The organism is Micromonospora sp. NPDC047074 (assembly GCF_040643815.1).
GTDB lineage: Bacteria > Actinomycetota > Actinomycetes > Mycobacteriales > Micromonosporaceae > Micromonospora.
This window is the reverse complement of sequence record NZ_JBEYVB010000011.1, coordinates 1-115,343: the sequence shown is the minus strand read 5'-3', so window position 1 is coordinate 115,343 and position 115,343 is coordinate 1. Positions and strand designations below refer to the sequence as shown.

The window sequence follows — 115,343 nt, the reverse complement described above, 5'->3', positions numbered from 1 at the left end:
TCATCCTGGACATGGCCGAGGCCGATCTCGAACCGGGCGACATCCTCGTCACCGCGCACACGGATCCGAGCTGGACACCCCTCTTCGTCGCCGTCGCAGGTCTGGTGACGGAGGTCGGAGGATTGATGACGCACGGCGCGGTGATCGCGCGGGAGTACGGCCTGCCGGCTGTCGTCGGCGTGCCGGACGCCACCCGGCTGATCAGCGACGGGCAGCGGATCCGCGTGCACGGCAGCGGCGGGTACGTCGAGATCCTCTCCTGACCGGCCATCCACCGACGGCCTGGCTGGCCGGATCCGGCGCCGAATTCCCGGCATGGGTACGCGTCTTGACTGATCGAGCATCATTGATGACTCTGGTCGGAGAGCGCTCTCTCACCGTGCGATCCGATGCGAGTCATCCAGGAGCTCTCGATGCCCCCCGTCCCGATTCCGCCCCCACCACCAACTCGTGCCCTCAGCCGCCACGGCCGTGCCCTGCTCGTCCTCATGCTCGTGCTCGGCTGCCTCACCGTGGTGCGACCCACGCAACCCGCCCAGGCCGCCGGTGCCCTGCTGTCCCAGGGCAGACCGGTGACGGCCTCGTCGACCGAGAACGCCGGCACCCCCGCAGCCGCCGCCGTGGACGGCGACACCGGTACCCGATGGTCCTCCGCCTTCTCCGACCCGCAGTGGATACAGATCGACCTTGGCGTCAACGCCGCCATCGACCAGGTCGTCCTCAACTGGGAGGCCGCCCACGGGCGGGCGTTTGAGATCCAGACCTCGCCGGACGGGACGGCCTGGACCACGATCTACAGCACCACGACGGGCACCGGCGGCGTCCAGACGCTGGCGGTGCCCGGCTCCGGCCGGCACGTGCGGATGTACGGCACGGCGCGGGCGAACGGCTACGGCTACTCGCTCTGGGAGTTCCAGGTCTTCGGCACGACCGGCAACCCGCCGGCCGGCGGCACCCCGATCTCGGAGTTCAAGCAGGTGTCGGCGTCGTCCTGGGAGGGCGGCAACGCGCCGGCCGCCGCGCTCGACGGCCGTACGAACACCCGCTGGTCCAGCCAGTTCAGTGATCCGCAGTGGCTGCGGATCGACTTCGGCGCCATCGCGACGGTCAACCAGGTGGTGCTCAACTGGGAGTCCGCGTACGCGAGGGCGTACCGGTTGGAGACCTCCACCGACGGCACCACCTGGACCGCGATCCACTCGACGACCACCGGAGCCGGTGGTGTCGAGCGACTCACCGTCAGCGGCACCGGGCGCTACCTCCGGCTGTACGGCGTCACCAGGGCCACCGGCTACGGCTACTCGCTCTGGGAGTTCCAGGTCTTCGGCACCCTCGACACCGGGTCGACCTCCCCGCCGCTGCTGTCCGGGCCGACGCGTCCACCGGCGACCGTCGGGCAGTTCCCGCTCTCCGCTCCCGCCGACGGCGCCATGGTGACCACCACCCGGCGTCCGGCCCTGTCGTGGGCGGCGGTCGGCGGTGCGACGCGCTACCAGGTGTGGATCAACATCAGCCGGACCGACTACGACTTCACCCGGTCGGGCAGCCTCATCGACCTCTACACGAAGGTGGCCGAGCCGGTCGGCACCAGCTACACCCCCACCTGGGACCTGCCGGACCGGTGGACCTACAAGTGGTACGTGGTGTCGGTCAACTCCTCGGGCGCCACCACGGTCTCGACCATCAGGCGGTTCAGCGTCTACCTGCCGGACGTGGAGACCGTCGCCGACGGGGTCGGTCTCGTCAACGGCGCCCGCGACCTCAACCGCAACGGCACCGTCGAGCCGTACGAGGACTGGCGCCAGCCGGTCGAGACCCGCGTCAACGACCTGCTCGGCCGCATGACGGCCGAGGAGAAGGCGTACCAGATGTTCTACAACGCCCAGGCGTACCCGCGCTCGGGTTGGCACTTCGGTCCGGCGCAGGCGCAGGACCTGCACACCATGCTGCTGGCGGCGTCGGGCACCCGGCTCGGCATCCCGTTCGTCTCCGCGGGGGACACCATCCACGGGTACGAGACGACCTGGCCGACGCAGAGCGCCCTGGCGGCGGCCAGGAACTACCCGCTGGTCTACCGCCTCGGTGACGTGCAGCGCCGCGAGCAACTGGAGGTCGGCACGCGCGGCGTGCTCGGCCCGCTCGCCGAGGTCGGCACCAAGGTCATCTATCCGCGCATCCAGGAGGGCAATGGGGAGAACGCCGACGTGGCCGCGGCCCAGGTCCGTGCGCTGGTGGCCGGGTTGCAAAGCGGTCCGGAGCTCAACCCCCGGTCGGTGCTGGCGACCGTCAAGCACTGGCCGGGGGAGGGCGCCGGCGGCGAGGCGATCATCGTGTACGACGCGGTGACCATCAAATACCACATGATCCCGTTCCGGGCGGCGATCGAGGCCGGCGCGGTCAACATCATGCCCGGGTACGCCGGCAGCACCCTGCTCGATCCGGGCGGGCCGGGCGCGGGCGACAGCGCCCCGATCCTCGCCTACCTTCGCCAGAACCTCGGCTACACCGGCCTGATCACCACCGACTGGCTGCCGTCAGGCTCGTGGGTCGGTGCGGCCAGGGCGGGTTCCGACGTGATGGGCGGGGCCGACCCGGGGGCTGCCGGCTTCTCGATCGCCACCTTCCTGGCCAACGTGCCGGCGGCCCGCGTCGACGACGCCGTACGCCGGGTCCTGCGGCTGAAGTTCCAGCTCGGCATCTTCGAGACGCCGTACGGCGACCCGGTGAACGGGCCGTACCGGTTCCACCAGCCGTCGTACACGGGGCTGATCAACCAGGCCGCGCGCGAGTCGATGACCGTGCTGAAGAACAACGGCGTCCTCCCGATGCGCCTCAACCGTGGCGACAACATCGTCGTGGCCGGCCCCCGGGCCACCGACTCCTCGGCGTGCTGCGTCTGGACCAGCTACTTCCACCAGCAGTACGGGTCGCTCAACATCCTGGACGCCGTGCGCGCCCGGGCCGCGTCGGCGGGCGTGACCGTCTACCAGGACACCGGGCCCGCACCGAAACTGGCGGTCGTGGCGGTCGGGGAGGGCTCCTACACGCACGCCACGAGCTGGGTTAAGGAGCAGCCGTACCTGCCCCCCGACCAGTTGGCCCTCATCCAGAACTTCCAACGCCAGGGCATCCCCGTGGTGGTGGCGCTGGTGATGCCCCGGCCGTACGTCATCTCGGAGTGGCACGATCTCGCCTCCGCGATCGTCGTCACCTACCGGGGCGGCGAGGAGATGGGCCCGGCCCTGGCCAGCCTGCTGTTCGGCGACTACTCGCCGAAGGGCAGGCTGCCGTGGCAGTTGCCCCGGGCACTGTCCGACGTGCTGCGGCCCGGCGGCACGGACGTGCCGGCCGACGCGGTGGAGCACTGGGACCTGCCGTACGACCTGGGCGCGACCGCCGCGCAGCGGGCCGAGATCCGTGCCCACATCGACGCCGGCCAGCCGGTGCCGACAGGGTACGGAAACCCGCTCTACCCGTACGGTGCCGGGCTGACCTGGTAACGCTCCGTCCACATGCGACACGGCTCCACCACAGTGGAGCCGTGTCGTCCTGCGCCCACGAACCAGATCGACGGCAGCCTTCGCGACGTCTGTAGCATCGCTGCGACGACGAGAGGGCACCGAGTGAACGACATGATCCCGACCCTGCCCGATCTGGGGCTGGAATTCCTCCCCCTCGACCCGGATGACCCCGGCAGGATCGGCGACATCCGGCTGCTCGGCCGGATCGGTGAGGGCGGCATGGGCCGGGTCTACCTCGGCGTGACCCAGGCCGGCCGGGCGGTGGCGGTCAAGGTCGTCAAGGATCCCTACTCGGCGGATCCCTCGTTCCGCGCCCGCTTCGCGCGTGAGGCCGCGATCGCCATGCGGGTCGGCGGCATCTTCACCGCGCCCGCGCTCAGCCACGACTCGGAAGCCGCCCGCCCGTGGCTGGCGACCGCCTTCGTGCCGGGTCCCAATCTCGCCGTTGCCGTCGCGCGCCACGGGACCCTGCCCCTGCACGGCGTGTGGCGACTCGCCGCCGGGGTGGCCGAAGCCCTCAAGGCCATCCACGCCGCCGGCATCGTCCACCGGGACCTCAAGCCCGGCAACGTGCTGCTCGCCGCCGACGGCCCCCGCGTCATCGACTTCGGCATCGCCCGGGCCGACGGCGAACTCGACCTCACCCAGACCGGCGTACGGATGGGCACCCCGTCCTACATGTCACCGGAACAGCTACGCGGGGAGAAGTCCACTCCCGCCACGGACGTCTTCGCGCTCGGTTCCGTCGTCGCCTTCGCCGCCACCGGGCGGGCTCCCTTCCGCGCCGGCAACGACGCGGAGCTCGTCTACCGCATCACGCAGGGCGAACCCGATATCGACGGGATCACCGATCCGGGGCTGCGGGAGCTGGTCAGTCGTTGCCTGGTCAAGCAGCCGCAGCTGCGCCCCACCCCGCAGGACGTGATCGACGCCTACGTCGAGCGCAGCGCGGCAGCCGCCGGGCAGGGCTGGCTGCCGGAGGGCCTGGAGAGGACCCTTCCCCAGGTCGGGGCCGCGCTGACCATCCCCGTCGGGCCGCCCGGCGTCGCACCGACCCGGACCGCCACCGCACTGCTCGGCCAGGACGGGTTCACCATGGTCGCCGTTGGCGGCGACACCGCTGTCGAGCCGGTCGCCGCGAAGCTGAAGGACCTGACGACCCATGTCGTGTCACCGGCCGACGTGCGGCGCCGGAACTGGCGTCGACCGGCCGTCGCCGCGGCGGTCGGCGTGCTCGTGGTGATCCTGGCCGGCACCTATCTGGCCAATGGCGGCGCGACGCCCCGTGAGCCCTCGGCCGACGGCTCCCCGGCCGGCGTCGCCGCCGCCGTGGCCACCTCGCCCCCGCCCGCCAGCGGGACCTCCCGCCCCGCCACCGTGCCCGGCGCGACCGGTACCACCGGTCCGACCGGTGCACCCGGCGGTGGCCGGGAGACGGCCACCAGCCCTTCGGCCGGTCCGGCGCCGAGCAAGGCCGCGCCGGGCACCCCGGCGACCACCAAGGCTGCCCCTCGCAACCCGGGGTTGCCCTCCGGCCCCTTCACCGCCGCCAACATGGTGATCGTCAGCTCCGACGGCACCGTGCTCAGCACCACCGGCACGCACGCCGGCTCGAAGGTGGTGACCGCCGCCTGGCGCAACGCCTCCGGCCAGCGCTGGCGACTCGACTCGGCCGGCAACGTCCTGGTCGTGCGGTCCGCACCGTCCAAGCAGCTCACCGTCGGTTATGACGCGCTCGGCGTGCTGTCGGCGGCCGACGTGAACCCCTTCGGGTGGGTCTACGACTCGGGTCGGCAACAGCTCCGCAAGGAGAACACGAGCGGCTGCCTGACCTCCAACGGCCCCGGCCAGCAGGTCACCTACGGCCTGTGCGGCGGCAGTGACAACCAGCGTTGGCGCGTGGTGTCGTGATCGCCGCACCCCGACGATCCTGACCGGCAGTCCGAGGCCGGGCCGCACCGCGAGAGGCTGTTGACGAGCGGGGCCCGGGACGGTCACCGTCCCGGGCCCCGACAGACCGTCGCGTCAGCGCACGCCGTACGCCCGGATGATGGTCTGTTCGACGCCGTTGCCGTGCGCGTCGGTCAGCTCCACCTTGAGCGACACGTCGCGCCCGGCCGCAGCCGACTGGTCCACCGTGCCGACGAAGCCCGCCCCGGACGCCGCCACCGGGGCCTGTGCCCAGGTGGTGCCGTCGTCGAAGGACACCCACAGCTTCGCCGCGACGATGCCGCCCGCGTCGTAGTCGCGCTGGCCCACCCCGCCGAAGCGCACCGCGAACGCGGCGTCGGCGGGCGCGAGGTTGCGGCTGTCCAGCGCGATGTCGTACGTCGGCACGACGATCGGCAGCGGATGTGCCGCGTCGTCGGCCGGCCGTTGCGAGCCGAACCGGAACGTGGTGTCGGTGCGGTGGAACAGGTTCCAGTTCGGGTGGTAGGGCGGGCGCGGGTTGAACCGCATGGTCAGCACCCGCAGCTGGTAGTCGGCGTCGCCGTCCGGCACCGTGAACACGCCCGACGGCCAGGCCGACGAGTCGACCTCCACGCCGTTGCGGCTCAGGACCGCCGCGCCGGTGTCACCGAACCCGCCGCCCGGGCTGAAGTGGTCCGGCTCGGTGTCACCGAACGGGACCATGGCGACGCCGATGAGGTTGCCCTGGCGCTCGGCGATGCGCTCGGGCGAGCCGTCGGCACGGCGGGTGGCGGCCGAGCGGACCGGCCCGGCGTACCACCGCTCGGCCCGCTGGGAGCCGGCGGAGTAGGTGCGCGGGATGTCGAACATGACCTCGTCGAACACCGCCGCGCCGCCGACCATGTGCTGCCACTGCTGGTTCGCGGTGTAGTACACGGTGCGCCGCAGGGGCGCGGTGAACGCCTCCGACGCCATGGTGGCCACGGTCGGGAAGTCCGGCCGGAACGCCCGCAGGTAGTCGTAGACCGCCCGGTCGGTCCGCAGCGAGCTGATCTGCTCGTCGACCCGGCCGAGGTCCCGGTCACGCACGCGCAGCGGCACCTGCGGCTGGGTCTTGCCCGCGGCGACGAACGCCAGGTGGTAGACGTAGGGGCTGGCAGCGACGGCGTCCCAGGACAGCGTCACCGGGCCGGCCGCCAGGTCGGCACGCAGCGCAGCGGTCTCGGCCCCGCTCAGCGTCAGGCCGGGAATGCCGGCCGTCGCCGCCGCGAGCCACCGGCCCGGGGTGTCGCGGCCGAACAGCACCGCCTTGGCGCCGGCGGCTGCCGCCGTGGTCAGCACCGCCGCCGGGTTGACGGCGTCGTGGACGAACACGACCTTGCCGGCCACCCCGGCGGCCGCGATCTCGGCGCTGCTGCCCGCCCCGGCCGCGACCAGCGGTGCCGAGCCGGAGCCGTCGAGCTTCTTCGAGGCCGTGCCCTGCAACATGTTGCCGACGAGGTACTCGGGCGCCAGCACGGTCCCGGTGGAGCTGCGCAGGCCGAGTTCCGGGGCGTACATGCGGTAGAAGGTGTCCAGCTCGAACGCGCCGGAGTGCACCGGCGCGGTCTGCCCGACGTACACCTCGTCGACGGACTTGCCGCCGCTGTACGAGGCGGCCAGGTAGGCGGTGTCCCACCAGCGGGCGTACTGGAGCGTGGTGCTCTGCGCCTCCAACGGGCGCTCACCCTCGACGCGCTGGCGCACCGCGGTGCGCGCGTCGTAGGTGATCGTCATGTCGGTGGCGCTGTTGCCGATGACCAGGTCCGGGTCGCCCATGAAGGCGATCGACCTGACCAGGCCCTGCTCGCCGGTGGTGCCCTCGTCGAGGCTGGCGATCAGCGCGGCGATCGAGTAGCGCCCCTCCCGCAGGCGCAGCCGCGGGGCGGTGTCGAAGGTGCTGAACCGCTGGGCGGTGAGCCGGTCGATGTCGACGACGTCCACGAAGGAACCGGCGGTCGGCGCCTGGCCGCGCCGGTCGACCAGGTCGAGCGTGACGGTCACCGTGTGCGGCTCCAGCCAGGCGCCGACGGCGGTGCTGACGGTGCTGCCGTCGGCGGCGCGGGCGACCAGGCGGCCACCGATGGTGCCGTAGCCGGCGTCGCTCTGGCGTACCGCGGGGTCGAGCACGACCGGGACGTCGGCGGTGCCGTTGGCGGGCACGGTGACCTGGTCCACGCCGACGGTCAGCGTGCGCCTGGCCAGCGGCTGGCCGTCCTCGCCGGTGGCACCCTCGATCGACAGCGCGAAGGTGGCCGCGCTGTCGCCGGTGTTGGTCAGCGTGACCATGGTGGTGGTCGGCTTCTGGTGGCGGTGCGGCCAGGCGTACGAGCCGGCGTCGACGGTGCCGGGGCCGTACACGGTGGCGTTGATCGCGCGGTACGCGTCGACCACGCCGGCGCCCTGCGCGTACACGCTGCCCTGCCCGCCCGGCTGGACGGACGACACCAGGACGGCCTTGCGCTGCTGCGCGCTCCACTTCGGGTGCCGCTGGCTCAGCAGCGCGGCGACACCGGCCACGTGCGGCGCGGCCATCGAGGTGCCGGACATCCGGACGTACGGGTTGCCGCCGGGGCTGCCCGCGGCGGCGGCGAGCACGTCGACGCCGGGCGCCGCGATCTCGGGCTTGACCTTGTGCGAGCCGGTGACCGGGCCGCGGCTGGAGAACGCGGCGGTGGCACCGTCTGCGTCGACGGCGGCGACGGTCAACACGCCGTCCGCGCAGGCGGGCGAGCCGAGCGTGCGGGCGGCCGGGCCGGAGTTGCCGCCGGCGAGCACGAACAGCGTGCGCGACTGCTGGGTCAACTGCTGGGCGGCGACACCGATCGGGTCGGTGCAGTCGGAGCCGACGCTGCCGCCGAGGCTCATGTTCACCACGTCGGCGCCGCTGTCGACGGCCCACTGCATGCCGGCGATGATCCAGGACTCCTGGCCCTGGCCCGCGCGGTTGAGCACCTTGCCGATGAGCAGGTCGGCGCCGGGAGCGACGCCCTTCTCGGCACCGCCGGACGCGGCACCGGTGCCGGCCACGGTGGAGGCGACGTGGGTGCCGTGCCCGTGGTGATCGACGGCGCCGCCGGTCTCGTCGGTGAAGTTCTTCTCGCCGACGACCTGCCCGGCGAGATCCGGGTGCTTGGCGTCGTAGCCGCTGTCGAGGACCGCGACGGTGGTGCCCGCGCCGTCCAGGCCGGCCTTCCAGGCCTGCGGCGCGTTGATCTGCGCCGTGGTCTCGGCCATGGCGGCGGTCACCCGGCCGTCGAGCCAGAGCTTGCCGATGGCCGGGCCCTTACCGTCGGTCAGGTCGCGCCACAGTTCGGCGGCCTTCTCCTTGGTGACGTCGAGCGCGACCGCGTCGGCAACCGGCAGCGACGCGGTGACCTTGGCGCCGTCGGGCGCCGCGGGTGCCTGGCGGGTGCGGCGCAGGGTTCCGCCGTACGTCGCGAGGACCGGCAGGCTGGCGGTGGACCGGTCGTCGTAGCCTTGGCGGACCAGCCCGGTGACGTTGAACAGTTCCTCGTCGACCCGGCCGGCGGAGATGAGCGGCATGGCGGCGGCCGGGATGACGTACAGGTCGTCGCGGAACGCCCGGGTGGTGTAGCCGTGCGAGTCGCCGTTGGGGCCCGGCAGCAGGGTGGCCCCCGGCTTGCCGTTGGGGTCGGTGGTCAGCACCGCGCGGTCGCCCGTGATCAGCGTGACCAGGGTGCCGTTCGCGGTGGGCTCGGTGCCGAGCAGCGGCCGGCTCGGTGCGGCACCGGACGAGCCGGGTGCCGCGGCGGACGAGCCGGGCGCGGCGAGCGTCGTGAGGGCGAGCGCGGCGGTGGCCGACAGGACGACGGCGCGCCGTCGTCGCGACAGAACAGGCATGGCGGGGGTGGGATCCTTCCACTGGTACGCGAGGCGTCGCGACGCATCGTCGCAGCGCGTGCCAGCGGCGGCCTACGCCTGCACCTGGCGGAGTTGCGCCATGGCGCTAGCCCGACACCCTTCGGGAACGGACAGGCATCGGCCCGCGCGAATGGTCAGGCGTGGTGGCCCCGGCCGGCCGGGCGCCGGGTCGTTAGGTTGACGGACATGGCGATCCATCCCGAGCAGGCCCGGCAGGCGTTGGCGAAGTGGGAGGGTTTTCCGGTCCACCGTGCGCCACGCCCGGTCGTGCTGACCGAGATGGGCGTCCTGGCGCTCGACCGGCTCGCGGCGGACACCCGGTGGCGGGCGCTGTTCGACGGCCCTGACGTTCCGGCGTCCGAAATGCCGCCGGAGATCGCGCCGGCCGCGGCGAAGTACTGCCGCAACGTGCAGACAGGGGCACCGGGACCGCTGGCACGGCTCATTCGCGCGAACGGTCCCTTCGCCACCGATCGGGGCCTCCGCGAGCTTCCCGCGTGGATGATGTATCCCGAGAACCGGAGATGGCCGTTCATCGCCCTGGATCCGGACTTCGCACGCCGGATGACGTGGTGGCCGCAGGGCCTGCGCGCTTCCGGCAACGAGGAGTCGTTGCTCGCGGACGACGGTCGCACGCTGACGTACCGGTTCACCGGAACACCCAGGGCGTATGCCGACTATCCCGACGCCGAGGTGTTCGAGACCGACACGGCGGTACTCGTCGAGCCGGTGGAGGTTCCTCTCGACGGGCCAGGCGGCATTCGCCTGGCGTACGCGGAGGAACGTGAGGTGGTCGTGCGCCTGGCCGCCCCGCTCGGTAACCGGGTCCTGGTCTGGCTCGCACACGGTGCCGGCTCTGACACCTGCGGCGCACCCAGGACGGTGCTCACCTCGTCCCGGCCGGGCTGATCCGCCGCATCGGGAACCAGGTGGCAGATACCAGCCCGGTGTCCTGCTTCGGGGGCGGACGGCAGGAGCCCCGGCTCGGGGGCGGGCGGCTGCACCTGCCGGCCCGCCCCCGGGGCCGGAGTCAGGCGTTGATCTCCCTGCGCCCGTTGCTGGTGGCCGTGACGGTGACCCGGCGGGGCTTGGCCCGTTCCGCGACGGGGATCCGCAGGGTCAGCACGCCGCTGTCGTAGCCGGCCTCGAGTTTGTCGGTGTCGAGGGTGTCGCCGAGGAACAGCCGGCGGGTGAAGGTGCCCATCGGGCGTTCGGCGGCGACCAGCTCGACGTTGTCGCCGTTCGGCCGGCGACGCTCGGCGCGGACGGTCAGCACGTTGCGCTCGATGGTGCAGTCGATGCTGTCCGGGTCGACGCCGGGCAGGTCGAACGCCGCGTAGAACCAGTCGCCGTCGCGGTAGGCGTCCAGCGGCATGACCGCGGGGCGCGCCGCGGTGCCGAAGAACTGCTCGGTGATCCGGTCGATCTCACGGAACGGGTCGGTACGCATCAACATAACCCTGCCTCCTCGGTTCTCCTGGCCGAAGGTCCTCAAGTTGAGCCGATGGGACTCAACTTCCTCTTCTTATTTAGCGCCTCCGCGCCGCGTCGTCAACTCGGGGGCCTGTGGGTCGGAGGTGAGTGGCGCCCTCTGTCCGGTCCCGGGGCGAGGCCCCGGTGCGGCGGCTCGGCCTGCCGGTTCGCAGGCCGAGCCGCCGTACGGTCACGCCGGGCGTAGCGCGTTGCGCCGCATCCAGCCGATGTCGTCGCTGGCGCAGGTGCACGCCACCGACACGTACCACTCCAGTTCGCTGGTGTTGTAGTGCTCCATGCAGTAGCCGCCGCCGACCCGGTCGCCGGCGTTCTTCACCTTGAGGGGCGCGTCTGCCCGGGTCGGCGACTCGTACACGCCCGCCGACGGCCAGGTGACCACCCACTCGCACACGGCGGCCACCCGGACGCCCTCCCGCTGCTCGGCCGGGGCTGCGGCGCTGGCGGGGGTGGCGACGGCCAGCAGGCCCGTGAGTGCCCCGGCGAACCCGAGTGCGGCGATTCCCTTGCGCATGCTTTTCCCCTCGTCGTATTGATCTACTGCCGTCGATATTAGTGGCTCTTGCGTCGATGCGCGTCCCGAGCGGTCGGTCGAGCGCGAGGGTGTCGCCGAGCCGCGCGGGACGCAGCAGTTCCGGCTCGTCCTGCATGCCGTCGGCGGCACCCGTCTTCAGTTCGGCGCGGGCTGACCGGTCAGGAATCGAGAAGCCCGGGCCCCTCGGCGGCGCATAGCGTGATTGTCGTCGACATCACCTGGACGTCCCCGATCCGGCAGGTCGCCAAGGCCGGGGTCGCTCCTTTTCCGAGGAGGTCCCATTGAACTGGAACAAGTGGGTGCGGCAGAGCCATCGCTGGCTGTCCATCGCTTTCACGCTGGCCGTCGTCATCGTCACCATCGTCGTCCTGACGCAGGAGGAACCAGCCGAATGGGTGTACCTCTCGCCGCTACCCCCACTCTTCCTGCTCATGTTCACCGGTCTTTACCTGTTCGCGTTGCCGTACGCCACCCGGTCGCGTAACAGGAGGCGCGGAATCGGCGGGTAGGCGGCCACGCCGCGACAGACGGCGCCGCTGCCGCCGGTACGCGATCCGCAACCGTCCGCCATGGAGGACAGTGGATGGTTATGGCCGTCGATCAGTGATGTATCGTGCTCCGATCTGCCGCGCAGACCCGATCGATCGCCGTCCCGGCGCGATCCTTGCTGGTCACCCTGCGCCAGGACACTTCTTGGAGGCTTAGTGAACCCTCGTCGTCTCGCTTCTGCGGCGGCCGCTCTCGTGCTCGCGGTGGGGGCAGCCCTCGCGCCGGCCGGCGTCGCACAGGCGCACCCCGACGCCGACCAGGTCAGCGTCTATCCGCCGATCCAGGGATCGTCCACCTGGGACCGCTTCGGCCTGTCCGGGCCCACCTCGCACCACATCGTGTTCGGTAACTACGGCTACCCCAACGACTGGGCGGTCGACATCTACCGCAACCCGGGCGCCACGGTCGTCTCGCCCTTCGGCACCAAGACCGCGTCGGGGCACCCCGTGGCGGTCAAGGTGGTGACCGTGCGAGCGGGCTGCGCGACCGGCAACCTCGCGGACGGCGGCTACCGCATCGGGCTGGAGGCCCGCGACACCACCACGGGCCAGATCCTCGGCCGGGCGGACGTGATGCACGTGACCAACAAGCCCTCCGGCATCGTGGTGGGCGCCTCCGTCGGCCCGTGGACCAAGCTCGGCGAGACCGGCCGGTTCCGCTATTCGAGCTGCTACCAGGTCAACGGCGACTCCGGCGCCCACATCCACCTCGAAGTCATCAACCAGCACCGCTACTCCTGCTACATCGCCCGCGGCGCGAACACCGCACTGACCGACCTGACCGTGATCGGCAAGGTCGGCACGCACTACACGGCGCAGCGGCAGAGGTGCTGAACGCCTCGGCATCACGGCCGCACGTCGCCCGCGAGCCGGGCGGCGTGCGGCCGGCCGACGGCTGACGGTCGGCGGGACGTGGCGGTGTACCCACCGGCTTCGGTCGGTGGGTACGACGTCAGCGCACCGTGGCGTGCGGTCTCGGCGCCGCGGTGGTGGCGAGCTTCGACCTGGGCCGGTCGGCGTCGGGGTGCCGCAGTTCGTCGAAGATCACGAGCGCCTCGCGCCAGGCGATGCGCGCGCCGGCGAGGTCACCGGCGGCGCGGCGGCTGTCGCCGAGGTTGTCCAGCACCTCCGCCTCGTCGTACCGGTCGCCGAGTTCCCGGTGCAGTGCGAGGGCCCTGCGGTAGCAGTCCGCGGCCTGCTCGTGTTCGCCGCGCTCGTGGTGGACGTAGCCGAGACTGTCCCAGGTCAGGGCCGCACCGTGCCGGTCGCCGGTCCGCTCGTGCAGGCGCAGTGCGGACCGGCAGCAGTGCAGCGCCGGCTCGTGCTCACCGAGCCGGGCGTGCAGCCAGCCGAGGTTGTTGAGGGCCTTCGCCTGCCCGACCCGGTCGTCGCTGGCCTGGTAGAGGCCGAGCGCCCGGCGCGTCTCGTCGAGGGCTGCCCGGTGCCCGCCCTGCCTGGCCAGCACCCAGCTCATCCCGATGTGCGTGTGCGCCTGGCCGGTGTCGTCACCGATCTCGCGGTAGAGCGCGAGAACCCGTAGGTAGTGCCCCTGGGCGGCCGGGTAGTCGCCGAGCCAGGTACACGTGATCGCCAGCCCCCGGTGCGCCGTGGCCTGCCCGGCCAGGTCGGCGCGGCGACGGGCCGCCGCCAGTGCGGTCCGGTGTGCGGCGGCCAGTTCAGGCCAGTGCCCGCTGCGGTCGAGGTACGTGGTGAGGGCGGCGGCCAGCATCCAGGCGTGCTGGTCCAGCCCGCTGCCCGCCGCCTGCTCCACGGCGGCGAGCAGGACATGGCACTCGGCGGCGAACCAGTCGGCCGCCCAGGCGTGCTCCGGGCGGTCGCCCACCGTCACCCCCGGTTCCGGCGGCGGCAACGCGGCCGGCCGGGACAGCCGGTACGGGTCGAGGAGGTGGTCCGCCGCGTACGTGGCATGCAGGTAGTGGTCGAGCAGCCGGCGTCGGGCCGCCCCGCGTTCGGCGGCCGACTCGGTCCGCTGGCAGACCTCCGCCGCATAGGCACGGAGCAGGTCGTGCATCGCGTACCGCCCGGGGCTCCGCTCGGTCAGCAGGTGCGCCCGGACCAGCCCGGTCAGCAGCGGCTCGACCTGGGCCGGCGGGAGGCCCACCAGACTGGCCACCGCCGGCCGCGCGACATCGGGGCCGGGGTGCAGGCCGAGGAGCCGGAAGAGCCGGGCGGACGCGGCGTCCAACACCCGGTAGGACCAGGAGAAGACCGCGCGGACGTCCGTCGCGGGGTCGCCGGTCTCCAGCGCCGCGAGACGGTCCGGGCGGGTGTGCCGCAGTTCCGCGGCGAGTTCGGCCAACGGCAGGCCCGGATGGTGCGCGGCGCGGGCCGCCACGATGGCCAGTGCCAGGGGAAGACCGGCGCAGCAGCGTACGATCTCGTTGACGGCCGCCGTCTCGGCGGCGGCGCGGGCGGGGCCGAGCCGCCAGGTCAGCAGGTCCCGGGACTCCCGCGGGGACAGCAGGTCCACGTTCACCGGATGCGCCCCGTCGCTCACGACCAGCCCGGTGAGCCGGTTGCGGCTGGTCACCACGACCAGGCTGCCCGGCGCTCCCGGCAGGAGAGGCCGGACCTGCGCGTCGTCGCGGGCGTTGTCGAGCAGCATCAGCACCCGCCGGTTGGCCAGCAGGGTCCGGAGCATGGCCGACTGCCCGGGTACGTCGGTGGGCACCCGCGCCGGTGGCACGTGCAGCGCGTCCAGGAAGCCGCGGAGGGCCTCGCCCGGCGTCACGGCCCGGCCGTCCAGGTCGAACCCGCGCAGGTTGACGTAGAGCTGACCGTCCGGGTACTGGTCGGCGATCCGACGTGCCCAGTGCACCGCCAGGGTGGTCTTGCCGACCCCGGCCGTACCGGCGATGGCGGAGATGACCACCGCCTGGGCGGTGCCGGTGCCGGTGGGGCCGGGCAGCAGGGCGTCCAGCGCTCGGAGTGTCGCCGCCCGACCCGTGAACCAGGCGGGATCAGCGGGGAGCTGCGCGGGTGGTGGTCCGGCCGGTGCGGGCGCGGGCGGCGCCGTGGCGACCGCCGGGGCCGGCCGGGCCAGCGGACCGCCACGCAGTACCCGCAGGTGGGCGGCGGCCAGCTCGGGGCCCGGCTCCACTCCCAACTCCTCGACGAGACGGAGCCGGGTCTCCTCGAAGAGGCGCAGGGCGGCCGCCTGTTGGCCCCCACCGGCGAGGGCGAGCAGATGTCCGGCCACCAGCGTCTCCCGCAGGGGGTGGGCGGAGACCAGCGGGCGCAGGGTCTGCGCGACCTCGGCGAAGCGGCCGAGATCGAGCTCCACGGCGGCGAGCCGTTCGTGGGCGGCCAGCCGTCGTTCGTCCAGGCCCGCGGCCGCGGTGGCCACGAACGCCCCGGCGGCGCCGCCCAGCGCCGGGCCGCGCCACAGCGCCAGACCGCCGCGCAGCAGCCGCGCCGCCTCCTCCGGATTGCCGGCCGCCTCCTCGTCGCGGGCACTCTCGACCGCCATCTCGAACTCGGTCAGGTCCAGCGCCGGCCCGTGCACCGCGAGCCGGTATCCGCTGCCCTGCGTGACCAGCAGGCCGGCCGCTCCCTCGGCCCGCAGGGCGGTCCTGATGCGAGAGACGGCCACCTGCACCTGGGTCCGGGCACTGGCCGGCGGGTGGTCCGCCCAGAGCGCCGCCACGAGGTGCTCGACGGAGACGACCCGGTCGGCGTCGAGCAACAGCAGCGCGAGCACCGCGCGTTGCTGGGGTCGCGCGATGGCGAGCACCCGACCCCGGCTAGCCACCTGGACCGGACCGAGGACGGACCACCGCATGACGTTCCCTTACCGGTCGTGACCTGATGATCGCATTCTATGGACGGACCGGGCGGGACGCCTCGCGACAAGAGGTCGGATAGCGGACGACAAGGCCCGGCGCCCAGGCTTCTGCACACCGACCGGCCAGGATCCCGGCGGTGGGCAGAAGCGGCCGGCACCAGCGCCGGCCAGCGGCGTAGAGGGAGATCGAGATGCGAGTGGACACGCGCGGCGGCGTTCTGACGGCAGCCTTCGGGGCGGCGGCGGTGCTGGCCGCGATGGGCTGGGCGACGCCGGCGGCGGCGACTCCCCCCGGGCTGGAGACCGTCATGGGCACGGCGTCGCCCAGCAGCGAGGACAAGTCGGCGTTCGCGCCGTGCCCCGCCGGTAAGGTCGTCACCGGGGGAGGCGGGTTCCTGACCGCCGGGTCGAGCGCCCAGGGCAGGGTCGGGCTGGACCGCCTGGAGCCGTTGGCGAACGGCAGTGGCTTCTTCACCACGATGCGGGAGGTCGGCCCGACGGACTTCACCGGCGACTGGGGGCTCCAGGCCGTCGGCCAGTGCGCGACCCCGCCGGCGGGCTACCAGGTCGTCGCGACGACCGGCGCCGCCGGCACGGAGTTCGTCACCGCGAGCTGCGGGACGAAGAAGGTCATCGGGATGGGCGGGCGGATCAACGGCGGCGGGGGCAACGTCGTGCTCGACCAGGTGGTGCCGTCGTTCGACCTGGCGTCGGTGACCGTCCGGGCGGTGGCGGTGCAGGGCACGGCACCGACCGGCTGGAGCGCCACCTCGTTCGCGGTCTGCGCCACCGCGCCCGCCGGCCTGGAGCGGGTCGTGGTGACGGGCGACAGCGGGAGTGATCCCGCCGCCACCCGCACGAAGAACTGCCCGACCGGCAAGGCGCTCTACAGCATCGGGGCGGACATCAACGCCGGCAACGGGCAGGTGCTGCTCAGCGCGCTCAACATCACCCCCAGCACGACTCTGCGCGTACGGGCGGACGAGGACGCCGACGGCTTCGCCGGCAACTGGAGCCTGAACGGGTACGGCATCTGCGGTAGCTGACCGCGTCGCGCGGCGTCTTGCGGTACCTGCCGCCGTGGCGATTCGGGCTCCCGGTGGGGCATCCAGCAGTCGCTCGATGCCCCACCGGGAGCCCACTTCTGTGCGGTGCCAGTTCCGGCAGTCGCCCCGGGTCAGGTGCCGATCGGGGAGTCGGTCAGCGCCTGCGCGACCTGCGCGACCGCCGCGGGCTCGGTCAGGATGGTGTAGTGGTTGCAGCCCGGGACCAGGCGGGCCGTGAGCGCACTCCGCCGCGTCCACTGGTCCACCAGCGGCTGTGGCAGCATCCCCGGTTCCTGGCCGAGCATGCCCAGCGGCGCGTACAGCAGGTGGGCGGGCGGGCGCAGTGCGCACAGGTCGGCACCGAACGAGGCGGAGGTGGTCAGCAGGTCCCGGCCGTCGGCCGCCACGGCCTCCGGGTTGACCCGGGAGCGGACGGACCCTGGTTCGCCGGTGGCGTCGTAGCGGACGTACGCCGTGAGGTCGTCGTTCCACGACGTCGCCAGCGCCGGATGGTTCCGGAAGAAGTCGACGTACGCCTGCTCGGAGGGGAAGGTCATCCGCAGCCGGGCGACAGCGGGCCCGACGGTGGCCTCCAGCACCGCGGCCGGATCGACGCCGGCCGGGACCGGCAGCGGTAGGCCGCCGTCGATCAGCACCAGGCGGGTGACCAGGTCGGGACGCCTCGCCGCCGCCCGCAGCGCCGCGTACGCGCCCATCGACTGCCCGCACAGCACCACCGGCCCGCCCACCTGTCCCGCCACGGCGACGAGGTCCTCGGCGTGCTGGTCCATGCCGAACGGGCCGGGCAGTGCGGCGCTTTGCCCGCGACCGCGCAGGTCCACGGCGACCAACGCCCAGTCGGCGGGCAGCGCGCGGGCCACCGCCACGAACGACATCGCCGACGCGGTGATGCCGTGGGCGGCCAGCACGACCTTGCCGTCGTGGGACTCCGCCGGGCCGAACCGCAGGGCGTGCAGCGGGCCGCCGGGCGTGGGGATCTGGATGGACCGCATGTTCAGCCTTTCGCCGTCGCCCGCCGGCAGTAGCCCGACGCTCACGGCACCAGCGCGTTTCGCCGGACGTCCGACCACGTCTGGGTGTCGGTGCAGATGCCGCAGGACGGGCCGTGGAACTCCGCGCCCGCCGCGGCGTCGCCCATCAGGTGGAAGCGGAACCAGGCCGTGGTGGGCGCGGCGAACGGGCCCGGATCGCCGACGACGGTGAAATGGTCCGCGCCCCTGACCTCGCCGTAGATCGCGGGGATGTGGTCGGCGTCGTCGTAGAAGCTCTTCACCAGGATGGGGAAGACGATGCTGTCCTTCTGCCCCGCCATCAGGAACGCCGGAACTCCGACGGCGTCGATGTCGGCCAGCGGGCCGGGCTGGATGGGCAGCACGGTGTCGATGCGCGGGTCGGCACCGACCACGATGGCCGCCGCGCCGCCCTGGGAGTGGCCGGACGCACCGATGTGCGCCAGGTCGACCCGGCCGTGGAAGACACTGGCCGGGTTGCGGTCGGCCTCGGTCAGGGCGTCGATTCCGAGCCGCATCGAGATGCCGAGGTTGGAGGTGGGCGTGTTGGCGGCCGAGACGATGAAGCCGTGGCTCGCCCAGCGCAGCAACAGGTCGCGGTAGACCAGCGGTGCGGCTCCGGTGCCGTTGCCCCACACGATCACCGGGTGGCGGCGGGTGCTCGCCGCGATGTCGCGCGGGTAGTAGAGGGTGTTGACCGCGCCCACCTGCACCGCCGTGGCGTACGGGCCAGGGCTGTCCCAGGCGCCGTCGGCCGACGTGGACGGGGAGTCTTCGGCAGCGGACCGGGCCGAGGCCGGTGCTCCGGGCGACAGGATCGCGGCCACGGCCAGGACGGCCGCGCAGGCGGACGCGCTGAGTCGGGGGACGGGGCGCGAACGGTGAGACATGTTGCCTCCTCGTTTCTGGGGGGTTACCGAATCGTGCGCCCTGCCCGCGCCCGCTGTCAGTCCGCACTTGCGGCAACGATTGACGCACCGGTTTGGGCAATGTGACGATGCCGGGATGCCAGACCTGCACGATCGACTGGCCTGCCGGCTCGCCGAGCTGACCCACGAGATCGTCGGCCGTTGCGCCGCTGACGTCCCCTTCTATCGCGGGCTGCCGGCGGAGACCCTCGACGGGCAGGTGAGCGAGTCGGTGAGCGCGGTCTTGGGCCTCCTGCTGAAACTGCTGCGGGAGCGGAGCATGCTCGGCCCGGCCGACCTGACCTCGGTGGTGGAGTTGTCGGCGCGACGGGCCGGGGAGCACCTGCCGTTGGAGGCGGCGCTGACCGCGTACCTGATCGGGGCCCGGGTCTGGTGGCGGGCGGTGACCGAGGTCGGTGCCCCGGACGAACTCGCCGAGGCGGGAACGCGCCTGCTGGACGGCCTGATCGGCGTGATGCCCGCCGTCGTCCTGGCCCACATCCAGGCGCAGGAGGACCTGCGCAGCGAGGACAAGCGAATCCGGCGCGAGCTGATGGCCGCCCTGCTGCACGGCCAGCCGTACCAGGCGCTGGCGCGGGACGCCCGCGTCGACCTGGGGCAGCACCCCACCGTGCTCATGATGCGGTTCGCACCCCGCCCACCGGACCGGCTGGTGCAGGCGGCGCTGGACGCGCACGCCGGCACGCCCGTACTCGTGGACCACGTCGACGGCATCGCGCTGCTGCCCGACGGGACCTCGCCCGAGTCCACGGTGGCCAGCCTGCGCGAAGCCCTGGACACCACCGTGCTGGCCGCCGCCGCCGACGCGGCCGATCCCGCCCGGATCCCGCATGCCGCCGGGGAGGCGCGGGAGGTGCTGGAGCTGGTCGGCAGGATCGGCCGCGCGGCGGGCCTGTACCGGTTCGACGACGTCCTCGTCGAGTACCAGCTCGCCCGACCCGGCGCCGGGCTCGACCGCCTGGCGGCCAAGCTCGACCCGCTCACGGGCCACCCGTACCTGTTGGAGACCCTGCGCAGCTTCGTCCGGCATGGCCGCAACCGCCGGCAGACCGCCCTCGAACTGCACATCCACCGCAACACTCTGGACTACCGGCTACAACGTATCGCCGCGCTGACCGGGCTCGACCCGACGGTGCCCGCCCAGGACCGCATCCTGGACGCCGCTCTCACCGCCATCGACCTGCGGTAAAGGCCTCGCTAACGCTGCCAGGCATCGATGGCGTGCACCGCGAGCCGGGTGAAGTCGTCCATCGCGGCGCGGTTGGCGCTGGTCCCTTCCCACCCCTCGTTGTCGAGCACCGTGATCACCGTGTCGACGCGGATGACGACGGTCTGGCTCGTGGCGGTGTCGCCGGTCAGCTCGCCGGGTAGGTTGCGCTCGGGCCAGGTCCGCACGACCAGCAGCGCGTCGGTGCCCACGCCGGGAAGTTGCTCGACCTTGACCTTGACGACGTCCGCACCGCGCTTGTACGACGGGCACGACTCCAGGGAGGTACGCAGCCGGCCCAGGTAGTCCGTGGCACCCTCGCTGCTGAAGGTGAAGATGGTCTGTTTGAGGACTCCGTCCGGGGCGCTGCCCTCCGGGGCGTCGGCCGGCACGTACGGGTAGGCCATCGCCGCAGCCGCGGTCACCGACCTGCCGCCGGTCCCGAACTCGTTGCCGCACAGCTTGGGCAGGGCGTCGGTGACCTGGTTGCTGTTCCGCGGCGCCTGCTGCCGGTTCGCGGGCAGCTCGATGAAGGCCGACGCGGGGATGGTCACCGTCGACGACGACGACGACGAGGGCGACGGCGACCCGGGCGCCCCGGCCGGCGGTGTGGTGGTCGCCTGCGACGGCGTGACCGTCGACTGTGGAGCAGCGTCGTCGCCGTTGCCGCAGCCCGCGGTGAACACGATCGGGCCGAGCACGGCCAGTGTCACCGCCGCCGACCGCCGCGCGCCGGCGACCGGCCGGGTCAGGTAATGGCTCATGCGTGGCCTCCTGTCTCGGATGTCCCGTTCTCCACGGTGCCCTGCGGCTGGCCGACCGAAACGGCCAGGACCGGTTGACCGAATCGCCAGGAGCGGAAGCGGGGACAAGGATACGTTCAGGTTGTCGAGCCGCCGGCAGGCCACCCGCCGAAGGGAGTGTCCGATGGCCATCTGGACTGATCTTGCGAGCTGGCGCGGTCCCACCGCCAACCGGGTCCCGGGCGGTATGGTGGAGGTTCGTGGCCTGGTGGTGCACATCGCCGACGGCACCTACGAGGGCACCATCAGCCACCAGCGGGACCCGAGCACCGAAAACTCCTCGCATTTCATCGTCAGCCGGGACGGTGACATCGCACAGATGGTCGACACCGCGGACAAGGCCTGGACCCAGAAGGCCGGCAACGGGCACTGGATCTCGGTGGAGTGCTCCGGGTTCAGCGTCGGCAGCGCCCACCACGCCAGCCACCCCGGCTGGGAGAAACTGACAAGCAAGCAGATCGCCGCCATCGGCCGGATCTTCGCCAAGGTGCACCAGGTGTTCGACGTCCCCCTCGCACTGACAGCCGACCCGTCGGGCATGGGCCTCGGCCACCACAGCATGGGAGGCCCCGCCTGGGGGCACGACAAGTGCCCCGGCCCCCCGATCATCGCGCAGAAGCCCGACATCCTGGCCGCCGCCACGCAGATCGTCAGCCCATCCGGGCCCACGCCCTCGCCGGGCCTCGTCGTACGGCGTGCGACACCCTGACCGGTCAGGAGCCGGCCCCGGGCTGGGCTCGCCCGGCGTCCCGTGCGGGCTAGCGGACCCGGCGCTGGACGCGCCAGAGGCCGACCCCCGCGAGCAGCGCGCCGACCCCGAGATACAGCGCCAGCTCGAACCACTGGAACGGCCAGAAGCGCCGGTTGGGTTGGTAGGCCAGGTCCACGTGCAGGTCGAGCTCGCCGAGGCACACCGCGGTGTCGCCGAACGTGCCGGCCGCGCCGGTCCTCGGAGCGTCGTGGAAACACCCGTCGAACGCGGCCTCGGAGAGCTGCCGGCCGTCAGCGGTCAGGAGCCTGCTGGTGTCCGTGACCCAGGCGTCCGGTATCTCCAGCCCTCCGACGGCCGGTCCACCGGTGATGCTGCCCAGCGACCGGGCCTGGTTGATGGCGTCGGCACTCATCGGCACGGTGACCCGTTCGGCGGGCAGGTAGTGCGGCCGCAGCAGGTTCGGGACGGCGAACTGCACCGCGATCAGGGCCAGGAAGACGATCGCCATCGCCGGTAGGGTGCGGCGCACCAGCAGCCCGGTGACGGCGCCGAGGGTGAGGCCGAAGACGGCGTACCCGATCGGCGCGACACCGCGCGCGCCGAACAGGATCGCGGTGAACCGGTCGCCCGCCGCCTCGTCGACCGGGGCCGCCGCCCACGTCAGCAGCGCGCTGAGCGTACCGGCGACGGCCACACCGGCGAGGCCGAGCACCGCCAGCTTGACCGCGAGCCAGCGGCGACGGGGGACGCTCTGGCTCCACACGAGGCGATGGGTGCCGGTCTCCAGCTCCCGGGCGACGAGCGGCGCACCCCAGAACGCGCCGATGAGCGCGGGTACCAGGCCGAACCCGGCGGCGAGGAACAGCATCGTCTGCCCGTACTGGCCGGGGAGCTGGGCCGGGTCGCGGACGGCGCGGATGTCCCCACCGAGGCGCACCAGGTAGCCGGCGGCCACGACCAACAGGATCGCCCCGACGAGCGCCTGACCACGGAACTGCCGCAGGCTCATTCTGATCATCGCGACACCGCCGCACGGGACGCGTCGACCGATCGGGCGGCTCGCGACATGTAGGCCAGGACGAGTTCCTCCAGGGTGACCGGCTCGGCGTCGTCGAGCCGTACGGCTGCCTCGCCCCGGACCAGGGCGCGGCCGTGCTCCGCCCAGACGACCTCGACCCCGGCGGGCATCCTGGCCGGATGGCCGGCGACCCCGCGGTGCGCGGCGAGCAGTTCCCCGACCGGACCGGCGACCTGGACACGCGAGGCGCAGAGCACGACGAGGTGGTCGCAGACCTGCTCGACGTCGCTCAACAGGTGCGAGGAGAGCACGGCGCTGGCGCCGAGTTCGGCCACGAACTCCACGACGCTGCGCATGAAGCTTCGGCGCGCCAGGGGATCCAGCGCGGCGGCGGGCTCGTCGAAGATGAGCAGCTCGGGCCGCTTCGCGGCGGCGAGGGCCAACGCGAGTTGCGCACGCTGACCGCCGGAGAGCCGGCCCGCCTTCTGCGCCGGGTCCAGGCCGACCTCCGCGATCCGCCGACCGGCCAACGCGTGGTCCCAGGACGGGTTCAGCCACGCGCCCATCCGCAGGTGGTCGGCGACGGTGAACGAGGCGTACACCGGGGTGTCCTGGGCGACGAAGCCGACCCGGGCCAGGTGGGCCGCGTCGGCCGCCGGCCTGGACCCGAGGACGGACAACGTACCCGCGGTCGGTGCGATCAGGCCGCAGGCCAGTTGCAGGAGCGTGGACTTGCCGGCACCGTTCGGGCCGACCAGCCCGACGACGTGCCCGCGCGGGATCGTCAGGTCGCAGTCGGTCAACGCGGCGCGGCGGCCGTACCGTTTGGTCAGCCGCTCGGCGTGCAGGACGAGTGGTGTTCGCATGGGTCGATCCTGCGGACGGCGGGGCGGGCCGGGCATCGGTCCAAAGCAGGGACCGGTACGCCGGCGGCCCTACTTTCGACCGGTTCGCGGGCCGCGGCGATCTCCTAACGTGAACGGATGAGCGTCTGGGACCGGCTGTCCGGGGTCGCGGCCCCGGCGGGGCTCGCCGCGGTCTTCCTCGCCGCGATCGGCATCGAGGCGGTGGCGGTCGCCCAGACGTGGGGCGCCCGGTACTGGCTCGCCGGCGGTGCGGCCGCCGTCGCGGTCTGCGCGCTGGCGCTGGTACGCCGGCGGCACCGGGCGTGGACGGCCGCCGCCGGCCTCGGAGTCGCCGGACTGGCCGTCGCGGCGGCCCGGGTGTTCCACCTGCCGACCGAGCCGGGGCCGGCCATGGCGCTGGCGCTCGCCGTCCTCGTCGGGTCGGCGGTGCGCGCGCTTCCTCCCGCGCCGGCCGGTGCCCTCGCCGCCGGAGGGCTCGCGGTGGTCGGCGGCGCCTGGCTCGCCGCCCGCCCGCAGTCGTCGGGCGTCCCGGCGGTCGTGGCGATGAACGTCGTGGCCTGGCTCGGCGCGGTCGCCGTCGGCATGACGCTGCGGCTGCTGGACGACCGGGCGGCGGCCACCGCCGAGAAGGTACGCCGGGACGAGCGGCTGGAGATGGCCCGGGAACTGCACGACGTGGTGGCCCATCACATCACCGGCATGCTGATCCAGGCGCAGGCCGCCCAGGTGGTCGCGCGGAGGAACCCGGGGCAGGTGACCGAGTCGCTGACCGGGATCGAGACCGCCGGCACCGAGGCGCTGCGCGCGATGCGTCGCGTGGTCGGGCTGCTCCGCGACACCGAGGACGCCCCACCCGCCTCGGCCGAGCCGGAACAGCTCGGCGTCCTCGTCGAGCGCTTCAACCGGCAGGGCCCGCCGACACGCCTGCGGGTGCCCGACGCGGGCACGCCGTGGCCGCCGGAGGTGACCAGCACCGTGTACCGGATCGTCAGGGAGGCGCTGACGAACGTGGCCCGGCACGCGCCGCACGCCGGTGGCGTCACCGTCACCGTCGACCAGGGGCCCGCCGGTGTCACGGTCGAGGTGACCGACGACGCGCCACCGGGTCCCACCCGCGCCGCCCACCGGGGCGGGTACGGCCTCGTCAGCATGCGGGAACGCGTCGAGGCCCTCGGCGGTACGCTCCACACCGGTCCCCGCCCCGACGCCGGCTGGTCGGTCCTGGCCACCCTGCCCATCCAGGACGGACGGTCCCGATGACGATCCGCGTGCTGGTCGCCGACGACCAGGCGATGATCCGCGGCGGCCTCAAGCTCATCCTCGAAGACCAGCCGGACATCACCGTCGTCGCCGAGGCGTCGGACGGCGTCGACGCGATCGCGCGGGCCCGCCGCCTGCGTCCCGACGTCTGCCTGGTGGACATCCGGATGCCCCGGCTCGACGGCATCGAGGTGACCCGGGCACTGGCCGGATCCGGCGTACGGGACCCGCTGCGGGTCGTCGTGGTCACCACGTTCGACCTCGACGAGTACGTCTACGGCGCGCTGCGCGGCGGTGCGGCCGGCTTCATCCTCAAGGACGCCGGCCCGGCCCTGCTCGTCGAGGCGGTCCGCGCCGCCCACAACGGCGACGCGCTGGTCTCCCCGTCGATCACCGTACGGCTGCTGCGGCACCTGACCGCGTCGGCACCAGAGCCCGACAGGTCACTGCCGTCGTTGTCGGTACGCGAGATCGACGTGGTCCGGCAGATCGCCCGCGGCCGTACCAACCTGGAGATCGGCGCCGAGCTGTTCATCTCCCTGAGCACGGTCAAGGGCCACGTCTCGACCATCCAGACCAAGCTCGGCCTCCGCAACCGCACCGAGATCGCCGTCTGGGCCTGGGAACGTCGAATCGTCGACACCGCGTGAAGGAGTCGGCTCACCGGCGTGCCGGTCGCCCTCGCCGTGGCCGCCGCAAACGGCTTGCCGGGGATCCGGGACGGGTGACAGGGTGTGCGACATGACGATCAGAATCGAGTCCCGCCCGATCCGGTGAGCGACGTCGCCGAGCGCAAGGCGCTCGACCTGCCGACGATTCTCGAACACGCCACCGCCCTGCACGCCGCTCATCCGTACGGCCCGCTCCCGAACGACGGCCAGCCGTATCCGGACCTCGGCCCCGTCGCCGGTCGCCCGTCGACCCGCAGGCCGTACGGCGAGCGTAGGGGCCTTCTCTTCGACCTCGTGCGGTCGGTCCATGCGGACACCCCTGCACCTGACCGGGCCGGAAAGCGGCTGGCCGAGGCGCTGGCGGCGATGGGCGCCGACTGCCGCATGGCCGTCCCGTTGCGGGAGGTCGTCGTCGATTTCGATCCGGGTTGGCGACGACAGGTGGGCCGCAAGCTCGCCTACGGCGGCCACGAGCGTGGCACGGTGAGTGTCGGGCTGGCGCTGCTGGCCGGGACCGCCGAGCGCGACGACGCCGGCCCGGTCCGCCTGCTCGGGCTGCTGGGTAGGCCGTTGGGGGAGATTGCCATCCGGGTCCTGCGCGACATTCCCGGCGCCGCGGATGACCTGATCTGGTTGGCCGATCGCTCGGATCCGTGGCGGCGCGCCCGGGCGGTCAGGGCGCTGTGTGCCCTCGCGGAGCCGGCGACGTTCGACTGGCTGCTCGCGCACGGCGTCGGACCCGACGGACGATCGATGACGAATGCCCGCCGGATCGCGGAGACCGTGGGCATCGTCGACCGGTTGGTTGCTGACGACGTCGACGGCGACGTCGTCGAGCAGGCCGGACGGGTGCTGCTGGCCATGTCGCAGCGGGCCGCCGGGAACGCCGAGCTGCGCGGGTACGCCGACGCGCCGGCGGCCGTCTCCCGCTTCGCGCACGCGGCTCCGATCATGACCCCCTCGTTCGACCGGTACGCCCTGGTCGTCGCGCTACTGGCGGACCTCTCCGTCGGCCAGGCGGCGACTCTCGACTGGCCGCGCCAGGAGCTGGACCGGGTGAGATCGGGGCTCGACGACCTCCTTGCCCAGCCGGCCTGGGTAGAAGTCCTGGAGACCGCCAGGCGATCCGCCGATTCCCAGACCCACCATCGAGCGCACTGGGCTGCCTGGGCCCGGACGACGAACGGGTGGCCGCCACCGGTGGGGAACACCGGGAACGAGACGACCAGCCGGATCTCGATCCGGGTCGCCGTCGCCGACCCGGTGTATGCCGGTGCCGTCGAGACGAGGATATTCGTCGACGGCCGGCCCGTGGTCGTGGAGACGTTCACCGCCGGACCGGCGGAGTCACCCGAGTACCTCCTCGGCCTCGACCACCGGCTCCGCGCCGACGTCGAGCCGCACGAGGTCCGGCTGGCCGAGGCCGACTGCACCGAGGGCTGCTGCGGCGCTCTCCACGTCACCATCCAGCGCCGCGGTGACGAGGTCGTGTGGCGTGACTGGCGCAACCCCGACGCCCCCGGCCTCGTCCTGCCGGCGTACACCTTCGACGCCGCGCAGTACGACGCCGAGATCGCACGCGCCGAATCCGACCACAGCTGGGAGTGGCCCGAGCGGACCGTCGCCCGCCTCGTACGGAAGCGACTGCGCGAGGAACCAGCCCTGCTGGGCGGGTGGGACTGCCAGCCGGGTTGGCTGGAGGCCCGGGCGAACGACCGCGGGCGCATCCACGTGTCCTACGGCTATCCCCGGCGCCCGGGTGCCGGCGAGGAACCCTGGCTCCAGTTCGTGGCCGTACTCGACGTGCCCGCAGGCGACCCGGCGCACGTCGTCGACGACGTCGTCAGAAGGCTCTGCGCCAGCGACCCGCGCCGGCAGGACCGGCTCGCCGGTGGCAGCGAGGAATCCGCCCGACAGCTCGGCTTCCAGTGGCCACCGACCCGGACGTAGAACTGAACCTCGCGGTTGGTGCGCTCGCCGCCGGAGCCGACCAGGTGGGTCTCGTCCCTGACGACGACACGGCAAATGCCCGTAAGATGCGTGCCGCCCGTTTCGGCCGTGCCCGCCGGTCCGGACGTCGACGGGTTGCGTGCGGTGACCGGATGCCGCGACCGCTCGGGAGGCAGCGAACACGATGGCGGATGCGCCCGAGGGGACGGCGTGGGACGCGATGACGCGGTACCGGCTGCGGCTGGTGCTGACCTGGTGGCCGTGGCGGTGCGTCGGCTACCTGCTCTGCTCACCGGTGGTGGCGACGGGGTGGGTCGCGACGTGCCTGCCACTGGGACCGTGGGCCGGGATCCCGCTCGGCGTGACGGAGCGGTGGCGGCTGCGCTGGGTGGTGGACGGACCTCGTCCGTCGCCTCACACCCGGCCGGACCGGCCCGGCGCGGGCGGCTGGCTGCGCTGCCGGCTCCGCGAGCCAGCCACCTGGCAGGAGCTGTTGTACGGTCTGCTGCTGCTCCCGCTGAGCCTGGTCGACGCGATGATCGCGTTCGTGGTGCTGGCGATCCCGGCGTCGCTGGTGCTCGCGCCGATCATCGACGACCGGGGCAGCGGCGACCGGATCCAGATCCTCACGTACTTCGGCCTGGACGCGTCCCGGCTGCCCGGTGTCGTTCTCGCGCCGCTGCTCGGCCTCGTCCTGCTGGCGGTCGCGCTGTACCTGCTCACCGCCCTCACCGCCGCCCGGGCGTTCCTGGCGCGGCTGTTGCTCGTCGGCAACCGGGAGGTGCAACTCGGCACCCGGGTACGGGAACTGGCCGAGTCGCGTACCCGGGTGGTGGCCGGTTTCGAGTCGGAGCGCCGGCGGATCGAGCGCGACCTGCACGACGGCGCCCAGCAGCGGTTGACGTCGCTGCTGATGACGCTCGGACTGCTGCGAGTGCGGGTGCCCGACGCCGACCCGGTGGTTCGGGAGCTGGTCGAGAAGGCGCACGACGAGGCCCACCGGGCCCTGCGTGAACTACGGGACCTGGTGCACGGCATCTATCCCGCCACCCTTCGGGAGCAGGGCCTCGAAGCGGTGCTGGCGGAGATCGTCGACGTCCACCCACTCCCGGTCGACCTGCGGGTGGACCTGCCCCGCCGTCCGTCGCCCGGCGTCGAACACACCGTCTACTTCGCCATCTGCGAGGCGTTGTCGAACGTGTCGAAGCACAGCGGAGCGGCATCGGCCACGGTGTGCCTCGCCACGGACGACGGAACGCTGGTCGCGACCGTCGCCGACGACGGTGTGGGCGGGGCCGATCCGAGGGGAACCGGCCTCGCCGGGATCGCCGACCGGATCGAGGCGTACGGAGGTACGGTCACGCTCAGCAGCCCACGGGGAGGTCCGACCGTGCTACGGATGGAGGTGCCGTGCGAATCGTGATCGGTGAGGACTCGGTCCTGCTGCGCGAAGGGCTGGTCCACCTGCTGGCCTCCAGTGGCCACCGGGTGGTCGCGGTCGCGGGGGACGCGCACGGCCTCACCGCGGCGATCCGGGCGCACCGTCCCGACCTGTCGATCGTCGACGTCCGCATGCCGCCCGGATTCGCCGACGAAGGGCTGCGGGTGGCCATCCAGCTACGTGCGGAGGATCCGACGGCGAAGATTCTCGTCTTCTCGCAGCACGTCACCCATCGCTCCGCCACCGAGTTGCTCTCCTCGGGTGACGGTGGGGTCGGCTACCTCCTGAAGGAACGGGTCGGCCACGTCGACGAATTCCTCGCGGCGGTGGAGCAGGTCGCGGCAGGTGGCTCGGTCATCGACCCGGAGGTGGTCCGACAGTTGCTCGGCCGCAGGCAGAACCGCTCGCCGCTGGAGCAGTTGACCGCACGCGAGGCCGAGGTGTTGTCGCTCATGGCCGAGGGGCGGACGAACGGCGCCATCGCGGCTGCGCTGACGGTCAGCGAGGCCACCGTGCTGAAGCACGTCAACGGCATCTTCGCCAAGTTCAACCTGTCGCGCGGCGAGACCGACCACCGGCGGGTGCACGCCGTCCTCACCTACCTGCAGGCAGGGTAACGCTGGCACCACCGCGAAGACTCATTCCTGCGTGGATGTGCGGCGGCTCGGCCGGTGCTGGAATCGACGGACCGATTCCCGCACGAAGGAGACGAGCTGCGGAATGCGTACCGAAAACGCCTCCGGCCAGGGCACGTGGCCGGCGGCGACAGCGGGCCAGCCGCCCACGATCTCGGTCCGGCACCTGTCCAGGACGTACGGCCGGGGGGAGGCGCTCGTCACCGCCCTCAACGGGGTCTCGGCGGATTTCCGGCACGGTCAGTTCACGGCAATCATGGGTCCCTCAGGATCCGGCAAGTCGACATTCCTACAGTGCGTGGCGGGTCTCGACAGGCCGACGGGCGGCTCGGTCACGATCGGAGGCACGGATCTGACCTCCCTGTCGGAGCGGCAGCTCACCGCCATGCGGCGAGACCGTCTCGGCTTCGTGTTCCAGGCGTTCAACCTGATACCGACCCTGACCGCCGCCGAGAACATCACCCTCGCCGAGCGGCTCGGCGGAGTGAAGGCCGACCCACAGTGGTTCCGGCGTCTGGTCGACCTGCTCGACCTGGGGGATCGGCTGAGCCACCGGCCGACCGAGCTCTCCGGCGGGCAGCAGCAGCGGGTCGCGGTCGCGCGGGCGTTGCTGCACCGGCCCGAGGTGGTCTTCGCCGACGAACCGACCGGAAACCTGGACTCCCGTACCGGGTTGCAGGTGCTGCGCTTCTTTCGGCAGGCGGTCGACGAGTTCGGCCAGACCGTCGTCATGGTGACCCACGACCCCCTGGCGGCGAGCTGGGCGCATCGGGTGTTGTTCCTGCGCGACGGCACTCTCGTGGAGGAACTCGCCGCCCCCACCGCCGAGTCGATCCTGGCCCGTCTCGCCGCCCTGGAGGGAGTTTCATGATCGTGATGGCGTGGCGTAGCCTGCGTTCCCGGTGGTTCGCGGCGCTCGGCTCGGTCGTCGCGATCGCACTCGGCGCCGCCCTCGTCACCGGCGCGATGATCCTCCAACAGTCGTCCTCCGCCGCGACCCCGGGCGGAGTCTCGACCCCCTGGCAACTGCGGGACGTCGAGGTGGTCGTCCGGATGCCGAACGAGGCCACGGACGGCAAGGGGCGCACCATCCTGCTCACCGATCGTCGGCGTCTGACCGACGCCCAACTCGCCACGATCCGCGCCACGGCCGGGGTCGCCGCGGTCACCGCCGAGACCCCTTCGCCCGCCTATGTGGTCGTCGACGGCCGGAAGATCGGCGACGCGGAGAAGCGTTCCTGGGCCCATCCCTGGAGCACTGCGGTCGTCGAGCCGTTCGCCCTCGCACAGGGGCGCCCGCCGAACCAGGCCGACGAACTGGTGCTCGACCGGAGCACGGCGGAGGAGGCCGGCGTCGGGGTGGGCGACCGGGTGACACTGAGCACCACGCGTGGCGCCTCGACGTACCGGCTGACCGGGGTGGGCGACTGGCCCGGCTCGCAGTTCGAGCATGCGGTGTTCGTCGCCGACAGGCAGGCCGCCCAACTTGGCGGTGATCCCCTGCTGGCCCTCGTGGACGTCACGGGCGACCCGGCCGCCGTTGCCCGGAACCTACGGCGCTCGCTTCCTGAGGCCGAAGTGACCCTGGACCGGGCCCACGCACTCTTCCTTGACCGTCGACAGGCCGAGCTGTCCGGCGGATCGGGCCAGTTCATGGCGGTCATGGCGACCAGTGCTCTGAGCATCGCCGCGCTCGTCATCGCGAGCACGCTGTCCGTGTCCGTGATGCAGCGCCGCCGGGAGATCGCACTGTTGCGGACCGTGGGTGCGACGCCCGGTCGGATCCGTCGCCTCGTCATCGGCGAGGCGGCGTTCATGGGGCTCGTCGCGGGAACGGCCGGTGCGGTTGCCGGTGTCGGCCTCGGCGCGGTGGCGATCCGGTTCTTCGCCGCCCAGGGCATGGTGTCCCGCTCGACCGAACTCGTCGTCGGCCTGACTCCGCTCGTCGTCAGCGTCGGCGTCGCCCTGGTCACCGCCGTACTCGCCGGCAGTTTGCCCGCCTGGAAGGCGTCCCGGGTCGCTCCGGCGGAGGCGATGCGGGCGGTGGACGTCCAGCCGGCGCAGTCCGGTCGGGCACGGGTGATCTGGGGCGTGCTGATGCTCACGGTCGCCGCCGGGTTCGTCACCGCGGGGGCCGTCACCGCCCGGACCGGCGGCTTCACCGCCGTGGACGTGGCGGGTGTGCTCTTCCTGATGTCCGCGCCGTTCCTGGTGCTGGCCGCGGTGCTGCTCGGCAGGGCACTGCTCGCCGGGATCCTGGCCGTTGTCCGGCCATTGCTGGCTCGTTCGTTCGGCGGATTTCTGGCGACCCGGCAGATCCGCAGCGACCTCTCCCGCGCGGTGGGTGTGACCACGCCACTGATGCTGATGGTGGCGTTCGCCTGTCTGCTGATCTTTCAGGAGGAGGGGACGTTCGAGGCGCGGGCGCGCAACTACGAGCGACAGCTGCGGATCGATCTCGCCGTGCGGGGGAGTGAGCAGCTAGGGCTGCCGTCGGAACTGGCCGGACGGGTCTCGGAACTCGACGGGGTACGGGCCGCCACGGGCATGATCAATACCCGGATCGGCTTGCCGGACGGGGCCATGTCGGTGACGTCCCTCGATGTGGTCGCCGTGGACCCGGCCACCGTGCCCACCCTGTTCGCGCTCGAAGCGCACGCCGGTGACTGGTCGGCGTTCGGCGACGACGGCATCGCCGTCGAACGCGGAATCGCCGAGGCGCAGGGCTGGCAGGCTGGCGAAAAGGCCAAGGTGTTACTTCCGGACGGCACACCGTCCCAGGCGACCGTGGCGACCGTCTTCGAGGCCGACTCGGCCACCTTCTCGGTCTTCGTGCCCCGCTCGATGGTCCTCGGGCACATGCTCGAACCGTACGACGCAGGCGTCCTCGTCGCCCTCGAACCGGGCGCCGAACAGGCTGCCGTCGCGGCCCGTATCGACGCGCTGCGTACGGTCGACCCGGACGTGCGGGCGCTGACCAAGGCCGAGTACATGTCCTTCCTGCGGGCGCAGAGCAGCGGCGACACCTGGATCATCTACCTGTTCGTGATCCTGATCGGCGGCTACGCGGGCATCGCGGCGATCAACGTACTGGTCACCTCGGCGATGGCCCGGCGTGGACAGTTCGCACTGCTGCGGCTGGCGGGGGCGCAACCCGGCCACGTGGTTCGGGCGGTCGTCTGGGAGACGGCGATCATCGTGCTCGGCGGCCTTCTGCTCGGCACGGCCGTCGCCGCCGTTCCGCTGCTCGGGTACGGATACATCTTCACCCACACCCTGTGGCTGCCGTTCGCCGCCGGACAGTACGCACTGATCTGTGCCGCGGCGCTGCTCATCGGGGTCGTCGGGGGCGTGGTACCCGCACGGCTCGTGCTGCGGGCCAGAGCCCTGGACGCCCTGAACGCCCCCTGATGCACGCCCGCTGCGGCGGCGGACCGGCTCGTGACGACCCTGCGCAGTCCGGTCACGGGCCGACGTGGAGCAGCCGGTTGGGCGAGCCGGTGCCGGGATTGGGCACGATCCCCACAATCGCCTTCGCGACGAGGGCGTCCCGCACCTGGACCGGGGTGAAGGTCGGGTTCGCCGCGAGGACCAGGGCGGCGGCCCCGGCCACGTGGGCGGCGGCCATCGACGTGCCGCTGGCGCTCATCGACGCGGCGGTGCTGGTGTACCAGGCGGAGGTGATGCTCACGCCGGGGGCGAAGAGGTCCAGGCACACGCCGGTGTTGGACCAGGCGGCGCGCTGGTCGGTCTGCGACGTGGCGCCGACCGTGATCGCCGTCGGCACCCGGGCGGGGGAGTAGTTGCACGCGTTGCCGGCGTCGTTGCCCGCGGAGACGACGAACGTGACGCCGGAGGTGACGGCCGTGCCGACGGCGTTGTCGAGGGCGGTCGAGGCGGAGGTGTTGACGGCCAGCGTCGCCACCGCCGGCTTCACCGCGTTGGCGGCCACCCAGTTCACGCCGGCGATCACCTCGGACACGGTGCTGGGCCGTACGCAGGCGATCACGCGTACCGCGACCAGCTTGACGTCCTTCGCCACCCCGTACTGGCGGCCGCCGACGGTGCCGCCCACGTGCGTGCCGTGCCCGTTGCAGTCGTCGGCCGTCCCGCCGTCGATCGCGTCGTACCCGCTGGTCGCCCTGCCGATGCTGAAGTCCGGGTGCGCGACGGACATGCCGCTGTCGATGATGTACGCCCGCACCCCGCTGGCGATCAACTCGAAGTTGTACGTCTGGTTCAGCGGCAGGGCGCGCTGGTCGATCCGGTCGATGCCCCACGAGGGCGTGGGCCGTTGGACGGCGTTGGCGGTGACGGTCCGGTCCTGTTCGACATACGCCACGTCGGGGTGGCCGGCCAACCGCTTCGCGGCCGACTCGGTCAGCCGGGCCGCGAACCCGTTGAGCGCCGCGCCGTAGACCCGGGTGACGCTGCCGCCGTACCGTCGCGCCAGCCCTGCGGCCAGGTCCGGTACGGCGTCGATCGCACGCCGGGTGCCAGCCGTCGCGCCCACCGCCCCGTCCCGCAGCACGACGAGGTAGCTGCCGTCGACGGCGGTGGCGCTGCCGGCGTACCGGATCTCTCCGGTCACCCCGGCGGCGGCCGGGGCGGGATTCGCCACCGCGAGGGTCGCGACCATCGCGAGGCCGGTGGCGAGCGCCTGCCGGCCGCCGCTGAGAAGTGTCATTGCGCCCGCCCTTTCCGGTTCAGTTCACGACGAACAGCAGCGGGCTGGCCGGCTTGCCGGTGGTCGCGTTGGCGACCAGGTAGTCGCGGACCAGGTTCGGCGGCCAGTTGGTGACGGACACCACCAGGGCCGCCGCGCCGGCCACGTGCGGCGCGGCCATCGACGTGCCGCTGATGGTGTTTGTCGCGGTGTTGGTGGTGTACCAGGCCGAGGTGATCGCCGAGCCGGGCGCCCAGATGTCCAGGCAGGTTCCGGTGTTGGAGTACGGCGCACGCGCGTCGGTGCTGGTGCTGGCGCCCACGGTGATCGCGGCGGGGACCCGGGCGGGGGAGGAGTTGCAGGCGTTGGCGGTGGAGTTGCCGGCCGCCACGGCGTACGTCACGCCGGAGCGGATCGAGTTGGTGACCGCGTTGTCCAGTGTGGCGCTCGCTCCGCCGCCGAGGCTCATGTTCGCCACCGCGGGCTTCACCGCGTTCTGGGTCACCCAGTCGACCCCGGCGATGACACCGGCCAGGGTACCGCTGCCGGTGCAGTCCAACACCCGTACGGCGACGAGCTGGACCCCCTTGGCCACGCCGTGCACCACACCGCCGACGGTGCCCGCGACGTGCGTGCCGTGACCGTTGCAGTCGTCCGCGGAGCCGCCGTCGACCGCGTCGTAGCCGCTGGTGGCCCGCCCGCCGAAGTCGGTGTGCGAGAAACGGATGCCGGTGTCGATGATGTACGCCCGCACGTTGCTGGCCGTGTTCGGGTAGGTGTAGGCCCGATCCAGCGGCAGGTCGCGCTGGTCGATCCGGTCCAACCCCCAGGACGGCGGGTTGAGCTGGGTCGCGTTGATCGACACCACCTGGTCCTGTTCGACGTAGGCGACGTCCGGGTGGGCTGCCAGCCGCCTCGCGGCCGGGGCGCTGAGCGTCGCCGCGAAGCCGTTGACCGCCGCGCCGTAGACCCGGGTGACGGCGCCGCCGTACCGCTTGCTCAGCTCGCCGGCCTTGGCGGGCACCGCGACGCTGGTCCGGGCGCCGACCGCCTCGTCCTTGAGCACGACGATGTAGCTACCCGCGACCGCGTTCGGGCTGTCGGCGAACCGGACCTCGCCGACGGCCGGTGCCGCCGCCGCTGGCCCGGCGGTGACCACGACGCCGGTCGCGATCGCGACGAGGGCGCCGAGCATCTGGCGTCCGTAGCGGGTGCGTGAGTGGGTCATCTTTCGTTCCTCTCCGACGGCCGCGCAGAGCAAATCGAAAGAAGTCTATATATGGAGGTGGCGCCCAGCCCATATCGAAATCCCCATACCATCGCCGCGGCGCTTGCTACTCCTTCACCAGCGCGGAGAGCAGGGCCGCGGTCTCGCCCGGGCGTACCAGCACACCGGCGTGGCTGACATCGAGCGACCGGACGTCGAACCGGTTGTCGGGGGTGAGGACGTCGGCGTCGGCGATGAACCGGTCCTGGAGCGCGATCGGGATCGACCGGTCTGCCGTGAGCCGCACGTAGGTACGCGGAATCCGGCCCCAGGTCGCGGCGTCGGCCAGCTCGTTCCCCGTGTCCAGGCTTTCGTCCGGCTCCAGGGTGTTGAGGAATCCGTGGAACTCGTCGTCGGTGCCGTCGGCCAGAACGGCCTCCCGGAGCGTGGCGAGCAGTTCGGGGTCGGCGGTACGCCAGTTGAATCGCAGCGCGCCGAGTTCCGTCGGGTTCGCGGCGATCAGGCCGGCGACGTGGTGCAGCGCGCTCGACGCGTTCTCCGCCGAGGCCTGGTAGCCGGCCGGGGTGTCGGCGGCGCAGCACCACGCCGATATGTAGACCAGCCGGTCCACCAGTTCCGGGGCGGCGTTGCCGACCCCGGTCAGGGTGAGCCCGCCCCGGCTGTGACCGACCAGGACCACCGGCCCGTGCTCGCGGACCCGCCGCACCACGTCCAGGACGTGCGCCACGTTGTCGGCGTGCCCGATGCCGGCCATCGCACTGGGCGCCGCGGCCAGGGCGGCGAGGTCCTGCGGAGCCTGGTACGCCACCGGGAAGGCCGCGCCGAACCCGTGCCCGGGCAGGTCGACGGCGAGCGAACGGTGCCCGCGCAGGGCCAACTCCCGCTGCATCGGGGCCCAGGTGAACGAGTTGCTGGCAGAGCCGTGGACGAGGACGAAGGTCGGATCGGTCATCGGGACATGGTGGCATCGTCGCCAACTGTCCCGTACCGGGGGTGATCATGGGCATGACCAGGGGCGGGCGCCCGTCTCCGAGCGCCCGCCGTCACGGCTTGACCGCCCGGGTGGCGAAGTAGCCCGGCAGCCAGCCGGCGGTGGCGTCGGAGTGGTGCGGCGCCTCCTCGAATCCGACGATGACGAAGCCGGCGGCGAGTTGGCCGCCGAACTGCCCGGTCATCGTGTGGCTGTACTCCAGCGGTGCGTCGGCGCCCCACAGGCGTTCGCGCTCCGCCGCCGGGACGTGGGTCAGGTCGCTGTACGGCAGCCGGTGACGCACCACCAACTCGCCGCGCTGGTCCAGAGCCTCGTTGTCGAAGAGGAAGACGTCCGGGTTGAGGAAGCCGGACAGCAGCGTCCCGCCCGGTCGCAGCACCCGGAAGCACTCCCGCCACACCGGCGCGAGCTCGGGCACGAACAGGTTCGACACCGGATGGAAGACCAGGTCGAACGAGGAGTCCGGGAAGACCGACAGGTCACGCATGTCGCCGAGGACGGTACGCAGCTCCAGCCCGTCCCGCCGGGCGACCGACTCGTCCTGTTCGAGCTGCCGGGGCGAGTTGTCGAAGACGGTGACCCGGGCCCCCGCGGCGGCGAGCGTCGGACCCTGCTGCCCGCCGCCGGAGGCCAGACACAGGATGTCCGTCCCCGAGAGGTCGGCGGGAAACCAGGACCGGTCGACGGGCTGATAGCCGATCAGGACGACCGACCAGTCACCGGACCGCGCCCTGGCGATCGTCTCGGCGGAGACCGGGCGCGACCACTCGTTGCCCTGCTCGACCTGCCGGTCCCAGGCGGTGCGGTTGTGTGCTACCGGGTCAAGAGGCATGGCCTCACGTTACCGAGCTTGACTAGCGAGTTTGGGCACTACGCCGCGCCGCCGGTGTTCAGGATCAACTGCCGGAGCACCTTGAGAGCCGCGACGTAGTCCGCGTCGTCGATGCCCTCGTGGATGCGGGCCCGGATTGCCGGCGCATGCTGTCTGAGGCTGACCCGGGCACCTTCTCCGGCTTCGGTGATCCACAGTCTGCCCTGCTCGTCGCGGGTCAGCCACCCGCGCTCCAGCAGAACCTCCGCCTCGACGTCCAGATCGTCTTCGGCCCGGAGATACGAACTCATCGCCCGCCGGAGCTCAGGAACGGTCATCCCGCCGTCATCGGGCAGGAGGTCGTTCCTGGAGAGGTTCCGCAGCAGCCAGAACTGGGGCTGAGTGAATCCGAGTTCGGCATGCCGGGCTCGGGTGAAAGCGATGAGGGATTCGTAGGCGACGCCTGTCCAGTAGGCGGCCGGTTGGCCTGCGAGCTCAACGTCGGAAAGCTGCAGCGTCGTCATGTGATCTATACCCCCAGGGACGGAACCATTGGGGACGAAGCTAGGACCTCAACTTCGGTTCAAGTCAAGAGCATGGCCAGATTGACGGCCGGGTGAGCCGGTCCACCATGGAAAGGCGCATTGCCTCGTCGGTGCGGGGGGACCGCACCGACGAGGCAATGACCTGCGGCGCTACCTACTTGACGACCGTGACCGTCGCCGAGCGGTAGTTCTTGCCGTTCTTCTCCGGGTCGTAGCCCTTCTCGACGTTGCCGGCGGCGTCGACCGAGAACCAGCGGAACGTGGTGGTCTCGGTGACGCGGAACACCTGCCCCGGCTCACGGAACTCCGTCGCCTGGTAACGCGGCGACTCGAGGGTGGGCCGGCTGCCATCCGTCGTGTAGTAGATGGTGGCCGGCTCGCTCGTCTCGAAGCGCACGTCGACGGAGCCGGTGTACCTGCCGCCGCCCGGGACGAGCTCGGACGTCGGCTTCTTCTTGTCGTTGCCCCACTCCGCCGCGATCCGGAACATCTCCATGATCCCGTTGGCGTACTCCATCGTCTCGGAGTGGCCGCTGACGAGGGCCGGGTCGCCCTCCCACGCCGGCTGGAACGAGCCGCCCTGCCAGTTGCCGGTGGCCGGGTTGTAGATCGAGCCGCCGACCTCCCAGCCGAAGGCGTAGATCCCGTAGGTGTGGTACAGGTCCTCACGGACGTTGCCCGCCGAGGAGTACAGGACGTCCGACGAGCCGCCGACGTTCTGCGGCGTGACGACGGTCTCCCGGTATGCCTTGACCTGCGACAGGATCCTGCCGGCCGACTGCCAGTAGAACGCCTCGTCGCCCAGCGGCGGGCGGGGCGTGGTGACCCGACCGTCCGCGATGTAGGCGCCGGGCTGCCAGAACAGTTGGCCGCCGTTGGAGTGCACCGACATCATGAACTTGATGTTCGAGTACTTCTCGACCAGCCAGACGATGTTCTTCGACTCCGGCTCGGACAGCTTCCCCGGCCCCTGGTAGGTGCCGCTGGTGCAGACGTCCGAGCCGCCGGCGTAGCCGTCGTGGGCCGACCCGACCCGGTAGTTCCGGTTCAGGTCGACGCCCCACGAGTTGCGCCGGTCCGGGTCGGCGTTCGCGTCCTCGCAGTGGTTCGTCAGGTTCTTCCGCTGCGAGGCGTAGTTGTAGAAGCTGTAGTTCGCGCCGTCGGGGTTGTTCGACAGGATGAGGAAGATGTCCGTCTCCTGGACGATCTTCTTCGTCTCCTTGTCGGTCCTGTAGTTGTGCACCAGACGCTCGGCCGTCTCCAGCGTCGTCGTCGCGGGCACCCACTCGCGGGCGTGGTCCTGGGCCTGGATCAGGACACCGGGGTTGCGGCCGTCGCGGTGCTTGCCGATCCGCAGGACCGGGATGGTGGCCGGGCCACGGGGCACCTCGCCCTCCGGTGCGCCGACGCGCTTCTGGTCGAGGAAGTCGCTCAGCGCGACCGGGGCGGACGTCGGCACGACGATCCCGGTGCCCGCGTTGGTGCGGTACGGGTGCGCCCGGTCGATCAGGCCCTGGGACTGGGTCTCCAGTGCCGCCGCCACCTGCGCGGCGGTGCTGGCGAGCGCGCCGTTGGCGTCCTTCGCGAGCAGGACGCGGACCGCCTTGCCCGACACCTCGACGGCGAGCGGGAGGTTCGCCCCCGGCCGCTCCACGAACTCGGCGGTGACGTCGTTGCCACCCTCGTGGCCCCACGCCGCCGAGCTGACGACAACCGCCGCCTGCCCGGTACCGCCGATCGTGGCCTGCGCCTTGCGCTGGTAGCCGTTCGTCTTGTTCGGCAGGTAGACGATCTCGGCGATGTCCGGGTACTGCCGGGCGATCTCCTCAGCACGCTGGAAGAGCTGCTGCGGGTGCTTGTAGCCGTCGATGAAGTCCGACTTGTAGCCCGGGGTGTCCGTCAGCGGCGGCGGAGCGTCCTCGAGCCAGTTGGAGACCTTGCCGGTGGTGACGCCACCGGTCGAGCTGGTGACCTTGATCTGGTCCGGACGCGCGTCGAGCTTGAACAGGTTCCGGTGGAACATGTACTGCCCGGAGTCGACGAAGCGGCTCATCGTCCGGGCGAAGCCGAACGACGTACCCGCACCCGAGTCGTTCTCGAGCTGCATCAGGACGACCGGATCGGCCTGCTGGCCCTCGGTGGTCCGCGCCTCGACGTAGAGGAAGCCCTGGCCCTTGGTGGTGAACCAGTCGGCGCGGACGACCCGTACCGTCGAGTCGTTCGCCTGCGCCGGCTGGGCGAGCGGCTGGGCAGCCCGCGCCCCGAGGGCCCGGAAGCCGCCGTCGGCCACGTCGCTCCAGGTGAAGCGCTCGTTCTCGCCGAGGATCTTGACGCCCATCGCCGTGAGCTCGGCGACCTGCTCGGCGTCCGCGTGCACCTCGCCCTCGATGCCGTCCGGCACGCGCGTGAGCCCGTGCTCAAGGTCGTAGCCGGCGGCCACCACCTTGTCCAGCATGTCGGATCCGGTCAGCTTGATGAGTACGTGGCTCGACCCGTGGTCCGCGTGGTGGGATCCTTCCGGGCCTGTGGCGGTGGGCTTCGCGGGGTCCGCGCCCGCAGGCGCGGTCACCACGAAAGCGGTTGCCACGAGTGCGGACATCGCGAAAAGCACGATGCGCGGCTGTCTTCCTCGCATGCTCCCCTCCTTCTGTCGTTGGCGGTGAGTGATCTCGCGGACCGGCCCGGGTGCGGGCCGGCCCGAACCAGTTCGTTCAGGACGGTCATGGTGAGCCCGCCCACGACGAGCCCGGCTTCGACCGATCACGTCGGAGGGCCGCGCCGGGTGTGGGCGGAGTTCGTTACGGCGGATGCGGTGCGTCGTGTGTCCCGCCCACGGCGAGCCCGGCTTCGACGGATCGCGTCGAGGACCGTGCGGGGTGTGAGCGGAACTGAGGCGGCGGATGCGGTGCGTCTGTCACATCGACGAGTCGCGTGGCCTGGATCTTTGCACCGCCGGAGCTGTTTGATCAACCCTTTGATCTGACAGTTGAGGGATCCTTGACGTTCCGGCGCGCCGGCGTTCGGCGTGCGGACGGCGAGCCGTCCGGGCCCAAGAAAGATCATGTAATGTTCAGCCTCGTGCCACCCGGCCGCCCAGGTGGCACTGCCAGCGTGAACGCATGCACAGACCCCGAACACGCCAGTCTCTGGCCGACCTCTCGGCGATCGACCGCCGGCGGCTTCTGCTCGCTGCGGGAGGCGGCGCCGCCGCCCTCGCGTTCGGCCTGCAACGCCCGGCCACGGCGGCCAGCCCGACGACGCCCCGGCTTCCCGACCATCCGTTCACGCTCGGCGTCGCGTCCGGTGACCCCACCCACAACGCGGTGGTGCTGTGGACCCGGTTGGCGCCGCAGCCGCTCGCCCCGGCCGGCGGCATGCCGACCCTGCGTCCCGTGCCGGTGCGGTGGGAGGTCGCGACCGACGAGCGGTTCCGGCGCGTGGTCCGCGACGGCGTGGCGCACGCCCACCCCGAGTACTCGTACTCGGTCCACGTGGATGTGCGCGGCCTGCGACCGGCGACGGAATACTGGTACCGGTTCTCGGTCGGCGGCCACCGCACCGCTCCGGCACGTACCCGCACGGCGCCCGCGCCCGGCTCCATGCCGGCGGAGCTGCGGTTCGCCTTCGCGTCCTGCATGAACTACCGCGCGGGTTACTTCCAGGCGATGGGCGGTATCGCGGCCGAGGACGTCGACGTGGTCTTCTTCCTCGGCGACTACGTCTACGAGTACCCGGTGGAGCAGATCTTCCCCGGCCGGGCGATCCCGGCGGATCTGCCGGCCGAGGTGCTACCGGAGACGGTGACGCTCGAGCAGTACCGGTTGCGGTACGGGCTGTACAAGTCGCAGCCCGAGGTGATCGCCGCGCACCAGAACGCCCCCTGGGTGATGATGTGGGACGACCACGAGGTCGCCAACGACTACGGCACCGACACCGAGGCGGAGCTGCTGCGGCAGGCGGCGGGCTACCGGGCGTTCTGGGAGCACATGCCGCTGCGGCCACCCCAGCGGCCGGTCGGTCCGCAGGCGAGGCTCTACCGGCGGTTGCGGTACGGCGACCTCGCGCAGTTCGATCTGCTCGACGCGCGGCAGTACCGCTCTCCGGGCCTCCCCGGCGGATCGACGGCTGACACACCCGAACGGCGGGACCCGACCCGCAGCATCCTGGGCTTCGAACAGGAGAAGTGGTTCGTCGACGGGCTTTCGCGGCCCGGACCGCGCTGGCACGTCGCCCCACAGGGCGTGCTGATGGCGATGGTCAACACCGCCGCCTCGACCGATGCGGCGCCGAGGTTCTCCACCGGCGCCTGGGACGGCTACCAGGCGTCGCAGAAGCGGATCTACGACGCGGTGGCCCGCGCCCAGCGGAAGGGCAGCCTGTCGAACTTCGTCGTGCTGACCGGTGACGTGCACTGCGGTTACGTGTCCGAACTGCCCTCCGACCTGGACGATCCGCTGTCGGCACCGATCGGTACCGAGTTCACCAGCCTGTCGATCAGCAGCGCCCGGGACTTCGACCCGGCCGCCAATGCCGCCCGGCAGGTCCGGGTACGGGTCAATCCGCAGATGAAGTGGGCCGACCTGCACTGTGGCTACGCCGTCGGAAGCCTGACTCCGGACGCGATGACCATCACGTACCGGGGGGTGGACCGGGTGAGCACGCCGCTGGACCCGGTGTACTCGCTGAGCCGGTTCGTCGTGGAGAGCGGAAAGCCCCGGGTCCACCCGGCCTGACCGTCCGATCCGGGGCCAGCCCGCTGGTGCCGCCGGACATGACAGTCGGCCCGTACGGAGCTTCGTACGGGCCGACTGTCGTCGCACGGCGTTCCGGCGCGCGTCTCGGGGAGCGCTCGCGTCACCGCCCGGAAACATTTCTCTGACTTTTCGGTTGTCGACTGGCCGGCTGCGGCATCTCCAGTACGACGCCACTGCCGTGGGTGTTGTCCGGGCAGCGCACCCACGCCCTGTGGCCCCTCCCGTGGAGTGGGTGTCGCGTGGGCAGCGCACTCGCGCCGCGACCATCCGTGCGCAGATCTCGATCAATCGACGGGCATCTGTGTGGAAATTCGGATGTGAGGGCAGCGGACAGCCAGCGAGACAGGGACAGGACAGGTAGGGAACCGACATCATGCAGCAGACAGGCAAATGGCTTCGGGTGGCCGCGCTCAGCGCGGTGCCGGTCGCCGTCGCGGGCATCCTCGGCATCCCGTCGGCGTCGTCGGCGGCGGCGCCGGTGGGTGACGGTGTCTACACGTTGGCGAGTGCGTCGAGTGGTAAGTGTGTGAATGTCATTGGTGGATCGACGGCCAATGGGGGGTTGTTGGGTCAGATCGCGTGTGATCCGGCTGTTGGTGCGCAGCAGTTCCGGGTGGTGGCGCAGAGCGGTGGGTTCGGTCTGGTCAACGGCGGCAGTGGTAAGTGTGTGGATGTGCCGTACTCGTCGACTGTTTCGGGTGAGCAGTTGTGGCAGTGGACGTGTGGTGGGAGTGCGAACCAGACGTGGACGTTCACCGCGTCCACCGCTTCCACGGACCGGTACCTGATCCGTAGTGCGTCCAGTGGGTTGTGTGTGAGCAACAAGGACGGGTCGACGTCGGGTGGTAATCCGATCGTGCAGGAGCCCTGTGCGGACATCGCCCGGATGCAGTGGCGGTTCAACCCGACCGGTTCCACCCCGCCGCCCACCACCCCGCCGCCGAGCGAGACCCCGACGGTGGCGGCGGACGGCACCGGCCGGTACCGCACGGTGCAGGCCGCGATCGACGCCGTGCCGACCAACAACACCCAGCGGGTGACCATCACCATCAAGCCGGGCACCTACCGGCAGGTCGTCCGGGTGCCCTCGAACAAGCCGCACATCACCCTGCGGGGCCTGGGATCCGGCCCGTCGAACACGCTGCTGGTCTTCAACAACTCCGCCAACAGCCACGGCACCTCCGGCAGCGCGAGCATGTTCGTCGACGGGGCCAACTTCGTCGCCGAGAACCTGACGATCTCCAACGACTTCGACGAGAACTCGACCAGCAGCGGTCACCAGGCCGTCGCGTTGCACCTCAACGCGGACCGGGCGGTGCTGCGCAACGTCCGGCTCCTCGGCGACCAGGACACGTTCCTGGTCAACGACCGGACGCGGGCGTACATGGTCAACTCGTACGTCGAGGGCACCGTCGACTTCGTCTTCGGCGGCGGCACGATCGTCATCGACCGCTCCACGGTCCACGAGAAGCGCTCCACCGGCGGCACCATCACCGCGGCCAGCACGCCCGTCGAGAAGGCCTACGGCTTCCTCTTCTACCGGTCGACGATCACGGGCACCGGAAGCAACAACACCAACCTCGGCCGGCCGTGGCGGCAGGGCGCCCAGGTCCTGTACCGCGAGTCGAGCCTGGGCTCGACGATCAAGAACTCCCAGCCGTGGACCAACATGGGCGACTCCACCTGGCAGAACGCCCGGTTCCGGGAGTACCGGAACACCGGATCCGGCGCGGTAGTCAACAGCAACCGTCCCCAGCTCACCGACGCGCAGGCCGCCAACTACACCCCGCAGCGGTACCTGGCCGGCACCGACGGCTGGAACCCGATGTGAACGCCCCCACGGCAGTCACCACACCACCACCATCTCCCGGAGCAGAAATGAAAACGAAGCGGATCGCCAAGCGTCCCAGGCTGGCCGCCGCCATGGCGGCCCTGACGGCAGTTCCCCTCGCCCTCGTCGGCGTCGTCGTCGTCGGGGCGTCGGCCTCGTCGGCGGCGGCGCCGGTCAGCAACGGTGTCTACACGTTGGCGAGTGCGTCGAGTGGTAAGTGTGTGAATGTCATTGGTGGATCGACGGCCAATGGGGGGTTGTTGGGTCAGATCGCGTGTGATCCGGCTGTTGGTGCGCAGCAGTTCCGGGTGGTGGCGCAGAGCGGTGGGTTCGGTCTGGTCAACGGCGGCAGTGGTAAGTGTGTGGATGTGCCGTATTCGTCGACTGTGTCGGGTGAGCAGTTGTGGCAGTGGACGTGTGGTGGGAGTGCCAATCAGACGTGGACGTTCACCGCGTCCACCGCTTCCACGGACCGGTACCTGATCCGTAGTGCGTCCAGTGGGTTGTGTGTGAGCAACAAGGACGGGTCGACGTCGGGTGGTAATCCGATCGTGCAGGAGCCCTGTGCGGACATCGCCCGGATGCAGTGGCGGTTCAACCCGACCGGTTCCACCCCGCCGCCCACCACCCCGCCGGCGGTGCCCTACTCGAACAGCCCCGACGGCTTCGCCGGGGCGGCCGGCACGACCGGCGGCGCGGGCGGCACGACCGTCACCGTGACCACCCAGGCCGACCTGGAGCGGTACGCCTCCGCGAGCGCCCCGCACATCATCCGGGTCAACGGCACGATCACCGTGACGCCGTACGGCAAGGAGATCCCGATCAAGTCGAACAAGACGGTCGTGGGGGTCGGGAAGAACGGCAACATCGTCAACGGCGGGTTCTTCCTGGGCGCCGGCACCAGCAACGTGATCATCCGGAACCTGACCATCCGGGACACCCGGATGGCGTCCGACGACCCGGACGACAAGGACTTCGACTACGACGGCATCCAGATGGACACCGCGAACCGGATCTGGATCGACCACAACCACATCGCCCGGATGAACGACGGTCTCATCGACAGCCGAAAGGACACCACGAACCTCACCGTCTCGTGGAACGTCCTCGCCGAGAACAACAAGACCTTCGGCATCGGCTGGACCGAGAACGTCACCGCCCGGATGACCATCCACCACAACTGGATCCGTGACTCGCGGGTGCGGATGCCGAGCACCGACAACGTGGCGTACGCCCACCTCTACAACAACTACATGCAGAACACCGGGCAGGGGAACTACTCCCGGGGCGCGACCCGGATGGTCCTGGAGAACACCTACTTCGACAAGGTGACCGACCCCTACTACAAGGACGCCAACGCGCAGCTGCGGCAGAGCGGCAGCGTCGTGGTCAACAGCAGCGGCAAGCAGCAGACCGGCGGGGACGCGTTCAACCCGTCGAGCTTCTACTCGTACCGGCTCGACCCGGCCTCGCAGGTCCCCACCGTGGTGAAGACCTACGCCGGGCCGCAGGCCGCCATCGGTCTCTGACGAGGCTGTGGAGGCGGCCCGCCCGGGTGATCCGGGCGGGCCGCCTCCACACGTCTGCCGGGCCGCGTGCGATGCCGCCAGGGCGAGGCTCCGGGCTGGCCGGGCCCGGGCGGCCGGGGGCCGGGGCGGGTGCCCCGGCCCCCGGCCGGTGACTCAGAGAGTCTTCTTGTTGAGCAGCCGGTTCGGGGTGCCCGAGAGGCTGCCGGTGACCACGCCGGTGGTGGCGTTGTTGACGATCCAGGTGTGCACGGTGGCCTGGCTCGCGTCGCCGTAGGTCGCCTTGTAGAGCACCGCGATGCCGGCCGCGTGCGGGGTCGCCATCGAGGTGCCGTTGTAGCTGGCGGTGGCGTTTCCGGGCACCGTGGAGACGATCGCCGAGCCGGGGCCGTAGATGTCGACGCAGGTGCCGATGGAGGAGTAGCTGGCCCGGGCGTCCGTCGAGGTGGTGGCCGCCACGACCAGCGAGGCGGTCAGGTTGCGCGGCAACCGGTCGCAGGAGTTGCCGCCGGTGTTCCCCGCCGAGGTGGCCAGGAAGACGCCGGCGTTCATCATGTTCGTCAGGGCGGTGGCCAGGGTGGCGCTGTACGCCGCGTTCCACGACGTGTTCGCCACGGCCGGCTTGACGTGGTTGTTGGTGACCCAGTTGACCGCGGCGACGGCGCCGGAGGTGCTGCCGCCGCCGGCGCAGTTGAGCCACTTCACGCCGTGCAGCGTGGCCTGCTTGGCCACCCCGTACGAGGTGGAGCCGATGGTGCCCGCGACGTGCGTGCCGTGGCCGTTGCAGTCGGTGTTGTTGGTGTCGATCGCGTTGTAGTTGAACTGGGCCCGGCCGCCGAAGTTCGGGTGGGAGGCGTCGATCCCCGAGTCGATGACGTACGCGTGCACCCCGGCGCCCGTGGCGGTGTAGGTGTAGCTGGCCGACAGCGGGAGCGTCGTCTGGTCGATGCGGTCGATGCCCCAGGCCGGCGGGTTCGTCTGGGTGGCGTCGAGCACGTTGGAGTGCCAGGCGTCCCGCTCGATGCGGACCACGTCCGAGCTGTGCTGCAGCTCGGTGACCTGGGCGGAGGAGAGGTTGGCCGCGAAGCCGTTGACGGCCTCGCCGAAGCTGACCCGGGCGCCGGCCTTCAGGGCCCGCAGCGCGACGTTCGGGTCGGCGCCTTCGCGGAAGGTGACCAGGTACGCGCCGGGGATGAGGGTGGTGTTCTCGTCGACGGCGGGGGCGGTGATCGGGACCGGCTTCGCCCGGAAGGGCGCACCGGCGGCGAGGGCGGGCGAGGGGATGGCCACGACGGTGGCCAGGCCGGCGGCGGTGGTGGCGGTGAGGGCGAGCAGGCGGGTGCGCCAGGACCGTCCGAGGGTCACGTGTTCCTCCCGAAACCAGGTGTCGTCCGGGTTGGACGACAGGTGGTGCCGGGAGACTATATAGATCATGTTACATAAATCAATGTCTTACGTGACGTTGTCGCTCTCCCGTCTGTCGGCGCCGTGGCCGGGCGGCCCCACCGGCGGGTTCGTCCCCGCCGGTGGGGTGACCGGTCAGCTGTTCAGCTTGGCCAGCAGCGCGGTGGCCATGCCCTGCTCGCCCCTGGCGTTCGGGTGGAACGGGGCGGCCGCGTTCTGCGGGACCAGGCCCTCGACCCAGCGGGTGCCGCTGCTCTTGCACGTGTCGCGGCCGATCGACGGGGTGTAGACGTCGGCGTAGCTGGCGTTGTTCGCGCTCGCGGTGCTGGCGAGCATCGCGTTGAGGGACTTCTGGACGCCGCGCAGGTACGGCACGTCCTGGTAGGCGATCGGGACCACGGGCCAGCAGCCGTAGCCGCTGTCCGGCAGGATCGCCGGGTAGCCGAGCACCACGACCCGCGCGCCCGGGGCGGCCTGCCGGATCGCCTGGAGCACGGCGGTCACCTTCGGCGCGGTGGCCGCGATCCTGGCCTGCAACTGGTCGGTGCCGCCGGCGGTGAACTTGTTCTTGCACGGCGACCCGAGCGGGCTGCTCAGGCTCGCCTCCGCGCAGTCGGTGATGATGCCGGAGAAGCCGATGTCGTTGCCGCCGATCTGCACGGTGACCAGCGCCGTGTTCGAGGTGACCGCGCTGAGCTGCGGCGGCAGGGAGATGCCCAGTGCGCCGCTGCCGCCGAGGAGGATGTCCTCCGTGGTGGCCCCGGAGCAGCTCACGTCGGCGAACGACGACGAGCCGGCGGAGGCGGCGACCAGGGACGGGTAGTTGCGGTTGGAGCGCAGGCAGTTCAGGTCGGTCTGCGTGGGGATCAGCGGGCCGGAGGTGTACGAGTCGCCCAACGCGACGTAACGCCCGGTGGGCGCGGCGGCGTTGGCGGGTGCGGTGGAGGCGAGCAGCACGCCGGCGGTGGCCGCGGCGAAGGCGGCAAGCCGGGTGGCCGCTCGGAGGAACGGCAGGCGGGGACGGGTCATGGCTTCTCCCAGAGGATCATGGTGGTGTCGTGATTCTGTCCCTGCCGTCGCCGAGCGTCAATATAGACATGAATCGTGTTCAGGCCGGCGAGGCAGGCCCGCAGCGGGTGCGGGCCTGCCCTGCGCCGCACGTCAGAAGCAGGTGCCGATCCCGCCGATCGCCGGGTTCGCGCGGTCGTGGTAGTGGATGGCGCCCGACGGGTCGGCCATGAACCCGCCCCAGATCGTGCAGCCACCCCGCGCGTACGCCCGCGCCGGGCCGGCCGCGTAGAGCCTGCTCCCGTCGTCGGTCTGGGTCGGCAGGAACTGCGCGGCGAGGTAGACCTGGGTGCGGGTCAGCGTACCGACGTACGCGGTCTTGACGGTGGCCGTGCAGGCGTACCCGAGCAGTGGGTTGTGCATCAGGTAGACCGTCCCGAGGCGCTCGCCCGTCTGTGCGTGGTGGATGGGGTCCTGGTCCCGCACGACGTAGCCCGTCCCGCACACGGACTGCGGAGTGACCGGATTGACCACCGCCTGTGCGGCGGCACCGGCCCCACCGACGAGTCCCGTCGCGAGCGCCAGCACGACCGCGGTTCGACGAATGGCACTGAGCATGGTTGTCGCCTTTCTCCTGTCCGGCGGATGCGGGACCAGAATGGGGTTCCGCAGACGCCGGTCGAATGTGCCGCAGCGCCACTCGGGACTCCGTTCCGGTGTGTCGGCCACCGAATTCCGGCCGTACGACCTGCGGCAACGACCGCATTTCGATCGACAGCGGCCGAACTTGCCGGACTTCGCACACCCACGTGTCCGTGAGCCACATATCGCCGGGTCAGGACTATGTGGAGCCGCAGTCCGGGTTCCTGTTGCCGGGTGGCCCTAACTTGGGGTCCAGCCGCCCCGGGCCTCGCCGGTGGCACCTCGAAGGAGTGGTCATGTCCGTTCGAACTCTGCTCCGCCCCGCCGCCGTCGCCGTGCTCGTCGCACTCGCGGCCGGTGGCTGCGCGTCCGCGACGGATGCCACGGAGTCGACCGCGTCGACGACGGTGACCGGGGCCCCCGACGGCGCGGCGGCGGCCCCGAGCGCGGCGGCTACGACCACCGCTCCCGGCGTCTCCGGCACCGGGCCGACGGGTGGCGGTGCGACGGGTGGCGGCCCGACGGGTGGCGGCGCGACCGGCGGCACCGGAAGCAGCGGCGGTCAGTCCGGTGCGAAGTCGAGCGGACCCGCCATCGTCTACTTCCGGATCGCCGACAGGCCGTCCTGCCCCGCCGGGACGACCGTCAACCCGATCGCCGGGCACCCGGTCCTGCTGGAGTGGAAGGCGACAAACGTCGACTCCGTCGCCCTGTCGATCGACGGTCCCGGGATCTACGCCGACAACTACCCGGCCGCCGGCAGCGAGGCGCTCAACTTCCCCTGCGAGGGTGGCGAGGGTGACATCCAGCGGCACACCTATCTGCTGACGGTCCGCAACGCCCACGGCACGACGACCAAGACCCTCGTGGTGAGCGCCCGGGTGCACGACATCCCGGCGGTCTGACGAGCAGCGGAGCTGGCAGGAGCGAGCGCCCGGACCAGCAGGAACGCTGGTCCGGGCGCTGGCACGGCCGATCCTGTCGATTTGCTACTCGTCCTCCGCGAACACCACCTCACGGCGCCGGCGGATCGCCGGGAGTACGGCGACGACGAGCGCCGCCACCGCCAGCGCCAGCAGCGCCACGGAGATCGGGCGGGTCAGGAAGACCGACGCGTCGCCGCGGGAGATGATGAGCGCCCGCCGCAGGTTCTCCTCGAGCAGCGGCCCGAGGACGAAGCCGAGCAGCAGCGGCGCCGGCTCGCACCCGCACTTGATCAGGACGTAGCCCAGGATCCCGAAGAACGCGATCGCGTAGACGTCGAACGCGTTGAACCCCAGCGAGTACGTCCCGATCACCGCGAACAGAATGATCATCGGGAACAGCACTCCGTACGGGATGCGGACCATCCGCACCCAGATGCCGATCAGCGGCAGGTTCAGCATCACGAGGAGCAGGTTGCCGATCCACATCGACGCGATCAGGCCCCAGAACAGCGCCGGTTCCTCGGTGATGACGTTGGGGCCGGGGGTGATCCCGTGGACGATGAACGCGCCGACCATCAGCGCCATCACCGGGTGGGCGGGCAGGCCCAGGGTGAGTAGCGGGATGAACGACGTCTGTGCCGCGGCGTTGTTCGCCGACTCGGGGCCGGCGACGCCCTCGATCGCGCCGCGCCCGAACTCCTGCGGCCGCTTCGAGACGCGCTTCTCGACGGCGTAGGAGGTGAACGACGCCAGCACGTGGCCCCCACCGGGCAGGACGCCGAGCGCGGCGCCGAGACCGGTGCCCCGCAGGATCGGGCCGACGATGCGGCGCCGCTCCGCGCGGTTCGGCCAGAGGTTCTTCACCGTGCTGACGACGCGTGCGCGGGTCTGCTCGTTCTCCAGGTTGCGGAGGATCTCGGCGACCCCGAACATGCCGACGGCGACCGAGACGAAGTCGATCCCGCCGTACAGTTCGCGCTGGTCGAACACGAACCGGGGCGAGCCGGTGTAGATGTCCTGGCCGACCGTGCCGAACAGGACGCCGAGCGCGATCATCGCCAGGGCCTTGAGCGTCGAGCCGCGGGCCAGCGCGATCGACATGATCAAGCCGAGCACCACCAGTGAGAAGTACTCGGCCGGGCCGAACTTCAACGCGACGCTGGCCAGCGGCGGGGCCGCGACGGCCAGGACGACGGTGGCCACCGTACCGGCGACGAAGGACCCGATGGCGGCGGCGGCCAGGGCCGGGCCGGCCCGGCCCTGCCGGGCCATCTCGTGGCCGTCGAGGGCGGTGACCGCCGCCGACGACTCACCGGGTAGGTTGATCAGGATGGCGGTCGTCGAGCCGCCGTACTGCGCGCCGTAGTAGATGCCGGCCAACATGATCAGCGCGGTGACCGGCTCGAAGCTGAAGGTGATCGGCAGCAGCATCGCCACCGTCGCCGTGGGCCCGATGCCGGGCAACACGCCGACCGCTGTCCCGAGCAGCACTCCAACGAAGCAGTAGAGGACATTCTGGACCAGCAGCGCGGTCGAGATGCCCAGCACGAGGTTGTCGAGAAGTTCCATGCCCCTACTCCGGGTGACGCGTCAGAACGAGAGCCACGGGCCCCACAGCGGGATACGTAGCTGGAGTCCGACGACGAAGATGAGCGTGCTGGCCACGGTCAGCCCGGCGGTCACGGCGACGGCCACGGCCGGCCGCACGCGCCGGCTGGCCATCGTCGTGAGGAGGGCGGTCACCGCCGACGTCGGTACGAAACCCAGACCTCGGACGGCGAACCCGAAGAACAGGACCGCGAGCACGATGACGGCGACCGCGCGCCACGGGATCGGCCCGAACGAGAGCACCTCGCCGGCGACGAGCCCCTTGACGACCGTTGCCAGGCCCAGGACGGCCAGGATCGCGCCGACCAGCAGCGGGAAGTATCCGGGACCCATCCGCAGTGGGGTGCCCAGGTCGTAGCTGAGCGACCCCACCACGAATGCGCCACCGATCAGGACGAAGACGCTCCCGCCGAGGACGTCCGGAAGAGACCGGTGCCGTTCCACGTCAGGAGGCCTCGACCCCGGCGTCGGCGATGATCTTCGCCCAGGTGCCGAGCTGTTCCTCGAGGTGCGCCCGGTGCGCCTGCGGGGTCGCGTCGGCCGCCTGGACCGGGGTGGTGCCGAGCTTGGCCATCTGGTCGATGACCCCCTGGTCGGCCAGGGCCGCCTTGAGCGCGTCGGACAACTTCTGGACGATCTCCTGCGGGGTGCCCGCCGGCACGTAGAGACCGTGCCACACGCTGACCTGGAGCTGCGGGAGCCCGCTCTCCGCCGTGGTGGGCAGGTCGGGCAGGCTCTTGACCCGCTCCGGGGTGGTGACCGCGTACGCCTTCACCTTGCCCGACGAGATCTGGCCGCTGGTGTTGGTCGTCTGGTCGCACATGAAGTCGACCTGCCCGCCGACGAGGTCGGTCAGCGCCGGGCCCGTCCCCTCGTAGGGAACCTCCTGCAACTTGACCCCGACGGCGTCCTGGAACAGCAGGCCGCACAGGTGGGAGGCGGCCCCGATGCCGGCGTTGGCGAGGGTGACCCGGTTGGCGTTCGCCTTGACGTGGGTCACGAGGTCCTGGAACGTCGCGGGTGCGAAGTCCTTGCGGGCGACGACGGTCATCGGCACCTCGGTGACCAGCCCGACCGGCTCGAAGTCCTTGGTCGGCTCGTATCCCAGCTTCTTGTAGAGGGCGGGCGCCGTCGACATGCCGATGTGGTGCATGAGCACGGTGTAGCCGTCGGCATCGGCCCGCGCGACCTCGCCGGCGCCGATCGTGCCGCCCGCGCCCTCGACGTTCTGGACCACGATCTTGGCGCCGAGTTTCTTGGCCATCGGCTCGGCGAGCATGCGGGTGACGGTGTCCGTCGGGCCGCCCGCGCTGAAGGGCACGACGATCGTGATGTTCTTGTCCGGGTAGCTCGTGGCGTCGCCGCCCCCGGTGCCGCCGGTGCCGGAACAGGCGGCTACGAGCGAGACGGCGCCGATCGCGGCGACCATCCGGGTGAGGCTCCGGTGCCTGCTGGTCGTTCTCATGGTGGTGGGCTCCTCGTCGGCGTGGCTGCACGTCGTCGGTGCGTGCGCCGCCCAGTCTCGGCAGTCGGGGGCGCGCATGGTGTCAGAGGAATCCCAAGGAATTCGCCGGATGTCAGAGGAATCCCAAGAACGTCGAGGGCCGGGAAAGGGCAACCGAAATCCATGACGATAAGTGTCCGACATGTGACACAGGGTGTCGATGAGCTGTGGCCGGTAGCCTCCTCGCCGACACCCGAAAGGCCACGACCGGCTCGGATGACGCCCGCTGACCGGCGCCGGGCCAGCCCGAACACGGCTCTATCGCGATCGGTGGCCGGGCCGTACGATCCCCCGTTATGCGGATCACCCTCGTCGAGGATGACGACCGCGTGGCGCGAGGACTGGCCACCGTCCTGTCCCAGGCCGGCTTCGACGTGCACCGCGTTTCCACCGCCGCAGAGGCCCTGCGCGCCGCGCCGTCGGACGTCGTACTGGTCGACCTGGGGCTGCCCGACGGCGACGGCCTCGAGGTGATCCGCAAGCTGCGTGACCGACCGGAGACCGCCGTCATCGCGGTGACCGCGCGGTCCGAGGAGCACGAGCGTGTCCGCGGCCTGCGGGCGGGGGCCGACGACTACATCGTGAAGCCGTTCGGCGTCCCGGAACTGCTGGCCCGGATCGACGCCGTCCTGCGCCGCACCCGGGCGGCTCGCGCGCTGGGCCACCCGGAGGAGCCGCTGGTCCTCGGCCCGATGCGGATCAGCCTCGGCACCCGCGAGGTCACCGTCGACAGCCTGCCCGTGACGCTGACCCGCAAGGAGTTCGCCCTGCTCCATCTGCTGGCCCGGCGGGCGCCGAACGTGGTCAGCCGGGATGTCATCCTCGACCAGATCTGGGGCGCGACCTGGGAGTCGTCGAGCCGTACCCTGGACACCCACATCGCGGCGTTGCGGCACAAGCTCGGGCCGGCGGTGGTCATCCGCACGATCCACGGGGTCGGGTACCGGCTGCTGACCGACCAGCTGGACTGCTGAGCCGCCGTGCACCGTCGTCTGCTCGTCGTGCTGGTGCCGCTCGCCGTGCTGCTCGTCGCGGCGCTCGGGGTGCCGCTCGGCATCACCGTGGCCGAGCGGGAGATGCAGGAGACGTACGTGGACCGGCTGAACGACGTGGGCCGCTTCGCGTCGCTGGCCGACACCGCCCTACAGACCGGCCGGACGGAGGCGATCCATCAGGACCTGACGCGCTACCACGAACTCTACGGCGACCCGGTGGCCGTCATCGACACCTCGGGCCGCGTTCTGCTCGGGCCGGTCGGCGCCTACCAGGAGGCGGCCCGGTCCGAGCCGGCGTTGCCCCAGATCGTGACGGCGGCGTTGGCCGGGGCGAGGTCCGAACCGTCGGGGGAGTGGGCGCCGTGGCACGACTCCCATCTGGTGGTCGCGGAGCCGATGGGCCGCGACAGCGAGGTCGTGGGCGCCGTCGTGGCGATCGCCGACCTGTCGAAGACCCGCCAGCACATCCTCGTGCGGTGGGCCCGGCTCGCCGGGATCGGTCTGCTGCCGTTGTTCGCCCTGGTGGCGGTGGCGTGGCCGGTCTCGGCGTGGGTGCTGCGGCCGGTGCGGGAGCTGGACGCGGCGACGTCACGGATCTCCCAGGGCGACCTCACGATCCGCGCCGACGCCGAGGCGGGCCCGGGCGAGCTGCGGCGGTTGGCGGAATCCTTCAACACCATGATGGACGCGGTCGAGAACGCGGTGCAGCGGCAACGGGCCTTCGTGTCGGACGCGTCGCACCAGTTGCGGAATCCGCTGACGAGCCTCCGGCTCGCCGTGGAGAGCCTGGCACCGCACCTGGCTCCCACCGGCCAGGGCGCGCAGATGTACGCCGTCGCCGTCGACGAGCTGAAGGCGATGCAGCGGATGCTGAACTCGTTGCAGGCCAGCGCGCGGATGGAGAGCCTGCGGACCGCGTCGCCGGTGGACCTGGACGCGGTGCTGGCCACGCGGGTGGACCGATGGCGGGCGCTGACGGCGACGGCGGGACAGACGCTGTCGGTCGACGTGTCGCCGGGGCTGCGGTTGATGGAGCCGCCGGGCGGGCTGGGCAGCGTGCTGGACGAGCTGATCAGCAACGCACTGCGACTGTCCGGTGCCCAGGTCGTGGCGGTGACCGCCCGGGCCGTTCCCGGTGGTGGTGCGGGCACCGGACCGGCCGACGGCCCGGCGGGGGAGCTGGTCATGATCGCTGTCCGGGACGACGGCCAGGGGATCGACGAGTCCGAGCGGGCCAAGGCGTTGCGGCGGTTCTGGCGCTCCCCTCGGCACCAGAACGTGGCGGGCACCGGCCTGGGACTGGCGATCTGCGCCGACCTCGTCGGGGCGGCCGGCGGCGTGCTGCGGCTGGAGGACGGGTTACCACGTCCGGACGGCTCGGGGCACGGCTTCGCCGCGGTGCTGACGTTGCCGATCGTCGCGCCTGTGGCGTCGCCGCCCGCGGCCGTGCCGTCGACGCCGGGCTGAGCAGACCGTGCCGTCGCCGGGCCGGGTCAGCGCTTGTGGTCGCGGAACCAGGCCGTCGCCCCCGGATGGAGCGGGACCGAGCCGGTGGAGATTCCGGTGCGTACGTTGATCAGCCACGCCTCGGGCACCGCTTCGGCGTCGTCACGGCCGGCGGCGGAGGCGATCGTGGCGGTGTGGGTGAAGATCGTGTCGGTGATGGCGTACACCACGTCGTCCGGCACGTCGTTGCGCACGAGGAGCACGTTCGGTACGGCGACGGTGCGGGTGGCCGGGACACCGGCGTAGGCGGTAGCGGGGATCATGGCCGGGGCGTAGGGACCGGGGTAGGTCGTGACCAGCGTGTCCGCCTGTTCCTGGAGCGGGATCAGCCGGATCCGGTGCTGCCGTGCCAGCTCCGTGATGGCGGGTGTCGGTACCCCGGTCAGGGAGAACATCGCGTCGATGTCGCCCTCGCGGAGGGCCGTCGCCGATTCGGTCTGGCTGAGGTACCGGCCGGCCGCGTCCATCCGGGTGGCCGCCAGCACCCGCAGCGACGTGAACTCGGTGCCCGAGTCGCGGGCACCGAGAGAGACGCGCCTGCCCCTGATGTCGCGGAAATCGGCGATCGGCGAGTCGGCCATGACAACGAGATGCAGGTGGCTGTCATAGAGCCGGCACACCGCCGAGAGCCCCTCCGGCGCGCTGCCGTCGGTCGTGATCAGCGCGTCCAGGCTCGTCAACCCGAGCTGCACCTCACCCGCCCGCAGCATCCGGATGTTGTCGGTGGATGCCCCGCTCGGCACGGTGGTCACCGTGGCGCCCGGCACCCGTTCGGTGATGTGTTCGGCCAGCGCACCGCCGATGCGGCGGTACACCGCCCCGGCCGGGCCGGTGGCCAGCCGCAGGTGGACCCTGCCGGCCTCGGGCTGCCGCGAGCAACCGACGAGCAGCCCGCCGGCGACCAGGAGCATCGCCCGACGGCGCAGCCGGAACTCCTGGTGCGGCATCATGCCGGGATGGTACGCGGACCCGGGCCCTGAGCGGCTGCGGCTGAGCTGCGAACAGCGGGGGCGTCACGTTGACGGCCTTCGCTACGGTGCCGGCCATGCGAAGGCTCGCCGGGCTGGTTCTCGTCCTCTACAGCGTGCTGCTGGGGTTCTCGGCCACCTTGCCGTTCGTCGCCTCGATCGTGGGGCCCAGGATCTCGGCCGTCACCGTCGCCGACCCGGCCGCCTGCGTCGACGCGGTCGGCTTCCTCCCGCTCGGCGGGTTCCCGCAGCGTTGCGACGTCACCTGGACCAACGGGCGGGGCGAGGTCACCGGCACGATCTACGGGGCGGCGGTCGACGGCCTGGCCGCGGGGACGAACGCCCCGACATCGGCCGTGCACCAGCTGGGCGACTTCGCCTTCACCGCGCCGGTGGGCGACACCGAGCTCATGATGGCCTTCCTGGCGGCACCGATCCTGTTCGTCGGGCTGCACGTGCTGGCACGCAGGCGCCGCACCCGCCGCACCCGCCGCCGCGGCGGCTTCGATCCCGACTGGGATCACGGCGGTTCCGGTGGTGGCGATGGCGACAGCGGTGGCGGCGATGGCGGCGGCGGTGGTGGCGATGGCGGCGGCGGTGGCGGCGACAGCGGCGGTGGCGGCGGTGGCGGGTGCGGCGGCGGGTGCGGCGGCGGTGACTGACCGCTCGGGCGGACCCCGGGTCGGCGGCCGGCTGTCGGCGGCAGCGCATCGACTTCGCCCGGGCACGGCACATCGACCCGTCCGAGCGCTCCCCGTGCCCGGCGTCGGCGCGGGGACCTCCAACGCGGGAGGTCCCCGCTGCCGGGTCAGGCGGCGTAGATGTGCTTGACGCCGCCCAGCGCCAGCGTGGCTGCCGTGGTGCCACGGACCCCGCTGTTCAGGTTGCGCCAGGCGTTGTCGCTGGCCGCCTCGTGCACGTAGCCGCCGACGACGTTGTAGATCAGTTTGACGCCGTTGAGGGTCAGTGCGGACAGGGCGGTGCCCTGTGCGCCGTGGATGCCGGTCCACAGGTTCTGCCAACCCGCGTTGCTGGCCGCCTCGTAGATGTTGCCGCCGTGCAGCGAGTAGATGATCTTCGTGGTGCCCAGCGTCGTCGCCGCCACCGCCGAGGCCGGGATGCCCGTGTTGAGGTTGCGCCAGCCGTTGGCGCTGCTCGCCTCGTGCACGTAGCCGCCGACGATGGTGTAGACGTACTTGACGCCGGCCAGTTGGATGACCGAGATCGAGGAGGAGGAAGCGCCACCGATCCCGGTGTTGAGGTTGCGCCAGGCGTTGTTGCTGGCCGCCTCGTGGACGTAGCCGTCGACGACGTTGTAGATCAGTTTGACGCCGTTGAGGGTCAGTGCGGACAGGGCGGTGCCCTGTGCGCCGTGGATGCCGGTCCACAGGTTCTGCCAACCCGCGTTGCTGGCCGCCTCGTAGATGTTGCCGCCGTGCAGGGAGTAGAGGATCTTCGTGGTGCCCAGTGCGATCGCCGCCGTCGCGTAGCCGGTCACCGCGCCACCGCTGCCGGAGACCGGCAGGGCACGCCAGCCGGTGTTGCTCGCCGCCTCGTACACCTGACGCGACTGTTGTGCCGGGTTCTGCGCGATGTAGACCAGCGGGCTGATCCTCGTGCCGGACGGGTTGATCATGTGCCAGTGCAGGTGCGGGCCGGTCGAGCTGCCCGAGCCGGGCGCCCCGACGGCGCCACCGGAGCGACCCACGATCGTGCCCGCGCCGACGCTGGCGCCGTTGGGGAGCAGGAACTGCGACAGGTGCAGGTACTGGCTGCGGTAGCCGTCGGCGTGGTGGATCGTGACGGTGTGCCCGGCGGTGCCGTTGTAGGGGATGTTCTGGACGGTGCCGGCGCCGCAGGCCGGCAGTGCCGTGCCGACCCCCATGGCGTAGTCGATGCCGCCGAGCGAGCCGCGGCGGAGGTGGCCCTCCCAGGTGTCGCTGATCGGGTAGGCGGTGAACGGGTTGTAGATCGCCGGTGCCGCGTGTGCGGCACCGGGAAGCAACACCCCGCCCACGCTCATGGCTCCCGCGCCCAGTGCCGCGGCGCGCAACAGGGAGCGCCGGTTCATGCCCGGTGCGGGTTCGCTGTCGCCCCCGCAGCAGCTGCTTTCGTTACCTGGCCTCATGCCGGCTCCTCCGGAACCTCGCTGGAACACGCCCGATCGGCTGCTGGACGCACGGTTGGCGCTCAGCGGGCGGCGTGATCCTACGGCTGATCCATCGATCAGTGTCCGCCGGGACGGGTGGAGTCAGACCTCGTGGTGACCCGGTGGAGACCGAGCCTTGACACCAATGGAGTTGGATACCCTAATATCCAAGATCCCAGATGCATGCGGGCTCGCTGGTTCGCCGCCGAAGGGAATTGGTCAGCCCGTCCCGAACCAGCGGCCACCTGGACCTGAGCAGAAGTCACAAACGGTGGTCTCCCCGGTGCGGATTGTTTCCGGTCGTCATTCATCGTGAGCAAGGGGCCGAATGCAGACATTCGACGAAACGTCGCCGGGGGAGGGGACGGCATCGCGCGGCATCGACCGTCGCCATCTGCTTGGCCTGGTCACCGCCACGCTGGCCGCCGGCATCATTCCGGAGGCGTGGCTCGCGGAAGCCGCGTACGGCGCGACACCGAGATGGAACCGGCCGTTCGACAAATGGGTCCCGATCACGTCCTCGTACGGGATGCGGACGGACCCGATCACCGGCGTGTCCAGGATGCACAACGGCACGGACTACAGCGCCTCGGGAATCCTCGGCTATCCGATCCGTTCGATCGCGGCGGGCACCGTAACCGGCGTCTCGTACAGCGCGAGCGGGCTCGGCCACAACGCCACCATCACGCACGCCGATGGTTGGCGGAGTGTCTACGGGCACATGCGGGAGGCTCCCAGGGTCGGGACGGGCGTGCAGGTCGCCGCCGGCCAGCACATCGGCAACGTGGGATCCACCGGCCACTCCACGGGCCCGCACCTGCACCTTGAGATCTTCCAGCCGAACGGTCAGCGGATCAACCCCGAGTCGGTTCTCACGGGTGCCCCGTACGCCGGTGCACCCGGAACTCCCCCTGAGATTGTCACTAAGGATGGACTGATGTACCTCATCTGGAGCACCGGCGGCACCGGCTACCTGGTCACCCCCAACCGCGTCATCGGGCTGCGGTCGATGGCGCACTACAACCTGTTCAAGCGGATCATCAACTCGAACCAGGCCGCCGCCCAGCCCGAGGTCTTCAACGCGCTGGAGATCGACCAGATCAACGCGTACCTCAACGGGACGGTACCTGCCTGATCCACCCCGAGGTGGCGTCGGAGACGCCCGGCCGGCCCGCTGCATCCGGAGCGGGCCGGCCTCCGTCATTTCATGGTCGACTCAGAGCTGCTGCACCCAGTACGGGGTCACGTCCATCCAGCCGTTCGCGGCAGCCCCGTTGAGCCGGCCGGTGCTGCCGGTGCTGAGCGTGTACCAGGAGTCGACGTAGTCCGGGTCGTCGGTCCACCAGCTGGCCGGCATCGCGTCGATGATCGCGTTGACCAGCGGCGTGTACGTGCCGTAGTCGACGACGGTCAACAACACCGTGATGAGCGCCTTGGCCAGGTCGCGGTAGTTGGTGTCGCCGTCGTCCTCCCACATCACCACGTCGGCCAGGTTGTACTTGTAGTTGTTGAAGTGGACCAGGAGCTGGTTCGGGTGGTAGACGGTGCCGGCGTCGTCGAGGTAGGGCATCTCGACGACGTTGACCGTGGCCTTGCCGTCGAGGCCGAAGCCGCCGACGACGTTGAAGATCTCGGCACTGCCCTTGATCCAGGTCTCCTTGTCGTCGTCGAGCCGGATGGCGTTGACCTTGGTGGCCCAGTACCCGGACGACTGCGCGCTGTATCCGGACGACTGTGCGCTCACCGTGCGCGCGCCGGGAACCAGGCCCTGCGCGGCGAGCTCCTGCCGGACCTGGGCCAGGCCCCGTCCCATCGCCTTCGTCACGTCGACCTCGACCACGAGCACCGGCCGGTCGGGCAGCCGGACCGGATCCAGCAGCACCTGCCCGCCGGCGGGGTCGTGGGCGGTCACGCCGGTCAGCGCGTCGTCGGTCGATGCCGCCGCGACGAGCGGGACTTCGTGCCGCTGCAGGGCCGCCGCCATGTCCTGGTGCCCGAGCCGGAGTCGCAGCACGGAGCCGGTGGCCGCCGGTAGGCCCTTCGCCGTCAGCACCGTCTGGTTGGCCGATCGGACGGCCCGCGCGGCCCGCGCGTCGAGACGGGCCGTCGACAGGTCCACCGGCCCGGCGGCGACGGTCGGGACGATCCGATCCCGGACGGCGGTGTCGGCGAGCGCGGCAGCCACCTCGCGGGCGAGCCGGTCGGTGGCCGAGAAGACGGGGGTGGCGTCGCTCGGCGTCGCCCGGGTGATCGGTCGGGCATCGTCCGGGCTGGCCTGCGCGGGGGCCGCCGTGGCGGCCATCAGGGTCGTCGCCGCCAGCCCCAGGGAGGACACGGCGAGCCGGAAGGAACGTGGACGCATTCGGACTCCTCTGCGGTAGCGGCGTCGGCTCGTGGCCATGCCGCCGGCTTTGCCGAATGATCCTATCCGGACATCAGTCTGAGTCAATGAAAGGCGGAAGGGGCGAGGGGCCGAAGCGGCAGACCGCGCAGCGGCGGAGGGATCCGTTACGATCGGGTCCGGGCCGAGAGGCGCTGCGACGGGTTCTCCCGCCACGCTCGGCTCAGGGTTGGTCAGCAAGGGCGCCTCCGATGTGTGTTGCGGAGGCTGTCGCCATGAAAGACACCCGGATCCGGCGTGACGTGGCTGCCGCCCTGCGGCAGCGGATGAGCGAACGGATCCTCGTCCTCGACGGTGCCTGGGGCACCCTGTTGCAGGGCCTGCGGCTCGGTCCGGCCGACTACCGGGGCGACCTGATCGACGAGTCGCACCCGTTCGACGTGACGGGCGACCCCGACCTGTTGAACCTGGTCCTCCCCGACCTGGTCCTGGACGTGCACCGGCGCTATCTCGCGGCCGGGGCCGACATCATCACCACCAACACCTTCACCGCGACCAGCGTCGGTCAGGCCGACTACGGCCTGGAGCACCTGGTGCGCGAGATGAACCTGCGCGGCGCGCAGCTCGCCCGGCAGGCGGCCGACGAGGCGGGCGGCGCGTTCGTGGCGGGCTCGGTCGGCCCGCTGAACGTCACGCTGTCGATCTCTCCGAAGGTGGACGACCCGGCGTACCGGGCGGTCACCTTCGAGCAGGTCAAGGCCGCGTACGCGGAGCAGATGGCCGCGCTCGCGGCGGGCGGCGTCGACCTGCTGATGATCGAGACCATCTTCGACACCCTCAACGCCAAGGCGGCGATCGCCGCCGCCCACGAGGTCGCGCCCGAGCTGCCGATCTGGCTCTCGGTCACCATCGTCGACCTCAGCGGCCGCACCCTGTCGGGTCAGACAGTGGAGGCGTTCTGGCGGTCCGTCGAGCGGGCCGAGCCGCTGGTCGTCGGCGTGAACTGCGCGCTCGGCGCAGCCGAGATCCGGCCGTACGTCGCCGAGCTGGCCCGGCTGAGCGGCAGCCACGTGGCCTGCCACCCCAACGCCGGCCTGCCGAACGCCTTCGGCGGCTACGACCAGACGGCCGACGAGACCGGCCGGCTGATCGGCGAGTTCGCGGCGGCGGGCCTGGTCAACATCGTCGGCGGCTGCTGCGGGACGTCACCCGAGCACATCGAGCGGATCGCCGCCGCCGTGCGGGAGGCCGCGCCGCGCGTGGTGCCCGAACCGCCCGCCGCGACCCGGTTCAGCGGCCTGGAACCGTTCGAGATCGGCCCCGACACGGGCTTCGTGATGATCGGTGAGCGCACCAACGTCACCGGCTCGGCGAGGTTCCGTCGGCTGATCGAGGCGGGCGACTTCCAGGCCGCGGTGGACGTGGCCCTGGAACAGGTCCGGGGCGGCGCCAACCTGCTCGACGTCAACATGGACGCCGACCTGCTCGACAGCGAGCAGGCGATGACCACCTTCCTCAACCTGATCGCGACCGAGCCGGAGGTGGCCCGGATCCCGGTGGTGATCGACAGCTCCAAGTGGAGCGTGATCGAGGCGGGCATGGCCTGCGTGCAGGGCAAGGGCGTGGTCAACTCGATCAGCCTCAAGGAGGGTGAGGGGCCGTTCCTCGCCCAGGCCCGGCGGATCCGTGTCTTCGGTCTCGGCGTCGTGGTGATGGCCTTCGACGAGCGGGGCCAGGCCGACACCACCGCGCGCAAGGTGGAGATCTGCGCCCGGGCGTACGACCTGCTGGTGAACAGGGCCGGGTTCGCGCCGGAGGACATCATCTTCGACCCGAACGTGCTCGCCGTCGCCACCGGCATCGCCGAGCACAACGGCTACGGAAAGTCCTTCATCGAGGCGTTGCCGCTGATCAAGCAGCGCTGCCCGGGCGCGCGCATCAGCGGCGGCATCTCCAACCTGTCATTCGCCTTCCGGGGCAACGACGTGGTGCGCGAGGCGATGCACTCGGCCTTCCTGTTCCACGCGGTCCGGGCCGGCCTGGACATGGGCATCGTCAATGCCGGCCAGCTCGCGCTCTACCAGGACATCCCGGCCGACCTGCTCGAACTGGTCGAGGACGTGCTGTTCGACCGCCGCCCCGACGCGACCGACCGGCTGGTCGACTTCGCCGCCACCGTCACCGGCAGCGGCACCAGGCGGACCACCGACCTCGCCTGGCGGGCGGGCAAGGTCCACGAGCGCCTCTCGTACGCGCTGGTCAACGGCGTCGTGGACTTCGTCGAGGAGGACACCGAGGAGGCCCGCCAACTGCTCGGCCGCCCGCTCGACGTGATCGAGGGTCCGTTGATGGACGGCATGCGGATCGTCGGTGACCTGTTCGGCTCCGGAAAGATGTTCCTGCCGCAGGTGATCAAGAGCGCCCGGGTGATGAAGCGCTCGGTGGCCTACCTGGAGCCCTACCTGGAGCAGGAGAAGGTCTCCGGGCGCGGCCAGGGCAAGGTGGTGCTCGCCACCGTCAAGGGCGACGTCCACGACATCGGCAAGAACATCGTCGGGGTGGTCCTCGGCTGCAACAACTACGAGGTCGTCGACCTCGGCGTGATGGTGCCCGCCAGCAGGATCCTGGACACCGCGATCGCCGAGGGCGCCGATGCGATCGGCCTCTCCGGCCTGATCACGCCCTCGCTCGACGAGATGGTCTCGGTCGCCGAGGAGATGCGTCGGCGGGGCCTCGACCTCCCACTGCTGATCGGCGGCGCGACCACCTCCAGGCAGCACACCGCGGTGCGGATCGCGCCCGCGTACGACGGCACGACCGTGCACGTCCTCGACGCCTCCCGGGTGGTCGGTGTGGTCTCCGACCTGCTCGACCCGGAGCGCGCGGCCGTCCTCGACGCCGCCAACCGTGCCGAGCAGGAACGCCTGCGCGAGCAGCACGTCAACCGGCACAGCGTCGCCCGGCTCACTCTGACGGAGGCCCGTGCCAACCGCGAGCGGGTGGACTTCACCGACCTGCCGGTGCCCGCCTTCACCGGTGCGCACGCCGTGACCGTGGAGATCGGCGGGCTCCGCGAGCTGGTCGACTGGCAGTTCCTCTTCCTGGCCTGGGAACTCAAGGGCAGGTTCCCCGCCATCCTCGACCAGCCGGTCGCCCGCGAGCTGTTCGAGGACGCCAACACCCTCCTCGACAAGATCATTGCCGAGGAGGCCTTCCAGGCCCGGGGCAGCTACGGATTCTGGCCGGCCCACTCGGAGGGCGACGACATCGTGTTCGGTGGGGTCCGCCTCCCGATGCTGCGCCAGCAGACCGTCAAGCCCGCGGGCCGGCCCAACCGGTGCCTGGCCGACTACGTCGCCCCGACCGGCGACCACCTCGGCGGTTTCGCCGTCGCCATCCACGGCGCCGAGGCGCTCGCCGCCCGGTTCGAGGCCGAGCGCGACGACTATCGGGCGATCATGGTGAAGGCCCTTGCCGACCGGCTCGCCGAGGCGTTCGCCGAGTACGTCCACCTGCGGGCGCGGCGGGAGTGGTTCGAGCCGGACGCCGATCCGCTGATCGAGGATCTGCACGCCGAGCGGTTCCGGGGCATCCGCCCCGCCCTCGGTTACCCGGCCAGCCCCGACCACTCCGAGAAGCGCGAGCTGTTCGCGCTGCTCGACGCCGCCGGCCAGGAGATCGGGCTGACCGAGTCGTACGCGATGACTCCCGCCGCCAGCGTCAGCGGCCTGATCTTCGCGCACCCGGCCTCGCGCTACTTCACCGTCGGCCGGATCGGCCGCGACCAACTGGAGGACTACGCGAGGCGGCGCGGCTGCGAGCTGGCCGAGGCGGAACGGTGGCTGCGGCCCAACCTGGGCTGACGACGGTCGGCGGGTACCGGGCCCGGTACCCGCCGACCCGGGACGTTGCCCGTGGCCGTCGAGGCCCTGACGTGGGCCGCGCGCCGTCTCACGCAGCAGGACGGGGCTTGACCCCTAATTTCCTATCGACAATATAGGGAATGTGTCGAACGTAGAGCTGAGTGTTCCCGCCCTGACCACCGCTCTGTCCCGCCGCGGCTTCCTCGGCGGCGTCGCGGGCGCGGCCATGGCCGGGCTGGCCACGACCGCCGCGTTCGCGGCCGGCTCACCGGCGTCGCCACCCGGCCGCCGGCGGCCCAACGTCGTGTTCGTCTCCATCGACGACCTCGGTTGGGACGAGCTGGGAAGCTACGGCAACACGTTCAACGAGACACCGCGGATCGACGCGTTGGCCCGGGGTGGCATGCGGTTCGTCGACGCGTACGCCGCCGCGCCGTTGTGCTCGCCGACCCGCGCCGCGCTGGTGACCGGCCGATATCCGGCGCGGACGGGGATCACGGACTTCCTCCGGGGCGAGCCCGCACCGAGCGACACGTACCTGTCGCCGGACATCCCGACCCTGCCCGAGGTGCTGCGCCCCTTCGGCTACACCAGCGGGCTGGTCGGCAAGTGGCACCTGACCGAGACCTACAGCGGGCCGTACGACGAGCGGCCGGGCAACCCCTACGCGCACGGGTTCGACGAGGTGATCGCCTCCGAGCAGAAGTACATCGGCGACGGCGACTACTTCCACCCGTACTTCTTCCTGCCGGACCTGCCGGAGCGGGAGCCCGGCGAGCACCTCACCGACCGGCTGGCGGCCGAGGCCGTCGACTTCATCACCCGGCACCGCCACGAGCCCTTCTTCCTGCACGTGTCCAACTACGCGGTGCACACGGCGCTGGACGGGAAGCCGGACCTGGTCGCCAGGTACCGGGCCAAGCCGGGTGCCGACCAGGCCCCGAACCGGCCGGTGTTGGCCGCCATGCTGGAGAGAGTCGACCAGCAGGTGGGGCGGATCGTCGACACGCTCGCCGAACTCGGCCTGGACCGGGACACGTTGCTGCTGGTGACCTCCGACAACGGCGGTCCCTACCGCGACGCGAACCAGCCGCTGCGCGGCGGCAAGGGCGAACTGTACGAGGGCGGCATCCGGGTCCCGCTGATCGCGTACTGGCCCGGCCGGGTGGCCGCCGGAGCGCGCAGCGCCACGCCCACCAGCACCATCGACGTGCTCCCGACCGTGCTCGACCTCGCCGGTGGCGACCCGGGCAGCGAATTCGACGGCAGGAGCATCGCCCCCGTGCTCACCGGCACCGGCGAGGTGGAACGCGAGGCGCTGTTCTGGGTCTATCCGCACTTCATCGGCCGGACGCACCCGCACGCGGCCGTCCGGCACGGCCAGTTCAAGCTGGTGCAGCACCTGCGGGACGGGCGCAGCGAGCTCTACCACCTGGTCCGCGACCCGGCGGAGTCCACCGACCTGTCGGGCCGCTACCCCCAGAAGGCCCGCCAACTGCGGAGGCTGCTGGAGGCGCACATCGCCGGGACCGGCGTCCTCCCCGCGCTGCCGACGCCTGAGCACTACCCGACCGTGGAGTTGGCGGAGTCGTTCGACGGCGGTCTGGAGCGCTGGAGCGTCCTGCCGGTGACCGCGTACGCCGCCCCGGCCACCGTCGCCGACGGCAGGCTCGCGGTGACGACGGGCAGGATGACGCATCTGGTGTTCCGCTCCGACGTCGCCCCGGGCTCCGACCGGGTGGCGGTCGTGCTCGACACGGGTACGTTCGCCGAAGCCGGCACCCAGGACACGGTCTTCGTCGGCCTCGCCAAGGACGCGGGCAACTATCTGCTGTTCCGCTACCACAACGGGCTGCACCGGGCGGGCTGGGACCTGCGTGTCAACGGTGCGCTGGTCACCGCGGGGGCCGAGCCGCTCGACAACCTCGACGGCACCGTGGACCTGACCGGCCCCGCCGCCCGGTACGCGTTCGTGCTCCGGGGGCACCGGGCGACGGCGTACGTCGACCAGGGGGGTGGATGGGAGTTCCTGTTCACCGTCGACACCGGGGGCGCGGTCGACTTCAGTGACCCGGCCGTACGCGCCCAGTACCGCTACGCCGCGAGCGTCCGCCTCGACGACGGCACCATCACCCTCGACAACCTCACGGCCCGCCGCGCCTGACCTGTGCACTCCTGGCCCGATGCGCGCTGACGTGACCTAGGTCACTCTCGGCTCCTCCGCCGAGTCCGGGTCGGGCCCGGGCGGCGCTCTCGCAACGGCGGGACCTGCGACTCTCGCAGGTCCCGCCTCTTCTGTCCCACCGACTCGACCCCCGGCATCCCGCCGCTGGGTCGTTGGCGTGTCAGTCACTACTGTTAGCGTGCCCTGCGTTGTCGATCACAGCCGATTCATCATGAAATCTGGCTAATTCGCCGTTGCGGAGGGTGTTCCTGATGGGCTGGCTACCGGTGGGAGACTCGTACGAGATCTCTCTCGTGGACGGAAAGGTGGCGGCCCGGTCCACCGGCCCGCGGGCCACCGGCCGTCCACTGAAGACTCTGCCGAAGGCGCTGCGGGACGACCCCGCGGTGGACCGGTTGCGCCAGCTCGCCCAGTGGCTGGACCGGCACACCGCGGAGTGCCTCGCCCGGGTCGACGCCTGGGTGGTCTCCTCGCTGCCGGTGCCGACGGGGCTGCTGGCCCGGGTCTGGCCGGATCCGGCCTGGCAGGACGCGTTGCGTGACCTCGTGGTGCTCGGGGACGACCCGGCCGAGTCGGGCTTCCTGCGCGACGTCACCGACACCGGTGACCTGCGGGTGGTCAACCTCGACGGGGAGACCGTCCGGCTGTCGCGGGCCAGCGCCACGCTGCCCCACCCGGTGCGGCTGCCCGAGCTGGTCGACCTGCGCGAGTTCGCCGACGAGCTGGACGTCACCCAGCGGGTCGAGCAACTGCACCGGGGCACCTGGGGCAAGCCCACCGCCCTGAAGGACCGGGACACCACGATCACCGACTTCCGCGGCACCACGGTGCCCAACCGGCTGGCCGCCCGGGCCGCCACGCTCGGCTTCCAGGTCTCCGGTTCCCAGGTGCGGTGCCGGGTCTGGGAGGCCGGCCGCACGGTCGAGGCGGCGATGTGGTTCGACGAGGACTACTGGGACTCCGAGGCGACCCTGGGCAACCTCTCCTGGTCGGTCGTGGAGGGGCCGACGCTGCGGTTGACCGAGGTCGGGCCGGTGGCCTGGTCGGAAGGAATGCGGATGGCGACGGCCCTGTCCGGCGCTCTGACCGGAACGGGGAAGAAGGCGTGACCGGGATGACGACCATGTCGGGTGAGGAATCGGCCGAGAGCCTGCTGGCCGCCGGCGCGGTGCTGCCGGCCGACACCGCCGAAGCCGGCGACCGGGCGGTGCCCCTCACCGCCCGCACCTACCGTCACCCGGCCCTCGACGACCGGCTGGTGGTCCGGCTGGTCGACGCCGCGCTGGGCGAGGGCGAGGACATCGCCGTCGGCTTCCTCGGCCTGGCACCAAGCGCCGAGCCGGCCGTCGTCGGGCTGGGCCCGCGCCGCCCGTTGGCCTTCCCGGAGTGGGTGCTGGTGCACCACCCGGCGGACGGCCGGCACGCGTTGGCGGTGGTGCCGGAGTTGCAGAAGCTGGCCAAGCAGGTGCGGTCGCGGCCGAAGGCCGCCCTGGACGGGCACCAGGCGATCGCCGATCGGTTCGCCCGCACGCTGCCGCACGTCCTGCCGGCGTTCTTCGAGCAGGCGGCGCGGGTGTTCCTGGCCGCCGGGCAGGACACCTACGCGACGCAGCTGTTCAACAAGGCACGCAAGGCGGAGGCCCAGCACGGCCTGCCGGTCGACCTGAACCGGCTGGACGAGGTCTACGTGGAGTTCGCGGCCGCCAAGGTGGTGTCCGCGACCGCGCTGGCCGGCTACGCGAAGGAGCTGTCCGCCCAGTTGCCGGCCGACGAGGCGCTGGAGCGGTTCTGCCGGCTGGCGTTGCGGGCCGCGGCCGCCGGGGTGGCTCCGTCCACCCAGTCGGCCACTGCGGTGAACCGGCTGGTCCGCGCCGCCACCAAGGCCGCCGGCAAGGCCGGGGCCGCCGCCGTCGCCGACCGTGAGGCGGCCTACCTGACCGAGCTGCTCCGGCTGCCGGTGGCCGCCGAGGCGCCGGCCGGCTGGTGGAAGGCGCACCTGCCGGCGGTGACGGCGCTGGCCGGCCGCGAACCGGCGGTCCGCGGCAGCCTGCTCGACCTGATGCCCGCCGACCGGGACGACCTGGTCACGTGGCTGGCCCTGTTGACCGACACCGGTGCGCTCAGCGGGCTCTTCGATCCCGGCGTGCCGGACCCGGCCCGCCCGCAGGACGGCTCCGTCGGCTGGCTGCGCCGTCTCCTGAGTCGGGCCAACGCCGGCCACCAGCGCAATCGGCTGTCGGAGCTGCACCCACTCGTCGAGCGGATGGCCGACCGGCTGCGCGCCGAGTTGACCGGCAGCGGCGAGACCCTCGCCGCCATCGACGACCTGGACCTGCTCGACCTGCTGCTCGCCCTCGACCTGCCGGTGGCCCCGCCGAAGGAGCGCGACACCCTGGGCCTGGCGCAGTGGGCCCAGGCCGAGGGGAAGCGGGACCTGCTCGCCGTGGCCGGCGACGACCGGTTCACCGGGGCCCTGCGCCGGGGCCTCGACCAGCTCGACGACCGGCAGCACGCCCTGCGCCGGCTGGCCGCGACGCCGGGCATCCGGCCGATGCTGACCGACTGGCTGCGGGCCCGGATCCACGACCGGCTCGCCACCGGGTTGCCGTACCTGCCGAAGTCGGTGGACTGGCTGGGCAACGTCCCGGTCGAGGCGCTGCGCCTGGTGTCCGGCGGCCTCGACGGGGCGGACGGCCCCGGGCAGGGCGGCGACCTCGGGCCGATCCTCGACATCGACCTCACCGAGCGCGTCGCCCGCAGCCTGCGCGGCGGGATCATCGACGAGCTGGGCTGGCCGGGCTGGGAGCAGGCCTGGCAGGAGGTTACCGACGGTGACCACCGGGTCGAGGTGATCCAGCAGGAAGCCTGGCCGTACGTGATCCTGGGCGGGCCGACGACGGTACGCGTGGTCGGTGCCGAGGGCATCGTGCTCCGCCACGACCTGCGCATCCCGGCGGGCGACATGTGGGGCCAGCCCGGCTACCACTACGTCGACGGCCAGTTGCTGGTCTACTGGCGTTCCCAGTCGCTCAGCTACAACCTGCGCGGCTACTGGCACTCGTCGCCCGGTGAGCCGCAGCCCATCGGCGGCCGGCACAACGGCAGCCAGCCGCGCCGGGGCGGGATCACCCTGCCGCTGGTCGACGGTGGGCGGACCACCGGCGACGGCGTGCTGCACGCCGGGGACACCGCCGTCCCGCCGGAGCTGCCGGTCATCACCGACGGCGTCTCCCACTGGGTCTACCGTTCCGGCGAGGAGGGCGGCGACCGGGGCTGGCGCGAGTACGACCCGGCCGGCAACACCCACGGCCGGCGCAGCCTGCCCCGGTTCCTGGCCGACCTGCCGGCCGACGGCGGGAGTCTCCAGGAGTCGGTCAGCTGGCTGCGGCCGGCCCTGTCCGACCGGGTCCAGCCGGCCGCCGCCCCGGTGGACGGTCTGCTCGGCTGGCGGGTGGTCACGCTGCCGGACGGCTCGGTGCGGGGCGACGACCTGGCCGGGCGCAGCGTCACCGTGGCACCGGGACGGTCACCGATCGCGGCACTGGTGCTGCCCGGCGACGACCGGCCGCGGGCCGTGCTCAAGGGCCTCGTCCTGGTCGACCCGGACGGTGTGGTGTCGGCTGCCGGTAACCCGTACGGCCGGGACCGCACCCCGTTGCTGGCGCCGCTGCCGGGGGAGAGCTTCCTCGGCAACATGCTGCCGCGGGACCCGGCGGGCTCCACCGCCCTGCGTCAACTGGACCGGGAAACGGCCGCCGCGCTGTACAAGGTCGCCCTCGACGAACGCCGCGCCGCCCTGGCCGAAGAGGCCGCGCGGGCCGCGGCACGCGCGGCGGCCCGCTCCGGGTTGACCGTGGCCACGCAGGCCGTCACCGGCCTTCCCGTCTCCGTTCCGGCGTCCGCGGGCGGCGCACCGGCCGCTGGTCCCGGGGCAGCCGCCACCGGCACCGCGGGCGACAGGGACGCGCTGGTCGAGCTGGTCCGCTCGACGTTGCCGGCGGTCAGCCACGACGCGCTGCTGGCCGGGGTGGCCGGGGCGCTGCGGCTGGCCGCCCGGGTACGCACCGACCTGGACGCGGTGAGCGAGCGGCTCGCCAAATCGTTGACGGCCCCGGCGGTGGTCGCGCCGGTGGCGACCGTGGCCGGACCCACCGACGAGCAGCTCAACAAAGCGCTCCACGGGCTGCGTGCCTCGGCCTACTCGGTGCGCAGATCGCCCCAGGTCTTCACCCAGTTCCAGGCGTTCGCCGCCCGGCGGTCCGCCACCACCGGGAGCGAACCCGCCGTACGGCTGCACCTCGACGGACCGGCGCTGCCGGCCGCGCTGGACTGGTGGTCCCTGCTCGGTGGGCTCGCCGCCGTCGCCTACCGGGCTGCTGCGGCGGTCACCCCGGACGACCACCGGGAGACACTGCGCGCCCTGCTCACCGAGCTGGACCGGCTCGACCTGAGCACGGCGGCCGAACCGACCCGGTGGCGCCGGTGCACGCTGCACCTGCTCGACGACGACCTGAAGAACCCCGACGGCACGCGCCGGCACCCCAAGCCGGGCATCCTGCCGTTGCCCGGCGGGGCGTTCATCGCCGTCCTCAGCGACAGCGGCACGGCGAACGGCTACCTCTTCGACGCGCTGCACCACGACCCGGCCGGCGTGTTCGCCGTGCCCGAGCCGTACACGGTGCAGTCCTCGGCGTCGGTCGGTGACGAACGGCCGGCCGGCTGGCTGGCCGGTTTCCTCACCGAGTGGGCCGCGCGCGGCCCGCTGCCCTGGCGGCCGGAGGCGGCCGAGCAGTTCGCCGAGCTGACCGGCGTCACCCCCACCGCCGCCAAACTGGTGCTGGCCGGCCTTCCGCACGTGGACTCGGGGAACACCCTGACGACCGAGTCGCGCAAGGCGCTCGGGATCAAGCAGGTCGGCGAGGTCAAGCTGGCTTTCGGGGTGCTGAACGAGGCGAGCCAGGCGGTCCGGCGGGCCGTGGTCTCGGCGCTGCTGCCATCCGACCCGGCCCAACTCTGGACCGGCGGCCCGGACGTGGCGGCCGCCGCGGCGGTCTGGAACGCCGCCGTGGGGCGCCGGGTGGCGGTGCCCGAACAGCTTCTCGCCGAAGCGGTGCGCGTGGTCCGCACCGGCTGGGGGCCCGCGAAGGCGCTGCCGGCGCTGCTCGACCCCGCCCGTTCGGCCGAGCTGAGCACCGACCTGGCCTTCGCGATCAGGGGTGGCGACCGGGCCCGGCAGGTCGACCGCCAGGCGGTGGGCTTCACCGGTGAGGTGCTGCGTTCCACGGTCGCCCTGGCGGCGTGGGTCGCCCACCACACGCCGGCCGGCGACCCGTGCCGGGCCGCGCTGCCGGCCGCGCTGGCCGCGATCCGGGACCGGCTGACCAACCCCGACCTGCTGCTCGACCTCAGCCAGTACGTCTCCCTCCCCGCGTTCCGCCAGCTCGCGGGGAGCCCGTCGGAGACCGGACCCGGTTGGGAACGGTACGGCGCCATCGTCCTGGCCACGTACGACGACCAGCCCTCGCCCGCGTTGCGGCCGGACCTGCTCGACGGCGACGGGACGGACCCGTACCTGCCGGCGTTGCGTCGCGACGCGGCCAAGCCGTTCCCGACGGAGGTGGCGCTGCGGCTGGTCCGCAGCCCGCGGTTCGCGGCGCTGCTCGGTGACCCGGGGGAGCCGGGCGGTGGCGCGCGGGCGGCGGACGGGACCTGGTGGCCGCAGGATCCCACCCGCTCGGTGCCGGACCTGGTCGCCGAGGCGGCCGGAGAGCACGGCCTGGGCGCCGACGCAGCGGCGGTGTACCTGATGCTGCTGGCCATGCCCGACCCGACGGACCGCAACACGGCGAAGTGGACCGGCTGGAAGCCGACCCGGCTGAAGGCGGCCCGCGCCGAGTTGGCCGGCACCCCGCTGGTCATCGAGGCCAGCCGGTCCCGCGCCGGCCGGTCGCTGTTCCTGCCCGGCCCGTGGCTGGAGCGCGGCAGCGGGCAGGCGCCGGTCGAGGGCTGGAAGACGGTTCTGTTCGACCTCGCGACCGACGGTACGGCCGGACTCGGCGTGACCGTGCCGTTCGAACCGGTCGCCGAGCTCTACCGGCGGGCCTGGCTACGCCTCCGCGACGGCGACCGGCCCCGGCTCGACAACCTGCCCACCCGCGGCACCAACCGCTGACCCCTGTGCCCCACACCCCCTTCCGAACCAGAGAGATCGAGGAACACCAGTGACCGTGACGGAACACGTCCGCCCCTCCGCGGCACCGGAGACCGCCGCCCAGGTCCTCTCCGCCGAGCAGCGGTACGCCGGCGAACTGGCCTTCCTTGCCGCGTACGACGACGGGGCCCGGCCGCCGGGCTGGGCGCTGACCCCGCGTGCCGTGGTCACCTTCATCCAGGGCAGTAACGGCGAGGCGTTGAAGCTGCCCGCCGACCGGCGCACCGGCCCGGGCGGCACCGAACTGCCGGCCAGCATGACCATCCCGCCGAAGTTCGTCGGCGAGCGGAGCCTGGTCGAGCGGTGCGTCGTCACCCTGGCCGGCGAGCGGGGCCTGCTGCTGGTCGGTGAGCCCGGTACCGCCAAGTCCATGCTGTCCGAGCTGCTGGCCGCCGCGGTCTGCGGCACCAGCGCGCTGACCGTGCAGGGCACCGCCGGCACCACCGAGGACGCCTTCCGGTACGGCTGGAACTACGCCCTGCTGCTCGCCCAGGGCCCGACCCCGCAGGCGCTTGTCGACTCGCCGGTGCTGACCGCGATGCGCACCGGCCGGGTGGTCCGGATCGAGGAGGTCACCCGCTGCCTGCCCGAGGTGCAGGACGCGTTGGTGTCCATCCTGTCCGACCGGCGGATGAACGTGCCGGAGCTGAGCGGCACCGAGGACGGCCTGATCCGCGCGGTGCCCGGGTTCACCGTGATCGCCACCGCCAACCTGCGGGACCGGGGCGTGTCGGAGATGTCCTCGGCCCTCAAGCGCCGGTTCAACTTCGAGACCATCCACCCGATCTCCGACGCGGACACCGAGACCAACCTGGTCCGCCAGCAGGCCACCGCCGCCGTGCAGCGTGCCGGCGCGGCGTACGCCGTGGACGACGCGGTGCTGGACGCCCTGGTCACCGTGTTCCGCGACCTGCGTTCCGGCCGGTCGACCGAAGGCTGGGACGTGGAACGGCCCGGCACGGTCATGTCCACCGCCGAGGCGGTGCAGGTGGCGGTGTCGCTCGGCCTGTCCGCCGCGTACCTGCCCGGTGGGGACGCGCTCGACCTGGTCCCGGGGCACCTGCTCGGCGTGGTCCGCAAGGACGACCAGAACGACCACGCCCGGCTGCTCGGCTACTGGGACGGACCGGTCCGCCGCCGTGCCGAGGACGGCTCGGCGATGTGGCGCCGGCTCTGGGACCTGCGGGAGAGCCTGCGGTGACGACCCTCGTCAGCACGCCGACCGGCGCGGCCCCGCCGGCCGCCGACCCGTCGACGCCCGATCCGACGACGGCCGACCCGCGAGCCGTGGTCGACGCGCTCGCCGGCTCGGTCCGGCCGTACCTGATCGGGGTGCGGCATCACAGTCCCGCCCTGGCGGCGGTGGTCCCGGCACTGCTGGACGCCGCCGCGGCCGAGGTGGTCTGCATCGAGTTGCCGGCCGACTTCCAGCACTGGCTGCCGTACCTGTCCGATCCGGCCGCCCGGGCCCCGCTGGCCCTGGTCGGCAGCCACGGCGCGGACGGGCCGATGGGCTTCTACCCGTTCGCCGACTTCTCTCCGGAACTGGCCGCCATCCGCTGGGCCCGGGAGCGCGGCGTCGAGGTGGTCTGCTGCGACCTGCCGCTGGCCGATCCCGGCTGGACCGCCGCCGACCCGACCGGCCCGACCACCGACGCCGACCCGGCCACCGGCTCCGAGCCGACTGCCGGTGCCGAGCCGACTGCCGGTCGTGACTCCGCGCCGGACGCGGGCGAGCCGGTGCCCGGCCTGCGCCGGTCCGGCTACGCCGCCGCGCTCAGCGCCAGCGGCACCGGCCGGGACGGCGACGACCTGTGGGACCGGGTGGTCGAGGTGCGTGCGCCGGGCTGCCCGCCCGAGGCGATCCGGCGGGCCGCCCTCGGCGTCGGCTGGGCGATGCGCACCGACAGCGCCGGCGGCGCCGGCGTGCCGGGCCGGGACCTGGCCCGCGAGCGGCACATGCGCCGGGTGCTGGCCGAGGCCGGCGCGGACGGCCGGCGGGTCGCCGCCGTCATCGGTGCCTTCCACGCCCCGGCCCTGCTCGCCGCCCCGCCGGGCGACGCCGCCCCGTCGACCGACACCGGGCCGCCGGCCGGTGCCGCTTCGGCGGGCGACGCCGCCCCGACCGGTGCGGTCCGGTCCGTGACGGCCCGGCCCGGTCGGTCCGCCACCGGCGGCGTCGCGGCGGTCACCTCGCTGGTGCCGTACGCCTTCGACCTGCTCGACTCCCGGTCCGGCTATCCGGCCGGGATCCGCGACCCGCGCTGGCAGCAGTCCGTCTTCACCGCCGCCGGTGAGCCGGAAGGGATCCGGGCCGCCGCCGCCCGGGCGGTCACCGACCTGTGCCGGGAACTCCGCTCGGCCGGTCACACCGCCGGTACCGGCGAGGCCGCCGAGACGGTACGGCTGGCCGGCGACCTGGCCCGGCTGCGGGACCTGCCCGCCCCCGGCCGGGGCGAGGTGCTGGAGGCGGTGACCACCGTGCTCGGCCAGGGTGAACTGCTCGGCCGTGGCCGGGCGCTGGCCAAGGCGTTGGAGACCGTGCTGGTCGGCGCCGAGCGGGGCCGGATCGCCCCCGGGACGCCGCGCTCCGGCCTCGGCCCCGCCGTCGAGGCGGAACTCACCGTGCTGCGGCTGCCCAACCCGGACAGCCCGAAGTCCCGCGAGGTCCGGCTGGATCCGCTGCGCACCGAGCTGGACGGGCGGCGGGAGATCCTGCTGCAACGCCTCCAGGTCTGCGGTGTCGGCTACGGCGAGCCGATCGCGGTGTCCGGCACCGGCGACGCGGCCGCCCTGACCACCCGCTGGCAGCTGGCCTGGACGCCGTCCGTGGCGGCCCGGCTGGACCTGGTCGGCGTACGCGGGGTGACCTCGGCCCTGGCAGCCGCCGGCACCCTGCGGGAACGGTTCCGCCGGGAGGCCGCCGACGGCGGCCCCACCGCCGCGCAACTGCTCACCGGGCTGCGCGAGGCCGCCCAGTGCGACCTGCCCGAGCTGGTCACCGACCGGCTCGAACTGGCCGCCACGGTGCTGCCGGGCACCGGCACGCTGCCCGAGCTGCTGGCCGCACTGGACCTGCTGGAGGCGCTGCGCCGGGAACACCTGCCCGGCACCACCGCCGACGGCCGCGCCCGGGCGGCCGAGCTGGCCGTCGTGCTGCTGGACGCGGCGGTCCGCGGGCTGCCCGGCCTGGCCGGCAGCGACGCCCCGGCCGATGCCGCCGCGCTTGTCGACCTCGCGGTCCGGGCCGGCGAGGACCGGATCGGCCTGCGCCTGGACGAGGCCCTCGGTCACCTGGCCCGGGCCGGCTCGGCGCTCATCCAGGGCGCCGCACTCGCCGCCCGGGTGCTGCTCGACCTGACCGACGTGGCGGAGCTGGGCTCCCGGGTGGCCGGCTGGATCGACGCGGCGACCGGGCCGGACACCCGGCGGCACCTGCACCGGCTGCTCGGCGGCCTGCTCACCGCGGCGCACCCGCTGTTGCAGTCCGCACCGGCCGCGCTGGACCCGCTGCTGGAACGGATCGAGCGGCTCACCGACACCGAGTTCCTGGACCGCCTGCCGGCGCTGCGTGGCGGGTTCGACGTGCTCACCCCGGCGGCCCGGGAGCGGCTGCTGACCACCGTCGCCGAGCGGCTGGGTGACCGGCTCGACCTGGTCCTGGCCGCCCCGCCCGAGCTGCTGGCCCGCTGGACCGCCGCCGACGTGGCCGGTCGGGCCGCCCTGGTCGCCCGCCACATCCCGATCCCGGGCGACTCCGCCGATGTCGAGCCCGGGCCGGGCGCGCCGGGCGACCCCGTCGACGTCGGACCCGGGCCGGGATCGGCGGGCGCCCGGCTCACGCCCACGGACCGGTGGCGGCTGCTGCTCGGCCGCCAACCCGACCGGCTGCCCGCCGACGCCCGCCGCTACGCCCGCGCCCTGGACGAGCTGTACGGGGCGGGCAGGGGCGAGGGCGCCACCGATTTCGGCCAGGCGGCCGGGGGTGGCCAGGAGGCCTCCTTCCCGACCGCCCGGGAGTGGGCCGGGGAACTGGAGGCGCTGTTCGGCACCGCGGTACGCGAGGAGGTCATCGCCCGGGCGGCCGAGAGCGGCCGTACCGACGTGCTCAGCGAGCTAGACCCGGCGGCCGTACGCCCCTCGATGGAACTGCTGACCTCGGTGCTGTCGCTGGCCGGCGGCCTGCCCGAGGCACAGGTGGCCAGGCTGCGGCCACTGGTCCGGCGGCTGGTCGAGGAGCTGACCAAGCAGTTGGCCACGCAGCTGCGTCCGGCGCTGACGGGGCTGTCCAACCCGCGTCCGTCCCGCCGGCCCGGTGGCCGGATCAACCTCGCCCGCACGCTGCGGGCCAACCTGGCGCACACCCAGCGGCTCGACGACGGCCGCACCGTGGTGGTGCCGGAACGCCCGGTCTTCAACACCCGGACCCGGCGGGAGGCCGACTGGCGGCTGGTGCTGGTGGTCGACGTGTCCGGCTCGATGGAGGCGTCGGTGGTGTGGTCGGCGTTGACGGCCGCCGTACTGGCCGGGGTGCCCACCCTGTCCACCCACTTCCTCGCCTTCTCCACCGAGGTGGTCGACCTGACCGACCGGGTCGACGACCCGCTGTCGCTGCTGCTGGAGGTGCGCGTCGGCGGCGGTACGCACATCGCCGCCGGGCTGGCCCACGCCCGCTCGCTGGTGACCGTGCCCAGCCGCACCATCGTGGCGGTCGTCAGCGACTTCGAGGAGGGCTACCCGCTGGCCGGGTTGCTCGGCGAGGTCCGCACCCTGGCCGGTTCCGGTGTGCACCTGCTCGGCTGCGCGGCGCTGAACGACAGGGGAGTGCCCTGCTATTCGGTGCCGGTCGCCCAGCAGCTCGTCGCGGCCGGGATGCCGGTCGCCGCTCTCAGCCCGCTCGAACTCGCCCGCTGGGTGGGCGACCGCATCCGCGGAGGATCACGTTGACGGACCGCACATCCACCGCCGCGGACACCGACCGGTTGCCGCCGGTGCTGCCGGGGGTCGCCGCCGCGGCGGTGGCGGCCCTGCCACCCCGGCTGCACAGGCGGCTGGACGCCACCGTCGAACGGCTGACCGGGGTACCGGTCGGCCGGGTCGACGGCGGCGTGTCGGTCGACTGTGGCCCCGAGGCCCTGGTCACCCTGACGCCCGGCACGGGCGGGGCGGTCACCGACCCGGGCCAGGCGCGGTGCAGCTGCCTGCTGGCGCCCCGCTGCCTGCACCGGACGGCGGTGCTGGTCGCCTGCCCGGTCGCCGACCCGGCCGCCCATCCCGATCCGGCGCGCACCGCCGCCCCGTCCACCTCGGACAGCCCCGGCGCGACCACCCGCCGGCCGGGGCGGGCCGGTAAGCCGGCCGCCGGTCGTGCCGGCCAGAGCACGGCGTCGACGAAGGCCCAACAGGCCGCCGCCCGGGCACTGTGGCGGGCGGCCGCCGCGGTGCTCGCGGCCGGCGCGCCGGCCGCCGGCGCGGTACCGCAGGCCGAACTGCTGCGGGCCGCCCACGGCGCCCGGCTGGCCGGTCTGCCGCGGGCCGAGAGCGCCGCGCTGCGCGCGGTGCGTGGCCTGCGCGCACACCGGGGGCGGCAGACCGGCCACCGGCTGGCCGAGCTGGTCGAGGTGCTGCACGACCTGCTGTACGTGGCCGGCCGGCTGGCCGCCGGCGATCCCGACCCGGCGCTGATCGGCGTCCTCCGGCGGGCCTACCAGCCGGACGGCACGCTGGAGGTGTACGGCGTCTGCCGGGAACCGGTGATCAGCGCGACCGGGTACGCCGGGGTGGTCACCCACCTGGTCGCCGCCGACGGGCGGCAGCTCTCCTTCGGCGACGTGAAACCGGGCGGCCCCGACCGGGCGCGGGACTGCGCGCGGGCGGTCACCGAGATGGGCGCGGTCGCGGTCAACCACGCCGTGCTGGCCCGGGGCGGCCTGCGGATCACCGGCACCACCGTCTCGCCGGACGGCCGGCTCGGTGCCGGCAAGGGGGTCCGGGCCACCCCGGTCCCCGGGACCGACTGGTCCAGCGGACCGCTGGCGGAGCTGTTCGCCCGCCCGCTCGCCGAGGTGGTGACCGCCCAACTCGCCGCCGACGACCCGGAGGACCCGGTCCGGGCCGGTACCGCGTTGGTCGGCTGTGACCTGATGGTCGTGGGTGCCGTCGGTGACCAGCTGCTGGCCCGCGAGCTGGCCCCCGCCGCGGGGGCCGGCGGGGACCGCACGCCGGTGCCGGACGGGCCGGTGATCCGGCTGGTGCCGGTCAACTCCCACCCGATGCTGGCCCACGTGACCAACCTGCGGCGGCTCGCCTCCTGGCCGGGGCTGCGGATCCGGGTGGTCGGTCGGCTGGATCCGGACCGGGCCAGCACGCTGCACCCGCTCGCGGTCGGTCCGGTGCCCGGCGCCGGCAGCACGCTCCGGCTGCCAACGGAGTGGCACGGCCGGGCGGACCTCGGCTACGACGAGATCCAGGGCGGCCACCTGCCGCCGCGCGACCCGGCCGCGATGACCGAACCGGTTCTCGCCGTCGGCGCCGACGCGGTGGCGGAGTCGCCGCTGTGGCGGGTCCGCCGGCTGGTGGAGCTGGCCGTCTCCGGTGGTCGCCGCGCCGTCGCCGAGGCGGCGCGCGGCGAGGGCGGCGGGCTGGCCGGTCCGTTGCGCCGAGCCGGCTTCGCCACCGCCGCCACGGTGGCCGCCGCGCTCGCCGACGAGTCCGACCGGCGCGGCCGGGACGCCTTCGGCCGGCTCACCGATCCCGACCCGGACCGGTACGCCTGGACCTGGCTCGCCACGACCGCCCACCTCGCCGCCACCGAACGCGAGCTGATCCGGTCATCCTGGACCGCCCCACCCGTCGGCTGACCTGCCGTCGACGTGGACGGGGATGGCCGCGGTCGCCCGCGGCCATCCCCGTCGGGGCTGTCGGTTCAGCAGGTGGTGTTGCCCGCCGGGACCCAGCCGTCCACGGACGGGTACTCGGCACCGTGGCCGTAGACCCAGACGTCGTCGTCGACGCCCGTGACCTGACCGTGCCAACGGAATCCGCGCCCGGCGGTCAGGGTGACCAGCACGTGGCTGTGCGGCGCGGCGCGCAGCCAGGTGTTCTGCCGGAGGTTGCAGACGATGCCCCACGCGTCGCTCGCCGAGGCCGGCGTGGCGACCACGGCCGAGCCGAAGAGAGTGACGGTCATGACCATCAGGGCGTGCAGGAGTCGGCGCTTCACTCTTGTGCCTTTCGATATAGCCAATGATCGTTCCTGATTGTGGTCGATGTCCGTCTCGGCCGCCACGGGAGGCCCACCCGCCGTTCCACGCGGTCTGCCGGTGGAACCGAGCCTCCTCACTCGCCGTTTTTGTATCGGCGACAGGGGGTGATAGAACCTTGCGGGGGCCGGAACGACGCCCCCCGTCCGGCCGACTCGGACCGGTCTGGCAGGTCGCCACCTGACCGGCCGTGCACCGGCTCGGCGACTCGCGTCCGGACTGTGGAGAGCACGAAGGGGAGCACGTGATGGCAGCCTTTTCCGACACCGCCGATTCTCCTGGTCGTGCGCTGCGGGATCCCGCGAGGCTGGCCGCCGTACGCCGTTACGAGATCCTCGACGCTCCCACCGACGGGGCGTTCGACGACATCGCCGCGGTGGCGGTCGCCGTCTGTGGCACCCTGATCTCCACGGTCAGCATCGTCGACGCCGACCGGGTCTGGTTCGCCGCCAGCCGGGGTCTCGAAGGCGTGACCGAGGTCGGTGTGGAACCGGGCCTGTGCGCCTCCGCGTTCTGCGTCGACGGCCCCTACGTGGTGACCGACGCGCTCGTCGACCCACGCACGCTGGATCATCCCCTGGTCCGCGGAGAGCTGGGGCTACGGTTCTACGCCGCGGCCCCCATCGTCACCTCCGACGGACACCACCTCGGCACCGTCACCGCCATCGACGTCATCTCCCAGGAACTCACCGGAGAACAGAGCGAGGTGCTGAGCCGCCTCGCGGCGATAGTCGCCCGGCAGCTGGACCTGCGTCTCGCGGCGTTGCAGGCGGTACGGGCCGAACGGGCGTTACGCCAGGAGGCGGAGCGACGCGTCGCCGGGGCACAGCCTTCGTAAGTCGCCGGACAGCGCGGCGAACAGGCGCGGGTGACTCGCGCCGGACGGGTCGGTTGGCACGGCTGGCGCGGTGGCGGTCGCGCGACGATACTCAGCGGACATGGAGAGGGCCCGTACCGGGTTGGGCCGGGACCTGGCGCACGCGCTGCGTACCGGGCCGTTCTCGGCGGCGCTCCACCTCGCCATCGAGGATCGTGGACTGAGGCTGGAGGAGATCCAGGAACAGTTGTCGGCGGCCGGTGTCAGCGTCAGCCTCACCACGTTGAGCTACTGGCGGCGGGGCCGCAGCCGACCGGAACGCCCGGAGTCCATCAGGGCGGTACGCCTTCTCGAGGAGATCCTGTCGCTGCCGGCCGAGTCCCTGATCGTCCAGCTCGGACCTCGCCGGCCCCGGGGCCGCTGGCTGAGCCAGCCACCCGGGACGATCGAGATCGACCGGCTCTTCAGCGACGGCACCAGCGTGGCCAAGATGATCGCCGAGGTCGACCGGTGGATGTACCACGAGCTGACCCGGCTCAGCCTGCACGATCTCTATCTGGTGGGCGACCGGCGTCAGGAGATCAGCCTGACCTGCCGGCAGGTGCTCCGGGCCAACACCGACCGGGTGTCGCGGACGGTGGGCATCTTCCGCACCGACGACCTGACCGCCTCGACCCGGATCAACGCGGTACGCAACTGCCGGCTCGGCCGGGTCCGCGCCGACCACGACTCGGGCCTGCTCGTCGCGGAGATCGTCTTTGACCGCATGCTCGCTCAGGGCGACACCGTGGTGATCGAGTACGAGTTCCTCAGCAACTCGCAGGCGCCGACCGACAACTACTACCGGGCCTTCTCCACCCCGGTCGGCGAGTACGTCCTACAGGTGCAGTTCGACCACGACGCCGTGCCGGCCCGGTGTCACCGCTTCGAGCGACGCGGGCTCAACGCGCCCGACCAGGGCGTGTGGGAGGCGTGGATCGGGTCCACCCACGGCGCCCACCTGATCGCCTCCGGCGTGGCGCCGGGGATCGTGGGCATGCGCTGGGAATGGGAGTGAGCGGCAACCGCAGGCGGTGCGCCGCCCACTCCCGTACGCCGATCAGCTCGCGCTGATCGTCACGTCGTCGAGCACGAAGCTGGTCTGGTACGACCAGTCCTCCACCCCGTTGAAGGTCAACGTGGCGGTCTGTCCGGCGAACCGGCTGACGTCGATCACCTTCTCGACGTACCCGCTGGTCCTGTCCAGGTTCGTGTAGCTGGCCAGGGTGGTGCCGCCGAGCGTGACGGTCAGCCGGTCGTAGACCGCGTTCTCGTACTCCGCCGTGGTGATCCGGATCCAGAAGCGCAGCGTGACACCGGCGCATCCGGCCGGGATCGTCACCGGCTGCGAAACGGTGTCGGTCTGCACCTGGCCGCCACCGTTCAGCCAGGCGTTGCGGCTACCGGACCGTGCCGGGTACTGCGCCCAGGTGCCGATCACGTTCGCCGTCGCCGTCCACGGCGAGGTGCCGGTCTCGAAGCCCGGGTTGCCGACGAGCTGCGTCGGCGTGCAGCCACCGCCGCTCGTCACCGTCCAGGTGAAGGTCGCCGTGGCGGTCCGGCCCGCCGCGTCGGTGAGGGTCACCGTCACGGTCGAGGTGCCCGCCGTGGCCGCGCTGCCGGTGATCCGCCCGGTGGACGCGCCGATGGTGAGCCCGGCCGGCAACCCCGAGGCGCTCCAGGTGTACGGGGTGGTGCCGCCGCTGCCCTGCACCTGGACGTCGACCGCCTGGCCGACCACCGAGGTCCGGTTGCCCGGGTTGGTCACCGCCGGGCTGCCCGGGCCGGGGCCGGCGTCGATGAACCCGGTGTAGAGCAGCACGTTCGGGGAACCGCTGCCCGGGCTGGTGATCTTGCCGGTGGTGCCGTTGTCCACCAGCGCGGCCCGGACCTGGGCGGGCGTCGCGGTGGGGTTGCGGCCCAGGTAGAGCGCCGCGGCACCGGCCGTGTGCGGCGAGGCCATCGAGGTGCCCGTCATCGTGGCGCTGCCGCTGTTGCTGGTGTGGGAGGCCGACACGATGCTGGTGCCGGGGGCGAAGATGTCCAGGCAGGAGCCGTAGTTGCTGCTGCTGTTGCGCCCGTCGGAGCTGGTGCTGTTGCCGACGGTGATGGCCGCGGTGACCGCCTGCGGGCTGTAGTAGCAGGCGTCGTCCGAGGAGTTGCCGGCCGCCTGTACGAACTGCACGCCCGAGTTGATCAGGCTGATGACGGCACTGTCCATCGCCTGGCTGGTGCACCGGCTGCCGCAGCCGATGCTGTAGTTGACCACCGCCGGCTTCTGCGCGTTGGCGCGTACCCAGTTGATTCCCGCGATCAGGTCGTCGTTCGTGCCGCTGCCCTGGCAGTTGAGCACCCGTACGGCGACCACGCCGGCCTTCTTCGCGACGCCGTAGGTCGTGCCCACCGCGGTACCCGCGACGTGCGTGCCGTGGCCGTGGCAGTCCTGCGGGGTGCTGTCGTTGTCCACCATGTCGGTGCCCTGCCGCACCCGACCGGTGAACTCGTTGTGGCTGGCGTTGATGCCGGTGTCCAGCACGTAGACGGTGGTCCCCTGCCCCGGGTCGGCCGGGTAGGTGAACGTCTGGTTCAGCGGCAGGTTGCGCTGGTCGATCCGGTCGTCACCCCAGTTCGGCGGGTTGGTCTGGGTGTCCAGCACCCCGATCCGCTGGACCTGCTCGACGGACGCGACGGACGGGTCGGCGGCCAGCCGTTGTGCCTGCTTCGCCGACATGCTCGCCGAGAACCCGGCCAGCGCGGAGTCGTACACATGCCGGGTCCGGCCACCGAAGCGGCCGGTCAACTCGCGGGCCCTGGCGTCGACGGAGCCGGCCGCCAGCGCGGCGGGCCTGAGCGTGACGATGTAGCGGCCGGCCACCGCGTTCGGGCTGTCCGCGTACCGGATGGTGCCGGTCGGCCCGGCCTGCGCCGGACCACCGACGCCGATGGCCCCGGCCAGCGCCATGACGAGCGCGAAGCCGGCGGCGGGGAGTCGTTGCAACACGGTGACCTCCTTGACGTTGTCGACGCCGTGCTCGCATCCCGATGACGACGAACCCGGCAGGCTGCGCCGAAAGGTAGGGGGAGGCGGGACCGTGCGGACAGGCCGGTCAACAACGTTCGATGATTCGTCCCGTCAAAACTGTTTATGAAACTCCGGCTGGGCGCACCGGAATCGGGAGCGCGCCTTACGCCGCGCACAGAGCACAGGCGCGGGTCGATGTCACACGAGCAGCGCCTCGAACTCCGGAAGTCGGCCGAACAGGTCGGGGAGGCCGCGCACGCCGTTGCGTACGGACTGGTGCGACAGCGCGAGGTCAGGGCCGGTGCTCGCCTCGACCCCGGTGAGGCACCGGAGGATGTTCCACCTCGTGTGCCCCAGCCAGCCGTCGATCCTTCACCGCGAACGACCCTCGGTCGGTGTCGAGCCGGTGCATCCGGTTGGCGAACCCGCCTCGGACGCGGACCATCGGCCCGATCGGCGCGCCGAGATGCGAAAGGTCCACCCACGCACTCTAGGGGTCTCGCATCCCGTGTGGAGAGAAGCGCCCGGCCGAAGCGGGGGCGGCGTAACGTGACGAACAGCAGGCCATGCCCATTGCGCGGTCCAGGACGTTAATCGGTGCTCGTTGTTCCTTCCGCTGCCGGTAATATCGCCATGTTTTGGCTCAGCGGGGAGGAAGACCAACATGCGATGGAAGATTCCGGCCGGCGCCCTGATGGCGCTGGCCTTTTTGATTCCGGCGGCACCGGCGGTGGCTCACACCGAATTGCCCGGGCTGAACGAGGCCTGCCAAACGGTCGAGCGCAAGGTGTACAAGGACATCCGCGAGCTTGTCACCATCGACCTGGACACCGCCAGCGATGTGCAGGTGCGGGTGTTGGCCAATCAGATCCTGGCCGCGGCGAAAGCCGACTCGTTGCCCGTTCTGCCTCGCGTGATGCAGGAGCGGCTGGACGGCACCGCGGATGATCTCCGCGCATTCCTCAAGGCGGACGTGCAGAAACCCTGGTCAGCGGATCTGCGGATCACGGTGTTCCGGACGTTGGCGGGCGCCGGTGCCCATGTGCAGGCGGCCGCGCAGAAGGTGCTCGACGACGGGGCCATCGATGCCTACCTGACTTACCTGAACAAGGGCCTGTACGACGCACGTGCGCTTGACTGCGCGTCTCAGCCCACACCGACCCCGAGCGCCACGCCCAGCGCGACGTCCAGCGCGACGCCCAGCGCGACGGCGACAGTTGCACCGACCCCTGTTTCCTCCGTCAGCCTGGGCGCCCCCGGCGGCGAGGGCGGTGGGCTGCCCGTGACCGGTGCCGGCACCGCGACCGTGGCCGGCATCGGCGGTGTGCTGCTGCTCCTCGGCGGCGCGGGCTACCTGATCGGACGCCGGCGCCGGTCCCGCTTCGTGGCGTAACCCACGCGACGCGCCCGGCTCGATGCTTCGTCGGGCCGGGCGCGATCAGCGCTGTAAGCCGCTCGATGACCGGAAGGTGCGTCGCCCGCGCCATCACCTGCTGGCGCCGACTACGGCACTGAAGAGTCAGGACCCTCAGACCGGGAAGCGGCCGCGGCGCCAGCGCCAGTGGTGGCCGGCCCGCAGGTGGTCGACGACCGCGCGCTGGAGCACGGTGCGGCGCGGCAGTTGGTCGAGCGGCGTGCTCAGGGTGCGGAACGCGAACCGCAGCACCTCGACGTCGGCGTCCAGCCCTTCCGGCTCCTCGTAGGGCTCCAGCTCGAACCTCCGCTGGAACCGGACGATGTTGGAGTCCTCGGGCAGGTACTCCAGAAGTTGCGGGTCGAGCAGCCACGAGCCGCAGGAGAACGCCGTGTAGTGCTCGTCGGGAAAGTGGCGCGGGAAGAAGACGCGGGCCTCGTCGAGCGACGCCGCGACCGCCTCCGGGGTCAACGGCCCCGCCTCGGGGATGTGCAGGTCGAGGGCGCTGCCGCCGCGCTGGTACTGCAGCCGGCCCAGCTCGTAGAGGCCGCCGCGCGCGTGCAGCGTGAGCCAGCTCTGCATGACCGGCCAGCCCTCGCGGCGCATCCGCCGGTCGATCGCCAGGTTGCGGCCCAGGTCCGCGAGGGTCGCCCAGGACACGGAGGCGGGGACGCCGTGGTCGCGGTGGTAGCCCGTGACGACGTCGACCAGGGCCAGGTACGCGTACACGTAGAGGTGCCGCCAGGCGGGGCCCCGTTCGCGCGGTAGCGCCGGACCGGGTGACAGCCAGCCGGACCCACCGAGGTCGGCGCGGACCAGCGCGATCGAGCGGTCGAGCAGCCAGCGCAGCTCCGGAGTCCACAGGGGAGAACCGGGGTCGGGCCAGCCCGCCATGATCTCGGCGGCGTCGTCCGGCCGGACCGCGAGCCGGTCGAGGATCGCGGGCGCGTCGGCCTTGGCGGGCAGTGGAGCCGACGGCCGGTCGCCGGCGAGCCGGTGCAGGCGGTCGACGTCCTCGACGGGTACGCCGAGCAGGGCGGCGGTGTCGTCCAGATCCACGGGACGACCCTACCGGCCGGTCGGCGTTCTCCACGGCCCGTGCCGTTCGGGCGGATCCCGCCCCGGCGACACCGTTGCCGGATTCCGTCCGCGCGCCGCAAGATCGCGGATGTGCGGGGCCGCCTTGCCGGGACCTGGGCATTTTCCAGGAAATAGTGGCCTCTCAGGGATGTCGACCCAACTACTTCCCAGAAGTTGCGCGATCTTGTGGGGCGGCCTCAGGGGAGAGGTGGGTGCCGGGCGGCCCGGGGGAGAGGTGCCGGGTGGGCCGGGGAGAGGTGCCGGGTGGTTCGCGTGGGATCGGCGCCGGGGTGCGACCACGCGTCTGCGGACGGTCCGATCCGTATTTGGTTACGGAGAGTGACCGATCTTGTGGGCGTTGGCGTGACCCGGTGGCGCAGGGGCGCCCGGTGATCCCCTCGGCGCACCGGCGCCGAGCTGCGGAGCCGTCCTCGCGTCCCAGTAGGCGGACGACCTCGAAGATGAGGGCGCTTCTTGATTCATTCGTAACATGCAGCTCACATTGTGGTGCTTGACACAGCTCGTGGGTGACACCATCATGAGAAACAACCAAGCGCTTGCTAGGCGTCGTGAAGGGGTTGGCACCTCACTCCCGGCCGGGGCCCGCGGGCGCGGGGCAGCCACCGGACGGCCGTTCGGGCCGGCCGACCGAATTCGCACGTGAAGCGCACAACTACCTATCACTGACAACCGGCAAGGCAGGGATAGAAGTGGCCGTATCAAGAAGTGGCACCACCGGTCTGGCGACGGGCCTGGTCGCCCTGTTGCTGGCCGTCACCGGCTGTGGCGGAGGCGGCGACGGCAACGACAAGCCCACCGACGGGACCGCCTCCGGGTCGCCCATCATCATCGGGATGGACGAGGACAGCACCGGTCCGGGCGCGTCCTACAGCACGATCGCCGGCGAGACGATCCGGCTGGCCGTGCAGGACGTCAACGACAAGGGCGGGGTGCTCGGCCGTCCCCTACGGCTGGTCGTCGAGAACGACGAGAGCGACCCGACCAAGGTCCCCGCGGTGCTGCAGAAGCTCGCCGGCCAGGGCGCCAAGGCGCTGCTCCTGCAGAGCGGCAGCGCGGCGATCATGCAGGCCAAGTCGACGCTGACCCAGCTCGGCCTGCCGGCGATCGCGCCGACCGGTGTCACCGCCACGCTGGTCGAGCCGCCCAACAACGAACTCATCTACATGCTCGCCAACACCACCGCAGACTGGGCCGACGTCTACTGCGGCGCGTTCAAGGCGGCGAACATCAGCAAACTGGGCGTGTTGACCGACGACACCACCACCATCGCCGCGCTCAACAAGTCACTGCTGGGCGGGCTGGGCTGCGTATCGGTGGTGGCCACCGAGAAGGGCGCCGCCAACGCCTCCGACCTCTCCGCCCAGGTGGCCCGGCTCAAGAACGCCAATCCGGACGCCGTGCTGGTGACGAGCGTCGGCGGTGCCTTCGAGGTGCTCGCCCAGAACACCCTGGCCCGGCAGTTCTCCGGCAAGCCGCGGTTCTCGCTGGCGTCGATCGGTAACCAGCCCTCCTCCTGGAAACTGGCCAACGCCGGTGCGTTGGAGGGCCTGATCTTCATGGGCTCGATCAACCAGGAGAACCCCCGCACCAAGGCGCTGACCGAGCTGCTCAAGAAGAAGCACGGCAACGACTACGAGGTCACCGCGTACGACGCGCAGGCCTGGGACTCGGTGCAGCTGCTCAAGATGGCCATCGAGAAGGCCGGCAGCCCGGACGACCCGGCGAAGCTGAACACCGCGATCCAGAGCCTCACCGGCTACTCGGCCAGCTTCGGACAGCCGAACTTCACCCTGTCGTTCTCGGCGACCAAACACCTCGGCGCGGACGGCCTGTGCGGGCTCTCCCTGATCGAGTTCGGTGCCGACAACAAGCCGAAGGGTCCCTGGTCCACCTACCAGCCGCCCTGCTCCGGCTGACCCGGCGGGGAGGGCCGACCACCGCGGTCGGCCCTCCCCGGCGCTTCCCGAGGGAGTGACGATGACAGATCTCCAGCTCTGGCTCTCCGCGGTGGAGATGGGCTGTTTCTTCGGCATGCTGGCCCTGGCCTACTACCTGGTCCAGGTCGGCGCCGGTTTCTTCAACTTCGCCATCGGCCCGTACGCGATGATGGGCGGTCTCTGCACGAGTTGGCTGGTCATCGAGTACGACCTCGGTGTCTGGCCGGCCGCCGGGATCGCGGTGGCGGTGACCATGTTGCTGGCGGCCGCCACCGAGTTGGGCGTGGTCCGGCCGGTGCAGCGCCGCAGCGGCGGCGGTGAGCTGCCGGCCCTGGTCGCGGTGGCCGCCGTGCTCTTCACCATCCAGCAGCTCGCCGGATACCTCTTCGGCCATCCCACGCTGCCGGGGCAGAGCCTGGCCACCTTCGACCCGGTCCCGATTGGCGAGATCACCGTCCAGCCCAGCTCGCTGCTGCTGATCGGCGTGGCGCTGCTGGCCTTCGGTCTGGTCGCGGTGTGGATCAGGTCCACCCGGACCGGCCGGCTGTTGCGGGCGGTCGGGGACAGCAAGCAGGCGGCGGCGCTGCTCGGCCTGCCGGTCAACCGGATCCGGTTGATCGCCTTCCTGGCGGCCGGCTTCCTCGCCGCGGTGGCCGGGCTGCTCTTCGCCCCCAAGGCCGGGGTGCACTCGCTGTCGGGGCTGCACTGGTCGCTGTCCGGGTTCCTCGCCGTGGTGATCGGCGGTACGGGTTCGGTGTGGGCGCCGCTGTTCGGCGGCATGCTGCTCGGCCTGGCCGAGGTCTTCCTGCCCTACTACTTCGGCGGCCAGTCACACGTCTACGGGATGCTGCTGATCGCCCTGCTCTTCTTCGCCTTCCGTCCCCAGGGACTCTTCGTCAGGACGGTGCGCGCATGACCGGCATGGCAGCGCCCCGCGTCGACGACACGCCCCGGCGACGGGACATCCGTCAGGTGCCCGGCATCGGTGGTCTCGCCCTCGGGGTCGCCGCGGCCGTGCTGATCCTGGCCTGGGTGGGTTCCGACGGTTACCGGCAGACCCTCGTCACCGCCAGCGTCACCTACGCGCTGATCGCCCTCGGCATGTACGTGCCGTACCTGATGGCGGGCTCGTTGTCGATGGCCTACAGCGCCTATGCCGGCATCGGCGGTTACGCCGTGGGCCTGATCTCGACCCGCACCGAACTCCCACTCCTGCTCGCCTGGATCGCCGGCCCGATCGTGGCCGCGCTCATCGCGGTCCTGCTGGGGCTCGCCACCCGGCGGCTGTCCGGGTTCTTCCTCGCGGCGGTGACCCTGCTCTTCGGGATGGCGTTCACCGCGTTCCTCATCGACAGCGAGGGGATCACCGGAGGCTCCGCCGGCCTGGGCAACCTGCGTCCGCTGCACCTGTTCGGCTGGACGCCGAGCCACTACCAGGTGGTGGTCGGCTCGGTGGTCGTGGTCTGCGTCGTCGCCTTCCTGCTGGACCGGTTGCGCCTGTCGCCGTGGGGCGTGATCGTGCGGACGATGCGGGACGCTCCCCGGGCGGTGGAGGCGGCGGGTGTCCGCGTACCGGTGATGAACCTGGTCGCGCTGGCGCTCGGCGCGGGCATCGCCGCGATCGGCGGCGGCCTGTTCACCTATTCGGCCGGCAGTGTCACGCCCGACACCTTCACGCTCAACATCGTCTTCCTGGCCATCTTCATGCCGTTGATCGGCGGCTCCGGTACTCCCTGGGGCGCGGTCGCCGGCGCCGTGCTCGCCGTCCAGTTGACGCTGAACTTCCCAGCCGTCCAGGCCAGCGGTACGTTGCTGCTCGCGTTGGGCGTGCTGGTCATCATGCTGGTCGCGCCGAAGGGCGTGATCGGCTACGCCGACGAGCTGAGACGGCGCGCGATCGCGTTGCCACGGAGGGGGCGTACCGGTGGATGAGACGGAACTGCTGGTCGGTCGCGGCCTGACCAAGCGGTACGGCGGGGTGACCGCGCTGGCGGAGGTCTCCTTCGAGCTGCGCCCGGGGGAGATCCTCGGCCTGGTCGGCCCGAACGGCGCCGGCAAGACGACGCTGGTGGACCTGATCTCCGGCGCGCAGGCGGCCACCGCGGGTGAGCTGCTGCTGCGTGGGCAGAAGCTCACCGGCCCGGCCTCCCGGCGGGCCCGGGTCGGCCTGGGGCGTACCTTCCAGTACCCGCAACTGGCGCTGCACCTGAGCGTGCGGGACAACCTGCTGCTCGGCCGGCACGCGCAGCGGCACAGCACGCCGTGGCGGATGCTGGCCGGCGCGTTCACCGGCGCGGTGCGGCCGCAGCGTTTCGCCGACCGGGAAGCCGTCCGGCAACTGGCGGGGGAACTGGGCATCGAGGGGCTCGACCGGATGGCGGGCGACCTCACGTTGGGCGAGCAGCGGCTCGTCGAGGTCGGCCGGGCCCTGGGCCAGGATCCGGTGGTCCTGCTGCTCGACGAGCCCTTCGCCGGGTCGGACGCCCAGGGTGTCGCCGGCATCGCCGAGGTCATCCGGACCGTCCAGCGGCGGGGGCACGCGGTGATCCTGGTCGACCACAACGTGGACCTGGTCGCCCGGCTGGTCGACCGGGTGCTGTTGCTCGACCGGGGCCGGGTCGCCTTCGACGGTGCTCCGGCCGAGTGCCTGGCGAGCCCGGAGATGCAGCGGGTCTACTTCGGCTCGCACGACGCCGAGGACGAGGCCGCCGACGACGAGGCCGCCGCCGACGACGAGGCCGCCGCCGACGACGAGGCCGCCGCCGACGACGAGGCCGCCGAGGCCGAGGGCGTGTCCCGGGACGAGGCGCCGACCGGTGCCGGCCCGGCCGGGACCGACGCCGCGGCCGTGCCCGGCAACCAGGTGCGACGGCAGGGGAGGGTGGAGGATGTCCGCTCATGAGTTGAGGGTCGAGGGGCTGAGCGTCCGGTACGGGCACGCCAGCGCCCTCTCCGACGCGACGGTGACGGTGCCGGGCGGCGCCGTCACCGCGCTGGTCGGGCCGAACGGCGCGGGCAAGAGCAGCCTGCTGCTCGCCGCGTACGGCTCGGTGCCCGCCACCGGTCAGGTCTTCCTGGACGGCACCGACGTCAGCCGGCTGCGGCCGGCGGCCCGGGCCCGGGCGGGGATCGCGGTCGTCCCGCAGGGGCGGCAGCTCTTCCCGCACCTCGACGTCGTCGACAACCTCCAGGTGATGGCGGAGCTGCTGCACCTGCCCCGCAGCGCGGTGCAGGGCGCGCTGGACCGCTTCCCGATCCTGCAGACCCGCCGCCGCAGCCTGGTCGGGGTGCTCTCCGGCGGCGAGCAGCAGATGCTGGTGGTGGCGCGGGCGCTGATGGGCTCGCCCCGGGTGCTGCTGCTGGACGAGATGACCACCGGTCTCGCCCCGCTGATCGTGCAGGAACTCGGCCGTACGGTGACCGCGTTGGCCGCCGAGGGGGTCGCGGTGCTGCTCGCCGAGCCGGCCCTGGGCGTGCTGCGCCGGATCGTCGACCGGGGCTACGTGCTCGTCCGGGGCGAGGTGCTGGCCTGCGAGGAGGGCGGTGGTCGCGCGCTGGACGACGCGTACCGCGCCGCGATGGGTGTGCAGCGCCCCCGTGAGCTGCGCCCGGCGAGCTGACCCTCGCCGGGCCGGGGCGTCGCCCCGCGGCGGTCGGGCGGGATGGCCGCCGTCGACGTCAGGAGTTGACCGGTGATGAACCGGGCCCGGCCGCTGGCCAGGGCCCGGTCACTGCCAAGCGAGGGATTGGTGGGCTGTCGGCATGGGGCTCAAGCTCGGCGTGATGCCGGTGCTGGGCGGGCGCGGCGCGGCCGATCCCGGCGTCACTGCCGCCTTCGTGCGGCAACTGGAGCAGTTGGGCTGCGAGTCGGTCTGGGCGGTCGAGCACCTCGTGGTGCCGGAGGCCTACCGGTCCGGTTATCCCTACGACGCGAGTGGCCGGATGGGCCTGGGCCCCGACGACGACATCCCCGACCCGCTGGAGTGGCTGACCTTCGCGGCGGCGCACACCACCCGGCTGGTGCTCGGCACGGCGATGCTGATCCTTCCCCTGCACCACCCCGTCGGCCTGGCGAAACGACTGGCCACGCTCGACGTGCTCAGCGGCGGCCGGCTGATCGCCGGGGTCGGGGTGGGCTGGCTGCGCGAGGAGTACGACGCGGTCGGGGTGCCCTTCACCCGGCGGGGCCGGCTCGCCGACGAGTACCTCGACGTGCTGCGCGCCCTCTGGACCGGCGCCCCGGCCAGCCACCACGGCCCGGCCGTGCGCTTCGACGGGGTGCACAGCGCGCCACGGCCGACCCGGCCGGGCGGCGTGCCCATCATGATCGGCGGGCACAGCGACGCGGCGGTGCGCCGGGCCGCCCGCTTCGGCACCGACTTCTATCCCCTCGGCGTGGACGTTCCGGCCCTGGCCCGGATGCTCGACCGGCTCCGGGTCGAGTGCGCGGCGCTCGGCCGGGACCCGGCCGAGGTCGCGGTGACCGTACGGGCCCCGGGGACCCGGGCCGAGGCGGACGCCCTGCGTGAGCTGGGCGTGTCGAGGGTGGTCATCCGGGCCGACCCACGGGACCCGGAGCGGGTCGCCGCGACGGTCGACCGGTACCGGCGCGAGATCCTGGGAGAGTGACCGCGGCGCGGTCGGTCGGTGGGAACAGATCATTGTGATTCAACCAAGCGCTTGTTAGTTTGCTGTCATGGACTTCGCTTTCCCGGCCGGCGAGACGGTCGTCGTCACCGGCGCCGGCAGTGGGATCGGCCGCGCGACCGCGTTGCTGGCCGCCGCCGCCGGTCTGCGGGTGGCCGCGTGGGACGTCGCCGCCCGGGCGGTCGCCGGTACGGCGGACGAGATCGTCGCCGGTGGCGGCGCGGCCGTCGCGCTGACCGTCGACGTCGCCGACTCCGCGGCGGTGCGGGCCGCGCTCGCCGCCAGCGGTCCCGCCCGTTACCTGGTCAACAACGCCGGCCCGGCGAGCAGCGCCGACCTCGACTTCGACCGGGCGCTCGCGCTCACCGTGGGCAGCGTGCGGACGGTCACCGACGCCTGGCTCGCCGGCCGTACCGGCGCCGGGGCTGCGGTCGTCAACGTCGCCTCGGTCGCCGGGAACCTGGTCGGCACCGATTCCGCCTGGTACTGCGCCGGGAAGGCCGCCATCGCCGGTTACACCCGGCACCTGGCCACCCGGCGCGCCCCGGCGGTACGGGCCAACGCGGTCGCGCCGGGGCTGATCGAGACCCCGCGTACCGCCGGCTTCGCCGCCACCGACCTCGGCCGTGACCTCGTCGCCCGCAACCCGATGGGGCGCGCCGGCCAGCCGGCGGAGGTCGCCCACGCGGTGCTCTTCCTGCTCTCTCCGCTCGCCGGCTATCTCAACGGCGTCCTGCTGCCGGTCGACGGCGGCTGGACGGTCACTCAGTAAGGGAGAACCGATGCCAGAAGCCGTCATCGTCGCCGCCGCCCGCTCACCGATCGGTCGCGCGGGCAAGGGTTCCCTGGTCGGGATGCGCGCCGACGACCTGGTCACCGACATCACCAGGGCGGCCCTGGCGCAGGTGCCCGCGCTGGACCCGCAGACCCTGGACGACGTGCTGCTCGGCTGCGCCCAGCCGGCCGGCGAGCAGGGCTACAACCTGGCCCGGATACTCGCCCTGCGGCTCGGCCTGGACGGGGTGCCCGGCACCGTCGTGCAGCGCTACTGCGCGTCGTCGGTGCAGACCACCCGGATGGCGCTGCACGCGATCCGGGCGGGGGAGGGGCATGCCTTCGTCTCCGCCGGGGTGGAGATGGTCTCCCGCTACGACCGGGGGAAGTCCGACGGCCTGCCCGACACCCACCACCCCCGCTACGCCGCCGCCGAGCAGCGGACCGCCGCCCTGGCCGAGAACGGTGGACAGTGGTCCGACCCGCGCTCCGCCGGACTGGAGCCGGACGTCTACATCGCCATGGGGCACACCGCCGAGAACGTGGCCCAGCACTGCGGGGTCAGCCGCCGCGAGCAGGACGAGTTCGCCGTACGCAGCCAGAACCTGGCCGAGCGGGCGCTCGCGGACGGCTTCTGGGCCGCCGACATCACGCCGGTCACGCTGCCCGACGGGACGGTGGTCGACCGCGACGACGGCCCGCGCGCCGGGGTGACCCTGGAGAAGGTCGCCGCCCTGAAGCCGGTCTTCCGCCCCGACGGCACCGTCACCGCCGCCAACTGCTGCCCGCTCAACGACGGCGCCGCCGCGCTGGTGGTGCTCAGCGACGTACGCGCCCGCGAACTCGGCCTGACCCCGCTGGCGCGGGTGGTCGCCACGGGGGTCTCCGCGCTCAGCCCGGAGATCATGGGCCTCGGCCCCGTGCAGGCCAGCCGGCGCGCGCTGGCCAACGCCGGGCTCGCCATCGGCGACATCGACCTGGTGGAGATCAACGAGGCGTTCGCGGCCCAGGTGATCCCGAGCTACCGGATGCTCGGTGTCGACCTCGACCGGCTCAACGTCCACGGTGGCGCGATCGCGCTCGGCCATCCGTTCGGCATGACCGGGGCCCGGATGACCACCACTCTGGTCAACGCGCTGCGGATCCGGGACCGGCAGTTCGGCCTGGTGACCATGTGCACCGCGGGCGGACAGGGCATGGCGCTGATCATCGAGCGGCTCTCCTGATGCCCGGCGTGCTGGCCGGCAAGGCGATCGTCGTGACCGGTGCCGGCCGGGGACTCGGTGAGGCGTACGCCCGGCTCGCCGCCGCCGAGGGCGCCTCGGTCGTGGTCAACGACGTCGACACGACGGTCGCCGCGTCGGTGGCCGCCTCGATCGGGGCGCTGGCCGACGACTCGGACATCGCCACCTGGGCCGGGGCCGGCCGGTTGATCGACACCTGCCGCCAGGCGTACGGGCGGGTGGACGGGCTGGTAAACAACGCCGGGTTGTTCCGGTTGGCGGACCCGCGCGAGCAGGACCCCGACGAGTTCCGCCGGGTGGTGGAGGTGAACCTGCTCGGCACCGCCTACTGCGGACTGCACGCCATCCGGGCGATGCTGGCGCAGGGTTCGGGTTCGGTGGTGAACGTGACCTCCGGCTCGCAGGCCGGTACGGCCGCGCTCGCCGCCTACGGCGCCAGCAAGGGCGGGGTCGCCTCGCTGACCTGGTGCTGGGCGGCGGATCTGGCCGGCACCGGGGTGCGTGTCAACGCGGTCTCGCCCAACGCGCACACCCGGATGGCGGACGCCTTCGAGCGCCACCTGGGTGACCGGGCCCGGGGGCAGAACGTGGGCAAGTCCCCGGCCAGCAACGCGCCGGCCGTCATCCACCTGCTCTCCGACGCGGCGGCCGGCGTCTCCGGCCAGGTCGTCCGGATCGACGGCGACGAACTGTCGCTGGTGGCGCCACCGCGGCAGACCGCCCGCGTACGGATGTCGCAGTGGACGGTCGGCACGGTGGCCGACGCGTTCGCCGGCGGCCTCGGCGGGCACCGGTAGCCGCGGTGCCCCGGGGGCAGGCGTGCCCCCGGGGCACTCTGCGGGGTGGGTCAGCCCTTGGCCCGGTTGGTCAGGCCGTCCAGGAAGAGCGAGGTGCAGTCCTCGGCGAGGGCGGAGATGGGGTGGTCGGCGCTGGGCTTGAACCAGCGCACGGACAGCCACACCGCGTCCCGCATCAGCCGGTAGAGGATCTTCGGGTCGACGTCGGCCCGGAAGGTGCCCTCGGCGATGCCGGCCTCGATGACGGTGAGCCAGGCGTTCTGCACCTGCCGGCCGGCGTTGCGGAGGTAGTCGAACCGGTCGAACTGCAACAGGTAGTTGACGTCGTTCTGGTAGATCTCCGTGGCGTGCGGGTGCTCCTCGACGACCTCCAGCGAGGCCACGACGAGGTCGTGCAGGCGTCGGCGGGCGTCGGTCTCCTGTGCCAGGACCTGCTCGTACCGGTGCTGGAGATCCTTCAGGAAGGAGGAGATGATCTCGTCGACCATCGACTCCTTCGAGTCGAAGTGGTGGTAGAGGCTGCCGGAGAGGATGCCGACGTCGTCGGCGATCTGCCGGACCGTGGTCGCCGCCACTCCCTTGCTCGCGAACAGGGCGGCGGCGCTGCCGAGGATCGCCTCGCGCCGGACTCCAGGCTCTCGCGCCATGTTTTCTCGCAGACACACTCGACGGAACAGGGTCTTGGTCGTTGGACGTCCGAAGGGCTTTCCCTCCGGACGGCCTCCGGAGTGTACCGGCGGCATCGACAGGTCGTGCCGCTCCGGGATCCAGGGTAGCGTAACCAACCAAGCGCTTGGTAAGTTTACCGCATGTGCCCCAGGATATCGAGTCACGCTGATCCCGCCGCCAGCCGGCGGGCGGACCGATGACGGGCCGGTACGAGGGCAGGGTCGCGCTGGTCACCGGCGCCGCCGCCGGGCTGGGCCGGGCCACGGCGCGCCGGTTGGCGGCCGAGGGCGCCCGGGTGGCGTGCCTGGACCTGCGCGCCGACGACGCGGGCCTCGGCCCGGCCGGCCTGGCGCTCGCCGGGGACGTCCGGGACGAGGCGGCGATCGGCGAGGCGGTGGACCGGACGGTCGCGTGGGGCGGCGGCGTGGACCTGGTGGTGACCGCCGCGGGGGTGGCCTCCTTCGGCCACACCACCGACGTCCCGCTCGCCGAGTGGGAGCGGCTGCTGGCGGTCAACCTGACCGGCACCTTCCTGACCGCGCGGGCCGCGTTGCCGCACCTGAGCGCGGCCCGTGGCGCGCTGGTCACGGTCTCGTCGCTGGCGGGCGTGCGGGGATACCGCTACAGCGCCGCGTACTCGGCGGCCAAGGGTGGGGTGGTCGCGCTGACCCGGGCGCTCGCCGTCGAGTACGCCCCGGCCGGGGTCAGGGTCACCTGCGTCTGCCCCGGCTCGATCGACACCGGGCTGACCCGGAACCTGGCGCCGGTGCCGGCCGCCGACCCGAGGCTGCTGGCGCACGGCCGGGCACTGGTCGACCCGCCGGTGTCCCAACCCGAGGAGATCGCGGGCGCGATCGCCTATCTCGGTTCACCGGAGGCGCGGTTCGCCACCGGTGCGGTGCTACGAATGGATGGTGGGGCAGGTGTCTGAGTTCTCCGCGGCGACGGTCGAGCGGTACCACGCCGACGGTTCCTGGGATGCCGACACGATCGCCGACATGGTGGCCCGCAACGCCGCCGCCGCACCGGACGCCGTGGCCTTCCACGCCCCGGAGGGGACGCTGACCTGGCGGGAGTACGACGAGGCGGCGACCCGGCTGGCCGGCGCGTACGTGCTCGCCGGCCTGCCGCCGGGGCGACCGCTGGCCGTCCTGCTCACCGGTGGCGCGCTCACGCACGTCGCGTACCTGGCCGGGCAGAAGGCGGGGCTGGTCACCGTGGGGCTCGGGCCCCGGGCCGGCGACGCCGAGATCAGCCACCTGCTGCGGCACACCGAGGCCGTCGCACTGGCCAGCCGGGCCGTGCACCGGGGCCGGCCCGGGCCGGAGATCGCCCGGGCGACCGGCGCGCCCGCCCACCTGGAACTGGATCTGGTCGGCGGGCAGCCGGTGCTGCGCCGCGACGGCGTCGACCTGCCGATGCCGTCGGTGCCCGCCGCCGTCGACCTGCTGGCCGGCCGTGGCCTCGGCCCGGACGACCTGTTCTTCCTCAACTCCACCTCGGGCACCACCGGGCGACCCAAGTGCGTGCGGGCGACCATGAACGTGCGCAAGTACTTCGCCGCGCTGGCTGCCGACGCCGGTGCGTTCGGTCCGGACGAGGTGGTGTTCAGCGCGCTGCCCGCCCCGTACGGCTTCGGTCTCTGGAGCGCGCACGTCGTGCCGGCCCGGTACCGGTTCCCCACCGTCCTGGCCGCCGAGTTCGACCCGGCCGGGACGCTGGAGCTGATCGAGCGCCACCGGGTGACCGTCCTGGCGGCGGTGACCAGCCAGTTCATCATGTTGTTGAACCACGAGTCGTTCGCCCGGCGGGACCTCTCCTCGCTGCGGGTCCTCTTCACCGGCGGCGAGCGGGTGCCGCGGCACCGCGCGACGGAGTTCGAGGAACGCACCGGCTGCGCCGTGCTCCAGTTCTACGGGTCGAACGAGGCCGGACCGATCTCGGTGACCCGGGTGGCCGATCCCCGCCCGGCGCGGTTGGGCACCGCCGGGCGGCCGGTGCCGGCGATGCGGGTACGCCTGCTCGACCCGGACGGGGAAGACGTGCCGGACGGCCCGGGGCAGGTGGCGGTGAAGGGCCCCGGCTGCTCCTCCGGGTACTTCCGTGACGAGCCGGCCAACCGGCTGCTCTTCCGCCCCGACGGCTGGTTGCGCACCGGTGACCTGGGGCGGCTGGACGAGGACGGGTATCTGACGATCACCGGGCGCACGGCGGACTTCATCATCCGTGGCGGGCACAACGTCAGCGCCCCGATGGTGGAGGAGGCCGTCGGCGGGCATCCCCGCGTGGCCCAGGTCGCGGCGCTCGGCATGCCGGACGAGGTCCTGGGGGAGCGGGTCTGCGCCTTCGTGGTGACCCGCGACGGCGCCGAACTGACCCTCGACGAGCTGCGGGCGCATCTGGATGCCGCGGGCGTCTCCAAGGTCAACTGGCCGGAGCGGCTGGTCGGATTGCCCGCTCTCCCGCTGGGTGTCGGCGGCAAGGTCGACAAGGCGGCCCTGCGGGCCCTGCTCTGACCGTTTCCTGAGCGAGGGGTGCGCCCGGCCCGGACCGGACCGGGCGGCCTCGGCGTTGCCGAGAAGGCCACGGCGTCGCCGAGGAGCCACGGCGTTGCCTGCCTCTCTCGGCCTGCGCCGGACGCGACGTCCGGCCGGCGCAGGCCGGGGCGACTCAGGCTCCGGTGGCCCGGATCAGGGTCTGGGTCACCTGGCCGTCCCCGATGACGCGGCCGGCGACGGAGGCGGTCACGTCGAAGGTGATCCACCGGCCGGCCACGGTGGCGACGGTCGCCACCACGTCGACCCGGTCGCCGGCCAGCGCCGGGGCGCGGTGGTGCACCCCGATCCAGGTGCCCACGGAGGCGGCACCGGGAGTGAGGCGGGGGCGCAGGATGTCGGCGGCGGTGTCCTCCAGGAGCCCGATCAGGGCGGGGGTGGACAGCACCGACGGCGAACCGGGCACGTGACCGGTGAGCATTCCGGCGCCGACCTCGAACGACCGGTGCACCCGGTCGCCGGGCCCGACGGCGGCGGTCAGTAGGTCCACCGTCTCCGGGGTTCGCCAGATCTGCATCCCGCCTCCTTGACACGTCTCGTCGTACGGCCACAGAATGCCATAAACAAGCGCTTGTTTGGTAGGGGTGACGATGCAGGTGAACGATGTCGCGGCTCTCTTTCCACCCGGAACGGCCCCGGCTGCCGGCAGCGCGCACGAGCGCTACGTCGCGCAGCGGCTGGCCGAGGTGGGTCGATGGGGCGACGACACCCTGGTCGACCGGGTACACCGGCACGCCGGCCAGATCGGCGGGCGGGCAGCCTTCGTCGCGGGGGCCGACCGGGTCACCTGGCAGGGCCTCGACGACCTCTCCGACCGGCTCGCCGCGGTGCTGCTGCGGCACGGTCTCACCCGCGGCGAGCGGGTCGGCGTGCTGCTCCCGGACGGGGTCGCGGTGCACGTGGCCTACCTGGCCGCGCTGAAGGCGGGAGTGGTGGTGGTCGCCGTCGGGCCGCGCGCCGGCCGGCTGGAGGTGCGGCACCTGCTCACCACCAGCGGTGCCACCGCGCTGATCAGCCATGCCGAGCACCGGGGCACGCCGGTCGCCGGGCTGGTCGAGGGCCTGCCGCTGCGGGTCCGGCTGGAGCTGCCGGCGACCGTGACGGAGGCGGGCTGGCCCGTCCCGACCGACGCCGAGCGGGCGCTGATCGCCGAGCGGACCCTGGGCCTCGGCGACATCCACCTGCTCAACGGCACGTCCGGCACCACCGGCATGCCCAAGTGCGTGGTGCACAACCAGAACCGGTGGATGTACTACCACCAGCTCGCCGTCGAAGCCGGCGCGCTCACCGGTGACGACGTGTTCCTCACCCTGATCCCAGCTCCGTACGGCTTCGCCCAGTGGACGGCCAACTTCACGCCCACCCTGCTCGGCGCGCCGACGGTGGTGATGCCCCGGTTCGACGCCACCGGGGCGCTGGAGCTCATCGAGCGGGAACGGGTGACCGTGCTCTGCTGCGTGAGCACGCAGTTCATCATGATGCTCAACGCCGACCCGGGCCGCTACGACCTCAGCTCGCTGCGCTGCATGTTCACCGGCGGGGAGGCGGTGCCCTTCGAACGGGCCGCCGAGTTCGAGCGGCGTACCGGTGCCCGCGTCCTCCAGTTCTTCGGCTCGAACGAGACCGGGGCGCTGTCGCGTACCACGATGGACGACGACATCGACGCGCGGCTGCGGACGGCGGGCCGGGTGATCGACGGGATGAACGTCCGGCTGTTCGCCGAGGACGGCACCGACGTCACCGCCACCGGCGGCCCCGGTCAGGCGGCCTGCGCGGGGCCGGCGACCTGCCTCGGCTACTTCGCCGACCCGGCGGCCAACGAACGTCTCTTCACGCCCGACGGGTGGATGCTGACCGGGGACATCTGCACCAGCGACGCGGACGGCTACCTGCGGGTGGTCGACCGGAAGCAGGACTTCATCATCCGGGGCGGCAAGAACGTCAGCGCGGCGGCGGTGGAGGACCAGGTCGGTTCGCACCCGGCGGTCGCCATGGTGGCGGCGGTGGCGGTGCCCGATCCGACGTACGGCGAGCGGGTGTGCGCGGTGGTGGTCCCGCGCCCCGGCGCGACGGTCGACCTGGACGGGCTGCGCACGCACCTCGCCGACCGGGGCGTCAGCCCGGAGAACTGGCCGGAGCGGCTGGAGCTCGTCGACGACCTGCCGCGCGGCTCCGGCGGCAAGATCGCCAAGGCCGAGCTCCGCGCCCGGCTCCGCGCCGGTTGACCTCGCCCGCCGTCACGACGCGCTCCGCAGCGACTCCCGGATGCGCGACCGCTGCACCTGGCCGGTGGCGGGGGTGCGCGGGATCGCGGGCAGCACGACCACCCGGCGCGGCTGCTTGAAACCGGCCAGCCGACCGGCCACGTGGCCGCGTACCGTGCCGACGTCCGGCGGGGTCGCGCCGGGCGCCAGCACCAGGACCGCGCAGACGACCTCGCCCCAGCGGTCGTCGGGCAGGCCGACCACGGCCACGTCGACGACGCCGGCCAGGCCCCGCAGGGCCGCCTCCACCTCGACCGGCGAGACCGACTCGCCCCCGGTCCGGATCACCTCCCGGACCCGGCCGGTGAGGTGCAGGTAACCCTCCTCGTCCAGGCGACCCAGGTCGCCCGAGCGGTAGACGCCGTCCGGCAGGGCGGCCGCCGTCTCGGCGGGCAGCCGGTGGTAGCCCGACATCAGCGCCGGACCCGTGACCAGCACCTCGCCGACCTGTCCGACACCCTCCGCGGCGACCCAGAGGGCGCCCGGGAAGGCCGGCCGGCCGACGCTGCCCGCCTTCCGGGCCAGGTCCGTGTCGGGCAGCGCGCTCATCCGGCCGGCCTCGGTGGAGCCGTACAGGACGGTCGTGGTGGTGCCGGGCAACCGGTCCTTGATCCGCGCGACCAGGTCGGCCGGCAGGGCCGAGGTGCCGGTGTCGGCGTGCCGCAGCGAGGAGAGGTCGGCCCGCCGGTGCTCGCTGTCGAGCAGCCGTTCCCACACCGCCGGGATGCAGTAGAGCGCGGCCGGCCGTTCGGTGCGGACCACGTCGATCAGCCGGGCCGCGTCGGCCCGGGGCACCAGGTGCACGGCCGTCCGGTTCTGCCACGCCTCCAGCACGTAGTGCCAGCCGCCGTAGTGGTAGAGCGGGAAGCTGCACAAGACGCCGCCCGGGCCGCGGATGGCGGCGGTGAAGGTGCCGCCGCCCGGCGCGGCGCGCAGCCAGCTGGCCCGGTGGCTGACCAGCGCGCCCTTCGGCTGACCGGTGCTGCCGCTGGTGAGGTAGATGATGTGCGGGTCGGTGTCGGCCAGCCGGTCGGCGCCCGCAGGCGCGGTGGCCGCCGCCCGGGCCGTGAGCGCGTCGAGGTCGGCGCCGGGGCCCGGTGCCCCGCCGAGGCCGGCCAGCGGGGTGCCCGCCGGCGCGTCCGGGCGGTCGCTGACCAGGAGTCGGGGCTCCAGGTAGTCGAGCACGGCCTCGGTCTCGACGGGGGAGAGGCCCGGATTGAGCGGTACGAAGACCGCCCCGAGGCGGGCGCAGGCGACGAAGCCGTCGAGGGTACGCAGGGTCGGCGCCGCCGACCAGGCCACCCGGTCGCCGGGCCGCACCCCGAGCCCGGCGAGGGCGTTCGCCGTGCGGTTCGCCTGCCGGTCCAGCTCGCCGAAGGTGATCCGCCGGCCGCACAGGGTGCCCGCGAGGGCGGTCGGTGTCATCCGCGCGGCCAGCCGGACGATCTCGCCGATCAGCAGGCTCACGGCTGCCCCCAGTCGGCGCCGAGCCGGACCTGGGCGGGGTTGATCGCGCCGTACCGCGTCTTGTCCCGGGTCATCCGCACCGCCTCCGGGATGGCCTCGATGCCGGTCAGTTGATGCGTCACCAGGGACTCCACGTCGACGTCGGAGCGGGCGACCAGGCGCAGGGCCTGGGTGAAGACGGTTCCGGAGGGGGAGTATCCGCCGGCGCCGGAACGGGGATGCAGCAGGGAGACCGCCCGTTCACGGAGCAGGCCGAGGGGTGCCGGCGTGTCGTCGGGCAGCACCGAGACGCCGACCACCCGGCCACCCCGGCGGGCGCAGCGGGCGGCCAGTTCCAGGGTGTCCACGCCGGCCAGACCGTGCCCCGGTGACCCGCCCGCGGTCTCGACGACCACGTCCGCGCCGACGCCCCCGGTGGCCGCCAGGATCGCCGTCAGCACCGGATGGTCCCCCTCGGTGCCGTCCGGGGTCGCGTCGATGACGAGGTCGGCGCCGAACCGCCGGGCGAGGGCGAGCTTGGCCGGGCTGCGACCGCTGACCGCGACGAGGCCGGCGTTGCCCCGGCGGGCGACCTGGACGGCGAGCAGGCCCATCACTCCGGCGCCGAGGACCAGGACGCTCTCGCCCGGCGCGACGGCGGCCAGGGCGTGGGCGTGCAGCGCCCCGGCGAGCGGCTGGATCGCCGCGCCCGCGGTGGCACTCACCCCGGCGGGGATCGGCACCACGGCGTTCTCGGGTACGACCACCCGCTCGGCCAGCGCCCCCGGGCGGGTGAAGCCCAGGAACTCGGGCCGGACGCAGGCGTCGGCGCGGTCGTGCCGGCAGGCGGCGCAGTGCCCGCAGGTCAGCGTCTCGACGGCGGTGACCCGGTCACCCGGTTGGAAACGCCGGACCCCGGCGCCGACCGCGCCGACCACGCCGCAGAACTCGTGCCCCCCGAAGCGGACCGGGCCGTCCGCCAGCGCACCGGCCAGCCGTCGGTGCAGGGCGATCGGCTCACCGGCGATCAGCATGCACTCGGTGACGCTCGGCTGCACGCACGCGACGTCGATCAGCACCTCACCGGGGCCGACCTCCGGATCGGGCACCTCGTCGACCCGGAGGTCGCCGAAGCCATGCAGGACGGCGGCGCGCATCGTGCTCCTTCCGACGGGCGGGGGACGGCCCTTGCCTAGCCGATTGAATTTTGTATCTAATATCCAAACAAGGTCAAGGACTCGGCTCGGAGGAACGCATGGAGCGTGAACTCGTGGTCACCGGCGTCGGCGGCCAGGGCATCCAGCTACTCGCCAAGACCCTCGCCCTCGCCGCCACCCGGGAAGGGCGGTACGCCATGCTGACCGCCGACTACGGCGGCGAGATGCGCGGTGGCCCCTCCCGGGCCGGCGTGGTGATCGGCGACGCCCCGCTGCGGAGCCTGCCGGTGCTCGCCGCCGCCTGGTCGGCCATCGTCGTCCACCACCGGTTCAGCGAGCCGGCCCTGGCGCGGCTGCGCCCCGGCGGGCCGGCGGTGGTGAACGTGCCGCTCGTCGACCCGGCGAGCCTGCCCGAGATGACGGTGTACCCGGTGGACGCCAGCGCCGTGGCGAAGTCCGTCGACGCGCCCCAGGCGATCGGGTTCGTGCTGCTCGGGGCGTACAACGCGGTCGCCGGGGCGGTCGATCCCGAATCTCTGGTCGAGGCGATGACCGAGCTGCTGCCGCCCTACCGCCGGCAGCACGCCCCGGCCAACGCCCGGGCGCTCGCCGCCGGCGCCGCCGTACCCGCAGTGCCGGCCGGTGCCCGGGTGGGGGCGACGTCGTGACCCGGGAGTTGCTTGAGGGCAGCGCGGCCATCGCGGCGGCGGCGATCACCGCCGGCTGCCGCTTCTTCGCCGGCTACCCGATGTCGCCGTTCACCGGCCTGCTGGAGAGCATGTCGCGCGAGCTGCCGGCGGCCGGTGGGGTGTGCGTCAACGCCGAGAGCGAGATCGAAGGGGTCAACATGGTGCTCGGCGCGGCTGCGGCCGGCGCCCGGGCCGCCACCGGCTCCTGCGGCCAGGGGATCGCCCTGATGCAGGAGACGATCGCCGAGGCGGCGCTCAACCAGACCCCGTTCGTCGTCTTCAACATGGCCCGCAACCAGCAGGACTACTTCCAGTGCACCCGCGGGGGCGGCTGGGGAGACTACCGGACGATCACCCTCGCGCCGAAGGACGTCACCGAGGCCGTCGCGCACACCCAACTGAGCTTCCACCTCGCCGAGCTGTACCGCGCCCCGGTGATCCTGTACGGGGACCCCCTGATCGCCCAGACCCGCGTCTCGGTCACCGTGGCACCTCAGGATCACGGGCCGCTGCCGGAGCGGGACTGGGTGCTCGACGGCACGGGCGGCGGCACCGGCAAGTCCCGCCAGGTCTGGACCTGGGCGATGGGCAAGGCGACCGACCCGGGCCCCGGCCCGGACCGGCACTGGCGGGCGGTGGCCGACAAGTTCGACGCCATCGCCGCCACCGAGGCCCGGTTCGAGCAGGCGCACGTCGAGGACGCCGAGACGGTGGTGGTGGCCTTCGGCACCGCGGCGCTCTTCGTCGAGTACGTGGTCGAGCAACTGCGCGCCGAGGGCCACCGGATCGGCTGGTTCCGGCCGGTGACCCTGTGGCCGTTCCCCGGGGACGCGTTGGCCGCCGCCACCACCGGGGCCCGCCGGGTGCTCGTGTTCGAACTCAACGCCGGGCAGATGCTCGACGACGTCCGCATCCACGCCGCCGACCGCTCGGCCGTCCGGTTCATCGGCGGAGTCAGCATCGCCGAGTCCGGACTGGCCTACGGCGACCTGATGGACGCGCCGGTGATTCGGGACCGGATCCTCGCCGCACTGACCGGAGGTGCCCCCGCATGACCCGGGAACAGATCATCATCGACACGTCGGGCCCGCCCTCGGTGCCCGCCCGCAAGGTGGCCGACCCGCGGCCGTCGCTGCTCCTCGGCGAGCACTCGCTCTGCCCGGGCTGCGGCGAGCCGGTGGCGTTGCGCCTGCTGCTGGAGGTCCTCCAGGAGCTGGACATCGTGCAGCGGAGCATCGGGGTGGTGGGGCACGGCTGCTACGGCAGCTTCGTACGGATCATGGACGTCGACGTGCTCCAGTGCCTGCACGGCCGGGCGCCCTCCTGCGCCACCGGAATCAAGCGCGTCCGGCCGGAGTGCGCCGTTTTCACCATGCAGGGCGACGGCGACATGGCCAACGAAGGGCTCCAGGAGGTCCTGCACGCCGCCGCCCGGGGCGAGAAGATCACCTGCGTCATGCTCAACAACGGCGTCTTCGGCGACACCGGCGGCCAGCTCACCGCCACCACCGTGCTCGGCCAGCGGACCAAGACCAGCCTGGCCGGTCGGGACGCGGCGGCCCACGGGTACCCCATCCCGGTGGCCGATCTGGTCGCCGGGTTGCAGGGCAGCGCCTACGTCGCCCGGGGCGCGGTCTCCACCGCCGGTGGGGTGGCCCAGACGAAACGGATGCTGCGCCGCGCCTTCGAGACGCAGCTCGCCGGTGCCGGGTTCAGCCTGGTGGAGATCCTCACCATGTGCCCCACGGGATGGTTCGTGCCGGCCGGCGAGGGCCCCGGATATCTTGGCGGCTCGCTGGAGCAGAGCTATCCACTCGGGGAGTTGGTCACGTGACACCACTGGTACGCGCGAAGGCGGGTGAGGCCGTCGCCGGGCACATTCTCGGGCTGCTCTTCGACGGCACGCTGCGCAGCGGCGACCGGATCGACCTCGACAGCATCGCCACCACCCTCGACGTCAGCCGCGTCCCGGTCCGGGAGGGGCTGATGCAACTGGAGCGGGACGGCCTGGTGAGCATGCCGCACTACCGGGGCGCGTTCGTCTCCGCCTTCGACGCGGGCACGGTCCGCGAGGCGTTCGAGCTGTACGGCATGCTCAGCGCGTTGACCAGCAGCCGGGCGGCCACGTCCGGCGACGCCGGGCTGCGGGAGACGCTCGACAAGCTGATCGAGGCGCTGGGCGGCTGCGACCAGGTGGACGAGTTCGAGCGGCTGGCCCGGGAGTTCCGCAAGGTGGTCAATCTCGCCGCCGCGGGGCCGCACCTGCGGGCGCTGCTGCGTACCTTCAGCGGTCTGGTACCGGTCGCGGCCAGGTTCTCGATCGAGGACGCGATGGACGAGGAACGGGCCGCGTTGCGCCGCGAACACGCGGCGTTGACGGCCGGCGATCCCGAGGCCGCCGCCGAGGCGAGCCTCGACCACGTGTTGATGACGGCCGAGAACGCGGTGCGGGCGCTGCAACGACGCGGCGTCTTCGCCGCGGAGGCCGCGCCGCCCGCCACCGGGGGGGACCGCGCCCGGCTGCTCGGCATCGTGCGGGCCACGACCGGAGGAGTACGCCCGTGACGGCACCGGAGAACGCGACGAGGACCAGCCGGGGCACCCTGGTCATCGACGTCGAGAGCTGCAAGGGTTGCGAGCTGTGCGTCATCGCCTGCCCGCCCGAGGTGCTGGTGATGTCCGACGAGGTCAACGAGATGGGCTACCGGTTTCCGGAGCTGACGCCGGGCTGCACCGGCTGCACCGCCTGCCAGATGGTCTGCCCCGACTTCGTCTTCTCGGTCTACCGACTGACGCCGGCCAGAACGGACGGAGGACCGGACCGCGCCGCCCGGTGACGCTACCGTCTTCCCCACCGCGCCCGGGCCGCCGTCCGCGTGGCCGGTTCGGCCGCGCGGGTCGAGGCGTGCCGGCGCATGAGGGCGACGTACCCATCCTCGAGAGTCGGTGGGACGGGGGCGGCCTCGGGGGCCGGGCGCGTCGGGCTGACGACGCGGTACCGGAAGCCGTCCCCGCTGTTGACCGCCGACACGACGACGCCGTCCGCGGGCGGCGCGCCCGTGGTGCGTACCTCCCAGGTGGCGCCCTCGGCGGCCCGGGTCAGCTCGGTCACCGGGCCGGTGTAGATCACCTGACCGGCGGTGAGCACCGCCGTGTCGTGGCAGGTCTGTGCGATGTCCTCCACGATGTGGGTGCTGAGCAGCACGGTGCGGTGCCCGGCGAGCCCGGCGAGGAGCGTCCGGAACCGGATGCGTTCCTCCGGGTCGAGCCCGGCGGTGGGCTCGTCGACGACCAGCAGCGTCGGGTCGCCGAGCAGCGCCTGGGCGATGCCGAGCCGGCGGCGCATGCCGCCGGAGAAGCCCTTGATCCGGCGGCCGGCGACGTCGGTCAGACCGACCGTGTCGAGTAGTTCCCCGATCTGCCGGCGGCGCGCCGCCGGGTCGTCCAGCCCCTTGAGCAGGGCCACGTAGTCGAGCAGCTCGCGGGGCGACAGGTCCGGGTAGAGGCCCAGGTCCTGGGGCAGATAGCCGAGCCGGCGCTGGACGGCGCGCCGGCCGGCCCGGCTCGTCATGTCGTGTCCGCCGATGCTCACCTGCCCCGCTCCGGGCGCGAGCACGCCGGCCATGATCCGCATGAGGGTCGTCTTGCCGGCGCCGTTGCCGCCGAGCAGACCGAACATCCCGCCCGGCACGGTCAGGTCGACGCCCCGCAGCGCGGCGACCCGGCCGAACGAGCGGCGCAGTCCCGTGATCGCGATGTCCATCTGGCTGTCTCCGAGGCTCAGGCCGGGTGCCGGCGGGTTCGCAGCAGGCCGGCCGCGAGCAGCGGAAGCAGGCCGGCGACGACGAGTAGGGCGATGCTGGCCGCCGCGGCGGACGTGGTCGGCGCCGGCCGCAGGAACGGCAGCGGTCCGGGTATGCCCGCCTGGAGGACCGGTGTCCCCAGCAGCCAACTCGCGGCGTAGCTGCCGACCGGGGTCAACAGGGACCCGGTGAGGGTGGGCAGGGTGACCGGGAGGGCCAGGTTGCCCCAGAACCAGTAGCCGACGAAGAGCACCCGGAACAGCGGCGCGGTCAGGACCAGCGGGCAGACCAGCGCGTATCCCGCCACGAACACCAGCGCCGGGGCGAGGACGGCGGCGAACGCCGCGAGACCCCAGCCGAGTGTCGCCGGGTCGCCCCGGCGGACCGCCTCGTAACCGGCCGCGACGAGCATGGCGAGCAGAGCCGGCGTACCGGTGGCCGTGACGCTGCCGAGCCAGGTGCCGGCGAGCCGGCCCGCCGGCCCGGGCGGCAGGCTCGCCAGCAGTTCGGCGGTACGCAGCCGGCGGTCGCGCAGCAACCTGTCGGCCAGCGCCATCCCGAACGCGATCGGCAGGATCACGGAGAACAGGAACGCCCACCGGGTCATCACCTCCCGGGCCGGCGCGCCGGACGGGGCCGGCGCGTACCGGGGGCCCATCCCGAACCGGCCGGCGGCGAGCAGGCAGGCGAGCAGCCCGACCGTGATCCACAGCGATTGCTTACGGATCTGCATCCGGAACTCGTACCGGGCGACAGCCAGCGTCTCGCGCACCCCGGTCACACCTCCTCCTCGGTCGGCATCCGCTCGGGTCGGCGCAGCAGAATCAGGACACCGGCGGCGAACGGCACGGCCGCGACGGTCAGCAGCAGCCGGTCGGTGATCCAGCCCGGGTCGGCGTCGAGCCGGCTGGCCGGAAACAGGTGGAGCGGTCGGGCCCAGGCACGCGCAGCGAAGGCCGGGGCGAACATCTGGTGCGCCAGCCACACGCCGGCGGTGACGGTGGTGGCCAGCAGCATGCTGCGGGTGAGGAACGCCGTGAAGACCGCCAGGCCCGCCAGCCACGCCACGGGCGGCCCCCAGACCAGCGGCGACGCGATCACCGGTGGGCCGGTCCAGAGGCCGGCCGCCCAGACGGCGGCCGAGAAGACGACGGCGACGACGGAGGTGGCACCGGCCAGCAGCCCGAGCCGGCGGCCCAGCACCGTCGCGTACCCGGTCGGCAGCGACAGGTGCAGCTCGTGCGCGCGGCCGGTGGCGACGACCGACGTCGCGGCCATCGCCACGGCCAGGGGCAGCAGCGCCTCCAGCCCGGTGAGCAGGATGAGGGACACCTGCGCGCGTCCGGCGCCGTTGCCGGCGGCGAGGACCGCCACCGCCACCGCCGTGGCGACGGCCACGACCGGCGCGGCGCAGGCCGCCCGGCCGAGCCGGCCCGCCTCGTGTCTCCAGATCTCCACGCCGATGAGTGCGCGCAGGGGCCACCCAGGTTCACCCGCCGAGGAGTGATCCGGGTCACGACCGGAGCCGGGCGACCCGCGGCGACGGCAGGTCGGGCGCGACCGCCAGCGCGCCGGCCAGCATGGCGGCGGCGACGGCCAGGGTCGGCCACGAGGTCTGCCACAGCGCCCCGACCATGCCGGACACGGCACCGTCCAGCGAACCGGACGCGGCCAGCACCCGCAGGACCCACAGGGCCAGGGCGACGGACAGGCCGACCGCCGGGCGCCACACGACCGAGAGGGCGAAGCTCACCGCGGAGAGCAGGACCATCGGACCGAGCCAGGCGGCGAGCAGCCCGCCCGCGCCGCCCGCGCCGGCCAGGCTCAGCACGAGCGAGCCGATCGCCGCGGCCCCGAAGACCGCCCCCGACGCCACGGTCAGCCGGGCCAGCAGGACGGTACGCACCGACGTCGGCGTGGCCCGGATCAGCTCGATCGCCGGTTCGTCGCCACCGTACGCACCGGCCACGGCGAGCGCCGCGACCAGCGGGACGACCACCGCGAGCACCGGCTCCGCCGAGGCGGACGCCGACGCGGCGAGGGCGAGGCCGGCGACGAGCACCACGGCGCAGACACCCCACACCCGCCAGCCCACCAGCCGCCACTGGTACGCCAGGACGCCCACCGCCCGCGCGACGGGGTGCGCACCGGGTGCCGCCCCGTACGCCGGTGGCGCCGCGGCCCGGCCGCCGGCGTACGAGGCGGCGATGCGGGCCCGTACCGCGACGAGCACGGAGACCGGCGCCGGCACCTCCCGGGCGCGCACGCCTTCGGCCACGTGTCGCCAGCCGGCGGCGTCCTGCCGGCACGCCACGCAACGGGACAGGTGCGCCGCGACAGCCGCCGCGTCGCGGTCCAGCAGCGTGCCCGCCACGTACCCGGCGAGTTGGTCGGTCGGGTGCCTCATCGCGTTCCTCCCCGCCCGGCCCTGCGCCGGGTCGCCACGGAATCGTCCCCGGGATCGCCCGACAGCGCCCGGGCCAGGGCGGCGCGGGCGTGGAACAGGCGGCTCTTCACCGTCCCGACCGGCACCTCGAGCACGGCGGCCGTCTCGTCGTGGGTGAGCCCGGCGCCGAAGGTGAGGTCCAGCACCTCCCGGTGGATCGGCGCCAGCCCGGCCATCGCCCCGGCGACCGCCCGCGCATCCGCCCGGGCGAGCGTGACCGCCTCGGGGCCGGGCTCCCCGGCCGCCAGGTCGGCCGCGGCGTCGATCGGCAGGTGCACCGGGCCCCGGTCCGCCAGGCGCCGCAGCGCCTGCCGCCGGCAGATGCCGAACAGCCAGGTCCGGACCGTGGACCGGTGCTCGAAGGAGGCGGCACCCCGCCACACCGCCAGCAGCGTGTCCTGGAGCGCCTCCTCGGCCCGGTGCCGATCCGAGAGCAGCCCGTCGGCATAACTCAACAAGGCCGGCCCGTGCCGGACATACAGCTCTTCGAGCGCAGACTGGTCACCGGCGGCCACCATACGCAGCAGCCGCCGGTCGGCATCCTGCTGCTCAGCGACCGTCGCGTCCATCCCCACCTGCGTAGCCGCCGCGACCGCGCAGGTTCATCCCGGAGCGGCAGATGTGGCCGGGGTCACCCCGCTGCCGTGCCGGTCGCCGCCCACCCGCGGTCGTCAGCGTCGCCGGCAGAGGTCGGCGTGCCGGCTGCACGGCGGGTAGCCGGACGAGCCGAGCACGGCCGCCTCGACGTCCCCGGCGAGGTGGTCGACGAACGCCGCCGCCAGCGACCGGTCCTCGGCCGGCGTACCGCGTCGGTACACGAACTCGACCGTCCAGAACGGGTAGCCGGCGCGGATGTCCGCGACCGTGCCGTTGCGGTCGTCCAGGCTCACCGGCGCGACACCCGGTTCGGACGTCGCGTCGGGCGCGTCCGCGTACCCGATCGCGCCGGGCACCTCGGCCACCCGCCTGAGCAGCCCGGCAGTCGTGCTCTCCTCGCAGAGGATGCTGGCGTTCGCGGCGTAGTCGAGGCTGACGCAGTCCGAGGAGGTCCGGGTCCCCTGCGGCCTCGGTACGCGTCCGTCGCCGAGGACGTGCCGTTCGAACACGTCCCGGGTGCCGGACTGGCCCCTTCCGATGATCTTGACCGGGATCGGCGGTAGCCGTCGGTCGAGGTCCCGCCAGGTCTTCTGCCGGCCGTCGAAGACCGCGCGTACCTGTTGCCGGGTGAGCGTCAGCCGGTCGACGCCCGCCGGGACGACCGAGGGATGCACCACGATGGTGTACGGGACGATGGCGATCGCCCGCTCGACCAGCCCGGGAAACGCGCCCGGCTCGGCGGGGCCGTCGGAGAAGGCGAGCCGGCCGGCGGCCTCGGCGGGCGTGGCGTCGCGGAGCTGTTCCAGGCCCTGCCGGCTGTTGGAGGTCGCGATCCGGATCCTGGCGCGTCCGCAGTAGCTGCTGTAGGAGCCGGCCGCCTGGCCGATCGCGGTGGCGAACGCGCTGGAGCCGCCCACGACCAGGTCTCCCTCGGCGCACCGGGGCGCCCCCGGTGGCGTCGGCCGGAGGCCGGCCGAGGAGAACAGGAGGGCCACGGCCAGCGCCCCGGCGCAGAGCGACGCGAACACCGCCGTGACGACCCGCCAGGTCCGGGCGTTGCGCCGCTGCTGGGTGCGGGCGTCGACAAGCGTTCCGCCCCGGATCAGTCCGCCGACCTGCACGGTCTCGTCGGTGCTGCCGCCGCTGAGCAGGACCAGCAACTTGAACCGGGTGCCCGCGTTGAGGTGCTCCCTGGGCAGGACGATCCGGTTCCGGTCGATCACCAGACCGGGGCCGATCAGCTCCACCAACTCGGGTGGTTGCGACTCGGTGACGTCGACGGTCTGCACCGTACGGCTACCGAAGCTCAGGCTGACCGGAAGCTGGTAGTCGTCGGCCTGGATGTCGTGCGCGCCGGCATTGGTGAGGCGGACCACGACGATGGACGGATCGGCGATCAGTGCGTGCCGCCGGTCGTGCAGCCGGATCACGTGACCGGCGTCGGGCGGGTCCAGCCCGAGCGGGGAGTTGAACAGCACGTGGTACGACAGCGCCTTGTGGCGTTCCTGGCGCGCCTTCACTTCCTTCCACGTGCCCCACGCGGCGGGCACCACCAGCCCGAGGACGAGACCCCAGATGCCGCCCTGGGTGAGCAGTGCCTCCACCAGCGCGTCGACGACGCCGTCGGGAAACCTAGGCATTGTCGGACGGCACGGTGGCCGGCGGCGGGGTCACCCGACCAGTTGAACCACTGTGGACGAACAGCAGATGGCTTCGCGGTGGCGCGCGGTGGACATCGCCCGGACGACCGGCTGAACCAACGCCTTGGGACCGACGCCGGTCAGGGGCCCGGGGGCGGCCCGCTACCTGTAGCCAGCCTGCGTGCAGACCTTCAGCAACTGGGAGTAGGCCGAGGTCCTGTCCCGCAACGCCCGGTTGAGGGCGAGGACGTCGTTCGTGTCCTGGGTGCCCGCACTCTTCTTGGCCTCGTACTCAGCTTTCACGGCTGTGAACTTCTCCAGGGCGGCCGCGTGATCGAGGATCGCCGACCGTACGTCGGAGTGGTTGGCCTTCGCCGCGGCCTCCCGCAGGTGCGCCACGTCGCGTGGCTCGCCGCTTCCGGACGAACCCCTGATCGCCTCGTGGCAACCGGCGGCCGGGTCCGAGCCGAGCCCCAGGCCCGGCCGGTCGCCACCCGGACCGTCGCCGCCCAGACGGTCGCGGAACAGCAGGAATGCGCCCCCCGCGCAGGAGCAGAGCAGGCAGCAGGCGACGAGGCCGGCGATGACGAAGTGGTACCACTTCACGGCCCAGCGGCGGTTGCTCGGGGGCGGAGCCGGCGTGGGATCCGGCGGCGGAGGACCTGTCGGCGAGGTGGGCTGCACGCGTTCCCCTTCGGACAGCCGGCGACTGAAGAGAATGACGAGTATCGCAGAGAACTCGCCACCGGGAGGGCCGCTGCGGCCCGCGGCGACGAGAGGGGCGGGCCGGAACCCCGGTGAGGAGGCTCCAGCCCGCCCGGCCGCTCGTGCCGGCCCTGTCAGAGGGTCAGCGTCCAGTTGTCGATGTACCCGGTGTCACCGCTGGCGGCGTCCTGCACCCGCAGGGTCCAGGTGCCGTTGCGGGCCTCGCCCGAGAGGTTGACGGTGTAGGTCTGGTTGATGTTGTCGGTCGAGCTGCCGGTCCGGTTGTGCAGCACGTAGGTGCTGCCGTCCGGGGCGACCAGGGTGACCACCAGGTCACCGATGTAGGTGTGCACGATCTGCACCCCCACCGTGCTGGTGGCGGAGGCGTTGCCGGTGCAGCCGCTGACCGTGACGATGCTGTTGACCGTGGCGTTGTCGCTGATCGTCATGTTGGTGTCGTTGCTGCCACCGCAGGACGGGGGCGCGGAGCCGGTGAGGTTGAGCGTCCAGGTGTTCAGGTACCCGGTGTCGCCGCTGGCCGCGTCCTGGACGCGCAGCTTCCAGGTGCCGTTGGCGACCTCGCCGGCCAGGCTGACGTTGTACGTCTGGTTGATGTTGTCGGTCGAGCCGCCGGTGCGGTTGTGCAGCACGTAGGTGCTGCCGTCGGGGGCGACCAGGGTGACCACGAGGTCGCCGATGTAGGTGTGCACGATGTTCACCGCGACGGTGCTGGCCGAGCCGGCGTTACCGGTGCAGCCGGAGATGGTTATCGAGCTTTCCACCGTGCTGCTGTCGGCGATGGTCACGTCGGTGCCGTTGGTCTGCGAGCAGCCGGGCGGCCCGTTGACGGTGAGCTCGTAGGTGGCGGAGCGGGTCACCTCCGCGCCGGCCCCGTTCACGGTGATCGCGTAGGTGCCGGGGGCGGTGCTGGCCGTGGTGGCGACGGTCAGGGTGGCCGAGCCGCCGGAGGTGACCGAGGCCGGGCTGAAGGAGGCGGTCGCGCCGGCCGGGAGGCCGGTGGCCGACAGCGTCACGGTCTGCGCGCTGCCGTTGGTGACGGCGGTGGAGACCGTCGCGGTGACCGAGCCGCCCGGGTTCACCGCGCCGGCGTTCGGCGAGACGGCGACCGAGAAGTCGTTGCCGACCGGGCAGGCCGTGTCGTTCCCGGCCACGTTGACCGAGGTCCAGGCGGCCTGGACGGTCTTGTACTCAAGGCTGCAGATGCCGTGCAGGTCGGTGGCGGCGCGCAGGGTGTACGCGCGGGCGGTGTTGGCGGGGTTGCTGGTGTTGACGTAGGCGGTGTTGGAGGTGAAGTAGGCGTCCAGGGCCCGCCACCAGATCTTCTCGGCCTT

The 115,343-nt window shown here is 72.5% G+C and carries 90 protein-coding genes and 1 riboswitch (1 of these 91 running past the window's edge); of the genes, 51 read left to right on the top strand and 39 right to left on the bottom strand.

Translation table 11 applies throughout. The features are described from left to right. From rph to ABZ809_RS16790, 3 genes are all read left to right on the top strand, one after another. Nucleotides 1-263, top strand: the final stretch of a protein-coding gene (gene rph / locus ABZ809_RS16800; RefSeq protein ID WP_357563466.1) for a rifamycin-inactivating phosphotransferase. The gene continues 2,332 nt to the left of window position 1, outside the view; only the last 263 of its 2,595 coding nucleotides appear in the window; the start codon falls outside the window, past its left edge; the stop codon is at nucleotides 261-263. A gap of 150 nt (nucleotides 264-413) precedes the next feature. Further along, a complete protein-coding gene (locus tag ABZ809_RS16795; RefSeq protein WP_357563406.1) occupies nucleotides 414-3,500 on the top strand; it encodes a discoidin domain-containing protein in 3,087 nt (1,028 codons plus the stop codon). Between the two features lie 132 nt (nucleotides 3,501-3,632). After that, the gene (locus ABZ809_RS16790) at nucleotides 3,633-5,432 is read left to right on the top strand and encodes a protein kinase (protein ID WP_357563465.1); all 1,800 of its coding nucleotides are present in this window, start codon (nucleotides 3,633-3,635) and stop codon (nucleotides 5,430-5,432) included. 114 nt (nucleotides 5,433-5,546) lie between these two features. Here the strand turns inward: ABZ809_RS16790 and ABZ809_RS16785 are convergent, their stop codons facing one another. Further along, complete coding sequence (locus ABZ809_RS16785; RefSeq protein WP_357563405.1) at nucleotides 5,547-9,335, bottom strand: S8 family peptidase; 3,789 nt, start codon at nucleotides 9,333-9,335, stop codon at nucleotides 5,547-5,549. 207 nt (nucleotides 9,336-9,542) lie between these two features. Here ABZ809_RS16785 and ABZ809_RS16780 point away from each other — a divergent pair, with 207 nt between their 5' ends. Continuing rightward, entirely contained in the window at nucleotides 9,543-10,265 is a 723-nt protein-coding gene (locus ABZ809_RS16780; RefSeq protein WP_357563404.1) for a hypothetical protein, read from the top strand. Nucleotides 10,266-10,386: 121 nt separating this feature from the next. Here the strand turns inward: ABZ809_RS16780 and ABZ809_RS16775 are convergent, their stop codons facing one another. Both ABZ809_RS16775 and ABZ809_RS16770 read right to left on the bottom strand, forming a co-directional pair. Beyond that, entirely contained in the window at nucleotides 10,387-10,812 is a 426-nt protein-coding gene (locus ABZ809_RS16775) for an Hsp20/alpha crystallin family protein (RefSeq protein ID WP_357563403.1), read from the bottom strand. 207 nt (nucleotides 10,813-11,019) lie between these two features. Then, nucleotides 11,020-11,361, bottom strand: a complete 342-nt coding sequence (locus tag ABZ809_RS16770; RefSeq protein ID WP_357563402.1) for a hypothetical protein — start codon at nucleotides 11,359-11,361, stop codon at nucleotides 11,020-11,022. 302 nt (nucleotides 11,362-11,663) lie between these two features. On the opposite strand from ABZ809_RS16770, the gene ABZ809_RS16765 reads away from it, so the two are divergent. Beyond that, entirely contained in the window at nucleotides 11,664-11,891 is a 228-nt protein-coding gene (locus ABZ809_RS16765; protein WP_357563401.1) for a hypothetical protein, read from the top strand. Nucleotides 11,892-12,134: 243 nt separating this feature from the next. Further along, the gene (locus ABZ809_RS16760) at nucleotides 12,135-12,764 is read left to right on the top strand and encodes a hypothetical protein (RefSeq protein ID WP_357563400.1); all 630 of its coding nucleotides are present in this window, start codon (nucleotides 12,135-12,137) and stop codon (nucleotides 12,762-12,764) included. Between the two features lie 118 nt (nucleotides 12,765-12,882). Here ABZ809_RS16760 and ABZ809_RS16755 read toward each other — a convergent pair whose 3' ends face one another. Beyond that, a complete protein-coding gene (locus tag ABZ809_RS16755) occupies nucleotides 12,883-15,684 on the bottom strand; it encodes a BTAD domain-containing putative transcriptional regulator (protein ID WP_357563399.1) in 2,802 nt (933 codons plus the stop codon). Nucleotides 15,685-15,926: 242 nt separating this feature from the next. Here ABZ809_RS16755 and ABZ809_RS16750 point away from each other — a divergent pair, with 242 nt between their 5' ends. Then, nucleotides 15,927-16,781 carry a hypothetical protein gene (locus ABZ809_RS16750; RefSeq protein ID WP_357563398.1) on the top strand — a complete coding sequence of 285 codons (855 nt, stop codon included), beginning with the start codon at nucleotides 15,927-15,929 and terminating at the stop codon, nucleotides 16,779-16,781. A 131-nt stretch (nucleotides 16,782-16,912) separates the two neighbouring features. On the opposite strand, the gene ABZ809_RS16745 is transcribed toward ABZ809_RS16750, so the two are convergent. Together ABZ809_RS16745 and ABZ809_RS16740 are read right to left on the bottom strand one after the other, a co-directional pair. Next, a complete protein-coding gene (locus ABZ809_RS16745) occupies nucleotides 16,913-17,794 on the bottom strand; it encodes an alpha/beta hydrolase (RefSeq protein ID WP_357563397.1) in 882 nt (293 codons plus the stop codon). A 41-nt stretch (nucleotides 17,795-17,835) separates the two neighbouring features. After that, nucleotides 17,836-18,702 carry a hypothetical protein gene (locus ABZ809_RS16740; protein ID WP_357563396.1) on the bottom strand — a complete coding sequence of 289 codons (867 nt, stop codon included), beginning with the start codon at nucleotides 18,700-18,702 and terminating at the stop codon, nucleotides 17,836-17,838. Nucleotides 18,703-18,817: 115 nt separating this feature from the next. On the opposite strand from ABZ809_RS16740, the gene ABZ809_RS16735 reads away from it, so the two are divergent. After that, a complete protein-coding gene (locus tag ABZ809_RS16735; RefSeq protein WP_357563395.1) occupies nucleotides 18,818-19,930 on the top strand; it encodes a helix-turn-helix domain-containing protein in 1,113 nt (370 codons plus the stop codon). An 8-nt stretch (nucleotides 19,931-19,938) separates the two neighbouring features. On the opposite strand, the gene ABZ809_RS16730 is transcribed toward ABZ809_RS16735, so the two are convergent. Beyond that, nucleotides 19,939-20,712, bottom strand: coding sequence for a hypothetical protein (locus ABZ809_RS16730; RefSeq protein WP_357563394.1), 774 nt, complete (start codon nucleotides 20,710-20,712; stop codon nucleotides 19,939-19,941). A gap of 163 nt (nucleotides 20,713-20,875) precedes the next feature. Between ABZ809_RS16730 and ABZ809_RS16725 the strand changes: the two genes are divergently transcribed. After that, complete coding sequence (locus tag ABZ809_RS16725; RefSeq protein WP_357563393.1) at nucleotides 20,876-21,460, top strand: N-acetylmuramoyl-L-alanine amidase; 585 nt, start codon at nucleotides 20,876-20,878, stop codon at nucleotides 21,458-21,460. 49 nt (nucleotides 21,461-21,509) lie between these two features. Here the strand turns inward: ABZ809_RS16725 and ABZ809_RS16720 are convergent, their stop codons facing one another. Together ABZ809_RS16720 and ABZ809_RS16715 are read right to left on the bottom strand one after the other, a co-directional pair. Then, nucleotides 21,510-22,481, bottom strand: a complete 972-nt coding sequence (locus tag ABZ809_RS16720; protein WP_357563392.1) for an ABC transporter permease subunit — start codon at nucleotides 22,479-22,481, stop codon at nucleotides 21,510-21,512. Continuing rightward, on the bottom strand, nucleotides 22,478-23,347 hold the full coding sequence (locus ABZ809_RS16715; RefSeq protein WP_357563391.1) for an ABC transporter ATP-binding protein: 870 nt from the start codon (nucleotides 23,345-23,347) through the stop codon (nucleotides 22,478-22,480). The genes ABZ809_RS16720 and ABZ809_RS16715 overlap by 4 nt, the downstream gene beginning before the upstream one ends. A 117-nt stretch (nucleotides 23,348-23,464) precedes the next feature. Here ABZ809_RS16715 and ABZ809_RS16710 point away from each other — a divergent pair, with 117 nt between their 5' ends. From ABZ809_RS16710 to ABZ809_RS16680, 7 genes are all read left to right on the top strand, one after another. Next, a complete protein-coding gene (locus tag ABZ809_RS16710) occupies nucleotides 23,465-24,607 on the top strand; it encodes a sensor histidine kinase (protein ID WP_357563390.1) in 1,143 nt (380 codons plus the stop codon). After that, the gene (locus ABZ809_RS16705; protein ID WP_357563389.1) at nucleotides 24,604-25,257 is read left to right on the top strand and encodes a response regulator transcription factor; all 654 of its coding nucleotides are present in this window, start codon (nucleotides 24,604-24,606) and stop codon (nucleotides 25,255-25,257) included. Before ABZ809_RS16710 ends, ABZ809_RS16705 begins: the two co-directional genes overlap by 4 nt. A 123-nt stretch (nucleotides 25,258-25,380) precedes the next feature. Beyond that, complete coding sequence (locus tag ABZ809_RS16700; protein ID WP_357563388.1) at nucleotides 25,381-27,228, top strand: hypothetical protein; 1,848 nt, start codon at nucleotides 25,381-25,383, stop codon at nucleotides 27,226-27,228. A gap of 184 nt (nucleotides 27,229-27,412) precedes the next feature. Then, entirely contained in the window at nucleotides 27,413-28,651 is a 1,239-nt protein-coding gene (locus ABZ809_RS16695; RefSeq protein ID WP_357563387.1) for a sensor domain-containing protein, read from the top strand. Next, nucleotides 28,639-29,286 carry a response regulator transcription factor gene (locus tag ABZ809_RS16690; protein WP_357563386.1) on the top strand — a complete coding sequence of 216 codons (648 nt, stop codon included), beginning with the start codon at nucleotides 28,639-28,641 and terminating at the stop codon, nucleotides 29,284-29,286. The genes ABZ809_RS16695 and ABZ809_RS16690 overlap by 13 nt, the downstream gene beginning before the upstream one ends. Before the next feature lie 103 nt (nucleotides 29,287-29,389). Further along, nucleotides 29,390-30,175 (top strand): ABC transporter ATP-binding protein, encoded by a 786-nt coding sequence (locus ABZ809_RS16685; protein ID WP_357563385.1) that lies wholly within the window; start codon nucleotides 29,390-29,392, stop codon nucleotides 30,173-30,175. A 5-nt stretch (nucleotides 30,176-30,180) separates the two neighbouring features. After that, a complete protein-coding gene (locus tag ABZ809_RS16680) occupies nucleotides 30,181-32,715 on the top strand; it encodes an FtsX-like permease family protein (protein WP_357563384.1) in 2,535 nt (844 codons plus the stop codon). Nucleotides 32,716-32,767: 52 nt separating this feature from the next. On the opposite strand, the gene ABZ809_RS16675 is transcribed toward ABZ809_RS16680, so the two are convergent. The 6 genes from ABZ809_RS16675 to ABZ809_RS16650 all read right to left on the bottom strand — a co-directional run bounded on the left by ABZ809_RS16675 (nucleotide 32,768) and on the right by ABZ809_RS16650 (nucleotide 40,000). Further along, complete coding sequence (locus ABZ809_RS16675; RefSeq protein ID WP_357563383.1) at nucleotides 32,768-33,991, bottom strand: S8 family peptidase; 1,224 nt, start codon at nucleotides 33,989-33,991, stop codon at nucleotides 32,768-32,770. 19 nt (nucleotides 33,992-34,010) lie between these two features. Continuing rightward, nucleotides 34,011-35,198, bottom strand: coding sequence for a S8 family peptidase (locus ABZ809_RS16670; RefSeq protein WP_357563382.1), 1,188 nt, complete (start codon nucleotides 35,196-35,198; stop codon nucleotides 34,011-34,013). Between the two features lie 106 nt (nucleotides 35,199-35,304). After that, nucleotides 35,305-36,150 carry an alpha/beta hydrolase gene (locus ABZ809_RS16665; RefSeq protein WP_357563381.1) on the bottom strand — a complete coding sequence of 282 codons (846 nt, stop codon included), beginning with the start codon at nucleotides 36,148-36,150 and terminating at the stop codon, nucleotides 35,305-35,307. A gap of 91 nt (nucleotides 36,151-36,241) precedes the next feature. Continuing rightward, entirely contained in the window at nucleotides 36,242-37,021 is a 780-nt protein-coding gene (locus tag ABZ809_RS16660; protein WP_357563380.1) for a methyltransferase domain-containing protein, read from the bottom strand. A 38-nt stretch (nucleotides 37,022-37,059) separates the two neighbouring features. Then, complete coding sequence (locus ABZ809_RS16655; RefSeq protein ID WP_357563379.1) at nucleotides 37,060-37,524, bottom strand: MarR family winged helix-turn-helix transcriptional regulator; 465 nt, start codon at nucleotides 37,522-37,524, stop codon at nucleotides 37,060-37,062. Nucleotides 37,525-37,699: 175 nt separating this feature from the next. Continuing rightward, nucleotides 37,700-40,000, bottom strand: a complete 2,301-nt coding sequence (locus tag ABZ809_RS16650; RefSeq protein ID WP_357563378.1) for a M14 family metallopeptidase — start codon at nucleotides 39,998-40,000, stop codon at nucleotides 37,700-37,702. Between the two features lie 664 nt (nucleotides 40,001-40,664). On the opposite strand from ABZ809_RS16650, the gene ABZ809_RS16645 reads away from it, so the two are divergent. The 3 genes from ABZ809_RS16645 (at nucleotide 40,665) to ABZ809_RS16635 (ending at nucleotide 45,659) form a co-directional block, all read left to right on the top strand. Further along, entirely contained in the window at nucleotides 40,665-42,278 is a 1,614-nt protein-coding gene (locus ABZ809_RS16645; RefSeq protein WP_357563377.1) for an alkaline phosphatase D family protein, read from the top strand. A gap of 394 nt (nucleotides 42,279-42,672) precedes the next feature. After that, the gene (locus tag ABZ809_RS16640) at nucleotides 42,673-44,130 is read left to right on the top strand and encodes a pectinesterase family protein (protein WP_357563376.1); all 1,458 of its coding nucleotides are present in this window, start codon (nucleotides 42,673-42,675) and stop codon (nucleotides 44,128-44,130) included. A gap of 47 nt (nucleotides 44,131-44,177) precedes the next feature. Then, a complete protein-coding gene (locus ABZ809_RS16635; RefSeq protein WP_357563375.1) occupies nucleotides 44,178-45,659 on the top strand; it encodes an RICIN domain-containing protein in 1,482 nt (493 codons plus the stop codon). Between the two features lie 153 nt (nucleotides 45,660-45,812). Here ABZ809_RS16635 and ABZ809_RS16630 read toward each other — a convergent pair whose 3' ends face one another. From ABZ809_RS16630 to ABZ809_RS16620, 3 genes are all read right to left on the bottom strand, one after another. Then, nucleotides 45,813-47,021: a S8 family serine peptidase gene (locus tag ABZ809_RS16630; RefSeq protein WP_357563374.1), complete on the bottom strand. Its 1,209-nt coding sequence runs from the start codon at nucleotides 47,019-47,021 to the stop codon at nucleotides 45,813-45,815. A gap of 174 nt (nucleotides 47,022-47,195) precedes the next feature. Next, entirely contained in the window at nucleotides 47,196-48,089 is an 894-nt protein-coding gene (locus ABZ809_RS16625; RefSeq protein WP_357563373.1) for an SGNH/GDSL hydrolase family protein, read from the bottom strand. A 132-nt stretch (nucleotides 48,090-48,221) separates the two neighbouring features. Continuing rightward, nucleotides 48,222-48,686, bottom strand: a complete 465-nt coding sequence (locus ABZ809_RS16620; RefSeq protein ID WP_357563372.1) for a hypothetical protein — start codon at nucleotides 48,684-48,686, stop codon at nucleotides 48,222-48,224. A gap of 320 nt (nucleotides 48,687-49,006) precedes the next feature. Here ABZ809_RS16620 and ABZ809_RS16615 point away from each other — a divergent pair, with 320 nt between their 5' ends. Continuing rightward, nucleotides 49,007-49,615, top strand: coding sequence for a hypothetical protein (locus ABZ809_RS16615; RefSeq protein ID WP_357563371.1), 609 nt, complete (start codon nucleotides 49,007-49,009; stop codon nucleotides 49,613-49,615). 84 nt (nucleotides 49,616-49,699) lie between these two features. Here ABZ809_RS16615 and ABZ809_RS16610 read toward each other — a convergent pair whose 3' ends face one another. Genes ABZ809_RS16610 through ABZ809_RS16600 form a run of 3 tightly spaced genes read right to left on the bottom strand, consistent with a single transcriptional unit; the run spans nucleotide 49,700 to nucleotide 52,709 of the window. Next, nucleotides 49,700-51,205, bottom strand: coding sequence for a tripartite tricarboxylate transporter permease (locus ABZ809_RS16610; RefSeq protein ID WP_357563370.1), 1,506 nt, complete (start codon nucleotides 51,203-51,205; stop codon nucleotides 49,700-49,702). Nucleotides 51,206-51,226: 21 nt separating this feature from the next. After that, nucleotides 51,227-51,688: a tripartite tricarboxylate transporter TctB family protein gene (locus ABZ809_RS16605; RefSeq protein ID WP_357563369.1), complete on the bottom strand. Its 462-nt coding sequence runs from the start codon at nucleotides 51,686-51,688 to the stop codon at nucleotides 51,227-51,229. Between the two features lies 1 nt (nucleotide 51,689). Continuing rightward, nucleotides 51,690-52,709, bottom strand: a complete 1,020-nt coding sequence (locus ABZ809_RS16600) for a tripartite tricarboxylate transporter substrate-binding protein (RefSeq protein ID WP_357563368.1) — start codon at nucleotides 52,707-52,709, stop codon at nucleotides 51,690-51,692. A 335-nt stretch (nucleotides 52,710-53,044) separates the two neighbouring features. Between ABZ809_RS16600 and ABZ809_RS16595 the strand changes: the two genes are divergently transcribed. Further along, nucleotides 53,045-53,722 carry a response regulator transcription factor gene (locus ABZ809_RS16595; RefSeq protein ID WP_357563367.1) on the top strand — a complete coding sequence of 226 codons (678 nt, stop codon included), beginning with the start codon at nucleotides 53,045-53,047 and terminating at the stop codon, nucleotides 53,720-53,722. 6 nt (nucleotides 53,723-53,728) lie between these two features. After that, a complete protein-coding gene (locus ABZ809_RS16590; RefSeq protein WP_357563366.1) occupies nucleotides 53,729-55,210 on the top strand; it encodes a HAMP domain-containing sensor histidine kinase in 1,482 nt (493 codons plus the stop codon). A gap of 26 nt (nucleotides 55,211-55,236) precedes the next feature. Here ABZ809_RS16590 and ABZ809_RS16585 read toward each other — a convergent pair whose 3' ends face one another. After that, the gene (locus tag ABZ809_RS16585; RefSeq protein ID WP_357563365.1) at nucleotides 55,237-56,199 is read right to left on the bottom strand and encodes a TAXI family TRAP transporter solute-binding subunit; all 963 of its coding nucleotides are present in this window, start codon (nucleotides 56,197-56,199) and stop codon (nucleotides 55,237-55,239) included. Nucleotides 56,200-56,294: 95 nt separating this feature from the next. On the opposite strand from ABZ809_RS16585, the gene ABZ809_RS16580 reads away from it, so the two are divergent. Beyond that, a complete protein-coding gene (locus ABZ809_RS16580) occupies nucleotides 56,295-56,879 on the top strand; it encodes a hypothetical protein (protein WP_357563364.1) in 585 nt (194 codons plus the stop codon). Nucleotides 56,880-57,025: 146 nt separating this feature from the next. On the opposite strand, the gene ABZ809_RS16575 is transcribed toward ABZ809_RS16580, so the two are convergent. Further along, complete coding sequence (locus tag ABZ809_RS16575) at nucleotides 57,026-58,345, bottom strand: M23 family metallopeptidase (RefSeq protein ID WP_357563363.1); 1,320 nt, start codon at nucleotides 58,343-58,345, stop codon at nucleotides 57,026-57,028. 349 nt (nucleotides 58,346-58,694) lie between these two features. On the opposite strand from ABZ809_RS16575, the gene ABZ809_RS16570 reads away from it, so the two are divergent. Then, a complete protein-coding gene (locus tag ABZ809_RS16570) occupies nucleotides 58,695-59,501 on the top strand; it encodes a peptidoglycan DD-metalloendopeptidase family protein (protein ID WP_357563362.1) in 807 nt (268 codons plus the stop codon). Between the two features lie 81 nt (nucleotides 59,502-59,582). On the opposite strand, the gene ABZ809_RS16565 is transcribed toward ABZ809_RS16570, so the two are convergent. Beyond that, nucleotides 59,583-60,728: a DUF3103 family protein gene (locus ABZ809_RS16565; protein ID WP_357563361.1), complete on the bottom strand. Its 1,146-nt coding sequence runs from the start codon at nucleotides 60,726-60,728 to the stop codon at nucleotides 59,583-59,585. A 159-nt stretch (nucleotides 60,729-60,887) separates the two neighbouring features. Further along, a riboswitch (S-adenosyl-L-homocysteine riboswitch) is annotated at nucleotides 60,888-60,962 on the top strand. 71 nt (nucleotides 60,963-61,033) lie between these two features. Between ABZ809_RS16565 and metH the strand changes: the two genes are divergently transcribed. The 7 genes from metH (at nucleotide 61,034) to ABZ809_RS16530 (ending at nucleotide 79,826) form a co-directional block, all read left to right on the top strand. Then, a complete protein-coding gene (metH, locus tag ABZ809_RS16560; RefSeq protein WP_357563464.1) occupies nucleotides 61,034-64,570 on the top strand; it encodes a methionine synthase in 3,537 nt (1,178 codons plus the stop codon). Between the two features lie 142 nt (nucleotides 64,571-64,712). Further along, nucleotides 64,713-66,734: a sulfatase gene (locus ABZ809_RS16555; protein WP_357563360.1), complete on the top strand. Its 2,022-nt coding sequence runs from the start codon at nucleotides 64,713-64,715 to the stop codon at nucleotides 66,732-66,734. A gap of 272 nt (nucleotides 66,735-67,006) precedes the next feature. Further along, nucleotides 67,007-67,864, top strand: coding sequence for a DUF4132 domain-containing protein (locus tag ABZ809_RS16550; protein ID WP_357563359.1), 858 nt, complete (start codon nucleotides 67,007-67,009; stop codon nucleotides 67,862-67,864). Between the two features lie 5 nt (nucleotides 67,865-67,869). After that, complete coding sequence (locus ABZ809_RS16545; protein ID WP_357563358.1) at nucleotides 67,870-72,927, top strand: hypothetical protein; 5,058 nt, start codon at nucleotides 67,870-67,872, stop codon at nucleotides 72,925-72,927. A 49-nt stretch (nucleotides 72,928-72,976) separates the two neighbouring features. Beyond that, complete coding sequence (locus ABZ809_RS16540) at nucleotides 72,977-74,167, top strand: AAA family ATPase (protein WP_357563357.1); 1,191 nt, start codon at nucleotides 72,977-72,979, stop codon at nucleotides 74,165-74,167. Next, on the top strand, nucleotides 74,164-77,913 hold the full coding sequence (locus tag ABZ809_RS16535) for a DUF5682 family protein (RefSeq protein WP_357563356.1): 3,750 nt from the start codon (nucleotides 74,164-74,166) through the stop codon (nucleotides 77,911-77,913). Before ABZ809_RS16540 ends, ABZ809_RS16535 begins: the two co-directional genes overlap by 4 nt. Next, complete coding sequence (locus ABZ809_RS16530) at nucleotides 77,910-79,826, top strand: hypothetical protein (RefSeq protein ID WP_357563355.1); 1,917 nt, start codon at nucleotides 77,910-77,912, stop codon at nucleotides 79,824-79,826. Before ABZ809_RS16535 ends, ABZ809_RS16530 begins: the two co-directional genes overlap by 4 nt. Before the next feature lie 65 nt (nucleotides 79,827-79,891). On the opposite strand, the gene ABZ809_RS16525 is transcribed toward ABZ809_RS16530, so the two are convergent. Then, nucleotides 79,892-80,188, bottom strand: a complete 297-nt coding sequence (locus ABZ809_RS16525) for a hypothetical protein (RefSeq protein WP_357563354.1) — start codon at nucleotides 80,186-80,188, stop codon at nucleotides 79,892-79,894. A 287-nt stretch (nucleotides 80,189-80,475) separates the two neighbouring features. Here ABZ809_RS16525 and ABZ809_RS16520 point away from each other — a divergent pair, with 287 nt between their 5' ends. Beyond that, the gene (locus ABZ809_RS16520; protein WP_357563353.1) at nucleotides 80,476-81,066 is read left to right on the top strand and encodes a GAF domain-containing protein; all 591 of its coding nucleotides are present in this window, start codon (nucleotides 80,476-80,478) and stop codon (nucleotides 81,064-81,066) included. A gap of 100 nt (nucleotides 81,067-81,166) precedes the next feature. Then, nucleotides 81,167-82,102: a hypothetical protein gene (locus tag ABZ809_RS16515; RefSeq protein WP_357563352.1), complete on the top strand. Its 936-nt coding sequence runs from the start codon at nucleotides 81,167-81,169 to the stop codon at nucleotides 82,100-82,102. A 42-nt stretch (nucleotides 82,103-82,144) separates the two neighbouring features. On the opposite strand, the gene ABZ809_RS16510 is transcribed toward ABZ809_RS16515, so the two are convergent. Further along, nucleotides 82,145-84,085, bottom strand: coding sequence for a S8 family peptidase (locus ABZ809_RS16510; RefSeq protein ID WP_357563351.1), 1,941 nt, complete (start codon nucleotides 84,083-84,085; stop codon nucleotides 82,145-82,147). Nucleotides 84,086-84,770: 685 nt separating this feature from the next. Between ABZ809_RS16510 and ABZ809_RS16505 the strand changes: the two genes are divergently transcribed. After that, nucleotides 84,771-85,499 carry an LPXTG cell wall anchor domain-containing protein gene (locus ABZ809_RS16505; protein WP_357563350.1) on the top strand — a complete coding sequence of 243 codons (729 nt, stop codon included), beginning with the start codon at nucleotides 84,771-84,773 and terminating at the stop codon, nucleotides 85,497-85,499. A gap of 135 nt (nucleotides 85,500-85,634) precedes the next feature. On the opposite strand, the gene ABZ809_RS16500 is transcribed toward ABZ809_RS16505, so the two are convergent. Next, nucleotides 85,635-86,579 carry an acyltransferase domain-containing protein gene (locus tag ABZ809_RS16500; RefSeq protein WP_357563349.1) on the bottom strand — a complete coding sequence of 315 codons (945 nt, stop codon included), beginning with the start codon at nucleotides 86,577-86,579 and terminating at the stop codon, nucleotides 85,635-85,637. 731 nt (nucleotides 86,580-87,310) lie between these two features. On the opposite strand from ABZ809_RS16500, the gene ABZ809_RS16495 reads away from it, so the two are divergent. The 9 genes from ABZ809_RS16495 to ABZ809_RS16455 all read left to right on the top strand — a co-directional run bounded on the left by ABZ809_RS16495 (nucleotide 87,311) and on the right by ABZ809_RS16455 (nucleotide 96,020). Continuing rightward, nucleotides 87,311-88,537, top strand: a complete 1,227-nt coding sequence (locus ABZ809_RS16495; protein ID WP_357563348.1) for an ABC transporter substrate-binding protein — start codon at nucleotides 87,311-87,313, stop codon at nucleotides 88,535-88,537. Between the two features lie 61 nt (nucleotides 88,538-88,598). Further along, the gene (locus tag ABZ809_RS16490; RefSeq protein WP_357563347.1) at nucleotides 88,599-89,474 is read left to right on the top strand and encodes a branched-chain amino acid ABC transporter permease; all 876 of its coding nucleotides are present in this window, start codon (nucleotides 88,599-88,601) and stop codon (nucleotides 89,472-89,474) included. Beyond that, on the top strand, nucleotides 89,471-90,490 hold the full coding sequence (locus ABZ809_RS16485; protein WP_357563346.1) for a branched-chain amino acid ABC transporter permease: 1,020 nt from the start codon (nucleotides 89,471-89,473) through the stop codon (nucleotides 90,488-90,490). Before ABZ809_RS16490 ends, ABZ809_RS16485 begins: the two co-directional genes overlap by 4 nt. Further along, the gene (locus ABZ809_RS16480) at nucleotides 90,483-91,460 is read left to right on the top strand and encodes an ATP-binding cassette domain-containing protein (protein WP_357563345.1); all 978 of its coding nucleotides are present in this window, start codon (nucleotides 90,483-90,485) and stop codon (nucleotides 91,458-91,460) included. The genes ABZ809_RS16485 and ABZ809_RS16480 overlap by 8 nt, the downstream gene beginning before the upstream one ends. After that, nucleotides 91,447-92,178: an ATP-binding cassette domain-containing protein gene (locus ABZ809_RS16475; RefSeq protein WP_357563344.1), complete on the top strand. Its 732-nt coding sequence runs from the start codon at nucleotides 91,447-91,449 to the stop codon at nucleotides 92,176-92,178. The genes ABZ809_RS16480 and ABZ809_RS16475 overlap by 14 nt, the downstream gene beginning before the upstream one ends. A 142-nt stretch (nucleotides 92,179-92,320) precedes the next feature. Continuing rightward, nucleotides 92,321-93,187 (top strand): LLM class F420-dependent oxidoreductase, encoded by an 867-nt coding sequence (locus ABZ809_RS16470; protein ID WP_357563343.1) that lies wholly within the window; start codon nucleotides 92,321-92,323, stop codon nucleotides 93,185-93,187. A 67-nt stretch (nucleotides 93,188-93,254) separates the two neighbouring features. Continuing rightward, nucleotides 93,255-93,977: an SDR family oxidoreductase gene (locus ABZ809_RS16465; protein WP_357563342.1), complete on the top strand. Its 723-nt coding sequence runs from the start codon at nucleotides 93,255-93,257 to the stop codon at nucleotides 93,975-93,977. 10 nt (nucleotides 93,978-93,987) lie between these two features. Beyond that, the gene (locus ABZ809_RS16460; protein ID WP_357563341.1) at nucleotides 93,988-95,205 is read left to right on the top strand and encodes an acetyl-CoA C-acetyltransferase; all 1,218 of its coding nucleotides are present in this window, start codon (nucleotides 93,988-93,990) and stop codon (nucleotides 95,203-95,205) included. Further along, the gene (locus ABZ809_RS16455; protein WP_357563340.1) at nucleotides 95,205-96,020 is read left to right on the top strand and encodes an SDR family oxidoreductase; all 816 of its coding nucleotides are present in this window, start codon (nucleotides 95,205-95,207) and stop codon (nucleotides 96,018-96,020) included. Before ABZ809_RS16460 ends, ABZ809_RS16455 begins: the two co-directional genes overlap by 1 nt. A 50-nt stretch (nucleotides 96,021-96,070) precedes the next feature. Here ABZ809_RS16455 and ABZ809_RS16450 read toward each other — a convergent pair whose 3' ends face one another. Continuing rightward, a complete protein-coding gene (locus tag ABZ809_RS16450) occupies nucleotides 96,071-96,667 on the bottom strand; it encodes a TetR/AcrR family transcriptional regulator (protein WP_357563339.1) in 597 nt (198 codons plus the stop codon). A gap of 218 nt (nucleotides 96,668-96,885) precedes the next feature. Between ABZ809_RS16450 and ABZ809_RS16445 the strand changes: the two genes are divergently transcribed. Then, nucleotides 96,886-97,620 carry an SDR family NAD(P)-dependent oxidoreductase gene (locus ABZ809_RS16445; protein ID WP_357563338.1) on the top strand — a complete coding sequence of 245 codons (735 nt, stop codon included), beginning with the start codon at nucleotides 96,886-96,888 and terminating at the stop codon, nucleotides 97,618-97,620. Then, the gene (locus ABZ809_RS16440; protein ID WP_357563337.1) at nucleotides 97,613-99,205 is read left to right on the top strand and encodes a class I adenylate-forming enzyme family protein; all 1,593 of its coding nucleotides are present in this window, start codon (nucleotides 97,613-97,615) and stop codon (nucleotides 99,203-99,205) included. The genes ABZ809_RS16445 and ABZ809_RS16440 overlap by 8 nt, the downstream gene beginning before the upstream one ends. A 154-nt stretch (nucleotides 99,206-99,359) precedes the next feature. Here the strand turns inward: ABZ809_RS16440 and ABZ809_RS16435 are convergent, their stop codons facing one another. Then, the gene (locus tag ABZ809_RS16435; protein WP_357563336.1) at nucleotides 99,360-99,761 is read right to left on the bottom strand and encodes a hypothetical protein; all 402 of its coding nucleotides are present in this window, start codon (nucleotides 99,759-99,761) and stop codon (nucleotides 99,360-99,362) included. Between the two features lie 73 nt (nucleotides 99,762-99,834). Between ABZ809_RS16435 and ABZ809_RS16430 the strand changes: the two genes are divergently transcribed. Further along, complete coding sequence (locus ABZ809_RS16430; protein ID WP_357563335.1) at nucleotides 99,835-101,469, top strand: class I adenylate-forming enzyme family protein; 1,635 nt, start codon at nucleotides 99,835-99,837, stop codon at nucleotides 101,467-101,469. 12 nt (nucleotides 101,470-101,481) lie between these two features. Here the strand turns inward: ABZ809_RS16430 and ABZ809_RS16425 are convergent, their stop codons facing one another. Both ABZ809_RS16425 and ABZ809_RS16420 read right to left on the bottom strand, forming a co-directional pair. Then, nucleotides 101,482-102,975 carry an AMP-binding protein gene (locus ABZ809_RS16425; protein WP_357563334.1) on the bottom strand — a complete coding sequence of 498 codons (1,494 nt, stop codon included), beginning with the start codon at nucleotides 102,973-102,975 and terminating at the stop codon, nucleotides 101,482-101,484. Then, on the bottom strand, nucleotides 102,972-104,111 hold the full coding sequence (locus ABZ809_RS16420; RefSeq protein ID WP_357563333.1) for an alcohol dehydrogenase catalytic domain-containing protein: 1,140 nt from the start codon (nucleotides 104,109-104,111) through the stop codon (nucleotides 102,972-102,974). The genes ABZ809_RS16425 and ABZ809_RS16420 overlap by 4 nt, the downstream gene beginning before the upstream one ends. Nucleotides 104,112-104,209: 98 nt before the next feature. Between ABZ809_RS16420 and ABZ809_RS16415 the strand changes: the two genes are divergently transcribed. The 5 genes from ABZ809_RS16415 to ABZ809_RS16395 are packed head-to-tail and all read left to right on the top strand — an operon-like array spanning nucleotide 104,210 to nucleotide 107,637. Continuing rightward, nucleotides 104,210-104,779 (top strand): 2-oxoacid:acceptor oxidoreductase family protein, encoded by a 570-nt coding sequence (locus ABZ809_RS16415; protein WP_357563332.1) that lies wholly within the window; start codon nucleotides 104,210-104,212, stop codon nucleotides 104,777-104,779. After that, on the top strand, nucleotides 104,776-105,855 hold the full coding sequence (locus tag ABZ809_RS16410; RefSeq protein WP_357563331.1) for a hypothetical protein: 1,080 nt from the start codon (nucleotides 104,776-104,778) through the stop codon (nucleotides 105,853-105,855). The genes ABZ809_RS16415 and ABZ809_RS16410 overlap by 4 nt, the downstream gene beginning before the upstream one ends. Continuing rightward, nucleotides 105,852-106,634 carry a thiamine pyrophosphate-dependent enzyme gene (locus tag ABZ809_RS16405; protein ID WP_357563330.1) on the top strand — a complete coding sequence of 261 codons (783 nt, stop codon included), beginning with the start codon at nucleotides 105,852-105,854 and terminating at the stop codon, nucleotides 106,632-106,634. Before ABZ809_RS16410 ends, ABZ809_RS16405 begins: the two co-directional genes overlap by 4 nt. Then, nucleotides 106,631-107,365, top strand: a complete 735-nt coding sequence (locus tag ABZ809_RS16400) for a GntR family transcriptional regulator (protein ID WP_357563329.1) — start codon at nucleotides 106,631-106,633, stop codon at nucleotides 107,363-107,365. Before ABZ809_RS16405 ends, ABZ809_RS16400 begins: the two co-directional genes overlap by 4 nt. Then, nucleotides 107,362-107,637 carry a 4Fe-4S dicluster domain-containing protein gene (locus ABZ809_RS16395; RefSeq protein ID WP_357563328.1) on the top strand — a complete coding sequence of 92 codons (276 nt, stop codon included), beginning with the start codon at nucleotides 107,362-107,364 and terminating at the stop codon, nucleotides 107,635-107,637. The genes ABZ809_RS16400 and ABZ809_RS16395 overlap by 4 nt, the downstream gene beginning before the upstream one ends. A gap of 2 nt (nucleotides 107,638-107,639) precedes the next feature. Here the strand turns inward: ABZ809_RS16395 and ABZ809_RS16390 are convergent, their stop codons facing one another. The 8 genes from ABZ809_RS16390 to ABZ809_RS16355 form a co-directional block, all read right to left on the bottom strand. Next, entirely contained in the window at nucleotides 107,640-108,563 is a 924-nt protein-coding gene (locus ABZ809_RS16390) for an ATP-binding cassette domain-containing protein (protein ID WP_357563327.1), read from the bottom strand. A 17-nt stretch (nucleotides 108,564-108,580) separates the two neighbouring features. After that, nucleotides 108,581-109,384: a hypothetical protein gene (locus ABZ809_RS16385; RefSeq protein WP_357563326.1), complete on the bottom strand. Its 804-nt coding sequence runs from the start codon at nucleotides 109,382-109,384 to the stop codon at nucleotides 108,581-108,583. Beyond that, nucleotides 109,381-110,061 (bottom strand): hypothetical protein, encoded by a 681-nt coding sequence (locus ABZ809_RS16380; protein ID WP_357563325.1) that lies wholly within the window; start codon nucleotides 110,059-110,061, stop codon nucleotides 109,381-109,383. The genes ABZ809_RS16385 and ABZ809_RS16380 overlap by 4 nt, the downstream gene beginning before the upstream one ends. 55 nt (nucleotides 110,062-110,116) lie before the next feature. Next, nucleotides 110,117-111,010, bottom strand: coding sequence for a zf-HC2 domain-containing protein (locus tag ABZ809_RS16375; protein ID WP_357563324.1), 894 nt, complete (start codon nucleotides 111,008-111,010; stop codon nucleotides 110,117-110,119). Beyond that, nucleotides 111,007-111,618: an RNA polymerase sigma factor gene (locus ABZ809_RS16370; protein WP_357563323.1), complete on the bottom strand. Its 612-nt coding sequence runs from the start codon at nucleotides 111,616-111,618 to the stop codon at nucleotides 111,007-111,009. The genes ABZ809_RS16375 and ABZ809_RS16370 overlap by 4 nt, the downstream gene beginning before the upstream one ends. A 102-nt stretch (nucleotides 111,619-111,720) precedes the next feature. Continuing rightward, nucleotides 111,721-113,286 (bottom strand): substrate-binding domain-containing protein, encoded by a 1,566-nt coding sequence (locus ABZ809_RS16365; RefSeq protein WP_357563322.1) that lies wholly within the window; start codon nucleotides 113,284-113,286, stop codon nucleotides 111,721-111,723. A gap of 162 nt (nucleotides 113,287-113,448) precedes the next feature. After that, nucleotides 113,449-113,892, bottom strand: coding sequence for a hypothetical protein (locus ABZ809_RS16360; RefSeq protein ID WP_357563321.1), 444 nt, complete (start codon nucleotides 113,890-113,892; stop codon nucleotides 113,449-113,451). A 233-nt stretch (nucleotides 113,893-114,125) separates the two neighbouring features. Beyond that, nucleotides 114,126-115,343, bottom strand: a 1,218-nt coding sequence (locus ABZ809_RS16355; RefSeq protein WP_357563320.1) for a proprotein convertase P-domain-containing protein, incomplete at its 5' end; no start/stop codon positions are given.

Coding starts and splice junctions, on each gene's coding strand:
- ABZ809_RS16795 (WP_357563406.1), top strand. CDS start 414: ATGCCCCCCGTCCCGATTCCGCCCCCACCACCAACTCGTGCCCTCAGC.
- ABZ809_RS16790 (WP_357563465.1), top strand. CDS start 3,633: ATGATCCCGACCCTGCCCGATCTGGGGCTGGAATTCCTCCCCCTCGAC.
- ABZ809_RS16785 (WP_357563405.1), bottom strand. CDS start 9,335: ATGCCTGTTCTGTCGCGACGACGGCGCGCCGTCGTCCTGTCGGCCACC.
- ABZ809_RS16780 (WP_357563404.1), top strand. CDS start 9,543: ATGGCGATCCATCCCGAGCAGGCCCGGCAGGCGTTGGCGAAGTGGGAG.
- ABZ809_RS16775 (WP_357563403.1), bottom strand. CDS start 10,812: ATGTTGATGCGTACCGACCCGTTCCGTGAGATCGACCGGATCACCGAG.
- ABZ809_RS16770 (WP_357563402.1), bottom strand. CDS start 11,361: ATGCGCAAGGGAATCGCCGCACTCGGGTTCGCCGGGGCACTCACGGGC.
- ABZ809_RS16750 (WP_357563398.1), top strand. CDS start 15,927: ATGCGAGTGGACACGCGCGGCGGCGTTCTGACGGCAGCCTTCGGGGCG.
- ABZ809_RS16745 (WP_357563397.1), bottom strand. CDS start 17,794: ATGCGGTCCATCCAGATCCCCACGCCCGGCGGCCCGCTGCACGCCCTG.
- ABZ809_RS16740 (WP_357563396.1), bottom strand. CDS start 18,702: ATGTCTCACCGTTCGCGCCCCGTCCCCCGACTCAGCGCGTCCGCCTGC.
- ABZ809_RS16735 (WP_357563395.1), top strand. CDS start 18,818: ATGCCAGACCTGCACGATCGACTGGCCTGCCGGCTCGCCGAGCTGACC.
- ABZ809_RS16730 (WP_357563394.1), bottom strand. CDS start 20,712: ATGAGCCATTACCTGACCCGGCCGGTCGCCGGCGCGCGGCGGTCGGCG.
- ABZ809_RS16725 (WP_357563393.1), top strand. CDS start 20,876: ATGGCCATCTGGACTGATCTTGCGAGCTGGCGCGGTCCCACCGCCAAC.
- ABZ809_RS16720 (WP_357563392.1), bottom strand. CDS start 22,481: ATGATCAGAATGAGCCTGCGGCAGTTCCGTGGTCAGGCGCTCGTCGGG.
- ABZ809_RS16715 (WP_357563391.1), bottom strand. CDS start 23,347: ATGCGAACACCACTCGTCCTGCACGCCGAGCGGCTGACCAAACGGTAC.
- ABZ809_RS16710 (WP_357563390.1), top strand. CDS start 23,465: ATGAGCGTCTGGGACCGGCTGTCCGGGGTCGCGGCCCCGGCGGGGCTC.
- ABZ809_RS16705 (WP_357563389.1), top strand. CDS start 24,604: ATGACGATCCGCGTGCTGGTCGCCGACGACCAGGCGATGATCCGCGGC.
- ABZ809_RS16695 (WP_357563387.1), top strand. CDS start 27,413: ATGGCGGATGCGCCCGAGGGGACGGCGTGGGACGCGATGACGCGGTAC.
- ABZ809_RS16685 (WP_357563385.1), top strand. CDS start 29,390: ATGCGTACCGAAAACGCCTCCGGCCAGGGCACGTGGCCGGCGGCGACA.
- ABZ809_RS16680 (WP_357563384.1), top strand. CDS start 30,181: ATGGCGTGGCGTAGCCTGCGTTCCCGGTGGTTCGCGGCGCTCGGCTCG.
- ABZ809_RS16675 (WP_357563383.1), bottom strand. CDS start 33,991: ATGACACTTCTCAGCGGCGGCCGGCAGGCGCTCGCCACCGGCCTCGCG.
- ABZ809_RS16670 (WP_357563382.1), bottom strand. CDS start 35,198: ATGACCCACTCACGCACCCGCTACGGACGCCAGATGCTCGGCGCCCTC.
- ABZ809_RS16665 (WP_357563381.1), bottom strand. CDS start 36,150: ATGACCGATCCGACCTTCGTCCTCGTCCACGGCTCTGCCAGCAACTCG.
- ABZ809_RS16660 (WP_357563380.1), bottom strand. CDS start 37,021: ATGCCTCTTGACCCGGTAGCACACAACCGCACCGCCTGGGACCGGCAG.
- ABZ809_RS16655 (WP_357563379.1), bottom strand. CDS start 37,524: ATGACGACGCTGCAGCTTTCCGACGTTGAGCTCGCAGGCCAACCGGCC.
- ABZ809_RS16650 (WP_357563378.1), bottom strand. CDS start 40,000: ATGCTGGACAAGGTGGTGGCCGCCGGCTACGACCTTGAGCACGGGCTC.
- ABZ809_RS16645 (WP_357563377.1), top strand. CDS start 40,665: ATGCACAGACCCCGAACACGCCAGTCTCTGGCCGACCTCTCGGCGATC.
- ABZ809_RS16640 (WP_357563376.1), top strand. CDS start 42,673: ATGCAGCAGACAGGCAAATGGCTTCGGGTGGCCGCGCTCAGCGCGGTG.
- ABZ809_RS16635 (WP_357563375.1), top strand. CDS start 44,178: ATGAAAACGAAGCGGATCGCCAAGCGTCCCAGGCTGGCCGCCGCCATG.
- ABZ809_RS16625 (WP_357563373.1), bottom strand. CDS start 48,089: ATGACCCGTCCCCGCCTGCCGTTCCTCCGAGCGGCCACCCGGCTTGCC.
- ABZ809_RS16620 (WP_357563372.1), bottom strand. CDS start 48,686: ATGCTCAGTGCCATTCGTCGAACCGCGGTCGTGCTGGCGCTCGCGACG.
- ABZ809_RS16615 (WP_357563371.1), top strand. CDS start 49,007: ATGTCCGTTCGAACTCTGCTCCGCCCCGCCGCCGTCGCCGTGCTCGTC.
- ABZ809_RS16610 (WP_357563370.1), bottom strand. CDS start 51,205: ATGGAACTTCTCGACAACCTCGTGCTGGGCATCTCGACCGCGCTGCTG.
- ABZ809_RS16600 (WP_357563368.1), bottom strand. CDS start 52,709: ATGAGAACGACCAGCAGGCACCGGAGCCTCACCCGGATGGTCGCCGCG.
- ABZ809_RS16595 (WP_357563367.1), top strand. CDS start 53,045: ATGCGGATCACCCTCGTCGAGGATGACGACCGCGTGGCGCGAGGACTG.
- ABZ809_RS16585 (WP_357563365.1), bottom strand. CDS start 56,199: ATGATGCCGCACCAGGAGTTCCGGCTGCGCCGTCGGGCGATGCTCCTG.
- ABZ809_RS16580 (WP_357563364.1), top strand. CDS start 56,295: ATGCGAAGGCTCGCCGGGCTGGTTCTCGTCCTCTACAGCGTGCTGCTG.
- ABZ809_RS16575 (WP_357563363.1), bottom strand. CDS start 58,345: ATGAGGCCAGGTAACGAAAGCAGCTGCTGCGGGGGCGACAGCGAACCC.
- ABZ809_RS16570 (WP_357563362.1), top strand. CDS start 58,695: ATGCAGACATTCGACGAAACGTCGCCGGGGGAGGGGACGGCATCGCGC.
- ABZ809_RS16565 (WP_357563361.1), bottom strand. CDS start 60,728: ATGCGTCCACGTTCCTTCCGGCTCGCCGTGTCCTCCCTGGGGCTGGCG.
- metH (WP_357563464.1), top strand. CDS start 61,034: ATGAGCGAACGGATCCTCGTCCTCGACGGTGCCTGGGGCACCCTGTTG.
- ABZ809_RS16550 (WP_357563359.1), top strand. CDS start 67,007: ATGGGCTGGCTACCGGTGGGAGACTCGTACGAGATCTCTCTCGTGGAC.
- ABZ809_RS16545 (WP_357563358.1), top strand. CDS start 67,870: ATGACGACCATGTCGGGTGAGGAATCGGCCGAGAGCCTGCTGGCCGCC.
- ABZ809_RS16520 (WP_357563353.1), top strand. CDS start 80,476: ATGGCAGCCTTTTCCGACACCGCCGATTCTCCTGGTCGTGCGCTGCGG.
- ABZ809_RS16515 (WP_357563352.1), top strand. CDS start 81,167: ATGGAGAGGGCCCGTACCGGGTTGGGCCGGGACCTGGCGCACGCGCTG.
- ABZ809_RS16505 (WP_357563350.1), top strand. CDS start 84,771: ATGCGATGGAAGATTCCGGCCGGCGCCCTGATGGCGCTGGCCTTTTTG.
- ABZ809_RS16490 (WP_357563347.1), top strand. CDS start 88,599: ATGACAGATCTCCAGCTCTGGCTCTCCGCGGTGGAGATGGGCTGTTTC.
- ABZ809_RS16485 (WP_357563346.1), top strand. CDS start 89,471: ATGACCGGCATGGCAGCGCCCCGCGTCGACGACACGCCCCGGCGACGG.
- ABZ809_RS16475 (WP_357563344.1), top strand. CDS start 91,447: ATGTCCGCTCATGAGTTGAGGGTCGAGGGGCTGAGCGTCCGGTACGGG.
- ABZ809_RS16470 (WP_357563343.1), top strand. CDS start 92,321: ATGGGGCTCAAGCTCGGCGTGATGCCGGTGCTGGGCGGGCGCGGCGCG.
- ABZ809_RS16465 (WP_357563342.1), top strand. CDS start 93,255: ATGGACTTCGCTTTCCCGGCCGGCGAGACGGTCGTCGTCACCGGCGCC.
- ABZ809_RS16460 (WP_357563341.1), top strand. CDS start 93,988: ATGCCAGAAGCCGTCATCGTCGCCGCCGCCCGCTCACCGATCGGTCGC.
- ABZ809_RS16455 (WP_357563340.1), top strand. CDS start 95,205: ATGCCCGGCGTGCTGGCCGGCAAGGCGATCGTCGTGACCGGTGCCGGC.
- ABZ809_RS16450 (WP_357563339.1), bottom strand. CDS start 96,667: ATGGCGCGAGAGCCTGGAGTCCGGCGCGAGGCGATCCTCGGCAGCGCC.
- ABZ809_RS16445 (WP_357563338.1), top strand. CDS start 96,886: ATGACGGGCCGGTACGAGGGCAGGGTCGCGCTGGTCACCGGCGCCGCC.
- ABZ809_RS16435 (WP_357563336.1), bottom strand. CDS start 99,761: ATGCAGATCTGGCGAACCCCGGAGACGGTGGACCTACTGACCGCCGCC.
- ABZ809_RS16430 (WP_357563335.1), top strand. CDS start 99,835: ATGCAGGTGAACGATGTCGCGGCTCTCTTTCCACCCGGAACGGCCCCG.
- ABZ809_RS16420 (WP_357563333.1), bottom strand. CDS start 104,111: ATGCGCGCCGCCGTCCTGCATGGCTTCGGCGACCTCCGGGTCGACGAG.
- ABZ809_RS16415 (WP_357563332.1), top strand. CDS start 104,210: ATGGAGCGTGAACTCGTGGTCACCGGCGTCGGCGGCCAGGGCATCCAG.
- ABZ809_RS16405 (WP_357563330.1), top strand. CDS start 105,852: ATGACCCGGGAACAGATCATCATCGACACGTCGGGCCCGCCCTCGGTG.
- ABZ809_RS16390 (WP_357563327.1), bottom strand. CDS start 108,563: ATGGACATCGCGATCACGGGACTGCGCCGCTCGTTCGGCCGGGTCGCC.
- ABZ809_RS16375 (WP_357563324.1), bottom strand. CDS start 111,010: ATGAGGCACCCGACCGACCAACTCGCCGGGTACGTGGCGGGCACGCTG.
- ABZ809_RS16370 (WP_357563323.1), bottom strand. CDS start 111,618: ATGGACGCGACGGTCGCTGAGCAGCAGGATGCCGACCGGCGGCTGCTG.
- ABZ809_RS16365 (WP_357563322.1), bottom strand. CDS start 113,286: ATGCCTAGGTTTCCCGACGGCGTCGTCGACGCGCTGGTGGAGGCACTG.